At 65.4% G+C, this 115,343-nt stretch carries 87 protein-coding genes (2 of these 87 cut by a window edge); 47 read left to right on the top strand and 40 right to left on the bottom strand.

The features are described 5' to 3' along the window. Positions 1 to 2,316 carry the 3' portion of a non-ribosomal peptide synthetase gene (locus tag AC3IQ7_RS18920; RefSeq protein ID WP_489207010.1) on the top strand. 708 nt of this gene lie to the left of the window's left edge, so the window shows 2,316 of its 3,024 coding nt (coding positions 709-3,024); its start codon lies beyond the left edge, outside the window; its stop codon occupies positions 2,314 to 2,316. Positions 2,317 to 2,322: 6 nt separating this feature from the next. Here AC3IQ7_RS18920 and fhuF read toward each other — a convergent pair whose 3' ends face one another. Further along, entirely contained in the window at positions 2,323 to 3,099 is a 777-nt protein-coding gene (gene fhuF / locus AC3IQ7_RS18915; RefSeq protein ID WP_489207009.1) for a siderophore-iron reductase FhuF, read from the bottom strand. A gap of 190 nt (positions 3,100 to 3,289) precedes the next feature. On the opposite strand from fhuF, the gene AC3IQ7_RS18910 reads away from it, so the two are divergent. The 11 genes from AC3IQ7_RS18910 (at position 3,290) to AC3IQ7_RS18860 (ending at position 30,316) form a co-directional block, all read left to right on the top strand. Continuing rightward, positions 3,290 to 4,948 carry a cyclic peptide export ABC transporter gene (locus AC3IQ7_RS18910; RefSeq protein WP_489207008.1) on the top strand — a complete coding sequence of 553 codons (1,659 nt, stop codon included), beginning with the start codon at positions 3,290 to 3,292 and terminating at the stop codon, positions 4,946 to 4,948. Between the two features lie 70 nt (positions 4,949 to 5,018). Then, complete coding sequence (locus tag AC3IQ7_RS18905) at positions 5,019 to 6,110, top strand: GNAT family N-acetyltransferase (protein WP_489207007.1); 1,092 nt, start codon at positions 5,019 to 5,021, stop codon at positions 6,108 to 6,110. A 2-nt stretch (positions 6,111 to 6,112) separates the two neighbouring features. Next, positions 6,113 to 7,438 carry a lysine N(6)-hydroxylase/L-ornithine N(5)-oxygenase family protein gene (locus tag AC3IQ7_RS18900; RefSeq protein ID WP_099380881.1) on the top strand — a complete coding sequence of 442 codons (1,326 nt, stop codon included), beginning with the start codon at positions 6,113 to 6,115 and terminating at the stop codon, positions 7,436 to 7,438. 36 nt (positions 7,439 to 7,474) lie between these two features. Continuing rightward, a complete protein-coding gene (locus AC3IQ7_RS18895; RefSeq protein ID WP_322427853.1) occupies positions 7,475 to 9,631 on the top strand; it encodes a TonB-dependent siderophore receptor in 2,157 nt (718 codons plus the stop codon). 63 nt (positions 9,632 to 9,694) lie between these two features. After that, entirely contained in the window at positions 9,695 to 12,970 is a 3,276-nt protein-coding gene (locus tag AC3IQ7_RS18890) for an amino acid adenylation domain-containing protein (RefSeq protein WP_489207006.1), read from the top strand. Between the two features lie 2 nt (positions 12,971 to 12,972). Beyond that, complete coding sequence (locus AC3IQ7_RS18885) at positions 12,973 to 26,079, top strand: non-ribosomal peptide synthetase (RefSeq protein WP_489207005.1); 13,107 nt, start codon at positions 12,973 to 12,975, stop codon at positions 26,077 to 26,079. Continuing rightward, positions 26,076 to 26,348 (top strand): hypothetical protein, encoded by a 273-nt coding sequence (locus tag AC3IQ7_RS18880; RefSeq protein WP_489207004.1) that lies wholly within the window; start codon positions 26,076 to 26,078, stop codon positions 26,346 to 26,348. The genes AC3IQ7_RS18885 and AC3IQ7_RS18880 overlap by 4 nt, the downstream gene beginning before the upstream one ends. 5 nt (positions 26,349 to 26,353) lie before the next feature. After that, complete coding sequence (locus tag AC3IQ7_RS18875) at positions 26,354 to 27,916, top strand: PepSY-associated TM helix domain-containing protein (protein WP_489207003.1); 1,563 nt, start codon at positions 26,354 to 26,356, stop codon at positions 27,914 to 27,916. Continuing rightward, on the top strand, positions 27,909 to 28,220 hold the full coding sequence (locus AC3IQ7_RS18870; protein WP_099377546.1) for a DUF3325 domain-containing protein: 312 nt from the start codon (positions 27,909 to 27,911) through the stop codon (positions 28,218 to 28,220). Before AC3IQ7_RS18875 ends, AC3IQ7_RS18870 begins: the two co-directional genes overlap by 8 nt. Before the next feature lie 93 nt (positions 28,221 to 28,313). Beyond that, positions 28,314 to 29,264, top strand: coding sequence for an IS481 family transposase (locus AC3IQ7_RS18865; RefSeq protein ID WP_489207002.1), 951 nt, complete (start codon positions 28,314 to 28,316; stop codon positions 29,262 to 29,264). 230 nt (positions 29,265 to 29,494) lie between these two features. After that, on the top strand, positions 29,495 to 30,316 hold the full coding sequence (locus tag AC3IQ7_RS18860) for a hypothetical protein (protein WP_489207001.1): 822 nt from the start codon (positions 29,495 to 29,497) through the stop codon (positions 30,314 to 30,316). Between the two features lie 142 nt (positions 30,317 to 30,458). Here the strand turns inward: AC3IQ7_RS18860 and AC3IQ7_RS18855 are convergent, their stop codons facing one another. From AC3IQ7_RS18855 to AC3IQ7_RS18775, 17 genes are all read right to left on the bottom strand, one after another. After that, complete coding sequence (locus tag AC3IQ7_RS18855; protein ID WP_099377544.1) at positions 30,459 to 31,382, bottom strand: diguanylate cyclase domain-containing protein; 924 nt, start codon at positions 31,380 to 31,382, stop codon at positions 30,459 to 30,461. Beyond that, positions 31,379 to 35,851, bottom strand: coding sequence for a PAS domain-containing protein (locus tag AC3IQ7_RS18850; RefSeq protein WP_489207000.1), 4,473 nt, complete (start codon positions 35,849 to 35,851; stop codon positions 31,379 to 31,381). Before AC3IQ7_RS18850 ends, AC3IQ7_RS18855 begins: the two co-directional genes overlap by 4 nt. A 233-nt stretch (positions 35,852 to 36,084) precedes the next feature. Continuing rightward, positions 36,085 to 36,447, bottom strand: a complete 363-nt coding sequence (locus AC3IQ7_RS18845; protein WP_099377542.1) for a NirD/YgiW/YdeI family stress tolerance protein — start codon at positions 36,445 to 36,447, stop codon at positions 36,085 to 36,087. Positions 36,448 to 36,474: 27 nt separating this feature from the next. Further along, on the bottom strand, positions 36,475 to 37,047 hold the full coding sequence (locus tag AC3IQ7_RS18840; protein ID WP_077405876.1) for a prepilin-type N-terminal cleavage/methylation domain-containing protein: 573 nt from the start codon (positions 37,045 to 37,047) through the stop codon (positions 36,475 to 36,477). 87 nt (positions 37,048 to 37,134) lie between these two features. Continuing rightward, positions 37,135 to 37,857 carry a hypothetical protein gene (locus AC3IQ7_RS18835; RefSeq protein WP_489206999.1) on the bottom strand — a complete coding sequence of 241 codons (723 nt, stop codon included), beginning with the start codon at positions 37,855 to 37,857 and terminating at the stop codon, positions 37,135 to 37,137. Further along, positions 37,857 to 38,630, bottom strand: coding sequence for an ABC transporter permease subunit (locus AC3IQ7_RS18830; protein ID WP_489206998.1), 774 nt, complete (start codon positions 38,628 to 38,630; stop codon positions 37,857 to 37,859). The genes AC3IQ7_RS18835 and AC3IQ7_RS18830 overlap by 1 nt, the downstream gene beginning before the upstream one ends. Further along, entirely contained in the window at positions 38,630 to 39,340 is a 711-nt protein-coding gene (locus AC3IQ7_RS18825; protein WP_489206997.1) for a type II secretion system protein, read from the bottom strand. The genes AC3IQ7_RS18830 and AC3IQ7_RS18825 overlap by 1 nt, the downstream gene beginning before the upstream one ends. Next, positions 39,337 to 40,071, bottom strand: a complete 735-nt coding sequence (locus AC3IQ7_RS18820; RefSeq protein WP_489206996.1) for a hypothetical protein — start codon at positions 40,069 to 40,071, stop codon at positions 39,337 to 39,339. The genes AC3IQ7_RS18825 and AC3IQ7_RS18820 overlap by 4 nt, the downstream gene beginning before the upstream one ends. Further along, positions 40,068 to 40,496, bottom strand: coding sequence for a hypothetical protein (locus AC3IQ7_RS18815; RefSeq protein WP_489206995.1), 429 nt, complete (start codon positions 40,494 to 40,496; stop codon positions 40,068 to 40,070). Before AC3IQ7_RS18815 ends, AC3IQ7_RS18820 begins: the two co-directional genes overlap by 4 nt. Continuing rightward, positions 40,493 to 41,164, bottom strand: a complete 672-nt coding sequence (locus tag AC3IQ7_RS18810; protein ID WP_233516098.1) for a hypothetical protein — start codon at positions 41,162 to 41,164, stop codon at positions 40,493 to 40,495. The genes AC3IQ7_RS18815 and AC3IQ7_RS18810 overlap by 4 nt, the downstream gene beginning before the upstream one ends. Next, positions 41,161 to 42,726 (bottom strand): hypothetical protein, encoded by a 1,566-nt coding sequence (locus tag AC3IQ7_RS18805; protein ID WP_489206994.1) that lies wholly within the window; start codon positions 42,724 to 42,726, stop codon positions 41,161 to 41,163. Before AC3IQ7_RS18805 ends, AC3IQ7_RS18810 begins: the two co-directional genes overlap by 4 nt. A 7-nt stretch (positions 42,727 to 42,733) precedes the next feature. Next, positions 42,734 to 43,939 carry a type II secretion system F family protein gene (locus tag AC3IQ7_RS18800; RefSeq protein WP_099377535.1) on the bottom strand — a complete coding sequence of 402 codons (1,206 nt, stop codon included), beginning with the start codon at positions 43,937 to 43,939 and terminating at the stop codon, positions 42,734 to 42,736. Further along, complete coding sequence (locus tag AC3IQ7_RS18795) at positions 43,939 to 45,642, bottom strand: GspE/PulE family protein (protein WP_489206993.1); 1,704 nt, start codon at positions 45,640 to 45,642, stop codon at positions 43,939 to 43,941. Before AC3IQ7_RS18795 ends, AC3IQ7_RS18800 begins: the two co-directional genes overlap by 1 nt. Before the next feature lie 7 nt (positions 45,643 to 45,649). Continuing rightward, positions 45,650 to 47,089 (bottom strand): tetratricopeptide repeat protein, encoded by a 1,440-nt coding sequence (locus AC3IQ7_RS18790; RefSeq protein WP_489206992.1) that lies wholly within the window; start codon positions 47,087 to 47,089, stop codon positions 45,650 to 45,652. Beyond that, on the bottom strand, positions 47,086 to 49,044 hold the full coding sequence (locus AC3IQ7_RS18785) for a secretin N-terminal domain-containing protein (RefSeq protein WP_489206991.1): 1,959 nt from the start codon (positions 49,042 to 49,044) through the stop codon (positions 47,086 to 47,088). Before AC3IQ7_RS18785 ends, AC3IQ7_RS18790 begins: the two co-directional genes overlap by 4 nt. A 107-nt stretch (positions 49,045 to 49,151) precedes the next feature. After that, positions 49,152 to 50,636 carry an ExeA family protein gene (locus AC3IQ7_RS18780; RefSeq protein WP_233516096.1) on the bottom strand — a complete coding sequence of 495 codons (1,485 nt, stop codon included), beginning with the start codon at positions 50,634 to 50,636 and terminating at the stop codon, positions 49,152 to 49,154. Then, a complete protein-coding gene (locus tag AC3IQ7_RS18775) occupies positions 50,633 to 51,361 on the bottom strand; it encodes an ABC transporter ATP-binding protein (protein ID WP_489206990.1) in 729 nt (242 codons plus the stop codon). Before AC3IQ7_RS18775 ends, AC3IQ7_RS18780 begins: the two co-directional genes overlap by 4 nt. Positions 51,362 to 51,569: 208 nt before the next feature. Here AC3IQ7_RS18775 and AC3IQ7_RS18770 point away from each other — a divergent pair, with 208 nt between their 5' ends. The 18 genes from AC3IQ7_RS18770 to AC3IQ7_RS18685 all read left to right on the top strand — a co-directional run bounded on the left by AC3IQ7_RS18770 (position 51,570) and on the right by AC3IQ7_RS18685 (position 67,165). Beyond that, on the top strand, positions 51,570 to 53,273 hold the full coding sequence (locus tag AC3IQ7_RS18770) for a GspE/PulE family protein (protein ID WP_099377531.1): 1,704 nt from the start codon (positions 51,570 to 51,572) through the stop codon (positions 53,271 to 53,273). Position 53,274: 1 nt separating this feature from the next. Then, complete coding sequence (locus tag AC3IQ7_RS18765; RefSeq protein WP_322427874.1) at positions 53,275 to 54,510, top strand: type II secretion system F family protein; 1,236 nt, start codon at positions 53,275 to 53,277, stop codon at positions 54,508 to 54,510. Beyond that, positions 54,510 to 55,016 carry a type II secretion system protein gene (locus tag AC3IQ7_RS18760; RefSeq protein ID WP_489206989.1) on the top strand — a complete coding sequence of 169 codons (507 nt, stop codon included), beginning with the start codon at positions 54,510 to 54,512 and terminating at the stop codon, positions 55,014 to 55,016. The genes AC3IQ7_RS18765 and AC3IQ7_RS18760 overlap by 1 nt, the downstream gene beginning before the upstream one ends. A gap of 78 nt (positions 55,017 to 55,094) precedes the next feature. Beyond that, positions 55,095 to 55,568: a prepilin-type N-terminal cleavage/methylation domain-containing protein gene (locus tag AC3IQ7_RS18755; protein WP_489206988.1), complete on the top strand. Its 474-nt coding sequence runs from the start codon at positions 55,095 to 55,097 to the stop codon at positions 55,566 to 55,568. A gap of 3 nt (positions 55,569 to 55,571) precedes the next feature. Next, positions 55,572 to 56,267, top strand: coding sequence for a pilus assembly FimT family protein (locus AC3IQ7_RS18750; protein ID WP_489206987.1), 696 nt, complete (start codon positions 55,572 to 55,574; stop codon positions 56,265 to 56,267). Then, positions 56,257 to 56,814: a type IV pilus modification PilV family protein gene (locus AC3IQ7_RS18745; RefSeq protein WP_489206986.1), complete on the top strand. Its 558-nt coding sequence runs from the start codon at positions 56,257 to 56,259 to the stop codon at positions 56,812 to 56,814. Before AC3IQ7_RS18750 ends, AC3IQ7_RS18745 begins: the two co-directional genes overlap by 11 nt. Then, on the top strand, positions 56,811 to 57,698 hold the full coding sequence (locus AC3IQ7_RS18740) for a prepilin-type N-terminal cleavage/methylation domain-containing protein (protein ID WP_489206985.1): 888 nt from the start codon (positions 56,811 to 56,813) through the stop codon (positions 57,696 to 57,698). Before AC3IQ7_RS18745 ends, AC3IQ7_RS18740 begins: the two co-directional genes overlap by 4 nt. Next, on the top strand, positions 57,695 to 58,153 hold the full coding sequence (locus AC3IQ7_RS18735; RefSeq protein WP_489206984.1) for an agglutinin biogenesis protein MshP: 459 nt from the start codon (positions 57,695 to 57,697) through the stop codon (positions 58,151 to 58,153). The genes AC3IQ7_RS18740 and AC3IQ7_RS18735 overlap by 4 nt, the downstream gene beginning before the upstream one ends. Positions 58,154 to 58,284: 131 nt before the next feature. Next, complete coding sequence (locus AC3IQ7_RS18730) at positions 58,285 to 59,244, top strand: type IV pilus biogenesis protein PilM (protein ID WP_099377524.1); 960 nt, start codon at positions 58,285 to 58,287, stop codon at positions 59,242 to 59,244. Further along, positions 59,241 to 59,909 carry an MSHA biogenesis protein MshA gene (locus tag AC3IQ7_RS18725; RefSeq protein WP_489206983.1) on the top strand — a complete coding sequence of 223 codons (669 nt, stop codon included), beginning with the start codon at positions 59,241 to 59,243 and terminating at the stop codon, positions 59,907 to 59,909. Before AC3IQ7_RS18730 ends, AC3IQ7_RS18725 begins: the two co-directional genes overlap by 4 nt. Then, positions 59,909 to 60,589 carry a type II secretion system protein M gene (locus tag AC3IQ7_RS18720; protein ID WP_489206982.1) on the top strand — a complete coding sequence of 227 codons (681 nt, stop codon included), beginning with the start codon at positions 59,909 to 59,911 and terminating at the stop codon, positions 60,587 to 60,589. The genes AC3IQ7_RS18725 and AC3IQ7_RS18720 overlap by 1 nt, the downstream gene beginning before the upstream one ends. Further along, the gene (locus tag AC3IQ7_RS18715; RefSeq protein ID WP_489206981.1) at positions 60,574 to 60,987 is read left to right on the top strand and encodes an MSHA biogenesis protein MshK; all 414 of its coding nucleotides are present in this window, start codon (positions 60,574 to 60,576) and stop codon (positions 60,985 to 60,987) included. Before AC3IQ7_RS18720 ends, AC3IQ7_RS18715 begins: the two co-directional genes overlap by 16 nt. 38 nt (positions 60,988 to 61,025) lie before the next feature. After that, entirely contained in the window at positions 61,026 to 62,810 is a 1,785-nt protein-coding gene (gene mshL, locus AC3IQ7_RS18710; RefSeq protein ID WP_489206980.1) for a pilus (MSHA type) biogenesis protein MshL, read from the top strand. After that, positions 62,811 to 63,716: an ExeA family protein gene (locus tag AC3IQ7_RS18705; protein WP_489206979.1), complete on the top strand. Its 906-nt coding sequence runs from the start codon at positions 62,811 to 62,813 to the stop codon at positions 63,714 to 63,716. Between the two features lie 17 nt (positions 63,717 to 63,733). Next, entirely contained in the window at positions 63,734 to 64,783 is a 1,050-nt protein-coding gene (locus AC3IQ7_RS18700; protein ID WP_489206978.1) for a tetratricopeptide repeat protein, read from the top strand. A gap of 24 nt (positions 64,784 to 64,807) precedes the next feature. Further along, positions 64,808 to 65,725, top strand: coding sequence for an alpha/beta hydrolase (locus AC3IQ7_RS18695; RefSeq protein ID WP_489206977.1), 918 nt, complete (start codon positions 64,808 to 64,810; stop codon positions 65,723 to 65,725). An 88-nt stretch (positions 65,726 to 65,813) separates the two neighbouring features. Continuing rightward, positions 65,814 to 66,476, top strand: a complete 663-nt coding sequence (locus AC3IQ7_RS18690) for a DUF2625 family protein (RefSeq protein ID WP_489206976.1) — start codon at positions 65,814 to 65,816, stop codon at positions 66,474 to 66,476. A gap of 230 nt (positions 66,477 to 66,706) precedes the next feature. After that, a complete protein-coding gene (locus AC3IQ7_RS18685) occupies positions 66,707 to 67,165 on the top strand; it encodes a nuclear transport factor 2 family protein (protein ID WP_099377517.1) in 459 nt (152 codons plus the stop codon). 38 nt (positions 67,166 to 67,203) lie between these two features. Here the strand turns inward: AC3IQ7_RS18685 and AC3IQ7_RS18680 are convergent, their stop codons facing one another. From AC3IQ7_RS18680 to AC3IQ7_RS18670, 3 genes are all read right to left on the bottom strand, one after another. Further along, entirely contained in the window at positions 67,204 to 68,307 is a 1,104-nt protein-coding gene (locus AC3IQ7_RS18680) for an HD-GYP domain-containing protein (RefSeq protein WP_489206975.1), read from the bottom strand. 46 nt (positions 68,308 to 68,353) lie between these two features. Beyond that, entirely contained in the window at positions 68,354 to 69,532 is a 1,179-nt protein-coding gene (locus AC3IQ7_RS18675) for a pyridoxal phosphate-dependent aminotransferase (RefSeq protein WP_489206974.1), read from the bottom strand. An 83-nt stretch (positions 69,533 to 69,615) separates the two neighbouring features. Then, entirely contained in the window at positions 69,616 to 70,050 is a 435-nt protein-coding gene (locus tag AC3IQ7_RS18670; protein ID WP_034781135.1) for a putative toxin-antitoxin system toxin component, PIN family, read from the bottom strand. 30 nt (positions 70,051 to 70,080) lie between these two features. Here AC3IQ7_RS18670 and yaaA point away from each other — a divergent pair, with 30 nt between their 5' ends. Continuing rightward, positions 70,081 to 70,851: a peroxide stress protein YaaA gene (gene yaaA, locus AC3IQ7_RS18665; protein WP_099377513.1), complete on the top strand. Its 771-nt coding sequence runs from the start codon at positions 70,081 to 70,083 to the stop codon at positions 70,849 to 70,851. Positions 70,852 to 70,886: 35 nt separating this feature from the next. On the opposite strand, the gene AC3IQ7_RS18660 is transcribed toward yaaA, so the two are convergent. Then, positions 70,887 to 71,690 carry an outer membrane protein assembly factor BamD gene (locus tag AC3IQ7_RS18660; RefSeq protein WP_099377512.1) on the bottom strand — a complete coding sequence of 268 codons (804 nt, stop codon included), beginning with the start codon at positions 71,688 to 71,690 and terminating at the stop codon, positions 70,887 to 70,889. An 89-nt stretch (positions 71,691 to 71,779) separates the two neighbouring features. On the opposite strand from AC3IQ7_RS18660, the gene AC3IQ7_RS18655 reads away from it, so the two are divergent. Then, positions 71,780 to 72,805: an RluA family pseudouridine synthase gene (locus tag AC3IQ7_RS18655; RefSeq protein WP_322427888.1), complete on the top strand. Its 1,026-nt coding sequence runs from the start codon at positions 71,780 to 71,782 to the stop codon at positions 72,803 to 72,805. Then, positions 72,805 to 73,590 carry a peptidoglycan editing factor PgeF gene (pgeF, locus tag AC3IQ7_RS18650; RefSeq protein WP_489206973.1) on the top strand — a complete coding sequence of 262 codons (786 nt, stop codon included), beginning with the start codon at positions 72,805 to 72,807 and terminating at the stop codon, positions 73,588 to 73,590. Before AC3IQ7_RS18655 ends, pgeF begins: the two co-directional genes overlap by 1 nt. Positions 73,591 to 73,606: 16 nt before the next feature. On the opposite strand, the gene AC3IQ7_RS18645 is transcribed toward pgeF, so the two are convergent. Continuing rightward, on the bottom strand, positions 73,607 to 73,828 hold the full coding sequence (locus AC3IQ7_RS18645; RefSeq protein WP_308410637.1) for a hypothetical protein: 222 nt from the start codon (positions 73,826 to 73,828) through the stop codon (positions 73,607 to 73,609). Between the two features lie 242 nt (positions 73,829 to 74,070). Between AC3IQ7_RS18645 and phaC the strand changes: the two genes are divergently transcribed. From phaC to AC3IQ7_RS18625, 4 genes are all read left to right on the top strand, one after another. Further along, a complete protein-coding gene (phaC, locus tag AC3IQ7_RS18640) occupies positions 74,071 to 75,783 on the top strand; it encodes a class I poly(R)-hydroxyalkanoic acid synthase (protein ID WP_233516092.1) in 1,713 nt (570 codons plus the stop codon). A gap of 225 nt (positions 75,784 to 76,008) precedes the next feature. Next, on the top strand, positions 76,009 to 76,572 hold the full coding sequence (gene phaR, locus AC3IQ7_RS18635; RefSeq protein WP_010399000.1) for a polyhydroxyalkanoate synthesis repressor PhaR: 564 nt from the start codon (positions 76,009 to 76,011) through the stop codon (positions 76,570 to 76,572). 194 nt (positions 76,573 to 76,766) lie between these two features. Beyond that, entirely contained in the window at positions 76,767 to 78,122 is a 1,356-nt protein-coding gene (gene rimO / locus AC3IQ7_RS18630) for a 30S ribosomal protein S12 methylthiotransferase RimO (protein ID WP_322427929.1), read from the top strand. Positions 78,123 to 78,311: 189 nt separating this feature from the next. Next, the gene (locus tag AC3IQ7_RS18625; RefSeq protein ID WP_099377508.1) at positions 78,312 to 79,478 is read left to right on the top strand and encodes a cystathionine beta-lyase; all 1,167 of its coding nucleotides are present in this window, start codon (positions 78,312 to 78,314) and stop codon (positions 79,476 to 79,478) included. 36 nt (positions 79,479 to 79,514) lie between these two features. On the opposite strand, the gene AC3IQ7_RS18620 is transcribed toward AC3IQ7_RS18625, so the two are convergent. Next, a complete protein-coding gene (locus AC3IQ7_RS18620; RefSeq protein ID WP_489206972.1) occupies positions 79,515 to 79,877 on the bottom strand; it encodes a DUF4870 family protein in 363 nt (120 codons plus the stop codon). An 84-nt stretch (positions 79,878 to 79,961) separates the two neighbouring features. On the opposite strand from AC3IQ7_RS18620, the gene AC3IQ7_RS18615 reads away from it, so the two are divergent. Beyond that, a complete protein-coding gene (locus tag AC3IQ7_RS18615) occupies positions 79,962 to 81,863 on the top strand; it encodes a serine hydrolase domain-containing protein (protein ID WP_489206970.1) in 1,902 nt (633 codons plus the stop codon). A 4-nt stretch (positions 81,864 to 81,867) separates the two neighbouring features. Here the strand turns inward: AC3IQ7_RS18615 and AC3IQ7_RS18610 are convergent, their stop codons facing one another. From AC3IQ7_RS18610 to AC3IQ7_RS18580, 7 genes are all read right to left on the bottom strand, one after another. Beyond that, positions 81,868 to 82,125, bottom strand: coding sequence for a hypothetical protein (locus AC3IQ7_RS18610; protein WP_489206969.1), 258 nt, complete (start codon positions 82,123 to 82,125; stop codon positions 81,868 to 81,870). Beyond that, on the bottom strand, positions 82,122 to 82,976 hold the full coding sequence (locus tag AC3IQ7_RS18605; RefSeq protein WP_489206968.1) for an MbnB/TglH/ChrH family RiPP precursor modification enzyme: 855 nt from the start codon (positions 82,974 to 82,976) through the stop codon (positions 82,122 to 82,124). Before AC3IQ7_RS18605 ends, AC3IQ7_RS18610 begins: the two co-directional genes overlap by 4 nt. After that, on the bottom strand, positions 82,966 to 83,892 hold the full coding sequence (locus tag AC3IQ7_RS18600; RefSeq protein ID WP_489206967.1) for a TIGR04222 domain-containing membrane protein: 927 nt from the start codon (positions 83,890 to 83,892) through the stop codon (positions 82,966 to 82,968). Before AC3IQ7_RS18600 ends, AC3IQ7_RS18605 begins: the two co-directional genes overlap by 11 nt. Next, on the bottom strand, positions 83,889 to 84,617 hold the full coding sequence (locus AC3IQ7_RS18595) for a nucleotidyltransferase domain-containing protein (RefSeq protein ID WP_099377502.1): 729 nt from the start codon (positions 84,615 to 84,617) through the stop codon (positions 83,889 to 83,891). Before AC3IQ7_RS18595 ends, AC3IQ7_RS18600 begins: the two co-directional genes overlap by 4 nt. Positions 84,618 to 84,715: 98 nt before the next feature. Then, a complete protein-coding gene (gene serB / locus AC3IQ7_RS18590; RefSeq protein ID WP_278318847.1) occupies positions 84,716 to 85,558 on the bottom strand; it encodes a phosphoserine phosphatase SerB in 843 nt (280 codons plus the stop codon). 55 nt (positions 85,559 to 85,613) lie between these two features. Beyond that, positions 85,614 to 89,057 carry a transcription-repair coupling factor gene (mfd, locus tag AC3IQ7_RS18585; protein WP_489206966.1) on the bottom strand — a complete coding sequence of 1,148 codons (3,444 nt, stop codon included), beginning with the start codon at positions 89,055 to 89,057 and terminating at the stop codon, positions 85,614 to 85,616. 87 nt (positions 89,058 to 89,144) lie between these two features. Then, positions 89,145 to 90,089 carry a 5'-nucleotidase gene (locus AC3IQ7_RS18580; RefSeq protein ID WP_489206965.1) on the bottom strand — a complete coding sequence of 315 codons (945 nt, stop codon included), beginning with the start codon at positions 90,087 to 90,089 and terminating at the stop codon, positions 89,145 to 89,147. A 340-nt stretch (positions 90,090 to 90,429) separates the two neighbouring features. Here AC3IQ7_RS18580 and AC3IQ7_RS18575 point away from each other — a divergent pair, with 340 nt between their 5' ends. The 4 genes from AC3IQ7_RS18575 to AC3IQ7_RS18560 all read left to right on the top strand — a co-directional run bounded on the left by AC3IQ7_RS18575 (position 90,430) and on the right by AC3IQ7_RS18560 (position 97,906). Beyond that, on the top strand, positions 90,430 to 92,205 hold the full coding sequence (locus AC3IQ7_RS18575; protein ID WP_322427897.1) for a methyl-accepting chemotaxis protein: 1,776 nt from the start codon (positions 90,430 to 90,432) through the stop codon (positions 92,203 to 92,205). A 344-nt stretch (positions 92,206 to 92,549) separates the two neighbouring features. Continuing rightward, positions 92,550 to 94,148 (top strand): methyl-accepting chemotaxis protein, encoded by a 1,599-nt coding sequence (locus AC3IQ7_RS18570; protein WP_489206964.1) that lies wholly within the window; start codon positions 92,550 to 92,552, stop codon positions 94,146 to 94,148. Beyond that, positions 94,148 to 95,077 carry a putative bifunctional diguanylate cyclase/phosphodiesterase gene (locus AC3IQ7_RS18565; RefSeq protein ID WP_489206963.1) on the top strand — a complete coding sequence of 310 codons (930 nt, stop codon included), beginning with the start codon at positions 94,148 to 94,150 and terminating at the stop codon, positions 95,075 to 95,077. The genes AC3IQ7_RS18570 and AC3IQ7_RS18565 overlap by 1 nt, the downstream gene beginning before the upstream one ends. A 51-nt stretch (positions 95,078 to 95,128) precedes the next feature. Then, positions 95,129 to 97,906 (top strand): ATP-binding protein, encoded by a 2,778-nt coding sequence (locus AC3IQ7_RS18560; protein WP_489206962.1) that lies wholly within the window; start codon positions 95,129 to 95,131, stop codon positions 97,904 to 97,906. Between the two features lie 3 nt (positions 97,907 to 97,909). On the opposite strand, the gene AC3IQ7_RS18555 is transcribed toward AC3IQ7_RS18560, so the two are convergent. Together AC3IQ7_RS18555 and AC3IQ7_RS18550 are read right to left on the bottom strand one after the other, a co-directional pair. Continuing rightward, complete coding sequence (locus AC3IQ7_RS18555; RefSeq protein WP_489206961.1) at positions 97,910 to 98,830, bottom strand: lipase secretion chaperone; 921 nt, start codon at positions 98,828 to 98,830, stop codon at positions 97,910 to 97,912. A 10-nt stretch (positions 98,831 to 98,840) separates the two neighbouring features. After that, positions 98,841 to 99,755: a lipase family alpha/beta hydrolase gene (locus AC3IQ7_RS18550; protein WP_489206960.1), complete on the bottom strand. Its 915-nt coding sequence runs from the start codon at positions 99,753 to 99,755 to the stop codon at positions 98,841 to 98,843. 361 nt (positions 99,756 to 100,116) lie between these two features. On the opposite strand from AC3IQ7_RS18550, the gene AC3IQ7_RS18545 reads away from it, so the two are divergent. Then, on the top strand, positions 100,117 to 100,773 hold the full coding sequence (locus AC3IQ7_RS18545) for a TetR/AcrR family transcriptional regulator (RefSeq protein WP_489206959.1): 657 nt from the start codon (positions 100,117 to 100,119) through the stop codon (positions 100,771 to 100,773). A gap of 45 nt (positions 100,774 to 100,818) precedes the next feature. Here the strand turns inward: AC3IQ7_RS18545 and AC3IQ7_RS18540 are convergent, their stop codons facing one another. Next, positions 100,819 to 103,143 carry a penicillin-binding protein 1A gene (locus tag AC3IQ7_RS18540; RefSeq protein ID WP_489206958.1) on the bottom strand — a complete coding sequence of 775 codons (2,325 nt, stop codon included), beginning with the start codon at positions 103,141 to 103,143 and terminating at the stop codon, positions 100,819 to 100,821. A gap of 210 nt (positions 103,144 to 103,353) precedes the next feature. Here AC3IQ7_RS18540 and AC3IQ7_RS18535 point away from each other — a divergent pair, with 210 nt between their 5' ends. Beyond that, on the top strand, positions 103,354 to 105,621 hold the full coding sequence (locus AC3IQ7_RS18535; RefSeq protein ID WP_489206957.1) for an OPT family oligopeptide transporter: 2,268 nt from the start codon (positions 103,354 to 103,356) through the stop codon (positions 105,619 to 105,621). Positions 105,622 to 105,677: 56 nt separating this feature from the next. Here the strand turns inward: AC3IQ7_RS18535 and AC3IQ7_RS18530 are convergent, their stop codons facing one another. Beyond that, positions 105,678 to 106,607: an AAC(3) family N-acetyltransferase gene (locus AC3IQ7_RS18530; RefSeq protein WP_489206956.1), complete on the bottom strand. Its 930-nt coding sequence runs from the start codon at positions 106,605 to 106,607 to the stop codon at positions 105,678 to 105,680. Next, the gene (locus AC3IQ7_RS18525) at positions 106,600 to 107,793 is read right to left on the bottom strand and encodes a hypothetical protein (protein ID WP_489206955.1); all 1,194 of its coding nucleotides are present in this window, start codon (positions 107,791 to 107,793) and stop codon (positions 106,600 to 106,602) included. Before AC3IQ7_RS18525 ends, AC3IQ7_RS18530 begins: the two co-directional genes overlap by 8 nt. A gap of 145 nt (positions 107,794 to 107,938) precedes the next feature. On the opposite strand from AC3IQ7_RS18525, the gene AC3IQ7_RS18520 reads away from it, so the two are divergent. Beyond that, positions 107,939 to 108,166 (top strand): hypothetical protein, encoded by a 228-nt coding sequence (locus AC3IQ7_RS18520; protein WP_034755374.1) that lies wholly within the window; start codon positions 107,939 to 107,941, stop codon positions 108,164 to 108,166. Between the two features lie 9 nt (positions 108,167 to 108,175). On the opposite strand, the gene AC3IQ7_RS18515 is transcribed toward AC3IQ7_RS18520, so the two are convergent. The 4 genes from AC3IQ7_RS18515 to AC3IQ7_RS18500 all read right to left on the bottom strand — a co-directional run bounded on the left by AC3IQ7_RS18515 (position 108,176) and on the right by AC3IQ7_RS18500 (position 112,540). After that, positions 108,176 to 108,556 (bottom strand): hypothetical protein, encoded by a 381-nt coding sequence (locus tag AC3IQ7_RS18515; protein WP_489206954.1) that lies wholly within the window; start codon positions 108,554 to 108,556, stop codon positions 108,176 to 108,178. Between the two features lie 13 nt (positions 108,557 to 108,569). Next, positions 108,570 to 110,270, bottom strand: coding sequence for a hypothetical protein (locus AC3IQ7_RS18510; RefSeq protein WP_489206953.1), 1,701 nt, complete (start codon positions 110,268 to 110,270; stop codon positions 108,570 to 108,572). Between the two features lie 12 nt (positions 110,271 to 110,282). Beyond that, complete coding sequence (locus AC3IQ7_RS18505) at positions 110,283 to 110,960, bottom strand: UPF0149 family protein (RefSeq protein WP_489206952.1); 678 nt, start codon at positions 110,958 to 110,960, stop codon at positions 110,283 to 110,285. A 131-nt stretch (positions 110,961 to 111,091) separates the two neighbouring features. Continuing rightward, positions 111,092 to 112,540, bottom strand: coding sequence for a peptide MFS transporter (locus AC3IQ7_RS18500; protein WP_442778304.1), 1,449 nt, complete (start codon positions 112,538 to 112,540; stop codon positions 111,092 to 111,094). Between the two features lie 368 nt (positions 112,541 to 112,908). Between AC3IQ7_RS18500 and ppnN the strand changes: the two genes are divergently transcribed. After that, positions 112,909 to 114,279 carry a nucleotide 5'-monophosphate nucleosidase PpnN gene (gene ppnN, locus AC3IQ7_RS18495; protein WP_035819612.1) on the top strand — a complete coding sequence of 457 codons (1,371 nt, stop codon included), beginning with the start codon at positions 112,909 to 112,911 and terminating at the stop codon, positions 114,277 to 114,279. 188 nt (positions 114,280 to 114,467) lie between these two features. Then, on the top strand, positions 114,468 to 115,343 hold the 5' portion of the coding sequence (locus AC3IQ7_RS18490; protein ID WP_322427908.1) for a LacI family DNA-binding transcriptional regulator. It continues 174 nt past the right edge of the window; the window shows 876 of its 1,050 coding nt (coding positions 1-876); it begins with the start codon at positions 114,468 to 114,470; the stop codon falls past the right edge of the window.

Here is a 115,343-nt window from a genome sequence, read left to right as displayed (position 1 = left end):
GCCGTCGGCGTCTTTGAAAAGATCCTGCCGCTCGATATCGGCCTGTCGCTCGACGAGCCGTTCGGCGACTGGCTCTCGCGCTGCGCCGCCATGCTGGAGCAGCACGTGCAGGCGCAGGAATTCGCGCCCGTGGCGGCGCCCCATGGCGATGCGCATTTCAGCGCGGGCTTTGCCGTGGGCGAGTTGCCGGCCGGCGCGCAGGTGGGGGACGTCACATTTGCCTGCGGCCCGTTGCCGGCCAGCGCGGACGTCTTTGAGCTGGCGCTGCTGGTCGAGCTGGACCCGGCCGGCGCGGCGCGGCGTCTGAGCGTGCGTCATGCGCCGTGCTATGGCGCGGCGGCTGCCAGCCGGCTGCTGGAGCAGCTGGCCACCTTGCTGGCGGCGCTGGAGGAGGGCGCCGCAGAGGCCATTTCCGCCTTGCCGCTGGTGGGTGCTGAGGAACGGGCGGCGCTGCTGGCCCTGAACGGCCCGGCCGTGCGCTATGGTGCGCGCACATTGCCCGAGCGCGTAGGCGATTGGGCGCGCCAGACGCCGGGTGCACCGGCGCTGCAGGCGCGCGGCATGCAGCTCGACTATGCGCAGCTGGACGAACGCGTCAACCGCCTGGCGCACTGGCTGCGCGCGCAGGGCGTGGGCAGCGACAGCATCGTGGCGCTGGCCCTGCCGCGCAGCGGCGACCTGGTGGTGGCGCTGCTGGCCGTGCTGCGCGCCGGCGGCGCCTACCTGCCGCTGGAACCGGAGTGGCCTGCCGCGCGCACCGCGGGGATCCTCGCTGACGCCAGGCCGGTGCTACTGCTGACACCCAATGAGGAAGGTCGGCGCGGCGGCGTGCGCTGCGTATCCCTGGCCGCCATCGCGCCGCAGTTGCAAGCGTGGCCGGCGACGGCGCCGGAACAGCCGCCCGACGCGGCGCAGGCAGCGTACGTGCTGTACACCTCCGGCTCGACGGGCACGCCGAAAGGGGTGGTGGTGGAACACCGCCACCTGCTCAATTATGCGCTGGCGGCCAGCGAGCAGCTGGGCCTGGACGGCGCGCGGCGCTTTGCGCTCAGTTCCGCGCTGGCGGCGGACCTGGGCAATACGGCGCTGTTCGGCGCGCTGCTGCATGGCGCCTGCCTGGTGGTGGCCGATGCGCAGGACATGGAGTCGCCGGCCGCGTTTGCGCGCTTCATCCGCGATGGCCGCATCGATTGCCTGAAGATCGTGCCATCGCACCTGGACGCGCTGCTCGACGAGCACGATGCGGCGCTGCCGGCCACCATTGTGCTGGGCGGCGAGGCCGCGCCGCGCCGGCTGCTGCAGCGCATCCATGCGCTGGCGCCAGCCAGTCGGGTCTTCAACCATTACGGTCCCACCGAGACTACCATCGGCGTCATGACGCACGCGCCGGACCTCGCCGCGCCGCTGCCGGCCGTGCTGCCGCTGACGCGCGTGCTGAGCAACTGCCGCGTGCTGGTGCTCGACAGCCATGGCGCGCTGGCCGCCACCGGCTCGCTGGGGGAGCTGCATGTGGGCGGCGCGCAGCTGTGCCGCAGCTACCTGAACCGGCCCGGCGCGCTGTTCGTGGACGATCCGCTGCTGGCGGGCGAAAAACTCTACCGCACCGGCGACCTGGCGCGTTATTTACCCGATGGCGGGCTGGAACTGGCGGGACGCGCCGACCATCAGCTCAAGCTGCGAGGTTTCCGCGTCGAGCCGGGCGAAGTCGAAGCGGCTCTGCTGGCCCTGCCCGGCGTGCGCCAGGCCGTGGTCGCGCCGCGTGGCGAGGATCACCAGCGCCACCTGGTGGCCTGGGTGGTGGCGCACGAGGGCCAGCAAGGGCAGGAAGAGGCCTGGCATGCGGCCCTGCGCGCCTGCCTGCCCGAGGTGATGCTGCCGGCCGCCATCGTGCTGCTGCCGCAGCTCCCGCGCCTGGGCAATGGCAAGGTCGACCTGCGCGCGCTGCCCGATCCACGTCCCCGCCAGGCGGCACAGGGGACGCGCACCGAACCCGCGACGGCCCTGGAATGGCTGCTGGCGCACCTGATGGGCGAGGTGCTGGAGCAGGAAACGCCGGGCGCGGATGATGACTTCTTTGCGCTGGGCGGACATTCGCTGCTGGTGATCAAGCTGGTGGGACGCATCCGCAAGGCGCTGCAGCTGGAATTCGCCCCTGGCCTGGTGTTTGACCACGCCACGCCGGCGGCGCTGGCGCGCGCCTTGTCGGCGCTCGCGAACGAGGCCGGCCGCCTGGAGCAGGTGGCGGGGCTGCGGCGCCAGCTGGCCGGCATGACGCCGGAAGCGCGCGCGGCGCTGCGCCAGGGGGCGCCGGCCTAGTGTTTTTTAGGCGAGCTTGCGTTGCGCCGCCTGGCGCTGGCGACAGTCGAGCGGGCAGTCGGCGCAGAAATCGAGCCGCAGCCGGTAGCGCAAACAGCACAGCTGGCGCTGGCGCACGTTCGCCACCAGGCGCGTGGGCTGGTGCAGGGGGTTGGCCAGCTGGTCCGGCCATTGCGCCGTGGCACACAGGAAGTGCAGGTCGGCGGCGATGCGCGGCTGCGCCCCCATCAGCAACTGGCATTGCAGCAGCGTTTCCTCGGCGATCACGGCGGCATTGTTCCACAGCAGGCGCGGCGCCAGGCGGTATTGCGTGGCCAGCGCGTCCACCACCAGCTCCAAGTGGTTGCGCACCAGCGGTTGCAGGCGCGCGGCGCTATCGAGCGCGGGATGCGCCGCACCGGCGTCTTCCAGCACGAAGCGCAGCGGCGCGCCATCGGTATCGGCCAGGAAACGCACGCGGCCAGGGGCGAGCGGGAAGCACCAGCCGCAGGCGGCCGACGCCGCCAGCACGGGCACGAGCAGTGCGTTGAAATACAGCTTGGACCAGGTCGACGCCAGCGCCTTGGGATGGGCGCCGGGAAAGCGCAGGGCAAACAGGGCCAGCGCCGCCGCCAGCTGCGGACCGTCGAGGAAGGCCTCGAGCGCGGTGCCGACGGGGGCGCTGGTATCTGCTACGGCCAGCGCCGCGCCATAGGCGGCCAGCTCGCCATGAAACAGCTGGGGCAGGGGGCCTATCAGGCAATGCTGCGGACTTGGGGCTTGCTGGGGCAGGGACATGGTCATCGATTCTTCGTGGCACGGCACGTATAAATAAATACATGCTTTGGTTGCGGTAATAACAATTCTCATCTATTATCAGTTAAATGTAAATGTGAAGCATTCTCATTTGTATTTCTATTCTCATTAACGTCAACTGTAACTGATTCGGCACTACTTCTCTCATTGATGTCCTTCTGATTTCGAGGCTGTTTGCATGAACGTTTTCCTGTCCCTGATCCGGCGCTTCCGCGTGTTGCTGCTGCTTACTTCCCTGGCCAGCGTGTGCAGCGCGCTGGCTGGCATCGGCCTGATCAGTGCGATCAACCAGCGCATCGCCGCACCGGCCGCGCCTGGCGCGCATTGGGCCCTCGTCTTTGGCGCCTTGTTGCTGGTGCTGTTCGTCTGCGGCTTCGCGTCCCAGGCCCTGCTGACGGCGCTCGGCCACCGGGTGGTGTATGAAATGCGCCTGGTGATGCTCAAGCGCGTGCTCGATACGGGCATCGAACGCCTCGAACAGATCGGCGCGGCGGCCCTGTATGCGGCGCTGACCAAGGACGTGGCGGCCATCGGCATGGCCTTCAACCGCTTGCCCTTCGTGCTGTACAACGGCGTGCTGGTGCTGGGCGGCTTCGCCTACCTGGCCTGGCTGTCGTGGCAGCTGTTCCTGCTGACGATCGTCGCCGTGGGCGGCGGCGCCCTCTTTGCGCAAGTCATGATGCTGCGCATGCGCGCGCTGATGAAGCAGGTGCGCGAGACGGACGACGCGATCTTTGCCGGCTACGAAGGCGCCATCGAAGGGCGCTGCGAGCTGGCCCTGAACGCCACGCGCAAGCAGCTGTTTTTCGAGCAGGACTTCACGCCGGCCGCCGAACGGGCGCGCCAGCTGGAAGTGCGCGCCGATCGCTACTGGATTTTCAGCCTGAACTGGGGCGCCGTGCTGATCCTCGGCCTGGCCGGGCTGATGTTCATCGCCGGCGACTATTTCGCCGTGCCGGCGCAGGCCGTGGTGGCCTTCGTGCTGGTGCTGATGTTCCTGCGCATGCCATTGAACGACCTGGTCGAAGGCTTGCCGATGCTGTTGTCGGGCAGCGTGGCGCTGGAAAAGATCGACAGCCTGGCGCTCGAGGCGCATCGCGCCGGCTTCGACGTGCAGCCTGCCGCCGCGCCGGTGGCGCCGGGCCTGCCGCTGCTGGTCCTGGAGAACGTGCAATACCAGTATCCGCATGCCAGCGATGAATACGGCTTCCGTCTGGGTCCCGTCAACCTGCAACTGACGTCAGGCGAAATCGTCTTCATCGTTGGCGGCAATGGCAGCGGAAAGTCGACGCTGGCGCGCATCCTGACGGGCCTGTACCAGCCGTCCGCCGGGCGCATCGAGCTGCTTGGCACGCCGGTCGGCGGCGCCAACAGTGCCTGGTACCGCAGCCATTTTTCCACCGTTTTTTCGAATTTCCACCTGTTCCAGGGACTGGTCGGGCCGCTGGGTACGTTCGATCCGGCGCTGGCGCAAGCCTTTTTGCAGCGCTTGCGCCTGGAGCGCAAGGTCACGCTGCACGCTGGCCGCCTGTCCACCGTGCGCCTGTCGCAGGGGCAGCGCAAGCGCCTGGCGCTGCTGATGGCGCATGTGGAGCAGCGCCCCATCCTGCTGCTCGACGAATGGGCGGCGGACCAGGACCCGCCATTCCGCGACTTCTTTTACCGCGAGCTGCTGCCCGAGCTGCGCCGTGGTGGCAAGACCATCATCGCCATCAGCCATGACGACCGCTATTTCGGCGTGGCCGACCGCGTGCTGCGCTGCGACGGCGGCGTGCTGCAGCCGCTGGCCGTGGCGCGCGGCGTGCGCGATAGCGCGGCGGACCTGAGCGCGGCCTGACGCGGCCCCTGCTTCTTATCTATTACCTGTCAGCTGCACCCCATTCGCGATTCAGAACGAGGATACCAACATGGCCGAGAACGTACAGCATCACCCGAGGGAATTTGTCACGCAGCGTGCCGGGGCGGCGGCCCTGTACACCGCCGTCGATGGCGCGCAATTGATCGTCACGCTGGACGGCGTGGCCGTGCAGCGCTGGCAGATGGCCGGTGCCCCGGCAGGGCTGCAGCTGACCTTGCAGTCCGGCGGCGAGGGCGCGCTGGCGCGCGATGCGGCATTGGCTGCCTGTGAAACGGCGTTCGCGCTGTATCCGGGCGAAGCGGGCCTGCAACTGGCGGGGGCGCCACCCGCGCTGGCTGCGCAATTGCTGCAGGGCGCGGCATTGGACGCGGGCGCGGGCCTGCTGCAGCTGCCTGCCCAGCGCTTCTGGCAAGAGTCGGGCGTCTGGCTGACACGGCCAGGCAGCGGCGCCTACCCCTTGCAATACGTCATGAGCCACGGCCAGCGCCACCCGCTGCGCGCGCCCAAGCCGTCCGGCCAGGTGTATGCGCGCCACATTCCCTGGCTGAACCAGGTACTGTCGCTGCGCACCGTCGATATCGACGGCGACCTGGCCACTTTTAACCGCTGGATGAACGATCCGCGCGTGGCCCACTTCTGGCAGGAGGAGGGCGACCTGGCCAGGCACCGTGCCTACCTGGAGCAATTGCAGGCGGATCCGCACATGCTGCCGCTGATCGGCTGCGCCGACGGCAGGCCGTTCGGCTATTTCGAGGTGTACTGGGCCAAGGAAAACCGCATCGGCCCGTATTGCGAGGCGGCCGATTTCGACCGTGGCTGGCATGTGCTGATCGGCGAGGAAGACGTGCGCGGCCGCCCCTGGGTGACGGCCTGGCTGCCGTCGCTGATGCACTACATCTTCCTTGACGACGTGCGCACGCAGCGCATCGTCGGCGAACCGCGCGCCGACCATCACCAGCAGATCAATAACCTGGACCGCAACGGCTTTGCCAAGATCAAGGAGTTCGATTTTCCGCACAAGCGGGCCATGCTGGTGACGCTGCTGCGCGAGCGCTTCTTCGGTGAGCGGCGCCTGGTGCCGCCTGGCGTGGCGGAGCATGAACTGAGCTATTTCAACCACCTTGCCACGCGAAGCGAGTGACCATGCAAGCCAATTACCTCGTGCATGACCTGATCGGCATCGGCTTCGGCCCGTCCAACCTGGCATTGGCCATCGCCTTGCGCGAGGCGGCCCCCTCCGATGGCGCGCTCGACGCCTGCTTCATCGAGCAGAAGCCCGACTTCGTCTGGCATGGCGACATGCTGCTCGACGACAGCCGCATGCAGATCTCGTTCCTGAAGGACCTGGTCACCCTGCGCAATCCGGCCAGCCCCTATACCTTCATCAATTACCTGCAGCAGCACGGCCGCCTGCAGGATTTCATCAACCTGAAGACCTTCTATCCCAGCCGCCACGAATTCAACGACTACCTGCGCTGGGCGGCCGGGCGATTCGCGGCCGATTGCCATTATGGCGAAGAAGTGGTGGCGGTCGAGCCGGTGCTGCATGACGGCGTGCTCGATCACCTGTGCGTGCGTTCGCGCCTGCATGGCGGCGCCGAGCGCCTGCGCCATGCGCGCAACGTGGTCCTCAGCGTGGGCGGCGCGCCGCACATCCCGCCGCTGTTCGCCGCCTGGCGCGACGACGCGCGCGTGTTTCACTCCTCGCGCTATCTGGCGGGGCTGGCCGCCTTGCCCCAGCCGCGCCGCGTGGCCGTGGTCGGCGCGGGGCAAAGCGCGGCCGAGATCTTTCTCGACCTGCAGGCGCGCGGCCCCGGCATGCAGGTCGACCTGATCGCGCGCAACGCGGTGCTGCGCCCGGCCGACGACAGTGCCTTCGTCAACCAGATCTTCAATCCCGAATATACGGACTATGTCTACCAGCGCGGTTCCGACGCGCGGCGCAGCCTGATCGATGAGCTGAGCAATACCAACTACGCGGTGGTCGACACGGGCCTCATCGAACGCATCTACGACCTGCTGTACCAGCAGAAGGTGCGCGGCAGCGAACGCCACCGCGTGCTGTTCGAGCATGAAGTGGCCAGCCTGCGCAGCGGCGACGATGGAAGCTTGCTGGCGGAATTGCGCCAGGTCGACGGCGGCCCCTCCGGCACTTGCCGCTACGACGCCGTGGTGCTGGCCACCGGCTACCAGCGACAGACCCACCGGCGCCTGCTGGCGCCACTGGCGCAGTGGTTCGACGTCGGCGACGTGGCGCGCGACTACCGGCTGCGCGGGCCGCAGGACTGCGCTGCGGGCATCTTCCTGCAAGGCTGCTGCGAAGACACGCACGGCTTGAGCGACACCTTGCTGTCCGTGCTGGCGATCCGCTCGCAGGAGATCGCCGACGCCATGCTGGAGCAGCGCCGCCAGTGGGGCCGGCCCGCCGCCGATGCCTTCAGTCGCAGGGAAAGCGCGCACGCCTGGTGAAATCCTATTTTTCATGCATGTTTCGAGGAGATGTTGATGTCCGTAGTTAAAAAAAGAGGCGCCCGGCGCATGGCGCTGTTGTCCGCATTCTCGGCCCTCTCGGCCGCTGGCGCCGCGTGGGGGCAACAGGATGAGGTGACCTTGAAGGAAGTGGTGGTGAGCGGCAGCGCCGACGAGCAAAGCGGCAATCCGCGCTTGCGCATCGGCTCCAAGCTGCCGCTGGCGATGCGCGAAATTGCGCAATCGGTCAGCGTGGTCACGCGCGACCAGATCGAGCAGCAGAACCTGGTCAATCTGTCCGACGCGCTGCGCCGCACGCCAGGCGTGACGGTGGAAAACAAGGATGCCAACCGGGCCATCTTTTACTCGCGCGGCTATGAAATCAATTCGGTGCAGCTTGACGGCGTACCCACTACCTACGATTTTCGCGTCAGCGCCTCGTCCGACCTGGCCCTGTTCGAGCGCGTCGAAGTGCTCAAGGGGCCGGCCGCGCTGTATGCCGGCACCAGCGGCACGGGCGGCAGCATCAACCTGGTGCGCAAGCGCCCGACCAGCGAACTGCGCGCCACGGCGGAGCTGAGCCTGGGTTCCTGGAACAAGCGCCGCGCCGAATTCGACGTCGGTTCCGCGCTGAACGCGGAAGGCACCTTGCGCGGCCGCGTCGTCGGCGTGGTGCAGGACAAGGACTTTTTCTACGATGACGCGCATGAGCGCAGCCACACGCTGTACGGCGTGGCCGACTATGCCTTCAGCCCGGCCACGCGTCTGACCGTGGGCGCCAGCACGCAATACGTGCGCGCCGCCGAACAGCCGTGGAATTATCCCGCCATGCTCGACCTGTCAAGCGGCAAGCCCGTGCTGTCGCTGCCCAGGATCCCGCGCAGGACGAATATCGGCGCCAATTTCAACCTGGATCAGTACCGCACCACCAACGCCTTTGCTGAACTCGAACACAAGATGGCCAATGGCTGGAGCGGGCGCCTGTCCGCCAACTGGCAGGAAAGCGGCCTCGATCGCATCCAGGCCTATCCGTGGAATCCGATCGATCCGGCGGACAACCTGGTGCAGCTGTACGTGGGCGGCGGCAAGGACCGCCAGCGCCAGTCCGGCCTCGACGTGAACGCCGGCGGGCCGTTTTCGCTGTTCGGCCGCCGCCACCAACTGCTGGTGGGCGCCAACTACAGCAAGATGCGCTTTGCTTCACCGTATTACCGGGGCGAATTCGACGAGAAAGTGGATATCTTCCGGCCGCGCCATGACTTCCCCCGCCCGGACTTCCTGCCGCTGGGGGAAGGGCAGAACCTGCGTTCGGAACAGTATGGCGTCTACACGAATGCGCGTTTCAGCCTCACCGATCCGCTGACCCTGGTGCTGGGCGCGCGCGCATCGTGGTGGAAGGGCCGCACGCAGGACTACACGCCGGACAGCTCGGTGGAAAGCCGCAACGAGGCGACGGGCAAGATCTCGCCGCAACTGGGCCTGATCTATGACCTGAGCCGCGACTACTCGCTGTATGCCAGCTATGTCGACGTATTCCAGCCGCAGGCCTTCGCCGGGCGCGATGGCACGCCGCTCAATCCACTGAAGGGCAAGCAGTATGAGCTGGGCATCAAGGGCGAGAGCGCCGACCGCGCGCTGAGCGGCTCGCTGGCGCTGTTCCGCGTCAGCGAAAACGGCCGCGCCCAGTCCGTGCTGGTGCCGGACGGCGTCGACTACTACATCGCCCGCGGCAAGACGCGCAACCAGGGCCTCGAAGCCCAGGTCAACGGGCGCCTGCTGCCAGGCTGGGATGTGTATGGCGGCTACACCTATATCAACTCGCAGGAACTGGAAAGCCTGGACGGACTCGATTCGAGCGCCTTTTCCGCCATCGCGCCGCGCCACATGCTGCGCCTTGGCAGCAACTATGCGTTTGCCGGCGACTGGAAGCGCTTCAGCCTTGGCGGCGGCGTGACGGCCGTCAGCCGCTTCTACAACAGCATCGCGGTGCTGGGCGGCGCTCAGCTGGCGCAGGGCGGCTATGCCACCGTCGATGCGCATGCCGCCTGGGCCGTCAGCGAGCGCGCCACCCTGGCGGTCAATGTCAGCAACCTGTTCGACCGTCATTACTACCAGCGCATCAATACGCCGCAAAACGGCAACGTGATCGGCGAACCGCGCGCGCTGGCGCTGACCTTGCGCCTGAAGCTGTAAGCCCCTGACGGCCGCCGCCCGGTCCACGCCGGGCGGCTTATCCCATCGTACTCCGACGCCTCCATGACCACCAACCAAGACCAATTGCTTGCCCTGCTGCTCGACGATGAAACCGATGGCGTCGATGCGATACTGCCGCGCGCCCTCGATGGCGATGGCGCCGCGCCGCTGTCCTTCCAGCAGCAGCGCCTGTGGTTTTTGCAGCGCTACGAATCGCGCTCGACCGCGTATAACCTGTGCCGCGCGTTTCGCCTGGAAGGCCCGTGCGACGGCGCGGCCCTGCAGGCGGCGCTGCGCGCGCTGGTGCAGCGCCATGCCGTGCTGCGCACGCGCTTCGAGGAGCGCGACGGCTTGCCGCTGCAGATCGTCGAGGCACACGCCAGCCTGGCGCTGGGGCGCGAGACGGCGCCCGCGGCGGATGCCGCTGACGCCGAATGGCTGGCCGCACGGCTGCGGCGCGAAGCCGACACGCCGTTCGACCTGGGCGCCGCGCCGCTGCTGCGCGCGACCCTGATCGATTGCGGCCACGAGCACGCGGTACTCATGCTGAGCATGCACCACATCGTTTCGGACGCCTGGTCCAATCCCGTGCTGATCCGCGACCTGGCGCAAGCCTACCGCGCCGCGCAGGCGGGCACGCCGGGCCTGCCGGCGCTGCCGCTGCAATATGCCGACTATGCTGCCTGGCAGCGCGCCATGCTGCAGGGCGCGCACCTGGATGCGGAGCTGGCCTACTGGACGGCCTACCTGGGGCAGGACGTGCCGGCGCTGAATTTGCCCGTGCTGGCGGACGACCCCGCGCCCGCGCTGGCGTCCGGCTGCCACGCGTTTGCGCTGCCGCCGGCGCTGGCCGGCGCGGCGCTGGCGTTTTGCCGCGCGCAGCAATGCACGCCATTCGTGATCCTGATGGCTGCCTGGCAGCTGGTGCTCGCCGGCTTGAGCGGCCAGCGCGACTTTGCCATCGGCGTGCCGAACGCGGGCCGCAACCGCCACGAAGTGCATGAGCTGATCGGTTTTTTCGTCAACACCCAGGTCTACCGCGCGCGCCTGGCGCCCGGCCTGACGGCGCGCACCCTGTGCCGCCGCTTGCGTGGCGAGGCGCTGGCCGCGCTGAACCACGCCGAGCTGCCATTCGAACTGCTGCTCGACGCGATGCGCATCGAGCGCGACCTGTCGCGCAATCCCCTGTTCCAGGTGCTGTTCAACCTGCGCCACGAAGGCGCGGCCGCTTCCGCCGTGCCCGTGCTCGATGGCTTGTCCGTCAGCCTGCTGTCGGAGGCGCAGGTCGAGGCCAAGTTCGACCTGTCGCTCGATGTCGCCATCGGCGCCGACGGCGTGACGGCCAGCCTGGAATACCGTACCGCCCTGTTTGACGGGGCCGGCATCGCGGCGCTGGCCAGCTATTTTGTCAACGTGCTGGCGGCCATGCTGGAACGGCCCGATGCCGTGCTCGATGGGAGAGGCCTGTTGTCCGCCGCGCAGGCAGACGCCGTGCTGCGCCAGGGCCGCCATGAGGGCGGACCGTGGAACGACTTGCCCGTGCACGCGCAGTTCGAGCTGCAGGCCGTGCTGCACCCGGATGCGCTGGCGCTGCTGTACCAGGACGAGGCGCTCACTTACCGCGCGCTGAATCTGCGCGCCAACCGCCTGGCGCACGCGCTGCTGGCGCAGGGCGCGGGGCCGGAAGTGCGCATCGGCATTGCCGTCGAGCGCTCGGTCGACATGCTGGCCGGCTTGCTGGCCATCCTCAAGACGGGCGCCGCCTACGTGCCGCTCGATCCCGGCTATCCGGCCGAACGCCTGGCCTACATGATCGCCGACAGCGGCATGGCGCTGCTGCTGACGCAGGCGTCCGTGCTGCCACGCCTGGCGCTGCCGGCGGGACTGCCGGTGCAGCTGGTGGAGCAGCCCTCTGCGCTGGAGCACGATCCCGGCCACGCGCCGCTGCCGCAGCAACTGGCCTACGTGATCTACACGTCCGGTTCGACGGGCAAACCGAAGGGCGTGGGCATCGCGCATCAGGCGTTAAGCCGGCATGCGCAAGTGTCCGTCGGCTTCTTTGGCTTGACGGCGCGGGACCGCGTGCTGCAGTTTTCGACCCTGAACTTTGACGGCTTCGTCGAACAGGCCTGGCCGACCCTGTGCGTGGGCGCGGCGCTGGTCTTGCGCGGCCCGGAGCTGTGGGACAGCGAGACGTTTTACCAGGCGCTGCACCGCTACCGCATCAGCGTGGCCGATTTGACGACGGCCTACTGGTCGCTGCTGGCGCAGGATTTTGCCCAGCAAGGTCCGCGCGACTACGGCGCGCTGCGCCAGGTGCACGCGGGCGGCGAGGCGATGCCGCCGGAAGCGCTGCAGGCGTGGCGTCAGGCGGGCATGCGCCACATCCGCCTGCTCAATACGTATGGCCCGACGGAAGCGGCGGTGACGGCGGCCACGCTCGACTGCGCGCCCTACCTCGATGGCGCGGCGCCGGCCCAGATGCCGATCGGCCTGCCGCTGGCGGGACGCGCGCTGCAGGTGCTGGATGCGGACCTGGCATTGACGCCGCCCGGCGCGGCCGGTGAACTGTGCATCGGCGGCGCCTTGCTGGCGCGTGGCTATCTTGGCCGTCCTGCGCTGACGGCCGAACGTTTCGTGCCGGACCCGCATGGGTCGCCCGGTGCGCGCCTGTACCGCACGGGAGACCTGGTGCGCTGGCGCGGCGGCCAGCTCGATTACCTGGGACGCATCGACCACCAGATCAAGATCCGCGGCTTCCGCGTGGAGCTGGGCGAGATCGAGGCGCAACTGCTGGCGCAGCCTGGCGTGCGCGAAGCGGTGGTGGTGGCGCAGGACAGCGCCGCCGGCGCGCGCCTGGTGGCGTATGTGAGTCCGGCGCAGGTGTCGGTGGAGGCTTTGCGCGCGGCGCTGGCGGCGGCGCTGCCCGACTACATGCTGCCGGCGGCCATCGTGGCCCTGGCGCGATTGCCACTGAGCCCGGCAGGCAAGGTGGAGCGCAGCGCGCTGCCGGTGCCGGTGCTGGAAAGCGCGGCGTACTCGGCGCCGCAGGGCGAACTGGAACAGGCGCTGGCGGCCATCTGGAGCAGCTTGCTGGGTGTGCAGCGCGTGGGGCGCGAGGATAACTTCTTTGCGCTGGGCGGACATTCGCTGTTGGCCGTGCAGCTGGTGTCGCGCCTGAACCTGGCGCTGGCCGTGTCGCTGCCGCTGCACGCCGTATTTGAAACCAAATCCTTGTCCCTGTTGGCCGCCGAAGTCGCCACCTTGCAGCAACAAGCTTCACAACAATCGAGGATGGATGATCTCGCATCATTCCTGGATATCTTGGAGTCGACCTGATCATGCAAACCGATATCGCACTGCAGTTGGCCGAACGTTTCAGCGCCCTGACGCCGGAACAGCGGCGCGCCTTTCACAAAAAGATGACCGAGCAGGGCATCACGCAGGCGCAGCTGCCCATTCCACCGCGCCGCCAGGCGCTGACGCGCGCGCCCCTGTCTTTTGCCCAGCAGCGCCAGTGGTTCCTGTGGCAGCTCGATCCCGCCAGCAGCGCCTACCATATCGCGGGCGGCCTGCGCCTGCGCGGACGCCTGCGGGCCGATGCCGTGCAGGACGCCTTCGACGCGCTGATCGCTCGCCATGAATCGCTGCGCACGTATTTCGAGGCCGACGCGGATGGCCTGGCCGAACAGTGCATCGCGCCGCCGATGGCGCTGCGGCTGGCGCATGCGGACTTGCGCGGCATCGACGATGGCGAGACGCGGCTGGCGCGCATCGCCGACGATTTCAACCAGGCCCCGTTCGACCTGGCAAGCGCGCCCCTGCTGCGCGCGATGCTGGTGCGGCTGGCCGACGAAGAGCACGTGCTGCTGGTGGTCATGCACCACATTGTTTCGGACGGCTGGTCTATCCAGCTGCTGATCGAGGAATTCGGTGCGCTGTACCAGGCGGCGCAGGATGGCGGCGCTGCGGCGCTGGCGCCGTTGCCGATCCAGTATGCCGACCATGCCGCCTGGCAGCGCCACTGGCTCGATGCGGGCGAGCGAGATGTGCAGCTGGCCTACTGGACGGCGCGCCTGGGCGATGAACACCCGGTGCTGCAGCCGCCGGCCGACCATGCCCGCCAGGCGCAGCCTGACTACCATGCCGCGCGCTTCGATTTCGCGCTGCCGCCAGAACTGGGCGCGCAGCTGCACCGCAGCGCGCAGCGCCACGGTGCCACCGTGTTCATGCTGCTGCTGGCCGCCTTCAAGGCGCTGCTGTACCGCCACACGGGCCAGCAGGCGTTGCGCATCGGCGTGCCGATGGCCAACCGCAACCGTGTCGAGACGGAAGGCGTGATCGGCTTTTTCGTCAATACCCTGATCATCGATACGCGCCTCGATGGCCGCACGACTCTGGAGCAGTTGCTGCTGCAGGTACGCGACGCGGCGCTGGGCGCGCAGGCGCACCAGGACTTGCCGTTTGACGTATTGGTCGACGCCTTGCAGCCGGAACGCAGCCTGAGCCACCCGCCCTTGTTCCAGGTACTGTTCAATCACCAGCATTTGCAGCCGCGCGGCGAGGTCCGGCTGGCGGGGCTGTCGGCGACGCCGTACGAACTGGGACGCCAGGCGGCCAAGTTCGAACTCACGCTCGACACGCAGGAGCGGGCCGATGGCAACCTGTCGGCCAGTTTTGCCTATGCCGTGGAGCTGTTCGAACCGGCCAGCATCGCGCGCCTGTCGCGCCACTATCTGGCGCTGCTGCGGGCACTGGCCGACACGCCGCAGTGCGCGCTCGGCGATGTGCCGCTGCAGGAAGACGCGGAACGGGCGGCGCTGCTGGCCTGGAGCCGCTGCGACCAGTCGTACGCATCGCCCGAAGCGGTGCACCTGCTGATCGAGCGCCAGGCGGCGGCCACGCCGCAGGCCGATGCGTTGCTGTTTGGCGAAGAAGTGCTCAGTTATGCCGCCTTGAACGGGCGCGCCAATGCGCTGGCGCACCGGCTGATCGCTCTCGGCGTGGGACCGGAAGTGCGCGTCGGCCTGGCGCTGCTACGCTCTGTCGAGATGGTGGTGGGCTTGCTGGCCGTGATGAAGGCGGGCGGCGCCTATGTGCCGATCGACCCGGAATACCCGGCCGAACGCATCGCCTACATGCTGGACGATAGCGCGGTCAGCCTGCTGCTGACGCATGCACCCGTGCTCGGCGCCTTGCCCGAGCACTTGCCGCCCTTGCTGATGCTGGACGAGGAAGCGGCGTATGCGGATGGCGCGCATGGCGACCCGCGCGTGGCGCTGCACGGGGAAAACCTCGCCTATGTGATCTACACCTCGGGTTCCACGGGACGCCCGAAGGGTGCCGCCAACCGTCATTGCGCGCTGTATAACCGCCTCGTGTGGATGCAGCAGGCGTATGCGCTGGGCGCGGGCGACGCGGTGCTGCAGAAAACGCCGTTCAGCTTTGACGTCTCGGTATGGGAATTTTTCTGGCCGCTGATGTACGGCGCGCGGCTGGCCGTGGCCGGGCCGGGCGACCATCGCGACCCGGCACTGCTGGCGGCGCTGATCGAGCGCCATGGGGTCACCACCGTGCACTTCGTGCCATCGATGCTGCAGGCTTTTGCCGCCGACCTGGCACCGGGCGCCTGCGCCAGCCTGCGCACGGTGATCTGCAGCGGCGAGGCGCTGCCGGCCGACCTGCAGGACCGCACCCTGGCCGCCTTGCCGCAGGCGCAGCTGCATAACCTGTATGGCCCTACCGAGGCGGCCATCGATGTCACGTGGTGGCATTGCCGCGCGGGCGATGCCGTGGTGCCCATCGGGCGTCCGATCGCCAATCTGCGCAGCTATGTGCTGGACGATAGTCTGAACCTGGCGCCGGCCGGCGTGGCGGGCGAATTGTACCTGGGCGGAGTGGGCCTGGCGCGCGGCTACCTGCACCGTCCCGCCCTGAGCGCCGAGCGCTTCGTGCCCGATCCGTTCGATGGCGGCGGCGCGCGCCTGTACCGGACGGGTGACCTGGTACGCTGGCGTGCCGACGGCGCGCTGGAATACCTGGGCCGCATCGACCACCAGATCAAGATACGCGGCCTGCGTGTGGAGCTGGGCGAGATCGAGTCCCAGCTGTTGTTGCAGCCCGGCGTGACCGAGGCGGTGGTGGTGGCACAGGCATCCGGCCAGGGCTTGCGCCTGGTGGCCTATGTCACGCCCGCATCGCTGGACACGGCAGCGCTGCGTGCGGCGCTGGCCGTGCGCGTGCCCGACTATATGTTGCCATCGGCGTTCGTCGCGCTGCCGCGCCTGCCCCTGAATGCCAACGGCAAGCTTGACCGCAAGGCGCTGCCGGCCGCGCAATTTGCCGCCGGCGCGGCGCACGCGCCGGCCGAGGGCGAAGTGGAGAACATGCTGGCGCGCCTGTGGTGCGAGGTGCTGGGCCTGGAGCGGGTGGGCCGCGAGGATAACTTCTTTGAACTGGGCGGCGACTCCATCCTCAGCCTGCAGATCGTCGCGCGGGCGCGCCAGGCGGGCTGGAAGCTGACGCCGAAGCAGCTGTTCGAGCGCCAGAACATCGCCGCCCTGGCGCTGGTGGCGCAGCCGCTGCAGGCCGCGCCAGTGGTGCCGGACGATGCGCAGGGCGAGGTGCCGCTGCTGCCGATCCAGCTCGATTTCTTTGGCACCGCCATCCCGCAACGCCACCATTGGAACCAGTCGCTGCTGATGCGCGCGAACGGAGCGCTCGACGCGGGTGCGCTGGAACGGGCGCTGCAGGCGCTCGCCGCGCACCACCAGGCATTGAGCCTGCGCTTCCGGCAGGAGGAAGCGGGCGCCTGGCGCCAGAGCTACGGCCCCGTGCCGGAGAAACTGCTGTGGCAATGCACGGCGCAGGACGGCGCCGCCATCGAGGCGGTGTGCCGCGAAGCGCAGCGCAGCCTGGACCTGGAACAGGGCCGGCTGCTGCGCGCGCAGCTGATCGACGTGGCCGATGGCAGCACGCGGCTTTTCCTTGCCGTGCACCACCTGGCCGTCGACGGCGTTTCGTGGCGCGTGCTGCTGGAAGACCTGGCAGCAGCTTACCGGGCCGCGCTGGCGGGGACGGCCGTGACGCTGCCGCCACGCGGCAGCAGCCTGCAGGCGTGGTCGCAGCGCCTGCGCCAGCATGCGCACACGCCGGCCGTGCACGCCGAGCTGCCGTACTGGCTGGCGGTGGCGGCCACGCCGGCCGCCTTGCCCTGCGCCCGTCCGGACGGCGCCAACACGACGCGCCACGCGCGCGACCTGGGCCTGGCGTTGGACCGCGAGACCACGCGCCGCCTGCTGAAAGAGGCGCCGGCCGCCTACCGCACCCAGGTCAACGACCTGCTGCTGACGGCGCTGGGCCGCGCCCTGTGCCGCTACACGCGCCAGGCGCAGGTGCTGATCGAGGTGGAAGGGCATGGCCGCGAAGACCTGTTCGACGACCTCGACGCCAGCCGCACGGTGGGCTGGTACACCAGCATGTATCCGGTGCGTCTGGCGCCGCTGGGCGAGGCGGGTGCCGCCATCCGGCGCGTCAAGCAGGACTTGCGCGACGTGCCGGCCAAGGGTATCGGCTATGGCCTGCTGCGCCACCTGGGCGACGATGCGGCGCGTGCCGCGCTGGCCGCCTTGCCGCGGCCGCAGCTGATTTTCAATTACCTGGGCCAGTTCGACGGCAGTTTCGCGCCGCAGGGATTGTGGGCGCCGGCCGCCGAATCGGGCGGCGAAACGCAGGACAGCGATGCCCCGCTGGGGCATGAACTGGCGCTCAACGGGCAAGTGCTGGACGGTATGCTGAAACTCACGCTCAGTTTCAGCGCGGCGCGCCATGACGAAGGCGCGCTGGCGGCGCTGATGGACGACTATCGCCAGGAACTGGTGGCGCTGGTGGCGCATTGCTGCTCCGGCGCGCAGGGCGTGACGCCATCCGATTTCCCGCTGGCCCGGCTGGACCAGGCCAGCCTCGATGCGCTCGACTTGCCCGTGGCGCGCCTGGCCGACCTGTATCCGCTGTCGCCGATGCAGGCCGGTATGCTGTTCCACAGCGTGTACGCGCCGCAGGACGGCGCCTACCTGAACCAGCTGCGCGTCGATATCGATGGCCTGGACGCCGGGCGCTTCGCGGCCGCGTGGCAGGCCGTCATCGCGCGCCACGACATCCTGCGCACGGCCTTCTTGCCGCAGGCCGTGCCGCCGCTGCAATGGGTCAGCCGCGATGCGGGGCCCGCGCTGCAGGAACTCGACTGGCGCGGCCACGACGACATCCAGGCCGACCTCGACGCGCTGGCGCGGCGCGACCTGGCGCAAGGCTTCAAGCTGGAACAGGCGCCGCTGCAGCGCCTGCACCTGGTGCGCACTTCGGCCTCGCGCCACCATTTCATCTGGACCAACCACCATCTTCTGCTCGATGGCTGGAGCAGTTCGCGCCTGATGGGCGAGCTGCTGCGCCATTACGCTGGCCAGCCGCTGGCCACGCACGGCGGACGCTATCGCGACTACATCGCCTGGTTGCAGCGGCAGGACGCGGCCGGCAGCGAAAGCTACTGGCGCGCGCTGGCGGCGCCGCTGGCGGCGCCCACGCGCCTGGCCGGGCTGTTGCCGTGCGAGGCGGTGCCGGGCGGGCATGGGGAAGTCGGCACGGCGCTGGAGCGCCAGGAAAGCGTGCAGCTGGCCGCCTTCGCGCGGCGCCACCATGTGACGGTCAACACCGTCGTGCAGGCGGCGTGGGCGATCCTGCTGCAGCGCCATACGGGTCAGCGCACGGTGGCCTTTGGCGCCACGGTGGCCGGGCGGCCCGGCGACCTGGCCGGCGCGCAGCAGTTGCTGGGACTGTTCATCAATACGCTGCCCGTGATCGCCACGCCGCGTCATGCGCAGACGGTGGCCGGCTGGCTGGCCGAGGTGCAGGCGCAAAGCCTGGCCTCGCGCGAACATGAGCACACGCCGCTGGTCGACATCCAGCGTTGGGCCGGGCAAGGTGCGGGCGGCCTGTTCGATACCCTGGTGGTGTTTGAAAATTATCCGGTCGACGAAGCCTTGACCGGCGCGGCGCCCGATGGCCTCGTGTTCAGCGCCATCGAGCGGCGCGAGCAGACCAGTTATCCGCTGACCCTGGCCGTCATGCAAAACGAGACGCTGGCCCTGCATTACGGCTACGACCGCGCGCAGTTCGATGCGGCCGGCGTGGCCGCGATCGGCGCCAGCCTGCTGGCGCTGCTGCGCGCGATGATCGCCGGCGCGCAGCAAACGCTGGGCAGCCTGGCCTTGCCCGATGCGCGCGGGCAGCGGGGCTTGCGCGCGCTGGCGCACAGCGGCGCGCCGGCCGTGCCGTATGTGGCGGTTCATGCGCGCATCGCCCGGCATGCGGCGCTGCGCCCCGATGCGCCGGCCGTCGTGATGGGCGGGCAGCAGATCAGCCATGCGCAGCTGGAGCGGCGCGCCCACGCGCTGGCAAGGCGTTTGCGCGCGCACGGTGTCGGCGCCGAAATGCGCGTCGGCGTGGCGCTGGAGCGTTCGATCGACATGATCGTGGCGCTGCTGGCCGTGCTGAAGGCCGGCGCCGCGTATGTGCCGCTGGACCCCGACTATCCAGCCGGGCGGCTGGCCTACATGATGGACGACAGCGGCATCTGCCTGCTGATCGCCCAGGAGCAGGTGCTGGACCGCGTGACGGCGCCCGCGGGCGTGCCGCTGCTGCTGATGCCGCCGGCCGATGCGCAGGACGCTGCTGACGTTGACGTTGACGTTGACGTTGACGTTGACGCTGGCGACGTCGCGCCATGGCCGGCGCCGCACCGCCACAACCTGGCCTACCTGATTTATACCTCCGGCTCGACCGGCCAGCCGAAAGGCGTGGCGGTGACGCATGGTCCGCTGGCCATGCATTGCGCCGTCACGGCGGATCTGTATGAAATGGGGCCGCAGTCGCGCGAACTGCATTTCCTGTCGTTTGCCTTCGATGGCGCCCACGAGCGCTGGCTGACCACCTTGTGCGCCGGCGGCGCGCTGGTGCTGCGCGACGCCAGCCTGTGGACGCCCGAGCAGACCTATGCGGCCTTGCGCGCCGAACGCATCACGAACGCGGGCTTTCCGCCGGCCTACCTGAAGCAGCTGGCCGAATGGGCTGAACACAGCGGCAACCCGCCGCCCGTGGAACTGTATTCGTTTGGTGGCGAGGCCATGCCGCAGGCGGCCTTCGAGCAGGTCTGCCGCGCCCTGAAGCCGCGCTTCCTGATCAACGGCTATGGTCCCACCGAGGCGGTGGTCACGCCGATGGTATGGAAGGTTGGCGTCGATGCGGGCTGCCGCAGCGCGTATGCGCCCATCGGCCGCCCGGTGGGCGCGCGCAGCGCGTGGGTGCTCGATGACGCCTTGAACCTGGCGCCGCCGGGCGTGCCCGGGGAACTATACCTGGGCGGCGAAGGCCTGGCGCGCGGCTATCTGGGGCGTCCGGGCATGACGGCCGACCGCTTCATTCCCGATCCCTTTGATGGCGCCGGTGGACGCTTGTACCGCACGGGCGACCTGGTGCGCTGGCAGGCCGACGGCCAGCTGGAATACCTGGGCCGCATCGATCACCAGGTCAAGATCCGCGGCTTCCGTATCGAGCTGGGCGAAGTCGAGGCGCAATTGCTGGCGCAGCCCGGCGTGCTGGCGGCCGTTGCCGTGGCCCAGCCGCAGCCGGGCGGCAATGGCCACCTGCGCCTGGTGGCCTATGTGGCGCCCGCCAGCCTGCAGCCGGCAGGGTTGAAACTGGCGCTGGCGCGCCAGCTGCCTGACTACATGGTGCCGTCCGTGATCGTGGTGCTCGACAGCCTGCCGCTGAATGCGAACGGCAAGGTGGACCGCAACGCGCTGCCGGCGCCGCAGGCGCTGCAGCAGGGCGGCAGCGTGGCGCCGCAGGGCGCCGCCGAGCAATTGCTGGCCCAGGTATGGTGCGGCGTGCTGGGACTGGAGCAGCTGGGACGCGACGACAATTTCTTCGAACTGGGCGGCGACTCGATCCTGAGCCTGCAGATCGTGGCGCGCCTGCGCCAGGCCGGCTGGATCGTTACGCCGAAACAGCTGTTCGAGCGCCAGAGCGTCGCCGCGCTGGCGCCGCTGATGCAGGCCGTGGCGGCCAGCGCTGGCGGCAGCGCCGAGGTGGTGGGGGACGACGTGCCGTTATTGCCGATCCAGTCCGCCTTGTTTGCCGCGCAACTGGCGCGGCCCGGTCATTTCAACCAGTCGGTGCTGCTGCAGGCGTCGGCGTCCGGCGCCGGCGACGTCATCGCGGCGGCGCTGGACGTGCTGCTGCAGACGCATGCCGCGCTGCGCCTGCGCTTCAATGATGGTCCGCAGGGCTGGTCGCAGCAGTATGGCGAAGCGCCGGAGGCGCCGCTGCTGTGGCGCCGCGACGCGTGCGACGCGGCCGACGTGGAGCGCCATTGCCAGCTGGCCCAGCGCAGCCTGGACCTGCGCCAGGGACAGCTGCTGCGCGCAGTGCTCATGACCATGGCGGACGGCAGCGTGCGCCTGCTGCTGGTCGTGCATCACCTGGCGGTCGATGGCGTGTCGTGGCGCATCCTGCTGCAAGACCTCGACACCTTGTGCCGCCAGGGCGCCGCCGGCCAACCTTTGCGCCTGGCGGCGCCCAGCGCGCCGCTGCAAGCCTGGGCGCGGCGTTTGCAGGAACATGCGGCCAGCGATGCCGTGCGCGCGCAACTGCCGTACTGGCAGGCGCTGGCGGCCACGCCGTCACGCCTGCCGCTGGCGGACAGCCGTGGCGCCAGCAGCGGTGACCTGGTCGCCGGCGCGGTGCTGCAACTGGACCGCGACACCACGCGGCGTCTGCTGAAGGAGGCGCCGGCCGCCTACCGCACCCAGGTCAACGACTTGCTGCTGACGGCGCTGGGACGCGCGCTGTGCCGCCATGCGGGCGAGGACAGCTTCCTCGTCGAACTGGAAGGCCATGGCCGCGAAGACTTGTTCGAGGACCTCGATATCAGCCGTACTGTCGGCTGGTTCACCAGCGCCTATCCCGTGCGCCTGGCGCCGCTGGGCACGCTCGATGCGGCCTTGAAGCGGGTCAAGCAGGACTTGCGGGCCATTCCCGACAAGGGCATCGGCTACGGGCTGCTGAAATACATGGGCTGCGATGCGGACCGGCAGGCGCTGGCCGCGCTGGCGCCGGCGCAGGTGTTGTTCAATTACCTGGGCCAGTTCGATGGCAGTTTCGAGGCCGATGCGGCCTGGCGCCCGGCGGCCGAAGCGAGCGGCGACGCGCAAGACCCGGAGGCGCCGCTCGGGCATGAACTGGTGATCAATGGCCAGGTCTTCGACGGCATGCTGAAAATGACGTTCAGCTATAGCACGGCGCGCCACGACGGCGCGGCGATCCGGGCACTGGCCGATGATTTCGGGCGCGAGCTGCGGGCGCTGGTCGCGCATTGCTGTTCCGGCGCGCTGGGCGTGACGCCGTCGGACTTCCCGCTGGCGCCGCTGGACCAGGCCAGGCTCGATGCGCTGGACTTGCCCCTGAACGAGCTGGCCGACCTGTATCCGCTCTCGCCGATGCAGGCGGGCATGCTGTTCCACTGCCTGCAGGCGCCGCAAGGCAGCGCCTATGTCAACCAGCTGTGCGTGGACGTGGCAGGGCTCGACGCGCAACGCTTCGCGAGGGCCTGGCGCGCGGTGGCGGCAGGCCACGACATTCTGCGCAGCCGTTTCGTGCACGATGGCGGAGAAGCGCTGCAATGGGTCTGCCGCGCCGGCGCGGGCGAGGTGGACTTGCTCGACTGGCGCGGCCAGGACGCTGGCGCCGCCGCACTTGACGCCTATGCCCGGGCGGACCTGGCGCGCGGCTTCGACCTGGCGCGCGAACCGCTGCAGCGGCTGACCCTGATCCGCTGCAGCGATACGCAGCAGCGCCTGGTCTGGACCAGCCACCATCTGCTGCTCGACGGCTGGAGCACGTCGCAGTTGATGGGAGAAATACTGCGCCACTACCACGGCGAGCCGCATGCGCCGGCGCCGGGCCGCTACCGCGACTACATCGCCTGGCTGCAGCGGCAGGATGGCGCCGCCGGAGAAGCGTTCTGGCGCGCGCAGCTGGCGCCGCTGGCCGCGCCCACGCGCTTGTCGCTGGCGCTGCCGGCGGCGGGCGGTACGGGCCAGGACAGCGTCAGCCTGCGCCTGGAGCCGGCGGCGATGGCCGGCCTGGCCGCCTTTGCGCGGCAGGCGCGCATCACCGTCAACACGTTGGTGCAGGGCGCCTGGCTGCTGCTGTTGCAGCGCTATACGGGCCAGGCTTGCGTGGCCTTTGGCGCCACCGTGGCTGGCCGTCCGGCGGACCTGCCGGGCGCCGACCGCCTGCTCGGCATGTTCATCAATACCTTGCCCGTGATCGCCGCCCCGCATGCGGGCGCACCGGTGGGCGAGTGGCTGCGCCAGCTGCAGGCGCAAAACCTGGCCGCGCGCGAATTCGAGCATACGCCGCTGTACGATGTGCAGCGCTGGGCGGGGCAGGGCGGCGTCGCCCTGTTCGACAGCATCATCGTATTCGAAAATTATCCCGTCGATGCCGCCTTGCGCGCCGCCGAAGAGGGAGAACTGCGCTTCAGCATGGCCAGCAAGCGCGAGGAGACGAATTATCCGTGGACCCTGGCCGTGATGCAGGACAGCGGACTGACCCTGCATGCCGATTATGCGCGCGCCAGCTTTGACGCCGCCAGCGCGCGCCTGATACTGGAGCAGTTGGGTAGCCTGATGCAGGCGATGGCGCGCGACGCCGACGCGCCGCTTGGCGCCTTGCCGCTGCTGTCGGCGCCGCAGGGCGCGGCCGTGCTGCGCCAGGGCCGCCATGAGGGCGGACCGTGGAACGACTTGCCCGTGCACGCGCAGTTCGAACTGCAGGCCGTGCTGCACCCGGATGCGCTGGCGCTGCTGTACCAGGACGAGGCGCTCACTTACCGCGCGCTGAATCTGCGCGCCAACCGCCTCGCGCACGCGCTGCTGGCGCGGGGCGCGGGGCCGGAAGTGCGCGTCGGCATCGCCGTCGAGCGCTCGGTCGACATGCTGGCCGGCTTGCTGGCCATCCTCAAGACGGGCGCCGCCTACGTGCCGCTCGATCCCGGCTATCCGGCCGAACGCCTGGCCTACATGATCGCCGACAGCGGCATGGCGCTGCTGCTGACGCAGGCATCGGTGCTGCCACGCCTGGCGCTGCCGGCGGGACTGCCGGTGCAGCTGGTGGAGCAGCCGTCCGCGCTGGAGCACGATCCCGGCCACGCGCCGCTGCCGCAGCAACTGGCCTACGTGATTTACACCTCTGGCTCGACGGGCAAGCCGAAGGGCGTGGGCATCGCGCACCAGGCGTTAAGCCGGCATGCGCAAGTGTCCGTCGGCTTCTTTGGCTTGACGGCGCAGGACCGCGTGCTGCAGTTTTCGACCTTGAACTTCGACGGCTTCGTCGAACAGGCCTGGCCGACCCTGTGCATCGGTGCGGCGCTGGTCTTGCGCGGCCCGGAGCTGTGGGACAGCGAGACGTTTTACCAGGCGCTGCACCGCTACCGCATCAGCGTGGCCGATTTGACGACGGCCTACTGGTCGCTGCTGGCGCAGGATTTTGCCCAGCAAGGCCCGCGCGACTACGGCGCGCTGCGCCAGGTGCACGCGGGCGGCGAGGCGATGCCGCCGGAAGCGCTGCAGGCGTGGCGTCAGGCGGGCATGCGGCACATCCGCCTGCTCAATACCTATGGGCCGACGGAAGCGGCGGTGACGGCGGCCACGCTCGACTGCGCGCCCTACCTCGATGGCGCGGCGCCGGCGCAGATGCCGATCGGCCTGCCGCTGGCGGGACGCGCGCTGCAGGTGCTGGACGCGGACCTGGCATTGACGCCGCCCGGCGCGGCCGGTGAACTGTGCATCGGCGGCGCCTTGCTGGCGCGTGGCTATCTTGGCCGTCCTGCGCTGACGGCCGAACGCTTCGTGCCGGACCCGCACGGCGCGCCCGGTGCGCGCCTGTACCGCACGGGTGACCTGGTGCGCTGGCGCGGCGGCCAGCTCGATTACCTGGGTCGCATCGACCACCAGATCAAGATCCGCGGTTTTCGGGTGGAGCTGGGCGAGATCGAGGCGCAGCTGCTGGCGCAGCCTGGCGTGCGCGAAGCGGTGGTGGTGGCGCAGGACAGCGCCGCCGGCGCGCGCCTGGTGGCGTATGTCAGCCCGGCGCAACTGGATGTGGACGCCTTGCGCGCGGCCCTGGCGGCGGCGCTGCCCGACTACATGCTGCCGGCGGCCATCGTGGCCCTGGCGCGATTGCCACTGAGCCCGGCGGGCAAGGTGGAGCGCAGCGCGCTGCCGGTGCCGGTGCTGGAAAGCGCGGCGTACGCGCCGCCGCAGGGCGAGCTGGAACAGGCGCTGGCGGCCATCTGGAGCGTCTTGCTGGGCGTGTCGCGCGTGGGGCGCGAGGATAACTTCTTTGCGTTGGGCGGGCATTCGCTGCTGGCCGTGCGCTGCGTCACGCAGGTCAACCAGATGCTGCGCAGCCTGTACACGCAGGATGCGCATGCGCTGTCGCTGGCCGACCTGTTCGGCAGTCCCACCCTGGCCGCCTTTGCCGCCCGCTTTGGCGCCAGCGCGGCCGGTGCGCGGGTGGGCGAAAGCTGGCACAGCCTGCGCGCGACAGGTGACTTGCCGCCGCTGTTCTGCTGTCCCGGCCTGCTGGTGAACGCCTTTGAATTCCAGGGACTGGCGCAGGCGCTGGGACCGCGCCAGCCCGTGCACGGCTTTGTCAGCCATGCGCTGGGGAGCGAGCGCTGGGCCGACATCAGCGTGGAGGAGCTGGCTGCCCGCTATGCGGACATCATCGTGGCCAACAGTCCGGGCGGCGAGTGCTCGCTGGCCGGCTGGTCGCTGGGCGCCGTGCTGGCGCAGGAGACGGCGCGCCAGTTGCAGGGCCACGTGGCCGTGCGCCTGGTGGGCATGATCGATCCCGTGCTGGGCCAGTTCGATGTTGCTGGCGGCGTGGCGCCGGCGCTGGATCCGCAGCGGGAACGGGCGCTGCGCGAGCAGTGGCTGCGCCGTTCCGGCATGCGCGAACGCTGGGAACAGCTGTTTGAGCGCATGAGCGAGGACGAGTGGGCGTGGTTCGTGCACCTGCAAGGGCGCGACATCGGCGCGCTGCCGCTCGATGGCGACGCCGTGCATTGCAAGGAGTACCTGGCCTGGAGCATCGCCAGCCATGCGCTGATGCTGCGCCGTCACCGTCCGCAGCGGGCCGCCGTCAGTGCCCGCGTGTGGATCGCGGAATACACGCGCGCCGCCGGCGTGGCGCTGTTCGACAGCCGGGCGCATTTTGCGCAGGTGCTGGGCGAGGAAGAGGTGGCCGGTACAGGCCACCTCGACATCATCCACGCGCCGGTGCTGTGGCAAGGCTTGCGCGCCAGCTTGCCCAGGGATCCGGCATGAGCCGGCATGCCGTGGCGCGTGTCGCACTGGGCGTGGCGGGCGCGTATCTGTTCGCTTGGAGTGTCGCCGGCGCCGGCGCGGTGCTGCTGTTCCGCCTGGGCGTGCTGCGCAGCGAGGCCGTGCTGATCGCCTCGATGGCGGCCTTTCTCGCCTACCTGGGCGCCGCCCTGTGGGCTTTTGTCGCGCGCCGATTGTGGCCGGTGGCGCTGTTGCTGATCGGTGTCTGGATGTTGTACTGCGGCGCCGCCTATTTTTTCGAATGGAGTTGAGCCGCATGGCCTTACGTGAATTGCGGCAATCGATGCTGCTCGCGCATACCTGGACCGGGGTGGTGATGGCCAGCGTGCTGATCGTCGTGTTCTGGATGGGCAGCCTGTCCGTGTTCGACCGCGAGATCGATCGCTGGATGATGCCGGACACGCGCATTGCCGCCGCGCCCGGCCCCGTGTCGGTGGAGCGGCAAGTCTTGCCCGCCGTAGCGGCGCTGGCGCACGGCAAGGCGCTGGCGGAATGGTCTGTCTTCCTGCAGGGGCCGCGCAGTCCCGTGGCGCGGCTGCAGATCGAGGCGCTCGATGGCGAGGAGCTGTCGCGCCAGATCGATCCGCGCAGCGCCACCTTGCTGCCCGAGGCCGGCTCCTACGGCGCCACGTCCTTCTTCTTTCCCATGCATTACCGGCTGCATCTGTCGTTTGCCGGCATCGGCTACTGGGTCGTGGGCCTGGCCAGCATGGCGATGCTGGCGGCGCTGGTGTCGGGCGTGATCATCCACGCGCGCATTTTCAAGGATTTTTTCGTCTTCCGCCCGCGCAAGGCCTTGCAGCGCAGCGCGCTGGACCTGCATAACGTCAGCGGCGTGCTGGCCTTGCCCTTCCATTTCATGATCGTGCTGTCGGGGCTGGTGATCCTGTTTTCGATTTACTTTCCGGCAGGCATGCACGCGCTGTATCCGGGCGACCGGCAAGGCTTCCTCAACGAAGCCTTGTCGCTGTACCAGCGAGAACGATCGCCAGAGTCCGGCATCGTGGCCATGGCCCCCATCGACGCCATGCTCGACACGGCGCGCCGGGCCTGGGGGCGGGGCGAGCCCAGCTATGTGCGCGTGCGCCATCCGGGCAACCGCAACAGTTATGTGGAAGTGAGCCGCGCCACGGCCGACCGGGTCAGCCTGGACGAGCAAACGATTTATTTCGATGGCGCCAGCGGGCAGGTGCTGAAATATGTGCCGCTCAAGCCGGCCGCGGCGCTGCAGCGCTATCTGTCGGGCATGCACTTTGCCCTGTTCGAGCACTGGCCCTTGCGCTGGCTGTATTGCGCGGCCGGGCTGGCCGGTTGCGTCATGCTGGCCTCGGGATTGATACTCTGGAGCGGCAAGCGCGCGGCGCGCCATGCCAAGGCGGGTCAGCGCGGCGCGCGGCTGGTGCTGGCCGTGGCCTGCTTCAGCACGACGGGGCTGCTGATCGCGACCCTGGCCATGCTGGTGGCGAACCGCTTGCTGCCGGCCGGGTTGCCGGACAAGGCGCTGCTCGAAGTGCTGCTGTTCCTGCTGGCCTGGGCCGGCAGCGGCATCTGGGCCGGCGTTGCCCTGTTCTGGCGCCGGCGGCCCGATGCGCCATGGCTGCCGCAAGCCTGGTGCATCGCCATGCTGGCCCTTGCCGCGCCGCCGCTCAACTGGTTAAGCACGGGCGACTTTCCCTGGCATGCCGTGCTGCGCGGCCAGCCTGCCGTGGCCGTGTTCGACCTGGCCCTGTGGTTGACGGCAGGGCTGGCGGCATGGGCGGCGTTGCGCCTGCGCCAGCATCAGCGGCAAGCCCCGCGAACAGGGGGTGCGCATGCCTGAATTGCTTGTCTGGCTGCTGCTGTTTGCCGGCAGCCACGCCTGTTTCGCCCTGCTGGCGCTGTCGCAGGAGCGGCACTGGCACACGGTCAGCGCGGCCAGCATGCCCGTCCATGCCGCCAGCCGGGGCCGCCTGGGCGGCTACGCGGGCCTAGCCCTGCTGTACGGCGTGGCCGTGGCGCGCGAGGGCGCCGGTTTCGGCAGCATCAGCTGGTGCATGCTGCTGTTTTTCGGTGCCTTGACGGTGGCGCTGACCTTGAGCTGGGCGCCGCTGCGGCTGCGCTGGGCCGCTTGGTTGCTGCGCTAGCTGTGATGTTTCAATAGGTTGTTGTGGTTCATTCGGATTGGATTTGAGACACTGGAAATCGCCAAACCCCCAGTTCTCAAGGAAACCAACCGAATGAACATCCATAAGAATGCCCGATTAACGCTGATTCGTCGAGTCGAGATGGTCGAAGACGTACTACATCACCGCCTGCCGGTCTGCCAGGCCGCTGTCCGCTATGCCGTGAGCGAGGCGACCGTGCGCAAATGGCTGGGGCGCTTCCTTGCCGAAGATCGGGATGGTTTGATGGATCGCTCGTCGCGTCCCGCGCATAGCCCTTTGGCTCTGGACGCAGGCAAGGCGCTGACCGTTGTCGAGCTACGCAAGAAGCGCATGACGCAGGCCAGGATCGCCCAGTACCTGCAGATATCGAAGGCCACAGTTAGCCGTGTGCTGGCGCGCGCCGGCCTCTCCAAACTGAGCAATCTCGATCCCGTCGAGCCGGTGCAGCGCTACGAGCATGCAGAACCAGGCGACCTGATTCATATCGATACCAAGAAGCTCGGGCGCATTGAAACCACCGGCCATCGTGCGACGGGAGACCGGCGAGACCGTACGCGCGGCGCCGGCTGGGAAGTCTTGTTTATCGCCATTGATGACCATGCCCGCATCGCCTTCACGGAGCTCTATCCTGACGAAACCCAGGAGAATGCCAACCGATTCCTCGCCAATACCCACGCCTATTTCTGCTCACTCGGGGTGCGTCCCAAAGCGTTGTTGACCGATAACGGCTCAGCCTTTCGCTCCAAGTCATTCAAGGCCACTTGTAGCCAGATAGCATTGAAGCACCGCTTTACACGGCCCTATCGGCCACAGACCAATGGCAAGGCCGAACGCTTCATCCAGTCAGCCTTGCGCGAATGGGCTTACGGCTTTGTTTATAACAACTCACTGGAGCGGGCCAACATGCTCAAAGAATGGAACCATCACTACAACTGGCACCGGCCGCATCAGGGCATTGCTGGCAAGGCCCCAATGTCACGGCTCAGATCCGGCCAGAATAACCTCTTGCAACTTCACAGCTAGCGCAGCAGCGTGCCAAGCAGCATGTTATTGAGTCCGGGGGAGTTTTTTCGTGGCATGCGCCGGCGAAATATTGCGCTATGGATTTTTTAATTGCCGTCATGCAATAATGCTGAAGTAATAATGAGCACTTGGCGGTGATTGTTCTGCGCCGCCGGGGGTGTTCAGAGCCCCAAATGGTTGCGAAATACACACTCCAGCGATCCCGGCTGCATCCTATAGAAGATTTGAAGATGACACAAACACACAGATATGTCCTCGCCGGTTTTGGCTTTTTTTCACTTTTATTGCTATTTTTCGGGGCTGGCCTTTTAGATAACGGGAAAATTGAAGCGAACACGTATCTTTGGGTGCAAGCAGTCGCGATCCTGATCGGTTTGTTTACATTGGCGGCAGCGATTGAAAAGATGCTTCCACGAGGCTTGCAGGAATTTAAATCCGCCGCGCTTTGGTGGACGGTAGGGCTTGCCATATTGGCGTATTTTGCCAGGGTCGCCGCCCTGGATGATGTCAACAAGGTTTTCCACATCGACCCATCAGGGTTGCCGATGACGCTGGCTGCAGCAAACGTCATGCGGTTTTTTATCTGGATGGAATGGCCTTTTATCGTCGTGGCGTGTATCTCGTTTGTGGTGCTGATTCTCATCGCGAAGGGAACATACTTTCCAGATGAGATGCCTGAAAATGAGCGCGCCGCCGGTGTCATTCTCGTGCTTTCGATTATGATGAACTGTATTTTATGCGCGCTATTCATCCATTTCCATTTGGATGAGCAGGGGCGGCAACAGAAACTGTACCGCACCGCCCATGCTGCGGATTTCGTGTCGAAGTTCCACTGCCAGGGGATCGATCCCGATAAATTTTCCGTGCTGTTCATCGGACCGGAGCAACGAAAGGTGCTGGTTGCGCCGAAGTTGCCAGCGCCGGTATTGTTCGGCAAGATGAGTGCGGAATTTCTCCAGGCACTGAAGGTTCCCGCTGAATTTCCAACCCTCGATTGTGTGCCCACCGTAAACTTTGAGCAGTGGTCTAAAGATCTGTCGACGGTTCGATAACGCTATTATTTCCTTGTCGATGGACGATCCTTCCAGCCTGATCCATGTCGCATCTCCGATGCATCGCACAGCCGCTTGATCCTGATGCGAGCTGGGATGGGACGTGTCTTGTCTGTCTTGTCGCCAGCGACAGGCTAGCCGTTTATTCCCCCTCCGACGCGCAATACCTGTCCCGCCCAGTATGCTTGGCGCGGTACAGCAGGGCGTCGGCGGCGCGGATCAGGGCGCTGGGGTCCATGCCTTCCGTGGGCATGACGCTGGCCATGCCCAGGCTGACGGTGACGTGCGGGCCGACGCCCGATCGGGCGTGGGGAATGTGCAGCGCGCGCACTTCGTCGAGAATGCGCTGGGCCACCACTTCGGCGCCGTCGCGCGTTTCCTGCGGCAGCAGGATGATGAATTCTTCGCCGCCGTAGCGCGCCAGCAGGTCGGGCGGGCGCACGGCGCAGCGGCGCAGGGCGGCGCTCACCTGCTGCAGGCACAGGTCGCCCGCCTGGTGGCCATACGTATCGTTATAATCCTTGAAGTGGTCGATATCGGCCATGATGATGGCCATCGGCACGCCGTCGCGCGCGCAGCGCCGCCATTCGCTGTCCATCGTGTCATTGAAGCTGCGCCGGTTGGCCACGCCCGTCAGCGAATCCGTCAGCGACAGTTCGCGCATGGCGTCGGCCTGCCGCTTGATGGTCAGCTGGCTGCGCACGCGGGCGCGCACGACGGCCGCGTTGAACGGTTTAGTGATGAAATCGACGGCGCCCGCTTCCAGCGCCCGCGTTTCGTCTTCGGGCTGGTTCAGGGCCGTGACGAAGATGACGGGAATGGCGCTGAGGATGGCCGATTCGCGCAGCGCGCTGCAAACGGCATAGCCATCCATGCCGGGCATGACGGCGTCGAGCAGGATCAGGTCCGGCAGTTGATTATGCGCAATTTCCAGCGCCTTGTCACCGCTCAGGGCGAACAGCACGTCGTGTTCCTCTCGCAGCAACTGGTGCAGGATCTGGATGTTTTCCATGGCGTCATCGACGATGAGGATGCGCCCGTTCATGGCAAGGTTGGTCCAGCTCACTTGTTTTCCTCTCGTTTCAGCTGATCGAGCACGAGTTTTTCCGCCTCGGCAAAATTCAGCGTTTCAATCGCATGTGCCATCGCCAGGGCCGCTTCCCGGTCTGACAGTTGTATGGCGGGGTGCAGGGCGTGAAATTGCGCCAGCGCTTTCAGGTTGTTGTTGCGGATCATGACGAGCAGCTCGGCCAGGCCGGCGTGCAGGTCGAGCGGCACGCTGCCGGGCGCGGCCGCTGCCGGCTGGTTGCGCCGCAGGGGCGAGGGTAGGGTGCGGGCCGCTTCGATGACTTCGGCCATCGCGTGTTCCAGGCGGCCCAGCAAGGCGGCCGTGCCGTGCGATTGCCCCGTTTTCAGCGTTTTCTCCGTCTCGGCGGCCAGACTGGCGATATGCGTGGCACCCAGGTTGGCTGCCACGCCGCACACGCGGTGCAGCAACTGCGCCGCCTGCTGCGCGTGGCCGGCGGCCAGCAGGCGCCGTGTTTCCTCGACGGCGTCGCCTTGCGAATTCTCAAAGCGCTTGAGCAGGGCCAGGAAGGCGCCGTAGTCGCCGCCGAAGCGGTGCAGGGCCGCCGCCAGGTCGATGCCGGGCACCGTGACCGGCAAGTCCAGCGTCTGCGTGGCGGCATCGGCTGCCTCGACGGCGCCGTCGCCGCTGGCCAGGGGGGCGCGCACCAGCCGGGTCAGGGTCTGGATCATCTCGTCGACGTCGATGGGCTTGGCCACGTGCGCATTCATGCCGCTGGCGATGGCGCGCAGGCGGTCTTCATCCATGGCATTGGCCGTCATGGCGATGATGGGCAAGTCCGGCAAGCCCAGGGCGCGGATGGCCAGGGTGGCGTCGTAGCCGTTCATGACGGGCATCTGCAAATCCATCAGCACCACGTCCCAGGCGTGTGGCGTGCCGGTGAGCAAGTCGACGGCCAGCCGGCCGTTGGCGGCCACGGTCACGCGCGCGCCCGAGTGCAGCAGGATGTACTGCGCCACTTCCTGGTTGATTTCATTGTCTTCCACCAGCAGCACGCGCATGCCGGTGAGCAAACCCGACAAGGGCGTGGACACGGGCAGCGCGGACGGACTGCTGCGGCCTTCGCGCACGGCCGTCACGGCTGCCAGCAGGCGTGCCGGGGTGGCCGGTTTCGAAACGATGCCGGCCAGCATCAGGCTGTCGGCCAGGCGTTCGAGGTTTTCGCTGTCCTGGTCGGCCACCAGCATGATCACGGGTGGCAGCGCCAGGAGCGCGTCGGCGCGCGCCTCGGTGAGCATGGAAATGCCATCCATGCCCGGCATGGCCGCGTCGAGCAGCACAAGATCGGCCGCCGGCCCGCCGCTGGCCTGGGCGCGCAGCAGGGCCAGACCGGCCGCTCCGCTGTCGGCGCTGCGGCTGTGCCAGCCCTGCGCCGCGCACCAGTCTTCCAGCATGGCGCGCACGCTGGCGTTGTCGTCGATGATCAGCAGTGACAGCACCCTGGGCGCGCCCTTGGCGGACGGCTCGGGCGGCGGCGCCACCTTCTCGAAGCGGCAGCTGAAGCGGAAGTCGGAGCCCTGGCCCAGCGCGCTTTTCACGCTGAGGGTGCCGCCCATCAATTCCACCATGCGCCGGCAGATGGCCAGCCCCAGTCCCGTGCCGCCGTATTTGCGGCTGGTGCCGCTGTCGCCCTGGGAAAACGCGTCGAAGATGCGTTCCTGCTCGGCCGCGCCGATGCCGATGCCCGTGTCGCGCACGGAAAACTCGAGGGTGGCGCTGGTCGCATCTTCGGCCACCTTGTCGATGGACAGCACCACTTCGCCATGCGAGGTGAATTTGACGGCGTTGCCCACCAGGTTGATGAGGATCTGTTCCACGCGCAGGGCGTCTCCGAGCAGTTCGTCCGGCACGCCGGGGGCGAGCACGAACACGGGCTCCACGCCGCGCGCCCAGGCGCTGCTGGCCAGCAACACACCCACGCTGTCCAGCATGCGTTCGAGCTGGAAGCGGCGCTGTTCCAGCACCATCTGCCCCGCCTCGATCTTGGAAAAATCGAGCACGTCGTTGACGATATTGAGCAGCGACTGCGTCGCCATCTGGATCTTGCCGACATAGCTGCGCTCGCGCCGTTCCAGTGGCGACTCTTCCAGCAGGCGCGCCAGGCCGATGATGGCGTTCATCGGCGTGCGGATTTCATGGCTCATGTTGGCGACGAATTCGCTTTTCGCGACGCTGGCCGCCTCGGCCTTGTCGCGCGCGCGCACCATCTGCTCGTTGAGTTCATGCAGGCGCAATTCCGTGCGCTTGAGTTCGGAAACGTCCGAGGCCAGCACGAAGAAGCCGCGCACGCCGCCGCTGTCGTCGAAATCGGGGATGTAGTTGGTCCACGTGTGGCACACCTGGCCGCCGGGATCGAGCAGGTCGCGCTCGAAGCTTTGCGGCCGGCCTGCCAGCACCCCCTCGACGTGGGGCGCATACACGTCGAACAGTTCCTGTCCCAGCAATTCGCTCATGTGGATGCCGGCCAGTTCGGCGCTGCTGCGGCCAAACCATTCGTTATAGAATTTATTTGCGAAGCGGCAACGCAAATCGGCGCCCCAGTACGACACCATGCCGGGCAGGTTGTCGGTGACGGTGCGGATGAAGCGCTCGTTCTGTTCCAGGCGCCAGGTGGTGGCGTGCAGCACCTCGGTGGCGCGCTTGCGTTCCGTGATGTCGATCGAGACCCCCAGCACATGGCTGGCGCGTCCCGCATCGTCGCGCAAGACCACCTTGCGCGTGGTGAAGTGGCGCGTGGTGCCGTCCGCCGTATTGATCGCTTCCTGCTCGATTTCCACCATCTGCCCCGTGGCCAGCAGCTTGCGGTCGGCGCTGACGAAGGCGGACGCCTGCTGCGGCGGGAAGAAATCGTGGTCCGTCTTGCCCAGCAATTGCTCGCGCGAGCGTCCCAGGGTCAGTTCCGCGTGGCGGTTGACCATTTCAAAGCTCAGCTTGTCGGCGCGCTTGACGAAGACCATGGCCGGGATGTTTTCGATGATGGTGCCAAACAGGTGTTTCGAACGGCGAAATTCCGCTTCGCTGCGCTTGCGCTCGCTAATGTCCAGCCACAAGCCCGATACGCCCAGCAACTGCTGTTCCGGGCCAAAAATCGGGTGGTAGGAGACGATCCAGTGACTCAGTTGCTCGCGCTGCTGGCCGCTATGGCCTTGCAATTCGATGTCGACGATGGGCTGTCCCGTCCCGAGCACCTGGCGCACGCAGCGTTCCACCTCGGCCCGCACGGCGTCGTCGAACAGCATGGCGCCCACGGGACGGCCCAGGTGCTGCGCCACGCTGGCCCCGTTGATGGTGGCCAGGTAGTGGTTGATCATGACGATGCGCAAGTCCAGGTCCACGAACAGCATGCCGATCGGCGCCGTCGCGTACACGGTTTCCAGCAGGCGCGTGGATTTTTCCAGGGCCAGCGTGCGTTCGGCCACCAGGCTTTCAAGCTGCGTGCGGTGGCGCCGCAGGTCGCGTTCCAGCGCGCCCAGGGCACCGGCCATCTCGGCTGATTCGCGGTCAGCATGCTTATTCGAGAGCAAGGGTTTGCCTTGCGCCAGCGCATGAATCTGCTGCGTCAGTTCCTGCAGGGTGCTGGCCAGGCGTCCGCCCACGCGCCAGGCCAGGGCAAAGCCGGCGGCCAGCAGCAGCGCCAGGATGAGGGATCCCGTGACTACCGAGCGCAGCAGTGCTTCGGCCACCGTGCTGGTGCGCATGGTGACGGCCACCGTCCAGGCGGCGTCCGGGGCGCGGCGAAAGCCCGTATACACGTCGATGCCTTCCAGGGTGGCATGGCGCAGCACGCCTTCGCGCGCCTGGCGTATCTGTTCCAGCAGGGGCGCCGCGCTGCGCTGGCCCACATAGCGCTGCGGCGCCAGGGTGCGCGCCACGTTGATGCCATCGGCATTGATGATGGCCGCGCCCAGGTAGGCTGGCAGGTGCAGCTCGCGCAGCAGCACGGACAGGTAGTCGGGCGGATACAGGGCCGTCAGCACGTAGGCGGTTCCCTGCGTGCGCGGCAAGGGCAGATTCAGGGCCAGCTGCGGCAGGCTGTCGGGCGCCTTGGCCAGGCTGGTCAGCCGCGGCTTGCCGTAGTCGCGCGCGCGCTCCATGCTGGCGGCCCATTTTTGCGGCAGGGGCGGCGGCGCCTGGCTGGCGGGCAGGGTTGTATTGATCAGCTGGCGGCCCTTGGCGTCGGAGACGATGAAGGCGCTGACGGCCAGGCCCGGCTGCAGCAGGCTGGCGGCCAGGGCCCGCAGGGCGCCGATGTCGTCGGCTTGCAGGGCGGGCGAATCGGCCAGGATGCGCGCGGCCATCTGAGCGCCGCTCAGGTCGCGTTCGACGGCGGCGGCCACCGCCCGCGCCGCCTGCGCCGTTTCGCTGACGACATGGTCGCGCTCGCGCGTATAACTTTGCGCCACGAGCAGGAGAAACACGAGCGCCGTCGGAATGACCCAGGCGAGCACCAGCCATGAAATTCTTGAGCGTATCGAAGGCAAATCTTGCACCCGGAAAGCTCCCAGAATGGATGAGTCGACAGGCAGGCTCACGCTGGCGCTGGCTGACCTTGAATGAAAAGATGCTAGACGAAATTGATTGTTCTGACAAGCCTAGTTTCTGGAGTGGAAAAAAGGTTGCGCAAGGCATACAGAAGAGGGGTGATACCCATCCCGCCGTGGCGGCGGGATGGCACGGCGGATTACGGCACCACGGTCAGCACGTCGACATCGATTTCCGGGCTTTCCATGAAATCCTTCTCCACTTCGCCGCGGATTTCCACCCGGGTTTTGGCGTCGATCTTGCGGTTCATGAAGACCTTGTCGTCGATATCCACGCGGATTTCCGCCGTGCCATCGGAGAACGTGTATTTCTCGTTGCCGACTTTACGCAGCAAATGGCCGCGCAGCACGACGGCCTGGTCGTCGACGGGATTTTTCAGGATGGCGGCGACGCTGCTGGGCGCGGCCGGGCCGGCCGTCGGGCCCACGTATTGGGCGTGCGCGCTGCCGGCCAGCAAGGCGCAGGCGGCCAGGGAGACGATGAGTGTGCGGTGCAGTGGCATGGTATTCCTTTGATAGTGACTGGCGGCTCAGAAAAAGACGGCGGTGCGGGGAATGATAGCACCGGCATTGCCATAGGGCATGTTCGCCCGGACACTGCCCGTGCTGGCCACGCCATCGTCGAGTTTGCTGTCTATCTGTTCCGCGTAGCTTTCGGGCAAGTTGTCGAAACGGATGCCGTTGCCGGCGCGCCCGCCCACTTCGTCGTTGTACAGGTAGACGGCGCCGCCCTGGGCGCTGGTCATGAATTGCGAGGTGCCGTTGAACGAGCCGGTGATGAAGCCGCCCAGCGCCAGGTGCTGCGGCGCCAGCGTGAATTCGCGCGGCTGGCCATCGCCGATCTGGCCGTCGCCATTGCCGTTGCCGGCCGAATTGGGCACGTGCACCGTGCCCTGGAGATCGTCGCCGGGCAGGGCGCGGAACTTGTCCTGATAGGCGTTGACGGCGGCCGTCAGCGCATTCGACTGCTGGATGATGTTTTTCACCTTGGCGCTGTCGATCAAGCCTTGTCCCTTCAGCACGCCGCCGAGCAGCAAGCCGATGATGACCAGGACGATGGCGATTTCTACGAGCGTAAAGCCGTGCTGGCGGCGTGGGGGCATGGGATTTCCTTGAAAAAAAGTGCTACAGCTTGGGATGGCAGTTTACTGCAATTGGTGCCGGGCGCGCATGGCATTTCAGGCAGCGGGTCATGGGACGGCCTTTGCTTTCTTCTTGGCAAGTTCGTCGAGCCGTCGCGCGAGGAAAGCCAGCTCGTGCGGATCGCTGATCTGGCCGCTGGCGAGCAGGCCGCCGATCACCAGGCGGGCGCTGTCGAGCTGGTCCATGTCTTCCAGGATGAACGCTTCCATCTCGCGCACCCAAGGCGGTACGTGCGGTCCCGTCGCCAGCCGGCGCAGTGCGCGCGCGTAGCCGAGCGCCAGCGGCAAGTCGTGCAACTGGTGCTTCGCCACCAGCACGGCCTGCGCCATGGCGGGCCAGCGCCGCTGCGGGTCGGCTGCGAAGCTGGCGGCGACAAAAGCCAGCATGCGGCGCGCGCGTTGCGGGTCGGCCACGCCAGCGTACACTACACTGGCGGCCACCAGCGCATACTGGCTGCGCGGATCGAGCGTTTGCGCCGTTTCCAGCCAGCCGGCCAGGCGATCATAGTCGAGCTCGCGCCACGGCAGGCTGACGCCGGGCTGGTCTTCGAACGATTGCAGGTACAGCAGCATGGCCTTAGCCATGGCCAGCGGCTCGCCCAGGCTGGCCAGGCGCGCCACGCCAGCCGGCGGCGCGGCGGGCAGGGGGCGTGCCTGGGCGGGAGCGTGCTGCTGCGCCAGACGCCAGCCCAGCTGCAATAGCAAGCATGCCGCCAGCAGCCAGCACAGGGGGCGCGGCACGCTGGACCAGGGGCGCTGCGCGGTGGCCATCAGATGTTCCTGCGGTAAAAGTCGCACAATGCGCAGCTGGCCAGCAAGGCCACATAGATGCCGGTTTGCGCTGCCACATCGAGCAGCGCCTGCCAGTCGCCGGTGGCATACAGCAGCCATTCCGTGCGCGTAAAGGCATCCAGGCGGGGCAGGAGCAGGGCCAGCACGTCGATGGCGCCGGCCGTTGCCTGTTGCGGCCAGGAATCACCTGCCTGCGGGCCGTGCGCCAGCAGTTGCAGGCTGCCCAGCATGCGCGCCAGCACGTAGAAACCGCCCGTGGCGGCCAGCGCCGGCAGGGCTTGCTGCAGGCTGGCCGCGCACAGCAGGCTGAAGGCGGCGACGATCCACAATTCTCCCAGCAGCGACAGCGCCCACAGCGCGCTTTGCGCGGGCGCGGCGAACAGCGCCATCAACAGGCCGAACAGCACGGCGGGCACGGCCGCCAGCACCCCGTAGCCCAGCAGTTTGCCCAGCAGGTAGGCGGCGCGCGGCATCGGCAGCGCCAGCAGCAGTTCCAGGCCCCGGTCGGCCGCTTCGCGCGCCATGCTGGTGATGATAAACGTGGCCAGCAGGAAGACGCCGGCCAGGCGCAAGGTGGCCGCCAGCAGGGCCGCCTGCACGGCGCCGCTTTCCGTCAGCGCCAGTTGCTGCAGGAAGCTGGCCAGGGCGGCGGCGGCGCAGGCGGCCAGCAGGAACAGCCACGGCAGGCGGCTGCGCAGCGCTTCGAGCAGCGTGTAGCGGGCGATGGTGACGGCGGGCGAGAGCATGGACATCAGCGCGGCAGCCTTTGCGCGGCTACCATGCGGTTGAACAGGATGTTCGGCGACAGCCAGGCGACGAGGTCGTCGAACTCGCCGCCCACCTGCTGCGGGCCGCTGGCGGCGCGGCTGATGACGGTGGTGGCGTTCGAAGCATTGTTGCGCTCGTCGACATTGTTGCCGAACGGCACAGCCTGGCGCTGGCCCTGCACGCCGGTGGCGCCGAAACCGTTCTTGCCGTGCGACATGATCATGGCGGGGATGTCGTTCAAGGCCGTCGCCTGCAGCAGCGCGCCGCCATTGCGCGTGACGATGCTGATGTCGCGCGGCGTCGACAGGCTGAAAAGCTGGCCGCTGTCGCTGAAGGCCGGCGTCACGCTGTAGCGGAACAGATTGTTCCAGCTGTCGCCCTGGCGTAGTCCCAGGGTAGCCCAGGGCAGGAAACCGGCGCGTTTTTCGCCCGTGCAGCGCGTGCCGCGCCGGTCTTCCAGGCCATTGCCGGCGGAGATGGCGGGACAGGGCAGGTAGCCGTAGCGCAGCGCGTAACCGGCCAGCGCTTCCTTCGCTTCGTTCAGCGCTTGTTGCGTCTCGGCTACCTTGCGCTGTTCCAGTTGCACCGCCAAGGGCGTGACCAGGCCGCCTATCATCAGGCCCACGATGACGAGCACGATGGCGATCTCGATCAGGGAAAAGCCGCCCTGGCGGCGCGGATGGCGGGCGCTCATGGCAGGTTGCGCGCGGCGCGCATGCGTTGGTACAGGGTGGGCAAGGTAATCCAGGTCAGCATGTCGTCGAAGGCGCCACCGGGCAGCGCGGCATTGCCGGTGGCGGGGCGGGCAATGAAACTGCGGCTGGCGCGGTCGTTGGCCGCTTCGTCGATATTGCCGCGTGCCATATTGATCTGCATCACGCCGCTGCCGGCCGTGCCGTAATGATCCTTGCCTTGCGAGAACAGCACGACAGGCAGGCACTGGACGCTGACGTCGCACTGTTCCTGGCCCGCCACGAAGACGAATTCGCCGCGCGCGCCGCGCTCGAGCACGACTCTGTTGGCGATGGCGGAAAACGAGACGATGGGCGCGCGCGCCATTTCCGGCGTGACGCTGTAGCGCAGCAACTTGCCCCAGGCATCCACCCCGTCCACGCCCAGCGCCACCCATGGCAAAAAGCCGCTGCATGCGGCATCGTCGGCGCAGTCGGCGGCCCGTTCGCGCCCGTCGAGAGCGGAGGCGGCCGGACGTGGCAGCCGGCCTTGCGTGGCGGCAAAACCCAGCAAGGCTTCGCGCGCCTGCGCCAGGGTGGCCAGGGTGCGCTGCTGGCGTTCGGCCTCGCCCGTGTTGCGGCCAAAGGCGCTGATCAGCAGGCTGGCCGCGCCCAGGCCCAGCACGGCGACCAGCAGCAGCAGGGCGGCGCCGCGCTGGCGACGGGTTTGACGATGAGCTGGCCGTGGCGTCATGGCGGCGTCTCCTGCGCCTCGGTCACCGTGCCGCTGGCCGGATCGTAGCGCTGGCCAGGTTTGAGCAGCAGCACCTGGCCGTTCGACAGGCGCAGGGTCAAGGTGCCGGGTTTGTCACGGGCAAGGCGGTTGTGCGGCTCGTTCTGCGCTTCCTGGTTCAGCCAGACGGTGGAGCGGCCGCTGCTGCGCTGCACCACGCCATTCAATTCCACGGGCGGGGCGGACGGCGGTGGCGGCGGTGGCGCGGCCATGACCGGATCGGGTGGCGGCGGCCCGTAGCGCTGCGCGTCGAGCTGGGCGCGCTGCTGGGGCGACAGGAACAACCGCCCCAGCTGCTGTGCCTGTGCTTGTGCCTGGGCCGTGAGCGCGGCGCCGGCCAGCAGCGCGCCAAGGATCAGGGTGCGCGGGATGAGGAGGGACTTCATGGCGGCCCCGGCACGGCCAGGCTGTTGACGGTCAGCCACAGCAGCTCGCATTCGGCGCCCAGGGCGGGCGCCGCCTCGCCGCCGGCCGCGCCATGGCGCTTGAGCGTGCAATCCTGCACGGCGAAATAGCCGGCCTGGCGCAAGTCGTCAAACAGGTTCAGCAAATCCATCTCGTGCAGCAAATCCATCTGCAGGCGCATGCGGCTGCCACGCAGATGATATTGCCCCATCACCATCGGCAACGGCACTCGCAGCCCTTGCTGCGGGCTGATGTCATAGCTGATCGGCAGCAGCTTGCGCTGTTCCTGGCTGCGGCGGATGGCGTCGATCCAGGCCAGGCGGTTTTCCTCGCCGATCAGGCCGCGCTGGCGCAGGGCCAGGAATTGCGGCTCGTAGGCGCGGATTTCCTGCTTTTCCGCTTCCGCGTGGTTGAACAGGGTGGCCGCCGCCGCGCGCGTATGCTGGGCCAGGTACAGCTGTTGCGCTTCGCGCATGCGATAGGCGGCGCTCAAGCTGAGCAGCGCCATGCTGACCAGCAAGGTCAGTGCAAAGCACAGCAGGGCGCCGCGCACCAGGTGCAGTTCGCCCAGCCAGGCGGGCAGGGTGCGCATGGGCGTGCTTGCCCGCTGCATGCCGGGCAGGGGTGGCTGCTTGACGGGGCCGCTCATGGCTGCCACTCCAGCAAGAGGGTAAAGCGGGCCTGGCTGTCCGGCGCCGGCGCGGCGCTCTTGCCGGACAGGGCCACGCTGGGACGCAAGTCGAGCGGCGTTTCCTCGAGCGTCACCTGCATGCCAGGCTGGCGCGCCAGGGTTTGCGCGAAGGCCGTGATGGCGGCGAGCGCGGCGCGGTAGTCATTGTTCGGCATGGCCACATCCGCTTCCAGGCGCAGCGCCTGCGGCGGCGCGACAGGGATGCCGGCCAGGCTGCTGCCCAGCGGGCGACCGCTTTCCGTCTGCGGCGGCGCCTGCTGGCTGCCGCTCGTGCGCGCAGGGGGCGGTCCCGCGTTCCAGTGCAGCTGGCCCAGCTGGATTTGCGGCGCCTGCTCCAGCGCTGCGCTCAGCATGCCCAGCAGGCGGCCCGGCTCCGGCGCCTGGCTGGCGATCATCTGCCCCAGGGTGACGGCCACTTTCATGTTCTGCGTCTTGGCCGGCGCCGGCGGCTGCGTCGACATGACGCTGCGGTAGCGTTCCTGGTAGGACGCCGTTTCCTGCGCCAGCCGCTGCGTGCTGGCCCCGTCGGCGATGCCGCCAAGCAGATTGATCACGCACCACAGGGCGGCCGAGGCGCCGATCAGCGCGCTGGCGCCATACAGCGTCTTGCGCGCGCGCTGGAAGTGGTAGTAGCGGGCCAGCGCGCCGGGCGGATAGTGGCTGGCCGGCGGATGCTTGCCCAGTAAGGTCAGCAGCAATGCATCGGCCAGCGCCGGCGTCTGGCGCAAGCCCACCCGTGCGCCGGCCAGTTGCAGGTCGATGAAGTGGTACGCCACTTCGACGCCGTTGTCGCACAGCAGTTCAAGCTTGGCGATCTGCGCGGCCGGCGCCAGGATGACGGTATTCAGAAGGTCGCCGCGCGCCAGCATGCGCGTGCTGGTGAGAAATTGCCGCGTCTTTTCCGTTTCCAGCGCGATATTCACGGCCACGCCGTCGAGTGCGATGGTGGCCGTCTGGCGCGAGAAGCGCAGCTGGCCCTTTTCATAGTAACTTTGCCGCAGGCCGCCCGATTGCTGCGTCACCAGCAGCAGGTGTTCGTGCGCGATCGACAGCTTTTTGACCAGCGCGATACTGAGCAGGCTGGTCGAATAGATGCCGGCCACGGGCACGCGCAAGTGTTCGAGCGCCTCCGTCCACGGCTGCAGCAAGGTGGGATTGGTGAGGGCGAAAAACAGCACCTGGTCGTCGTGGCGGCCCGTGCTTTCGCGGCCCAGCATGGCGCTGCCCCGGTAGGGCGTATCGCGGTGCAGCTGCTGCCTGCGCCGCTCGAGCAGGGCGCGGCCCGCCTTGCCGCGCACATGGGGCACGAGCTGATGCTGGAAATCTTCCTCGATCAAGTCCGTCAGCAGGTAGGCGGGCACGCCCAGCCTTTGCTCCTGCGGGTCTTCCTGCCACGCGGCGAAGCCGTCCAGCCCGGCCGCGCTGGCGGGAAAGGACTGACCGGGGCCCAGCACGCCGTGGTCCCAGTCGTAGGCGCACAGGGCGTCGCTGGTGAGGTAGAGTAATTGTTTGCGGAACACGGCGGCCTCAGGTTTTGATTGTGCTGATGGTGTCGTAAATCGGCCCCAGCACCGACAGCATGATCCAGCCCAGCAGCAGGCCCAGGATGACCGTCATGGCCGGCTCGATCATGGCTTGCACTTTTTCAATCAATTCCTTCACTTCGCGGTTGTAAAAGTAACTGACATTGCGCAAGGCCGTGTCCAGCGAACCCGTGGCCTCGCCCACCTTCAGCATGCGGATCACCAGCGGCGGGAAGATGCCCGTGTGCTGGAAGGCGGCAGTGACGCCGTAGCCTTCGCTGATCAGCTGGGCGGCGCGGCGCAGGCCGGCCGCCACCACCTGGTTGCCGGCGATGCCTTCGGACAGGCGGATACATTCGAGGATAGTGATGCCGGAGGCATACATCAGGGCAAAAAACGTGGCGAAGCGGGCCAGGATGATCTTGTGCAGCACGGGGCCGACCAGCCACAGCCGCAGTTTCAAGCCATCCCAGGCATAGCGGGCGCCTTCGTTGCGGCGGATCAGGGCGCGCAGGCCGAAAAACAGCAGCACGGGCAAAGCCAGCAGCAGATACCAGTAGTCGATGAACACGTTCGATACGGCAATGAGCACGCGCGTGTGCAGCGGCAGCTCGCCGCCCATGTTGCGGATGAAGGCCGTCAGCTGGGGCACGAGATAAATCATCAGGAAAAACGTCACGGCCGCCACGACGATGGCGACGACGACGGGGTACATGATGATCTTGCGCGTCTGCGAGGCCAGCTCGTCCTGCCATTTCAGGCTTTCCGACAGGTTCTTGAACACCTCGGCGATCCTGCCGCTTTGTTCTCCCGCCAGGATCAGGCTGGTAAACGTGGCGTCGAAGATGTCGCCATGCTGGGCCAGCGCGCCCGACAGGGGCAGGCCGCCCTCGATGCTTTCGATCAGGTCCGTGACGACTTCGCGCAGGCGCGGATGGTCCGTGCTTTCGCGCAAGTCATTCAAGCCTTCCAGGATGGGCACGCCGGCCCCCGTCAATTGCTCCATGTGAAAGCAGAAATTGATCAGGTCGCGGCGGTGGATGATGCGCTTGCCCAGCAGCACCAGATACTGGCCCGTGATCTTGCAGTCGATCAAGTCGAGCTGCATGCGGTGCAAACGCGCTTCCAGGTCCGGCACGTTGGCCGCCTCCATGCTGCCGGGAATCAGGGCGCCGGCGGCATCCATGGCGCGGTAGACATATTGCGCCATCAGGCCAGCCTTTCCGTCAGGTCCACCACGCGGCCTACTTCTTCCAGGGTAGTGACGCCTTCCAGCACGCGGCGCATGCCGTCGTCGACGATGCCCTTGAAGCCGGCCGCGCGCGCCGCGTTCTTCAATTCGCGGCTGCTGGCGCGGCGCGCCGTCAATTCATCGAGTTCGGCCGTCATCTTGAGGATTTCCATGATGGCCAGGCGACCCTTGTAACCCTGGTGCGCGCAGCGCTCGCAGCCGACGGCGCGGCAGATGGACACGGGCGCTTCGTCCGGGACCAGGCCCAGCAGGCGGCGTTCGATGGTATCGGCGATCACTGTTTCCTTGCAGTGCGGACACAAACGGCGCACCAGGCGCTGCGCCACGATGCCGATGATGTTGCCGGCCATGATGTCGGGCAAGATGCCGATGTCGAGCAGGCGCGCCACGGAACCGATGGCCGAGCTCGTATGCAGGGTGGAATACACCTGGTGGCCCGTCATGGCGGCGGCAAAGGCCATTTCCGCCGTTTCGCGGTCGCGGATCTCGCCAACTAAAATGATATCCGGGTCTTGCCGCATCATCGAGCGGATGCCGTCGGCAAAGCCCAGCTTGACGGATTCGTTGACGGAAGTCTGGCGTATCATGTTCATCGGATACTCGACCGGATCTTCCAGGGTCATGATGTTGACGCTTTCCGTATTGATATGGTTGAGTATCGAATACAGGGTGGTGGTCTTGCCGCTGCCCGTCGGGCCCGTCACGAGGATCACGCCGTCGGGGCGCGCGATCATGAGTTTCAACAAGTTCAGCTCCGCTTCGGCCAGGCCCAGGGAATCGAGCGGGACGATGCCCTTTTGCCGGTCCAGCACGCGCAGCACGACGTTTTCGCCATGCGTGGTGGGCTGCGCCGAGGCGCGGAAGTCGATTTGCCGCCCGGAAAACTTGATGCTGATGCGCCCATCCTGCGGCGCGCGCGCCTCGGCGATATTCATGTTCGACATCACCTTCAGGCGCACGGCCATGGCTGGCCAGTACGATTTGTGCAGGCTGCGGATTTGCCGCAGGATGCCGTCGATGCGGTAGCGGATGCGCAGGAACGACTGTTCCGGCTCGAAATGGATGTCCGAGGCGCCGTTCTGCACGGCATCGGCCAGCAGCGCATCGATCAGGCGCACCATGGGCTGGCTGTACTCGTCCGACGGCGAGGCCATGCTTTGATAGCTGACTTCGCCCGTTTCGATTTCGTGCAGGATGCCGTCGATCGACAGTTCAAAACCATAGTACTGGTCGATGGCGCGCGAAATATCCGATTCGTTGACGAGCACGGTGGAAATCGTGATGCCCTTGACCAGCATGGCGCTGATTTGATCGAGCGCAACGATGTTGCTGGTGTCGGCCATGGCCAGGATCAGATTGTCCGCCTGCCGTTCATAGACGATAGGGAAGACGCGATAGCGCTTGGCCACGTCTTTCGGGATCAGTTTTAATGCAATGGCGTCGACCACCAGGCTCGACAGATCCGCGCTGACCTGTTTCAGGTTTTCGCTGAGCGCCTCGCGCACGGTGGCTTCCGTCACAAAACCCAGGGTGATCAAGAGCTTGCCCAGCGGTTCGCTGCTGCGCCGTTGCTCGATCAGGGCGATGCGCAGCTGGTCTTCGCTGATCACGCCTTTCTGGATCAGCAGTTTGCCGAGGGGAAGTTTTGCCTGTTCTGCCATGTGATGCTTATTCCTGACGGGGGGTGATGATGGCTGGCTCGGCCACGGGTGCTGCCACCGGTGCGGGGGCCGTCAGTTCGCGCAAACGCGTTTGCACGACGGCCTGGTCGAAGGCGGCGGGAGTCGTCTGCGCCAGGGTCAGGGCGCGCTGGTAATACGTGGCGGCCAGCCGGGGCTGGTTCAGCCGGTCCAGGCCCACGGCCAGGTTGAAGGCATAGTCGGGATTGCCGGGCGCGGCGCCGTAGGCGCGGAAAAATTGCTGCTGTGCCTCGTTCCAGCGGCGCTGCTTGGCGTACACATTGCCCAGCGCAAACAGCACTGGGGCGCTGTCGGGGCTGCGCGCCAGGATGGCTTTCAATTTTGCCTCGCTCTGCGCCACATCGCCCTGGCGCAGGCCGATCAGGCCGGCCAGCGCTTCGCCATCGTCGGGATTGATTTCCAGCAAACGCACGTACAGGGCCGCCGCCTGCGCACCCTGATTTTCGCGCAGGGCCACGGCCGCCAGGCCCAGCAGCGCGTCGCGGTTGTTCGCATCCTGTCGCAGCACGGTTTCATATTGCTGACGAGCAAAGCCCAGCTGGCCCCCGTTGAATGCCTGGTAGGCTTGCTGCACGCCGGGGTTGATTTGCGGTGCGGCGACGCTGCGCTGCACCTGGATCTGGCTATTCTCGGGCGCGGCCAGCGGTGGCAGGCTCGGTGGCGCGGGCGGCGCCATGTGCGCCAGCTGGGCCGCCACGGCGGCCTGGGCTGCCGCCTGTATCATCGCTTGCTGATCCGCTGCCGCCGCTGCCGCCGCTGGCTGGCGCGCGTCGCGCGGATAGTCGGGCGGCAGTGCAGCGGGCGTCATGGCGTCCGTCGGCGCGGCGCCCGTGGCCGGCAGCACTACGACGGGGCCGGCAACGCCGGCCGTGCCCGGGGCGTCCGTCAACGGCATGGGCACGCCGGGCAGGTTGGCGCCCGCGCCGGGGCTGGTGCTGGCGCGCCAGTACCAGTACGCCATCGAGCCGGCCACCAGCAGCAGGATCGCCAACAGCACGGCCAGGCGCACGGTGGCCGGGTCGACGCTGATGGGGCCAGTGGGACCTTTCGGCGGCGGATTGCTGCGGCTGGCGCGGGGCCGGGCTGGCGGCGGTTCGGGGCGCGCGCGCGGCGGCTCGGGAGGCGGGCCGGGCTGCGCGCCTTGCTGCGCAGCTGGCTGTGGATCTGGCTGGGCAGCATTTTGCGCCGGCTGCGGCGCGGGCGCGTCCGCCAGCGGTTCCAGGCGCAAGGTGCTGGCCGGCTGCACGGGCGCTGGCGTGGCCGGCGCGGGACGGGGCGGCAGGGCGTCGGCCGGCGCCAGTTCCAGCACCTGGTCGTAGGCTTCGGACGGCTTTTCCAGTTCCTCGTCGGAAAGGCTGTTCTGTTTGGCGCGCTCGGCTTTCTTGAGCGCCTGCATCAGTAAGCTCATGGGAAGTCTCCCTGCAAGCGCGCCTGCGGCCGGACGGCCGGCGCTGGCGGGCCATCCGTGTAGGGCTGGCTGTTGAGCGGCGCCTGGCCGGGCAGCAGGTAGCGGTAATCGCGGTAATCACCCTCGACGCTGGCATCCTTGACCACCACGGGGCGCATGAAGATCACCAGTTCCGTCTTGCTGCTTGCTTCATTGCGGTAGGTAAACAGATTGCCCACCAACGGCAGGCTGGACAGGCCGGGCACGCCATCGCGGGCATTGTCGATGGAATCCTGCATCAGGCCGCCCATCACGGCGATCTGGCCATTGCCCACTTTCATGATCGATTCCAGCTCGCGCGCCTGGATCACGGGCACGCGGCTTTGCACGTTGGCCGTGGCCAGGGCCGGATTCGGGTCTTGCACATAGCCAACAATGCGCGTGATGGTGGGGCGCACGTTGAGGGTGACTTCATCGCTGTCGGAAATCTGCGGCGTGACACTCATGACGAAGCCGACGGGCACCGTTTCCAGTTTCGATTCATACGTGGCCGGCGTGGTGATGGTGCCCGTCGAGCTGATCACGGCGGGCGTCACCTTGATGGTAAAGAAGACATTGTTGTCGACCACTTTCAGCATGGCCGTCTGATTGTTCAGCACGCTGATCTTCGGGCTGGACAGCACTTTCACCTTGCCAAACGATTCGAGCAGCTGGATGGTGGTGGAAAAGCTGTCTTTCAGATAATTGAGCAAGAAGATGCCGGGCGTGGCGTTCGGCGTGACGCCGCTGGACAGGCCCGCCGTACCCACTTGCCCCTGGCGCAATTGCAGGCTGCCCGTCAGGCGCGACCAGTTGATGCCTTGCTGGTATTCATTGCTCAGGCGCACTTCGATGATGGTCGCCTCGATCAGCACTTGCCGCTTGGCGCTGTGCAACACCGCGTCGAGGAATTCGGCGATCTTTTCATGCTGGCGCCCCGTGGCGCGCACGGCGATCAAGCCACCCTCGACGTTGACGACGACGGACGAGGGGCTGCCCTTGTTGGCCAGTTTCAGCAGCGGCATGCCGTTCGCGTCCAGCGGCTGGCCGGGAGTCGCGTTCTGGCTGGGCACCTGCTGGCCCGGCATGTTTTGACTCCCATTCGGGTTGCCATACTGCATCGGCGGCTGGGCGCCGTACTGGCCCGTTGCGCCGCCGGCAGGGTAGTTGCCAGCCTGGTTCTGTAGCTGCCCTTGCTGCCCCTGCTGGCTGGGCATGGTCGTCAATTGCTGGTTCAGCTGCGCCAGCGGGTCCACCTGCACATCGTTGAGCGTGGTCTCGCGCAGCAGGTCGCGGATATTCTTTTCCAGGCTGTACCAGAAATTATTTTCCGAACGATTCACGACCAGGGTGGTCGAATTGTTATTGCCGTTACCGCCGCTGCCTTGTGTGCTGCCAACGGGGTTGCTGGCGTTGTTCGACCCGCCGCCCGCCGTGGAAATTTGCGTGGCGATATTCACGCTGCTGTTGGTGCTGCGTGCCATGTTGACGTAATCGACCTTGTAGGTGCGCCATACGGGTGCGTCGGGCAGCACCGTCAGGTTCTTGCCATCGATTTCGTAGCGCATGTCGACTTGCTTGCCGATACGCGCCAGCAGTTGCGGCAGCGTCTGGTTCAGCGCATTCAGGGTGACACTGCCTTCGATTTGCGGGTGGATATCGATATTCATGCCCGCGTCGCGCGCCAGCGCAAACAGCAGCGATTGCACGGGCACCTTGTGCACGGTGACGCTGTAGGTTTCCACTTTGGGCGCCGGCAGGGGCGCGGCCAGCGCGCTGCTTTGCTGCACCGGTTCGGGAATGACGCCGGCGGGAACGGGCGCGGCATTGAGGTGGGCAGGCGACAGCGGCGTTTGATGCGTGGCGCAGCCGGCCAGCATGGTGCTGCAGGCGAGGGCGACCCAGGAGGCCAGCACAGGAATAGGGTGTTGAGTCATGAAAAGTTCGCCCTTGAAGTCGTGTTGTGCTTTTGTAATTTTACCCAGCATGATCGCTCAAAAGCAATCGGCTGTGCAGGCCCGGGAGGCAATATGCCGAAATAAAGTCAGGGGGCGCCACGCCCCGTTTTCGCCGCGATCATGGCTTTCATTTCCATGCGGATACTATCTATGTCGCTCAGCAATATTTTCTGTGGCGACGCCGGGGCCAGCCTGGCCCGCACGGCTTCGGCGCTGGCCTGGTCGGCAAAGCTGCCGTAGACGATGAGCAGGCGCGCGGCGGAGGTATTGCCCGGCGTCTTTGCGGGCGCGGCGCCAGGCAAGCGAAACACATGGAGGTCGCGCAGGCCGGTGGCTTGCTGCGCCTGCTGCAGGAAGGTTTCCGCCGCAGCCGTTTCGGTGGCGGGCAGGCTGGCGATTTGCAGCACCAGTTGCTGAGGCCCTTGCTTTGCCAGCCAGTCGCGTGATTCGGCCAGCTTGCTGTCGAGCAGCGTGGATGGCGCTGGCAGCGGTGCGTCCGCAACGGCTGTCTGCAGCGCGCCTGGGTGCGCAATGGCGGGCGTGGTGGCGTGTGCCTGCGATGCCTGGCTTGCCGGCGGGGCCGTCCTGACGGTCGCCGCTGTCTGTCCCTGGCTGCCCGTCAGCCATTGCCACAGCAGCGCAGCGGCCAGCAACAGCATCAGCGCGCTCAAGGCGCCTGCCAGCAGCTTGCCCGCATGCCAGGGCGGGCGGTAAAAGGGGCTGTCGGCAATGGCCAGGCGCACGTGGCGCGCGCTGATTGCCTGCGCATCGTCGGCAAACGCGGCCAGCAAGGCCTTGTCTGCCAGAATATTGATCCTGCGCACGATGCCCTGCGCAGCGCGTGCCAGCCGGCGCAGCGCGGCCGGCGTAAAAACGAGCGGCGCCGTGCGGCCGGCGGCGGCCAGGCGGCATGCCAGATAGTCGTCCAGCAAGGCCCGTGGCAGGCGCGGCACATTAAAACTGTGGGTGATGCGTTCCTTCAATTGGCGGAACTGGGGCAAGTCCAGGGTGTGCTGCAATTCCGGCTGGCCAAACAGCACGATCTGCAGCAGCTTGTGGCTGGCCGTTTCCAAATTCGTCAGCAGGCGCAGCGCTTCCAGGGTGGCGCCCGGCATGGCTTGCGCTTCTTCGGCCAGCAGCACCACCTGGCGCCCCGCCGCATGCCGGGCGATCAGCTCGCCGTGCAGGGCGCGCAGCACGGCATCGGCGCGGCAGCCATCCAGCGCCAGGCCCAGTTCGGCGGCGATGGCGTGCAGCACTTCGTCCGGTTCCAGCCGGGGATTGAGCAAATACAGCACGTCGACCTGAGGCGGCAGGCGTTCGGCCAGCATGCGGCACAGCATGGTCTTGCCGCTGCCCACTTCGCCCGTCAGCTTGATGATGCCTTCGCCTTGGGTGACGGCATACAACAGCGCAGCGAGCAGTTCGCCCCGTGTATTGCCCGTATAAAAGAAAGCCGGGTCCGGCGTGATGCCGAACGGCGCCATGCGCAAGCCGAAGTGGCGCAGATACATGCCGTGCGGCGAGGGCGCGTAACGGCTGGGGCTGGCGAGGTGCGTGTCGGCGTTCATGCCGCAATGCAATTGAGGAAAGCCTGCTCCAGGCTGGCGTCGGTCGCGCCGCCATGACGCGCGCGGCATTCGGCGGGCGTGCCTGTAAAGACGATGCGGCCCGCATGCAGGATGGCCATGCGGTCGCACAATTCTTCCACGTCGGCCAGCGCATGCGAGGTGAGCAGGGCGCCACGGCCTTGCGCGCGCGCCTGCCGCAGCACTTGCTTGAATTGCGCGCGCGCCTTCGGATCGAGTCCGCTCATCGGTTCATCGAGCACCAGTTGCTCCTTGCCCGACAGCAAGCAGGCGGCCAGCCCCAGTTTCTGCATCATGCCTTTCGAGTACTCGCGCGCAGGGCGCAGCAGGGCGTCCGGGGCCAGGTCCAGCGCGTCCAGGGTTTGCTGCAGCGCCTGCGCATCGGGGGGGACCTTGTGCAGGCGCGCCAGGTAGCGCAGGAAGTCGCCGCCCGTCAGGTAATACGGCGCCTGGAAACGTTCCGGCAGAAACGACAGGGGCTGGCGCGCCGCGCCATGCCGGTGCGGCTGGCCAAAAATGGCGATCTCGCCCCGCTCGGGCGTGCAAAAGTCCAGCAGGCATTTGAGCAGAGATGTCTTGCCCGCGCCATTCACGCCAACCAGGCCGAACAGCTCCCCCGCGCGTACCTGCAGGTCGACGCCGCGCAGCACGGCGCTGCCCGCCAGCTGCAGATGCACGTTGTGGAACTCGATGGCGCAGGCGTTCATAGGGACAAGGGTCGGCAGGCAAGACGGGATACGACCGCCATTATTGTCACGGGCGCGAGCGGGCGGCAAGTGTTTCCTTGCAGAGTGTTGAAATGCGTAAAAATCAAACGATGGAATGTATTTTCTTTAAGAAACAACAGGTTCTGGAATAAAATACCCCCGCGCGCCGCTGGCGTGCATCGTCTGAAGAATTTGTCGAGGAGCAAGCATGGCAAGGCCAGAGAAAGTCCGGCTCGGTGAAATTTTGGTGCAGCAGAAATTGCTGACGGAAGAACAGTTGGGCCAGGCCTTGACGGAACAGAAGCGTTCGGGACGCAAGCTGGGCCGCGTTTTCGTCGAGCACGGCTTCGTCACGGAAGAGCAGATTTCGGGCGCCCTGGCGCGCCAGCTCGACATTCCCTACATCAATCTGAAGTTTTTCAACATCAATCCCGAACTGGTGCGGCTGCTGCCGGAAACCCAGGCGCGGCGCTTCCGCGCGCTGGTGCTGGAAGATCGTCGCGAGGGCTTGCTGGTCGGCATGTCCGACCCGACCGACCTGTTCGCGTACGATGAAATTGCGCGCCTGGTCAAGCGGCAGATCGAACTGGCCGTCGTCAATGAAACGGAAGTGCTGGCCGCCATCGACCGCATCTACCGCCGCACGGAAGATATTTCCACGCTGACGCGCGAGCTGGAGCAGGACCTGGGCGATGTCTCCGTCGACTTCGGCGCACTGGCCGTCAATCCAGGCCTGGAAGAGGCGCCCATCGTCAAGTTGCTGCAATCGGTGTTCGAGGATGCCACGCAGGTGCGCGCCTCGGACATCCACATCGAGCCGCAGGAAGGCCGGCTGCAGATCCGCTTCCGTATCGACGGCGTGCTGCATTTGCAGACGGAAGCGGACAGCAAGATCGCCAGTTCGCTGGCCCTGCGTTTAAAACTGATGTCGGACCTCGATATTTCCGAGAAGCGCTTGCCGCAGGATGGCCGCTTCGCCATCCGCGTGAAAAACCAGCGCATCGACGTGCGGATCTCGACCATGCCGACACAGTACGGCGAATCGGTGGTGATGCGCTTGCTGAACCAGGGCGGCACGACCTTGCGCCTGGACGCCATCGGCATGCCGCCCAAGCTGGTGGCGCAGTTCCGCGCCATCGTCAGCCGCCCGAACGGCCTGGTGCTGGTGACGGGGCCGACCGGTAGCGGCAAGACGACGACCTTGTATTGCGCCTTGTCCGAACTCAATTCCGTGGAGAAAAAGCTCATCACGGTGGAAGACCCCGTCGAGTACCGATTGCCCGGCATTAACCAGGTGCAAGTGAACGACAAGATCGAACTGAACTTTGCCCGCGTGCTGCGTTCGGCTCTGCGGCAAGATCCCGACATCGTGCTGGTGGGCGAGATGCGCGACCAGGAAACGGCGCAAATCGGCCTGCGCGCCGCCATGACGGGTCACCTGGTGCTGTCGACCCTGCATACGAACGACGCCATCAGCACGCCGCTGCGCCTGATGGATATGGGCGTGCCCCGCTACATGGTGGGCAGCTCGCTGCAAGCCGTGCTGGCGCAGCGCCTGGTGCGCGTGATCTGCGAAAGCTGCAGCACGCCGTACGCGCCGACGCCAAACGAATACGAATGGCTGCGCCTGGAACTGGGCGAGCTGGTCGAGCGCAACCAGTATTTCCACGGCAAGGGTTGCTCGCATTGCAACGGCATGGGTTACCGGGGCCGCACGGGCGTTTACGAATTGCTGGAAATCACGCGCGCCGTGGCCGACGCCGCCAACCATGCCGATCCATCGCACTTCATGAAGGTGGCGACGGCGCAGATGGCGGGCGAAACCCTGCGCCGCCACGCCGTGCAGCTGGTGGTCCAGGGCCGAACGACGGTGATGGAAGCGATGCGCATCAGCAACCAAAGCGAGGATTGAGGTGCCGTTTTTCTCCTACAAGGCGCGCAGCGCCAGTGGCGAACTGCTGACCGGCGTGATGGAAGGTGCCGACAGCGGCGCCGTGGCCGACCAGTTGATGGCGGGCGGCAGCACGCCCGTCGACATCAGCGCCACGAAACAGACGGTGACGAAGGCCGGTTCCAACCAGCTGGGCTGGTGGGCCAGGCTGACCGAGAAAAAAGTCACGCCCATGGACGTGCAGTTGTTCAGCCGCCAGCTGTACACTCTGCTCAAGGCGGGCGTGCCCATCATGCGCGGCCTGGCCGGCTTGCAGGAGTCCGCCATCAGCCCCGCGTTCGGGCGCATCATCAAGGATGTGCGCGAGTCGCTCGACGCGGGCCGCGAACTGTCGGCCGCCATGGCGCGCCATCCCGCCATCTTCACGCCGTTCTACCTGTCGATGGTGCGCGTGGGCGAAATGACGGGGCGCCTCGATGAAGTGTTTTTGCGCCTGTTCGACCACCTGGAATTCGACCGCGACATGCGCGCGCGCGTGAAAACGGCGACGCGCTACCCGACCTTCGTCGTCTTCGCCATGCTGGCCGCCATGGTGGTGGTGAATATCTTCGTCATTCCCCAGTTCGAAAAGGTCTTTGCCAGTTTCCATGCTGAACTGCCCTTGATGACGCGCATCCTGATCGGTACCTCGCGCTTTACGGTGGCGTACTGGCCCATCCTGCTGCTGTTGGGCGCGGGCGGCTTTTTCGGTTGGCGTGCCTGGCTGCGCACGAAACAGGGTTTATATAAGTGGGATCGCGCCAAGCTGCGCCTGCCGATCGCCGGCAAGATCATCCTGAAAGGCACGATGGCCCGTTTTGCGCGCAGCTTTGCCCTGTCGAGCACGAGCGGCGTGCCCATCGTGCAGGCGCTGACGGTGGTGTCGCAAACGGTGGACAACACGTATTTGAGCGCGCGCGTGGAACAGATGCGCGACGGCGTCGAGCGGGGCGAAAGCATCTTGCGCACCTCGGTGGCGGCCAATGTGTTTACGCCCGTGGTGCTGCAGATGATCGCCGTGGGCGAGGAATCCGGTTCGCTCGACGATCTGATGGACGAGATCGCCGACATGTACGAGCGCGAAGTCGATTACGAGCTGAAAACCCTGTCGGCGCAGATCGAGCCGATTTTGATCGTCTTCCTCGGCGCCATGGTGCTGGTGCTGGCGCTGGGCATCTTCCTGCCAATCTGGGACCTGGGCCGGGCGGCCCTGCACTGATGGCCAAACCGTTCCGCCAGCGCGGTTTCACCCTGTTTGAGCTGGCGGTGGTGGCGGGCGTGTTCGCCATCCTGATGGCCGTATTCTTGAACCGGGTCAGTTATTACCAGCAGCAGGCGCAGCAGGTGGCCGTGGCGCAGATGCTGGGCGTCCTGCGCACCAGCTTGCGGGTGCAGGTGCTGCACCTGTACCTGGCGGACCGGCGCGAGCAGTTGCCGGCGCTGGCGCGGCAAAACCCGTTCGACTGGCTGGCCGACAAGCCGGCCAACTACCTGGGCGAGTTCGCGCAGCCGGAGCTTGAAAAGTTACCTGCAGGGAATTGGCTGTACGATAAAAAAGAACAAAAAATCATCTATTTGTTTAGTAATGGCAATATTTTTCCCAGTAAAAGGGTTGATTCAGTGAAATTTAAGGTAACCTTGCCACGTGCGGACGCCGATCTTGACAAGCTCGCCCAGGAACCCGATATCGTGGTGTGGAAATCGCCGGACCCGGCAGCAAACTGACGCGCTTCCTGGTCCGGTGCAGCGACAGTTTCATGGCGTTGGTTTTGAATTTTTTATTTGATTTTGGAGAAAGCAAGAATGAACAAGTCTTTACGTAGTATGAAACGCGGCGCCCAGGCAGGTTTTACCCTGATCGAACTGATCGTCGTCATCGTCATCCTCGGCATCCTGGCCGCCACGGCGATTCCCAAATTCATCGACATGTCGACCGATGCGCGCGTGGCCAAGATGCAGGCGGCCGCTGGCGCCCTCAAGGCGGGCGCGGCGCTGTACCATGCGCAATGGCTGGTGAGCGGTTCGCCCGCCGATGGCAACTCGGTGAAGATGGAAGGCCAGGCGATTACCGGCGTAGGCGGCTACCCTACGGCCGATGCCGCCGGGATTGGACTGGCTGCGGGTATTGCCACTCCTGATTACGTGATCACAACTACCGCAGGTTTCGTCGTGACCCCTGATGCAACGCGCACGACATGCTCGGTTACCTACCCCGCCCCAACGGCGACTGTCGCCCCGGTAGTGTCCATTGCGGCAACTACCAACACGTGTAAGTAATCTTTGAGCAAACTGCAAGGAAAGTCCGGCCACGCCCGGCCTTCCTTGCGCACCACCAGCCCAACCCCAGGCGCCAGCCCGTTGGGCTTTTTTACGGGCCATCCATTGCAGCAGCCACCGACAGTCTTTCCGCATCGCCAAGCAGGGCCGCCACGCCCCCTGCGGCGTACGGCTGCGCGCGGCTTTACCCTGATCGAGCTGGTGGCCGTGCTGGTGCTGGCGGGTTTGCTGGCGACCTTTGCCGTCAACCGGTTTTTCCAGCGCGACACGTTTGACGCGCGCAGTTTTGCCGACCAGGTGACGAATATCGTGCGCTACGGGCAAAAGCTTGCGGTGGCGCAAAACCGTGCCGTGTTTGTCAGCATCGATGCCAACAAGGTGGCCCTGTGCTTCGATGCCGGCTGCAGCGATGAACAGAAGGTGGTGCCGCCGACGGGCAGCAACAGCGGCAGCAAAGACACGGTGAAGTATTGCACGGCGACCAACTGGCTGTGCGAAGGCCGTCCGGCCAGCGTCACCCTGTCCACCGACGCGAAGGCTACACCGAGCTTTTATTTCGACGCGCTGGGCCAGCCATATGTGCTGGCCAATGTGTTTCCTGACGCATCGACCTTCCCTGCGCGGCTGCAAATCAGCATCCAGGGCGACGGCCTGACGCGCACCGTCACGGTTGAAGGGGAGACCGGCTATGTCCATTAGCCAGCATCGCCGGCGTGAACGCGGCGTGACCCTGATCGAACTGGTGCTGTTCATCGTCATCGTCGGCCTGGCATCGGCCGCCATCCTCGGCGTAATGAGCCTGACGACAAAGCACAGCGCCGATCCGCAATTGCGCAAGCAGGCGCTGGCGATTGCCGAAGGCATGCTGGAAGAAATCCAGCTGGCGCGGTTTACCTATTGCGACCCGCAAGACCCGGCTGCGCAAACGGCGACCAGCCCGGCCGGCTGCACCGTCCCGGAAGGGCCGGGGGAAGAGGCGAACGGCGCGGGGCGGCCGTTCGACAACGTCAACGATTACGTGAGCGCGTATGGCACAGCCACGGAGTACAAGACGGATGCGCAGGGCGCCGTCTGGGCTGCAGGTTCCCCCCAGGAATACGTTGCCTCTGTGGTGATCACCCAGGCAGCCCTGAACGGCTTGCCTGCCACGGAAAGCCTGCGTATCCAGGTGACGGTGCCGTATGCCGACCAGCAGATCGTGCTCGACGGCTATCGCGTGCGCTATGCGCCGAACAGTATCCCATGAAAAATTTTCTTAACGCCAGGCGCCGTCCGCGCGGCTTTACTCTCGTCGAGATGGTCATCGTGATCGTCATCACGGGCATCATCGGCACCATGGTCGCCGTCTTCATCCGCGTGCCCGTGCAAGGCTATATGGATGTCACGGCGCGCGCCGCGCTGGCCGACACAGCCGATACGGCGGCGCGCCGCCTGACCCGCGATGTGCGCCTGGCCCTGCCCAACAGCGTGCGCGTGTCGAACGACGGCCTGTTCCTGGAATTGTTGCTGACCAAGACGGGCGGGCGCTACCTGAGCGATAGCGATGCGGCCGCGCCGGGCAATGTGCTGAGCTTTGATACCCCTCCCGACCCCAGCCTTCCACTGAACTTTACCGTCGTCGGCGCCATGCCCGTCAATGCGCTGGGCGCGCGCCAGGCGATCAGCGTGGGCGACCAGATCGTCGTCTACAACTTGGGCACGGAGTACGCGCCGAACAATGCCTATGCCTGCAGCGCGGCGAATGGCTGCAACCGCGCGGCCGTGACGGGCGTGTCCGGCGGCGTCGTCACGCTCGGCAGCTATCCTTTCACGACGGCGCCGGCGCCGCTGCCGTCGCCATCGAACCGCTTCCAGGTGGTGTCGACGCCCGTCACCTATGCGTGCGATCTGGCGACCGGCACCCTGACCCGTTACGCCGGCTATGCCATCCAGGCCACCCAGCCGGTTGCGGCGGACTTGAAGAATGGCGCACTGCTGGCGCGCCAGGTGACGGGGTGCGCCTTCAGCTATGCCGTGCTGGCCAATGTGCAGCGGGGCCTGGTGAATATCAGCCTGAGCCTCGGTGCGGCGAACAGCAATACGGGCGTGCTGCGCCTGGTGCAACAGGTGCAGGCGAGGAATACGCCATGACGCGCTTGCTGCGCCAACGCACGGGCCGCATGCGCGGTTTCAGCCTCGTCACGGCCATTTTCCTGCTGGTGGTGCTGGCCGCGCTGGCGGCCGTGATGGTGAATATCTCCACCTTCCAGCAGACGGAATCGGCGATGGACGTGCAGGGCGTGCGTGCCGAGCAGGCTGCCCGCGCCGGCCTCGAATGGGGTTTGCAGAAACAGATCAGTGCGGGCCTGACCACCGGCGCGGCATGCATCGGCGGTACCACGTTCAGCTTGCCGGCGAGCACGACACTATCGGCGTTCAGCGTCACCGTGCAATGCAGCTCGGCCACGGCGCCCGCTACCTTGACCAGCTGGACCATCACGGCCACGGCGTGTAATCAGCCGGCCTCTGTCGAGCCGCGCTGTCCGAATGCGGGCAATAACGCCGATTACTTCCAGCGCCGCCTGCAAGCCGTGCTGTCGCAGTAAGGTCAACTGCATGAAAAAAAGATCGCTAATTTATTGTTTTTACACAATAAAGTTGGCTTCATGAATTAAAATTGGTCGGATGCATTATCTGCGCGACAAGATCGGGCAGGCACTTACACTGGATAGTTCGCATGGGTTTATTCGCAAGAGCAAAGAAGTACGATGGATGGCTGGCTACGGCGTTTGGCCGCGAAGGCGTCAGCGCTGTCGTTGTCGAGCGTCCCGCCGATGGCATGCCGCGCGTGCGGGGCGCCAGCTACCAGGCGGCCGCGCGGCCGGCGCCGGCCGAGGTGCTGGAAAAACTGGGCAAGGAACTGCAGGCGACGGCGCACCACTGCACCAGCGTGCTGGCCGGCGGCGAATACCAGTTGCTGTCGCTGGAAGCGCCGGCCGTGCCGCGCGAGGAACTGAAGACGGCCGTGGGCTGGCGCCTGAAGGACATGCTGGACTTTCCCCTGGCCGAGGCCACCATCGACGTGTTCGACATCCCCGGCGACCCGAACGGCACCCAGCGGGGCAGCAGCGTGTTTGCCGTCGCGGCGCGCAACAGCGCCGTGTCGCGGCGCCAGGCGCTGTACGCCGAATGCAAGATCGGCCTGTCCGTGATCGATATCCCCGAGATGGCGCAACGCAATATCGCCACCTTGCTGGAAACGCCGGGACGCGGCATCGCCGTGCTGTTTTTCGATGGCGACGGCGGCTTGCTGACCATGAGCTTCAATGGCGAGCTGTACCAGGCGCGCCGCATCGACGTGACCCTGACGCAACTGCAGTCGCCTGACGCCAGCCAGTATTACGACCGCGTCACCCTGGAATTGCAGCGCTCGTTCGACCATTTCGACCGCCAGTTCCATTTCATTTCGCTGGCCCGCCTGATGCTGATGACGGGCGCCAGCGATGGCTTGCACGCGTATCTGGCCGACAATCTCTACATGCCGGTGGAGCAGCTGGACCTGGCCACGGTGCTGGACCTGTCGCAGGCCGCCGAACTGCGCGACCCCGCCATGCAGGCGCGCTACTTCCTGGCCATCGGGGCTGCCTTGCGCGAGGTTGGCTTGCACCCGGGCAAGCATGAAGGGAAGGGCGCATGAGCCAGCAGATCAATCTGTTCAATCCCCAGTTTGAACTGAAAAAACACCATATGTCGGCGCGCACGGCCGGCCTGGGCCTGGGCGGCCTGGCGCTGGTCTTGCTGGCCGCGGGCATGCTGGCCCAGCAGGCTTTGGCCGGCCTGGAGCAGCGCGAAGCGGGCGTCAAGGCAGCGCTGGCGCAAGGCGAGGCGAAGCGTGACCAGATCTTGCGCGATTTCCCGCCACGCAAGAAAGATCCGGCCCTGGCGCAGGAACTGGCGGCCGTCGAGGCGCAGCGCCAGTTGCTGCAGGATGCGTCAAACGTGCTGGAAGGCGGCAAGCTGGGCAATACCCTCGGCTATGCCGGCTATTTCCGCGCGCTGGCGCAGGCCAGGGTCGACGGTGTATGGCTGACGGGCGTCGATATCGCCGGCGCCGGCAATGACTTCGGCTTGCAGGGCCGCGCCTTGCACGCGTCGCTGCTGCCCGCCTACATCACGCGCCTGGGCCAGCAGGAGGTACTGAGAGGCAAGACCTTCGCCAGCCTCGACATCGGCCAGCCCCAGCCGCCGGCCGTGGCCGTGGCCGAGGGCAAGGCGCCCAGCCTGCCTTATGTCGCGTTCAGCCTGCAATCGGCCGACCGTGCCGCCACGCCGGCAAAACCTGTTGCGGGAGGAACGCGCTGATGCTGCCCTTGCTGAAGAAATGGGCTACCGCCTTCGATGCCCTCAGCCTGCGCGAACGGCTGATGGTGTTTGGCGCTGCTGCGGCCGCCGTCCTGTTCGTGTTTTATTTCATGAGCTTTAATCCCCTGCTGGCAAAACGCGCCGCGCTGGAGGCGAGCCTTGCGCAAAAACAAAGCCTGTTGACTGCCACCGACAAGGAAATCGAGCTGACCATGCTGGCCCACGCCACCGATCCCGACCAGGAAGCGCGTACGCGCCTGGTAGCCTTGCAGGCGGAAACGGCATCGCTGGCGCAGGCGTTGCGCCAGAAGCAGCATGGCCTGGTGGCGCCCGAGCGCATGGTGACCTTGCTGGAACACTTGCTGCGCCGGCACGCCGGACTGCGCGTGGTGTCGCTGAAAACCTTGCCCGCCAGCGCCGTGGGCGCACATTCAGCCGATGCCGCGAACGGCGCTGCGGCGGACAAGGTGGCCCCGGCCCCCCTGCTGCACCAGCACGGCGTGGAAGTGGTGCTGCAAGGCAGTTATGCCGACATGGTGCAATACATGCAGGCGCTGCAAGCGATGCCGACGCGCGTCTTCTGGGGCGCCGCCCACCTCGACGCTGCCAGCTACCCGAACGCCAGCTTGACCCTGACCTTACATACCCTCAGCATGGACGATACATGGATCGCACTTTGACCGTTGGCCGCGCGCTGCCGGCGCTTTCCCTGGCGCTGGGGTTGACGCTGAACCTGGCGTGGCCGGGCGCGCAGGCGCAGGCGCTCGATGATCCGACGCGCCCGCCGGCAGCCCTGTGGGCGCCCGCCAATACCACTCCCGTCGTCGCGGCCCGGCCGCAGCTGCAATCGGTGCTCATCTCCACCCAGCCGGGCGGGCGCCGCCTGGCCGTCATCGATGGCCAGACGGTCAGGGTCGGCAGCAAGGTTGCCGGCGCTGTGGTGACGGAGATCCGCGACACGGCTGTCGTGTTGCGGCGTGGCAAATCACTGGAAACCTTCAAGCTGTACCCGAGCAGCAAGACCGATAACAAGGCCGATCGCAAGACCGATAGCAAGACCGGCAGCAAGCAGGAGTAGAAGAAGTGGCCAAGCAACTCAATCAACACAAGGCGAGCATGTTCAAGATCAGTACGATGGCGGCTGTCATCAGCGTCAGCCTGGGCCTGGGTGGCTGCAATGTCGCGCCCGTCAAGCGCGACACCTATAATGCGATCACCGATGCCGTCAAGGGCGCGGCTGCCACCACGGCGCCAGCGGCCCAGCCGGACGCCGTGGAAGCGGCGCTGCTGCCGCCCGTGGCGGCCCTGGCCCAGCAATTGCCGAAGGCCCGCGCCGCGCTCGACGAGCGCTTCAACGTGGCCTTCAACAATGTGCCGGCGCGCCAGTTCTTCACTTCCATCGTGGCCGGCACGCGCTACAACATGCTGGTCCATCCCGACATCGGCGGCACGATTTCCGCCAACCTGAAGGACGTGACCCTGTTCCAGGCGCTCGACGCCGTGCGCGAACTGTATGGCTACGATTACAAGGTCGAGGGCACGCAGATCTACATCAAGCCCCTGACCATGCAGACGCGTTTGTTCCACGTCAATTACCTGACGGGCGCGCGCCGCGGCAGCTCCAACCTGCGCGTGTCGTCGACGTCGGTCGGTTCGGTCGGTTCGACCAACTCGGGCGGTTCGGGCAATAGCGGCAATAACAATCAGGGCAATAACCAGAATAACGAGCAGAACCAGCAGACGAATAGCGGCCAGGGCGGCCGCACGCTGGACAGCAGCAACCTGACCACCTCGTCGACGGCGGATTTTTGGCCGGAATTGAAGGCGGCGCTGGAAGCCATCGTCGGCAGCACCGAAGGCGGCCGGCAAGTGGTGCTCAGCCCGCAGTCGGGCGTGATCGTCATCCGCGCCATGCCGGAAGAGTTGCGCAATGTCGACATGTATTTGAAGGCCACGCAACTGTCCGTCGACCGCCAGGTGATACTGGAAGCGAAAATCCTCGAAGTCGAACTCAATAACAACACGCAGACGGGCATCAACTGGGCCTCGTTCGCCTCGATCAAGAGCGGCCACACGAACCGCATCTCGACGGGCTTCATCCAGCCCGGCGGCACCCTGGCGCCGCTGCCGTTCAACGGCGGCCAGCCGCCCAACATGACAAATGGCAATGGCTTGACGGCCAGCAGCGGTTTTGGCCTCAGTTCGGCGGCGAACGCGGCCGGTTCCATGTTCGGTCTGGCTTTCCAGACGGCCAATTTCGCGGCCATGATTTCCTTCCTGGAATCGCAAGGCTCCGTGCACGTGCTGTCGAGCCCGCGCATCGCCACCATGAACAACCAGAAGGCCGTGCTGAAGATCGGCACGGACGAGTTTTACGTGACGGGCGTGTCGACCACGACGAATACGACGGCCAGCGGCGCGACGACCAGCCCCAACGTGACCTTGCAACCGTTCTTTTCCGGCGTGGTGCTGGACGTGACGCCGCAGATCGATGCGGATGGCAACATCATCCTGCACGTGCACCCGTCCGTCAGCCAGGTGTCGACCATCAGCAAGGAAATCGATCTGGGCAGCGCCGGCTCGCTGAAACTGCCGCTGGCCGCGTCCAGCACGTCCGAGATGGACAGCATGGTGCGCAGCCAGGATGGCCGCATCGTCGCCATCGGCGGCCTGATGCGCCAGGCCACCACGGCGGACCGCTCGCAAGTGCCGGGCGCGGGCGATATTCCCGTGCTGGGCGCGCTGTTCCGCAACACGGGGCAGGTGATCCAGAAGCGCGAGCTGGTGGTGCTGATCAAGCCGACCATCGTCGACGGCGCGAACAGCTGGAACGAGGACTTGCTCGATTCGGGCAAGCGCATCGAGGCGCTCGACCCGCGCCGTCCGTCGGAGCGGCGCTAAATGTACCAGACCCATTTCGGCTTGCGCGAGGCGCCGTTCGGCCTCACGCCCGATACCAGTTTCTTCTTCAACGGCCCGCAGTCGCAAAAGGCGCTCAACACCTTGCTGGTGGCGGCGCGCAATGGCGAGGGCTTCATCAAGATCACTGGCGAAGTGGGCACTGGTAAAACCTTTTTGTGCCGCAAGTTCATGCAATCCTTGGGGCCGGACTTCGTCACGGCCTACATCCCGAATCCGAACTTGCCGCCCCGTTCGCTGATCCTGGCGCTGGCGGATGACCTCGATGTGCTGCTGGAGAAAGATGCTGATCAGCATCAATTGCTCAAGTCCCTCAACTTGCGCCTGCTCAACCTGGCGGCGCAAGGCAAGCGCGTGCTGCTGTGCCTGGACGAGGCGCAGGCGATACCCGTCGACAGCCTCGAAGCCTTGCGTTTGCTGACGAATCTGGAAACGGAAAAGCGCAAGCTGCTGCAAATCGTGCTGTTTGGCCAGCCCGAACTCGACGTCAAGCTGGCCCTGCCGGAAATCCGCCAGCTGGCGCAGCGCATCACCTTTCACTACCACCTGGGTCCGCTGTCGCGCGACGACGTGGATTTTTATGTGGCGCACCGCCTGCGCGTGGCGGGTTTCGATGGCGCGCGCCTGTTCAGCCGTGGCGGCGTGGGCAAGCTGTACCAGGCATCCGGCGGCATTCCCCGCCTGATCAACATCATGGCGCACAAGGCGCTGATGGTGGCGTATGGCGAAGGACGGCAGCAAGTGGGCGCCCGCCACGTGGCGCTGGCCGCCAGCGATACCCTGGCCAGCAAGCCGCGCCGCTTGTGGCGGCGGCCATGGCCGTGGCTGGCCGGTGCCGGCGTGCTGGCCGCCGCCTGCGGCGCGAGCTGGACTTTATTGAACCGATGACGAAGATGAGCCTGTAGATGAGCCTGATTAACAAGATGTTGCAAGACCTCGATGCGCGCGGCACCCCCGATGGACGCGGCGACGCGGCCGGCATCCGCTCCGTGCCCGAACGCGAGCGGGGCGTTTCGCGCGCGCTGGTCTTCGGCGGCGCCGCCGGCTTGACGGCCGCCGCCATCGCGCTGGGCTGGGTCTACCTGAAGCGCCCGGCCGTGCCGCCCGTGCTGGTCAGCGTGGCCAGCACGCCGGTGTTGGTTCCAGTATCGGCACCGGTGCCTGCCACCGTTGCACCCGCGCCCGTCGTGGCGGTTGAACCCGAACCCGTATTCCAGGCCGAGGAAGCTGCCCCCGCGCCAGCCAGGCTGCGTGCCGCCGACATGCGCCGCATCACGGCACAACCCGCCAAGCCTGCCGCCGCGCCCGTGGTGAAAACGCCGGCACTGGCCGCCAGCGAGCGCATCATTGACGGAAAACAAGTCACTCCGCAGCAACGCGTGGAGAATGAATACCGGCGCGCGCTGGCGCAGTTGCAAGATGGCCGCGTGTCTGACGCCATGCTGGTCTTGCAGCAGACCCTGCAACTGGACCCGCGCCACCAGGGTGCGCGCGAAACCCTGGTGCGCCTGCTGCTGGAAGCGCAGCGCCCCGACGAAGCAGCGCGCCAGTTGCAGCTGAGCCTGGCGCTGGACCCGAAACAGCCGGCGCAAGCGATGATGCTGGCCCGTTTGCAGCTGGACAAGGCCAACGGCGGCGCGGCCGCCCTCGATACCTTGACGCGCAGCCTGCCGTACGCCAGCGACAGCGGCGAATACCGCGCCTTCCTGGCCGGTGTGCTGCAGCGCGAACAGCGCTACCGCGAAGCGGCCGACCACTATCAGCTGGCCTTGCAGACGGCGCCCGACAACAGCGTCTGGTGGATGGGCCTCGGCATTGCCTTGCAAGCCGACAACCACCCGGCCCAGGCGCGCCAGGCGTTCGAGCGGGCCAAGGGCTTGCAAACTTTATCTCCCCAGTTGCAGGCGTTTGTCGAGCGCAAGCTGGTGCAGCTGACGGCGGCGACTGCGAAGTAACTTTACCTCAATGAAAGAAACAGCTTGAAGCCTCTCAGTCTGCTTATCGTTCTGTGCTGCCTGGCCGGCAGCACCCTGGCCGGCAGCGCCCAGGCAGCCCCCGCCAGCGCCCCTGCCAACTACGTTCTTGAGGATACGGAAGTACGCGACATCCGGGCGCAAGCCCTGAAGCGCGATTACCAGGTGTATGTGGCCTTGCCCGATTCCTACCGGCAGGGGAACAAGCGCTATCCGGTGCTGTTCGTCGTCGATGCCAATTATGCATTTCCCGTCGTGCGCAATATCGCGCAGCGCCTGAACAAGCATGCGGGAATGGAAGAAGTCATCGTGGTCGGCTTGTCGTACGCCAACGGCGATGGTGGGGTGTACAGCCGCCGCCGCGATTACACGCCCACCACGCCGCGCAAGCATGAGTACCGCTCGGACATGCCGGGGCGGCAGCCGGCGTTCGGCGAAGCGAAGGCGTATGGCCAGTTCATCTCGGGCGAAGTATTTCCCTTCATCGCCAGCAACTATCGCGTCAACATGCAGCGCAAGGTGTTTATCGGCCATTCCTACGGCAGCCTGCTGGGCCTGCAATTCCTGCTGACGGAACCGCGCACCTTCGAGCACTACATCCTCGGCAGTCCGTCGCTGTGGTACGACGCTGGCGTCATGTTCGACCGCGAACAGGCGTATGCCGCCAGCCACAAGGACTTGCCGGCGTCCGTATTCTTTGGCATCGGCGGCCTGGAAAAGCTGGCGGCGGGCAAGAAGCGTTCGCGTTCGGAAGAGGACGCTGACATGGTGGCCGACTTGCGCGAGTTCGACGGGAAGTTGACATCGCGCAAGTTCCCCGGCTTGAAAACCCGCTTGCGCGTCTTCGCGGATGAAGATCACGCGAGCGTGTTTCCTTTCGTGCTCACGCATGGCTTGCGGGCGTATTTGACGTCCGCAAAATGAAGGGTGACGGGCGCCGCCCGCCAGACAGTGCCAGCGTCGCCATGCATACTCCGACCGCAGGAAGCGGTCATCGATAAGGTCAGGTGCCATGCGTGCATTGAATGAATTATTGGATAGTGAAGACCCGGCGTTTGCGCTGATCAAGCAATGGGCCAGCGAGGCCGACATACCGGTGGAATTGCTGCCTCCCTCGGCCGGCAGGGCGGAGGTGCTGCTGAGCCTGCAGATCACCACGCGTTCTCCCCTCGGTGCGATAGCCTATGAAACCGGGGGCATCCTGGTGGATGACGGCTGGCTGCGCATATTGGGCTCGGGCCATGGCAAGCTGGAGCGCAACATTGCTACCTGGAACGAAGGAAAGGCCGAGGGTTTTCTGTTGGTGGCCGACGACGTGCTCGGCGGCTTTTTTGCCCTCAATGGCGGCGCGCTCGGCCCAGATCAGGGCCAGCTTTATTACCTGGCCCCCGAGACACTGGAGTGGGAAGCGCTGGAGATCGGTTACACGGCGTTTGTCGAATGGGCTTTTACCAGCCAGTTGCGGCAGTTTTACGGTCGGCAGCCTGGCGAGGCGCACGGCTTTGATGAATTGCCCTTGTCCGGCGACCTGTGCCTGAATTTTTATCCATTTCTGTGGACGCAAGAGGGGGCCCTCAAGACCAGTTCGCGGCGCGCCATTCCCGTGGAAGAGCAGTGGGCACTCAACCTTGATTTAAAACAGAAGGTGCTGGATGCGCCTGGGAGCACGAGCTGAGGCATGGCTTGCGGGCGTCTTTGAAACGTATCGCCATGCGCATCCCGAACCGGCGAAATCGCATTTCAATCCATGAATCGAGCGGTTTGTCGCAATGGCATGCGCCAGAAAAGGACAAGGGGATAGCATACAGTGGGCTTTTTCGCGATGCGCGGCCCGCAAGCGAGTGTTCGATACTGCCGCAGCAATCAACGGACGCTTCCCCATGACCTTGACCAGGATGAATACGCATGAAATTGACCGTTCCACATATCCTCTCCACCTGTCTGCTTGGCGCCTTCGGCGTGATCGGTAACGCGAACGCGGCATCCGGCGATGCCGAACTGGTGGCTCTGGTGCAGCGCCATGCGCAGGCGCAGAATAACTTTGATCAAGTTGCCTTGAAAGCCATCACGGCGGAGAATTATGTGGAAATATCGCCGGTCGGCGAGGTGGACGGGCGTGAAAAAATGTTGTCCTTCTATGCGCCAGAGCAGAAGCGGCCGAGTCCCCAGCTCCAGGTCGATGAACCGGTGGTGCGCCTGTTTGGCGATACGGCGCTCATCTCGGCGCGGCTCTCCTACCGTCTCAATCAGGAGGGGGGAGCCCGCACCTTCGCCCTGCGCGCCGGCTATGTGGCTCGGCTTGTCGACAAGCAATGGCTGCTGGTCAGCGCACAATACACGGGCATCCGTCCGCCGAAACCGTAAGCTGAGATTTAGTTTGACGCTGGCCTTGCCTAGCCAGCCTACAGCCGCGCCTCATCGCCCCACACATGCCGCATGCTGAAATGCATGCCGGCATCGTCTTCGTGCAGCGAGGAAACGATGGCGAACTGGCTGTCGCCCGTGTCGCGCGGCGTCATCTGCGATAGCTGGGCGGCGGCCAGCGGCGCGCCCAGCGCATCGCTGAGCGGATGCACGTGGCCGGCGCCCCGTTGCGTCACCACCCCCAGTTCGCCGCTGCGCAGGCGCACCAACGTTCCGGGCGGATACTTGCCCAGCAGATTGACGAACTGTTCGCCCAGCAAGGGGTCGATGGGCACGCCCTGGTCGAGAAAGATGTGCTGCAGCGCCTGGTCGGGCACGATGGAGCGGCGATAGTTGCGCGCGGAAACTCGGGCGCAATAGCGGTCGGCCAGGCCGATCAGCTTGGCATTTTGCAGGATTTCATCGGCCGTGCGCCCCTGCGGGTAGCCGCTGCCATCGTCGTTTTCATGGTGCAGGAGCACACAGCTCAGCCATTCCTCGTCGTCGACGCCGGCGCAGCGCAGCAATTCCGTGCTTTCCTGCGGATGCTGGCGCACGATGCGCATTTCGTCGTCGTTCAGGGGGCCGCGCCGGTCCTGGAAGCTGTCGTGGTGGCGCAGCATGCCCACGTTCATCGTCAGCGCGGCCGCGCCGATCAGCAGTAATTCATCGTGGGACTTGTGCATGCTGCGGCCCACCAGCATGGCCAGCAAGGCTGTTTCGATACAGTGGCGCACGGCGTAGCTGCCGGCGATCTGGTTGAGCAGGATGCTGGCCAGGGAGATGTCGGCATCGTGTTCCAGCGCGCGCAGCAGTTCGCGGGCGATGTCGCGCACGTCGCGCTCGGCATTGTTTTCGCTGCGCAAGGCCATCAGCAGCCGTTCCAGGCGCTGCGCCGCTTCATTGAGCATGCGCAAGACGGACGGCTGTTCCGGCGCGCCCACGTACAAGCCCAGTTGCAGCAAACGGCCCAGTTGCGTGCCGTCCGTGATGATCTGTCCCTTGCGCAGTTGCGGGCCGGCACTATGGTCCGCCAAAAACAAATCCCAGGGCAGGGGTTCGCCGGGAACCAGGTCGGCCGGGCCGATGCGACGCTGTACCATCTGTCATCCTTTGCCCCGCCGCAGCGAAGCCATGTTCAGTGCTCGGTTATATGCTGCGCAGGCGCTCCAGCGCCAGGCGCAAGGTCTCGTCTTTCTTGGCAAAGCAGAAGCGCACGATGCCCGATTCCTTGCCCTGCGCGTAAAACGCGGAGACAGGAATGGCGGCCACCTTGATTTGCGTCGTCAGCCATTCGGCGAACTGCGCTTCGGTCTCTTGCGAAATGGCATCGTAGCGCACGCACTGGAAATACGTGCCGTCGGCCGGCAGCAGGGTAAAGCGGCTGCCCGCCAGGCCGTCGCGGAACAAGTCGCGCTTGCGCTGGTAAAACGCGGGCAAGTCCAGGCAGGGCTGCGGGTCCGCCATGTAGCCGGCCAGGCCGTACTGCATCGGCGTGTTGACGGTAAACACGTTGTACTGGTGCACTTTGCGGAATTCCGCCGTCATGGAGGCTGGCGCGGCGACATAGCCGACCTTCCAGCCCGTCACGTGATACGTCTTGCCGAAGCTGGAGACGATGAAGCTGCGCGCCGCCAGTTCCGCGTTGCGCGCGAGCGACTCATGGCGCACGCCGTCATATACCATGTGTTCATACACTTCGTCGGACAAGATCAGAATTTGCGTGCCGCGCACGATGTCGGCAAGTGCGGCCACGTCGGCGGGACGCAAGATCGTGCCCGTCGGATTGTGCGGCGTGTTGATGATGATCAAACGCGTCTTGCTGCTGACGGCCGCGGCCAGGGTGTCCCACGGCACGCTGTAGCCCTGTTCACCCACCTCCATGGAGACCAGCACGGGCACGCCGCCGGCCAGGGCGATGGCGGGCAGGTAGCTGTCGTAGGCCGGTTCGATGACGATGACTTCGTCGCCCGGGTGCACGCAGCACAGGATGGCCGTGGTGAGCGCCTGCGTGGCGCCGGCCGTGACGGTGATTTCCGTGCCGGCGTCATAGCTGTGGCCGTACAGGCTGGCGATTTTCGCGGCAATCGCCTCGCGCAGGGGCGCGGCGCCCGTCATCATCGGATACTGGTTGTGGCCGGCGCGCATGGCGTCGCTGACGAGTTCAACCAGTTGTGGCGCGCAATCGAAGTCGGGAAACCCCTGGCCCAGGTTGACGGCGCCATGCTGGGCCGCCATGCTGGACATGCGGGTAAACACGGTGGTGCCCACGAGAGGCAGGCGGCTGGTCAGGGCGGGAGTCGTGTAGGGCAGGGACGGGCTGTTCATGAACGGTAGGGTCGCGGTGCGGAAAGTGGAGTCGTGTCCCATTCTAGCGCAGCGCGCCCCGTTGCGTGTGGGGCTTTGGCGGCTCAGCCTGGCAAGGCCCAGCCTTCCGGCACCATGATCTTGAACATGCCGGCCTTGGCCGTCTTGCGGGCCAGTTTCAGCAGGGCCTTGTCCTTGGTGATGAGGATGTCGGCGTTGGCGTCGCGCGCCAGTTCGAGGAATTTCTGGTCATCCTTGTCCGTGCAGACGGGCAGGCGCACGCCGGACACGGGCGGTGCCACCACGCTGATGTGCGCGTCGAAGCGGGCGGCGGCAACGGCGCGGCTGGCTTCATCGAGCGGCAAATGTTTGTAATGCAGCACGACCAGATATTCCGCGCGGCAATCTTCGCGCGTGATGGCATGCACGGCGCCGCTTTCCATGGCCGCCAGCAGGGGCGCCCAGCGCGGGTCGTTGAAGACGAACAGGTCGAGGCAAACGTTGGTGTCGAGGACGAGTTTTTGTGGAGCAGGTATCATGTCGGCAATTCTATTCTGTAGTGATAATTTATGTTGATCGTGCTTTCGCCCGCCAAGAGTCTCGACCTGGAGACGCCGCCAACAACCTCGTTGCACAGCACCCCCGATTTTCTCGACCATTCCGCCCAGCTGATCGAGCGCATGCGCCAGTTTTCCCCGGCCGAAGTGGGCAGCCTGATGGGCATTTCCGACGCCTTGTCGGCCCTCAACGTGGCCCGCTACGCTTCCTGGACGCCGCAGCTGGCGGAAGCGCGCCAGGCCATCATGGCCTTCAATGGCGACGTGTATGCCGGTTTCGAGGCGCGCAGCCTGCAGCCGGCCCAGCTCGACTATGCCCAGTCGCGCGTGCGCATCCTGTCGGGCCTGTACGGCTTGCTGCGCCCGCTTGACCTGATCCATCCGCACCGCCTGGAAATGGGCACGCGGCTGTCGACCACGCGCGGCAAGGATTTGTATGCGTTCTGGGGCGACACCATCACCAACGGCCTGAACCGCACAGCCAGGGAGCAGGGCGCCAAGGTGCTGGTCAATCTTGCTTCCGAAGAATATTTCAAATCCGTCAAGCCGCGCCAGCTGGACGTGCCCGTCATCGCGCCCGTGTTCGAGGACTGGAAGAACGGCAAGTATAAAATCATCTCGTTCTACGCCAAGCGCGCGCGCGGCATGCTGGCCCGCTATGCCGCCGTCAACCAGATTCGCGATCCGCAGCAACTGAAGCAGTTCGATGTCGACGGTTACGGTTTCGTGCCGGAAGCGTCGAACGACAAGAGCTGGGTGTTCCGGCGCAAGGTCGGCGAATAAGTAAAAAACCGGAGCAAGCTCCGGTTTTTTTCATTTTACTGCCAGAACTTCCACCACTTGCGTTCCTTGTTCACCCCTTCCGGGCTGAGGAATGCCGTGTTCGGGTAGTTCTTGGTCAGCACGCGCAAGGTATCGTCGCGCAGGTCGGTCAAGCCCAGCTTGTCATACGAGCGGTACATGATGAACAGCGCTTCTTCGATGGCTGGCGAGGCGGCAAAGTCGCTGACCGTCGTTTGCGCGCGGTTGGCGGCAGCCAGGTAGGCGCCGCGGCGGTAGTAATAGCGCGCCACGTGCACTTCGTATTTCGCCATGGCATCGATCAAATAGTTCATGCGGGCCAGCGAATCGGGCGCGTATTTGCTATTTGGAAACTTGTCGACCAGTTGCTTGAAGGCCGCAAACGCTTCGCGCGTGGCTTTCGGATCGCGCTCGGTCGGATCTTGCTCGTACAGGAAGTTCAGGAAGCTGATCTGGTCATTAAAGCTGATCAGGCCCCGCAAGTAGTACATATAGTCTACATTGGCGTGGTTCGGATGCAACTTGATGAAGCGTTCGACGGCAGCCAGTGCCTGCGCCTGGTCTCCCGACTTATAATACGCGTAAGCGATCTCCATCTGCGCTTGCAGAGCATAGTTGCCGAAAGGATAGTTAGCCTCCAGCTTCTGGAACAGGCCGATTGCAGCTTCATAGTGCTGCCCGGCCATTTCTTCACGCGCCTCCGAGTATAATTTCGTAACGGACCAGTTTTTGGTCTCATCCACTTTTTCTGGCAACAAGCTGCAAGCGGACATGCCGAGCAGAACGACTGAAGCGACTACCAACGATAATTTTTTTTGCATGACGTTTTGCAAGAAGGTTTTAACCAAGATTTTACAATAGGCTGATTATAGCCGATGGGAATGCTGTGATATTAACTCCGAAGCCTAATTTGGCTGACCCCGCGTTTGACTCCCTTTCTGACCATGCTGCCGAAGAGGCGTTTGACGGCGATTTTGCCGCCGACGACGTCTTCGAGGAAATGGCCCCGATTACATTGGAACTGACGCCGGACGCCTGCGGCCACCGCCTCGATAAAGTCATCTCCAAGCTGGTGCCGCAATACTCGCGCAGCCGCTTGCAATTGTGGCTGGAAGCCGGTTTCGTGACCGTCGATGGAAAAGTTGCCAAACGCAACATGACCGCCTATGGCGACGAGAAGATCGTCATTCTGCCGCAAAGTGCGCCGGAAGACGAGGCTTTTAAGCCGGAAGCGATGGAATTGAACATCGTGCACGAAGATGAGCATATCATCGTCATCAACAAACCGGCCGGACTGGTCGTGCATCCAGGCCCCGGCAACTGGTCGGGCACTCTGCTCAACGGCTTGCTGCACCACTGCCCGCAACTGGCGGGCGTGCCGCGCGCCGGCATCGTGCACCGCCTGGACAAGGACACGAGCGGCCTGATGGTGGTCGGCAAGACCCTCGCTTCGCAAACGGACCTCGTGCGCCAGTTGCAGGCGCGCACCGTCAAGCGTGAGTATTTCGCGCTCGTGTGGGGCACGCCGAAGGCGGCGGGCACCATCGACGCCTCCATCGCGCGCCACCCGCGCGACCGCGTCAAGATGGCCGTCTCGGAAAACTTTACGGCCAAGCCTGCCATCACGCACTATGAATTGATCGGCAGCGGCGAACTCGACCGCCGTCCCGTGAGCCTGATGCAATGCCGCCTGGAAACAGGCCGTACGCACCAGATCCGCGTCCACATGCAGCATCTGGGCTTCGCGCTGGTCGGCGATTACGTGTACGGCAAGCAGCATCTGGTGTCCGTGTTCTCGCGCCAGGCGCTGCAGGCGCGCCGCCTGGGTCTCGTGCATCCGGGTACCCTGGAAGCGTGCGAGTGGATCGTGCCGCTGGCCGATGACTTCGCGCAACTGATCGCCACCGCCGGCATCCCCGAGCCGGAACAGGTCTGATGACGTCACCGTTGCCTTGCATTATTCCCCATTGGCCCGGCTTGCCCGCGAACGTGGGCGCGCTGTCGAGCATGCGTGTGGGCGGCGTCAGCCAGGAGCCATATGGTGACGGGCAGGGCGGCGGTGGCTTGAATCTGGGCACGCACGTGGGCGATGATCCCGCGCATGTGGTCGCCAACCGCGCGCGGCTGGCCGCCATCTTGCCTGCCGAGCCGGCCTGGCTGTCGCAAGTGCATGGCGTGGCCGTGGCCGATGCCGGCAAGCTGGACGGCCATGTGCCGGACGCCGATGCCAGCGTGGCAACACAGTCTGGCGCCGTGTGCGTCGTGATGACGGCCGATTGCCTGCCTGTGCTGTTTTGCTCGACGGATGGCCTGGTTGTCGGTGCGGCCCACGCGGGCTGGCGCGGCCTGGCCAACGGCGTCTTGCAGCGCACGGTGGCAAGCATGCGCGCGCAAGGCGCGACGGACATCCTTGCGTGGCTGGGGCCGGCCATCGGCCCACGGCAATTCGAAGTGGGGCAGGACGTGCTGCAAGCGTTCCGCAACGGCGCGTGCGATGATGTTGAGCGGCAAGTGTTATCCAGTGCCTTCACCGCCATCGCCGACAAGCCCGGTAAATACCTGGCCGATATCTATGCGCTGGCGCGCACCATGCTGCTGCGCGATGGCGTGGCGCAAGTGGCCGGCGGGGAATATTGCACCGTCAGCGATGCGGCGCAGTTTTACTCGTACCGGCGCGATGGCGTCACGGGAAGACAGGCCAGCTTGATCTGGCGCAAATAATCTGCACGGCAGACACTTATGTGTCTGCCGTTTTTGTTTTATCGTCTGCTGAGGCAAGTGCGCGGGCTTTTAGCTCGGCCTTGCGTTTGCGTCTCCGCGAGCCCGTCAGATAGAATAGGATGGACAGGGGGATGACGCAGTACAGCAAGAAGGTCATCACCCCGGCGACGATGGACGGTTCCGTCAGCGCCATGAGGCCGACGACATAGATCCAGGCAACAGCGGTCATGAGCATCATCGGTATTGGCAGTCAGTAAAAGTTTGCATGCAGGTGATCCTAAAGTATTTATTTTTCGACTACGTTTCGGCGCCTAACAAAACCGTAGCGAGCGGAAGGGAGAGGTGGCTAAGAAGCGCAACCGTACTCTAGTACGGTGAGCATCGCAGGCCGCCTATACCGACGCGCAGTAGGTTTTGTTCGGCGTCCCTCAATCTTGAATGGACTTACATACATCTATGAATATGCCCGATCCTCAAGCAATGACCAAAGAATGGATGGCGCAGATCAGCAATCCTGAGCAGTGGAAGACGTGGTTCAACATGGTACCGCAGCCCCAGGGCAATCCGATTGCCGGAATTTTGCAGGATGCGGGTGCCAGCATCAAGCCGGAAGTGATCGAGCAACTGAAAAATGCCTACGTGGCCAAACTGACGGGCTTGTGGGCTGATTTTATGGCCGGCAAGACGCCGGAGCTGAAAGACCGCCGCTTTGCCGCGCCCGCCTGGCACGCCAGCCCCCTGTCGGCCTTCAATGCTGCAGCCTATCTGCTGAACGCGGAGTTTCTCAGCGCCATGGCCGATGCCGTGGAAGCGACGCCGCACCAGAAGCAAAAGATTGCGTTTGCCGTACAGCAAATCGTCGACGCCATGTCGCCCGCCAATTTTCTTGCGACCAATCCCGACGCCCAGCAAACCCTGATCGAGACCAAGGGCGAGAGCCTGGCCAAGGGCTTGAGCAATATGCTGGCCGACATGCAAAAGGGCCGCATTTCGCAATCCGACGAATCGGCCTTTGAAGTGGGGCGCAACGTGGCTACCACGCCAGGCACGGTGGTGTTCGAGAACGCGCTGTTCCAGCTGATCCAGTACACGCCGACGACCCCCACGGTACACCAGCGGCCGCTGCTCATGGTGCCGCCATGCATCAATAAATTCTATATCCTTGACTTGCAGCCAGAAAACTCGCTCGTGCGCTATGCGGTGGAGCAGGGCAATACCGTGTTCCTGATGTCCTGGCGCAATCCTGACCTGAGCATGCAGCACCTGACGTGGGACGATTACGTCGAGCAAGGCGTGATCGAAGCCATTCAGGTCACGCAGGACATTTCCGGCCAGGACAAGCTCAATATGTTCGGCTTTTGCGTGGGCGGCACCATCGTCTCGACGGCGCTGGCCGTGCTCAAGGCGCGGGGCGAAAATCCGGCCGCCAGCCTGACCTTGTTGACCACCTTCCTCGATTTCTGCGATACGGGCGCGCTCGACGTCTTCATCGACGAGCCGCAAGTGGCGCTGCGCGAGCAGTCCCTGGCCAAGGGCGGCTTGATGTCGGGCCGCGACCTGGGCAGCACTTTCTCCAGCCTGCGGCCGAACGACCTCGTGTGGAACTACGTGCAATCGAATTACCTGAAAGGCAAGGAGCCGCCCGCGTTCGACTTGCTGTACTGGAATGGCGACGGCACGGGCTTGCCGGGTCCCATGTTCTGCTGGTATCTGCGCAACACTTACCTGGAAAACAGCCTGAAAGTGCCGGGCAAGCTGACGGTGGCCGGCGAAAAGGTCGACCTGAGCAGCATCGACGCGCCTGCTTTCATCTACGGTTCGCGCGAAGACCATATCGTGCCCTGGGGTGCGGCCTATGCCAGCACGGCCTTGCTGAACCCGAAAAAGCCGAAAGCCAACCGCTTCATCCTCGGTGCTTCGGGCCATATCGCCGGCGTGATCAATCCTGCTTCGAAGAAAAAGCGCAGCTACTGGAGTAATGACCAGCCCCGCACGGCCAAATCGAAGCCGCAAAGTGCCGAGCAGTGGATGGAAGGTGCAACCGAGCACGTGGGCAGCTGGTGGTCCGAATGGGCGGCCTTCCTGGCCGAACACGGCGGCGCGCAGGTGAAGGCGCCAGGCAAGCCGGGCAACAAGCGCCACGCGGCAATCGAGCCGGCGCCGGGGCGGTATGTTAAAGTCAGGGCGGACTAGTTTACAAAAGCTTCTCGCCAGGCAAGACCGGCGTAATCCCCGGTCTTGTCAGGAATCTACTTTTAGTTGCGTTGCAATAAATATGGGAATCTACTACCCTGATGTGCAATGGAGCCATTTTCCACTCTATAATGGAAAAAGTAGGCAGGTGCGAAAGCGGACCCACGTTCGCTTTTTTTTCGGATTAACTCTGTACGCGCTGCGGCGCAATAAGTGGAACTTGTGATGAGTAGTGCAAAAAAAAGTATAGACCGCCTGATTAAAAAATATCCCAACCGCCGTCTGTATGACACGCAAACCAGTTCCTACATCACCTTGACGGACGTCAAGCAGCTGGTGTTGGACAATGAGGTGTTTACCGTCGTCGATGCCAAATCCAATGAAGATTTGACGCGCAGCATCTTGCTGCAAATCATTTTGGAAGAGGAAGCGAACGGCGCGCCCATGTTCTCGAGCAGCGTGTTGTCGCAGATCATCCGCTACTATGGCCACGCCATGCAGGGCATGATGGGATCCTACCTGGAAAAGAACGTGCAAGCGTTCACCGATATCCAGCACAAATTCACGGGCACGTCGGCCGGCAGTTTCGAAGGCAAGCCTTTCAGCCCGGAAATGTGGACCCAGTTCATGAATGTCCAGGGCCCGATGATGCAAGGCATGATGAACAACTACATCGACCAGAGCAAGAGCCTGTTCGTGCAGATGCAGGAACAGATGCAGAGCCAGAGCAAGAATCTGTTCGGCACGTTCCCCTTCGTTCCGCCGGTCCCGCCAACGGACAAAAAGTAATCAATGCCACACGCTCACCGGGCGATTCGATCGCCCGTGAGTTGTATCGGCGTCATCAAAACAGCATAGTTCTGCCAGCAAGGGTCGGCTCGGGGTACAATAGCCGATTCGCCTCACCATTTTACTAGCTGCCAACTATGTCTGAAATTCACCGTATTCCCGTTCCTTCCGCCCAGCCCGAGGCCATGCTGGCCATGCCAGGTGCGGCGCCGAAAGTGGGCTTTGTCTCGCTCGGCTGCCCGAAAGCGCTGGTCGACTCCGAACAAATCCTGACCCAACTGCGCGCCGAAGGCTACGAAACGGCGAAATCCTACGCTGGCGCCGATCTGGTGATCGTCAATACCTGCGGTTTTATCGATGCTGCCGTGCAAGAGTCGCTCGACGCCATCGGCGAAGCGCTGGCTGAAAACGGCAAAGTGATCGTGACCGGCTGCCTAGGCGCCAAGAAAGATGCTGCCGGCGACGACATCATCATGAAGGTGCACCCGAAAGTGCTGTCCGTCACGGGTCCGCACGCGCTGGCCGAAGTGATGGATTCCGTCCATTTCCACCTGCCGAAGCCGCATGCGCCATTCCTCGACCTGGTGCCGCCGCAAGGCGTCAAGCTGACGCCGAAGCACTATGCCTACCTGAAAATATCCGAAGGCTGCAACCACCGCTGCAGTTTCTGCATCATCCCGTCCATGCGCGGCGACCTCGTCTCGCGCCCGATCGGCGAACTGATGATCGAAGCGGAAAACCTGTTCAAGGCTGGCGTCAAGGAATTGCTGGTCATTTCGCAAGATACCTCCGCATATGGCGTGGACGTAAAATTCCGTTCCGGCTTCTGGAATGGCCGTCCCGTGAAAACCCACATGACGCAGCTGACGGAAGCGCTGGGCGAGCTGGCCAAGTCCTACGGCGCCTGGGTGCGCCTGCACTATGTGTATCCGTACCCGCACGTGGACCAGATCATCCCGATGATGAGCGGCGGCCACATCCTGCCATACCTCGACATTCCGATGCAGCATGCGCACCCTGACGTGCTCAAACGCATGAAGCGTCCGGCCAGCGGCGAGAAAAACCTCGACCGCATCCAGGCCTGGCGCGCCATCAACCCGGACCTGACGATACGCTCGACCTTCATCGCTGGTTTCCCTGGCGAAACGGAAGAAGAATTCGAATACTTGCTCGACTTCCTCAAGGAAGCGCAGATCGACCGCCTGGGCTGCTTCGCCTATTCGCCTGTCGAAGGTGCAACGGCCAACGCCATCGCCAATCCCGTGCCGGAAGAGCTGCGCGAAGAGCGCCGCGGCCGCGTCATGCTGCTGCAGGAAGAAATTTCCAAGAAACGCCTGCAAGCCAAGGTCGGCAAGACCGTGCGCGTGTTGATCGATGAAGTCACCCGCTCCGGCGGCGTGGGCCGCTCGTCCGCCGACGCGCCGGAAATCGACGGCGTCGTGTATGTGAAGCCGCCATTCGAGCCGCACCGCAAGCTGGCGGTTGGTCAATTCGTCGACGTGACGATCACCTCGGCCGATGCGCACGACCTGTGGGGCGCTGCCGAGTAAAAAACCGCCATGCCGGCGTTGCGCTGCCTTGCCGTACAGTAAGGTACTGTCTTCGGCAGCGCGCCTTGGCCTGAACGTTTTTTATGCAGGTGTAACACTCTGTCAGGTGTACGGCGTGCAGGGCGCAAAGCCCTTACAATCAAGGCGGATCAGCAATTGCTGATCCGCCTTTTTTTATTTCCCGACGCCATGACCCAGACCAAATCTCCCCAGACCGCGCTGATCCACAGCGATTACCAGGCGCCGCAAGGCTTTGCCGCGTTTCCGAACGCCATCCATCACGCATCGACCGTGCTGTTCAAGGACGTGGCGGCCATGCGTTCGGGCGACTGGAAAGAGAAAAACGCCTACACCTACGGCTTGCACGGCACGCCCACCACCTTTACCCTGGAAGCGCGGCTGGCCGAGATCGAAGGGGGGAAATACTGCCTGCTGGCGCCGTCGGGCCTGGCGGCCATCGCCATGGCGGATTTTGCCCTGCTGAAAACGGGCGACGACGTTTTATTGCCGGAAAATATATACAACCCGAACCGCGAACTGGGGCGTTGGCTGGCGCAGGATTTCGGCATCACGGCCCGCTATTACGATCCGCTCATCGGCGCCGGCATCGCCGCCCTGATCCAGCCCAACACCAAACTGATCTGGACGGAAGCACCCGGTTCCGTGACGATGGAAGTGCCGGATTTGCCCGCCATTTGCGCGGCCGCCCATGCGCGCGGCGTGCTGGTGGCTTTGGATAACACCTGGTCGGCGGGCCTGGCCTTGCGCGGTTTCGACCTGGGCGTGGACATCATCATGCAGGCGCTGACGAAATACCAGTCGGGCGGCTCCGACGTGCTGATGGGCGCGCTCATTACGCGCGAGCGGGCGCTGCACGAGCGCCTGGCGCTGGCGCACATGCGTCTGGGCATGGGCGTTGGGGCGGACGACGCCTACCTGGTGCTGCGCGGCTTGCCGACCATGAAGTTGCGTTTCGACGCTCACGATGCGGGCGCGCGCGCGGTGGCTGCCTGGCTCAAGGGAAGAAGCGAGATTGCCACCGTGCTGCATCCGGCTTTCGACGATTGCCCCGGCCACGCCATCTGGCAGCGCGATTTCACGGGCGCGGGTGGCCTGTTTTCCGTACTGTTCGATGCCCGCTACACGGAGGCGCAGACGGACCGCTTCGTTGATGCCTTGCAATTGTTCAAGATTGGTTACAGCTGGGGCGGCGCCAACAGCCTGGTGATGCCGTACCGCATCGCTGCCATGCGCAAGGGCTGGCAGTTGCCGGGCCAGCTGGTGCGCCTGAATGTGGGACTGGAAGATCCGCAGGATTTGATCGCCGATATCGAACGGGCGTTCGCGGCGATGTAGGAAACGGCAAGCCGTTGGCTTGCCGCGAAGCACCTTTTACATGGGCTCGGGCTTGTTGTTGTTCAGGTCGAGGAAGCCGCGCAGCAAGCGGTAGGCCTTCCACAGCCAGGCCACGCCCCACACGAGGAACGCCAGCGGAATGCCGATCAGCGTGATCCACAGGATGGCGCCGACGACGATCCAGGCCACATACCACCAGAAGGAACGGATCATCCAGCTGTGATGGCTGTACACGAAGGTCCCGGCCGCCTCGTCCCGCTTCACATAATTGATGATGAGCGGAATGAAGGAAAACGCGCCCAGCGAAAACACAAAGCTGGCGCCATGTATCAGGTACAACCACCAGGCCAGGTTTTTGGTCTGCTGGAGTTGGGTATCCAAAATAATATCTTGTGACATGAAAGCTCCCGTCGTTGCTCAATTTTTAATTGTAACAAGCAAAGCGGCGCGGCAGCGCAGTCCATGCAAAAAGGCAGAATACATTTGAAACGAGATCGCTATCCCACCCTGGCCGCGCGCGCCAGGTCATGGCTGCGTAAGGCCTTGCCGGCCTTGCTGCTGTGCGCCACGGTGGCCCATGCCGCCGGCGCGCCCCTGGATGCGGAGTTTGCCACCGGCTTGAAGGAAGAGGGTTTGGCGGGCGCCGTCTGGAGTGAAGTCTTGCCTGACGGAACGGTCAAGGTCGGCGCGTCCGGCTTGCGCGATGCTGCCAAGCAAATACCCATGCAAGCGGACACGCGCATGCAGGTGGGGTCCGTGGGCAAGGTGGCGCTGGCGCTGGGCATCTTGCGCCTGGTCAGCGAAGACCGGCTCACGCTCGACACGCCCTTGCAGCAAGTGCTGCCGGAACTGGCGCTGAACAACCCGTGGCAAGCCAGCGACCCCGTGCGCATCCGCCACCTGCTGGCGCACACCTCGGGCCTCGATAATGTGCGCTTCTGGCAGGCGTTCAGCCTGAAGCCGGCACCGGACACGCCGCTGGCCGCCGCCTTTGACGGCGACCGCAATCTGCTGCGCGTGCGCGCCCGGCCCGGCAGCCGCTATGCGTATTCGAACATGGGCTATGGCTTGCTGGGCATGGTGATCGAGAAGGTCACGGGCCAGCCGTACGAGCGTTATCTCGATGCGCAACTGCTGCAGCCGCTGGGCATGGCGGACAGCACGTTTGCCTATGTTGCGCAAATGAGTACGCAAATGAGTACGCAAATGAGCACGCAGGCGGGCGCGCAGGCGGATCCGCGCCTGGCCATGGGCTACTTCGAGCATGGCGTGGCGCAGCCGGCCGTGCCGCAATACCTGCGTCCGGCCGCGCAATTTACCACCACGGCGGCCGACATGGGCAAGCTGGCGCAGTTTTTGATGGGCGACGGCAAGCTGCAGGGCAAGCGCTTCATCGACCTGGCGCTGATGGGCGCCTTGTCCGAACCGGCCGGCACGGATGCGGCGCAAGCGGGCCTGGCAACGGGCCATGGCCTGGCGCTGGCCGTGCGCGACCGCCACAACGTGGTGGGTGCCTGCCACCCTGGCACGGCCGTGGGGTTTCGCGCCATGTTGTGCCTCTATCCGGAGCAGGACAGCGCCTTCTTCGTGGCCTTCAACACGGATGCCGAGCAGGCCGACTATGAGCGCTTCAATCGCCTGCTGCTGCGCGACCTGGAATTGCCGCTGCGCGCGCCGGCCCCGCGCGGCACGCCCGCGCCCACGGTAGAAAACTGGCAGGGTGTCTATGTGCCGTCGCCCAGTCCCATGGCCAGCATGGCCTGGGTCGACGCCGTCTTCGGCTTTACGCGCCTGAAATGGGATGGCGAATCGCTGTTCCTGATCCCGTTCCAGGGCGAGCCGAAGGAACTGGAACCGGTGGGCGGCCTGCTGTTCCGCGCCAGTGACCGCAGCACGCCGTCGCACGTGCTGATGCAGGAGGATGGCAAGCATGTGCTCAGCGACGGCTTGCGCAGCTACGAGCGCGCGTCGATGCTGCGCATGCTGGTGCTGTGGGGCAGTCTGGCGTTGGGCGCTGCCGGCTTGCTGTATGTGCTGGTGGTGGGTGTGTGGCGCGCCGCGTTGCGCAGCCTGGGGCGGGGCGACCATCTGTTCGCGCCCCTGCTGTCGATGCTGGCGCTGCTCTTGCCGCTGCCGTTTTTCTATTTCCAGTCCTATCTGCGCCTGGGCGACATCACCATCGCCAGCGTGCTGCTGGCGCTGGTCACGGGGGCGCTGCCGCTGGCGACGGCGTTCGGCCTGGCGCGCTGCTGGCGCAGCCGCGGCACGGCGGCCGAGGTGGGCTCGTGGGCGAAATGGGATTGGGTCGCCTTGCTGGCGGCCTTGCAGCTGCTGCTGGTGCTGGCCTGGTGGGGACTGCTGCCGCTGCGGTTGTGGCACCTGTAGGCTGTCAGGTCCAGGCAGCCAGCAGCCGGCGCCACCACGGTTGCGCCGGCGTGGCCCTGCTACCGTGCGCGGACCGCTTGGCGCGATAGCTGGCCGCCGCCATTTGCAGGCCGACCCGGTCCATCGCCGCCATCGCCTCCGCTTCCTGCGGCGACAAGCCATGCAGCAAGGCTTGCGCATGGGGATCGAGCAGGAAGGCTGCACGCAGGGCGTCGTCCGTGTACAGCCTTGCCAGGTAGGTTTCCAGTGCGGGGGAACTCATGTGTTTCGCCCCGCGCGCAAGGCCGCGCGCGCCAGCTCCAGCTGGCCCAGCACATGCTCGAACGACGGGTAATTGCCGTCTCGTTCGACGATCACCGTCAGGGGCTGGGGCGTCTGGCGCGCCAGTACGGTCAATAAAGCGAAGACTTCGGGCGGCACGTCGTGCAGGTGGTCGTCCAGCAGGCGCTGGCCGCCGCCCGGCGCGGCTATCCAGTGGCCGCCGCTCAGGTGCACGGCGCCGACCCTGTCCAGGGGCAGGCGCAGCAGCAGTTCCTGCGGCGACTCGCCAGTATTGACGGCATTCGCATACAGGTTATGCAGGTCGAGCAGCAGCGGCACGTGCGCGCCGTGGATAATCTGCGCCACCCACTCGGCTTCGTCCAGGGTGCTGGCGGGCGGCTGGACCAGGGTGGCGATGTTTTCCATCAGCGGCACGCTGCCGACGATGCGCGTGGCCAGCGCGATATTGGCGATCGCGCCGGCGGCGCTGCGTGGCGTGCGCGGCGGCGCCGCCAGGTGGCCGATTTCCACGCCGCCGGCGCGCACGAAACTCAGGTGCTCGGACCACGATTCCGCCTGCACTACTTTCATCAGGCGCGCCATCGCATGCAGGCGGCGCGGGTCGGCGGGAATCGTCGAGGCCAGCCCCATGCCCACGCCGTGCAGGCTGACCGGCACCTGGCGCGCCAGGCTGCTCAGGGCCGCGATGCCGGCGCGCGAGGCACGGTAGTAATCGTCGGCGATCACCTCCAGCACGTCGATCTGCGCCAGGTTGGACACGATGCCGGCAGCCAGTTCACCGCGCCAACCCAGGCCGACGCGGTCGCGCGAGGCCCCAGGACTAGCTGCCACAGCCGCCGCCACCGCCGCAACCGCCACAGCCGCTGCCGCCGCCGCCATCTCCGCCGCCGCCATCGCCCCCACCCGATGACGAGTCGCCCGTGCCGCCGGACGAGGAGTCGCCGCCCGTGTTTGGCCGGGGTACGGGGAACAGCTCGGCGACATACGCGTACACGGACAAGGGCAGGGCGCCGAGGCCGAAGATGGCGGCCAGCAGGGCCATGTCGGCGCTGCTGCTGCCTGCATTCAGGCGCGACGAGCGCATGTTCAGGCGGCCAAACAGCATGCGCAAGTCGGTCAGCAGCCGCTGCGCGCTCCAGCTGGTCGCCTGGGTGCGCAAGCCGCGCAGCATGAGCAGGAAGATCGCCAGCAGCAGCGCCAGGAACAGCAGGTTGTAGTGCTGGCGGCTGATGGCAATGACGGCCTTGACGGCGGCCGCCGTCAGCAGCAAATAGTGCGCGGGCCAGGTGATGCGTTCGCGCCGGCGCAACAGCGGCGGGCCGACCAGCAATTCCTGCTGCGTCAAGGTCTCCTGGTAGGCGCGGCATGACGGCAGCATCTCCGCCTGCTCGGCCAGTTCCTTGCTGTGACCCTGGCGGCCCAGATACAGCCGCAGTACGTCGCGTTCGATGTCGTGACTGGCAAAGCGCAGGCTGTCGGCGCTGGCCGTTTCCAGCAGCGGGCCATCGGCGCGCAGCAAGCCGCGGTCGACCAGCACGATGGCGGCGATTTTCACGGCTTCGAGGGCGCCGCCGCGCAGGAAGGCGATGCGGTAGGGATCATCGGCCAGCGAGAGCTGGGCGTGCGGATTGCGCAATTCCATGCGTATCAGCAGTTCGCGCGCGAGGTAGTACACGAACGTGCCGAAGATCAGGTAGGCGAACAGGAACCAGGGCCCGCTCCAGTCAAAGGGATTGAAGCCGTTCACCGCATCTGCTCCGCGTGTTCGCGCAAGTGTCCGGTAATCGTCATCAAGCCCGTAAAGGCGGGCAGGGCCTGCCCCGGCGCCAGGCGCGCCGTTTCGCGCGCCGCCGACATGGCTTGCAGGGCCGTGTGCAGGGCCGGCTCGCCCAGCTGGTCGACAAACGCTTCGAGCGCCTGCTTGCCAGACAGCCCAGGCTTGCCCTCCAGCTGCGCCAGGGACGCTGCGGCCGAGCGCAGCGGGCCGGCCGCGTCGGCGATGGCGCCGGCCAGCTGTTCTTCATTCAGGCTCAATAGCATATACCGTTCGCGCATGCGCACCTGCTGGTTCAGCAGCACTTGCCGCAGCCGGCGTAGCACGGCGTCGCGGCTGGTGTGCAGACTGGCAAAAGGGTCAGCGCCATGCAGCACCTTGTGGCGCGCGATGATGTCGGCGAACTTGACGGCGAAGGCGTCGGCGGCCTGCGTCAATTCGCTCTCGAGCAGGAACATTACCTGCAGATCGATGGCGGCGTGCGCCAGGCGCAAGGGCCCGCGCAGCGCATCGGCCGCCTGCGGCGTAAAGCGCTTGAGCAGCAACAGCAGGTTGACGTCGGAGGTGGCGCGCACCTGGCCATCGGCGGCCGAGCCAAACAGCACGGCGGCGGCAAGGTCGTCACCAAACGCGCCTTGCGCGGCGGCGACAAACACATCCAGGTGGCGTTGTATCTCTTCTGGCAGCGGTGGCGGCATGCGGTGTACTTTCACGGTGGGTTGGCGGAATGATCATAAGTTTGCAATATAGCAAAAATATGCATCCCTGCGCGCACCGTCCGCCAGAGAGAGTCAACTCAGGTCAATACATTGAGCAAGCCATCGAGTCCCACGAAGTTCAGCGCCACGTCGGCCTGCGAGCGCACCACGGGCTTGGCGCGGAAGGCCACGGACAGGCCGGCGATGCCCATCATCTTCAAGTCGTTGGCGCCGTCGCCCATGACGATGGCTTCGGACGGGGAAATGCCCATCTCCTTGCACACGCGCTCCACCGTGCGCTGCTTTTCCTCGGCGTCGACGATACCGCCTAACACTTTGCCCGTCAGCTTGCCGTCGACGATTTCCAGTGCGTTCGCATGCGTGTAGTCGAGGCCCAGGCGTTCCTTCAGGCGTTCGGTGAAGAAGGTAAAGCCGCCCGATACCAGCAGGGTTTTCAGGCCGGCTTTTTGCACGGCCGCCAGCATGGTTTCCGCGCCCGGTGACAGTTTCAAACGCTCGTCGTAGACGCGCTGCAGGGCCGACGCATCGAGGCCTTCGAGCAGGGCCACGCGCTGCTTCAGGCTGGCCGCGAAATCGAGTTCGCCGCGCATGGCCGCTTCCGTGATGGCCGCCACCTGCGGTTTCAAGCCCTGCATGTCGGCGATTTCATCGATGCACTCGATGGTGATCAGGGTCGAATCCATGTCCATCGCCACGAGCTTGAATTCGGCCAGTTCGCGCTGCCCCATCATGTAGGTGGCGTCCAGCTGCGCCGCCTGGGCCGCCACTTCGATGGTGGGGCGCAGCGCGGGCGAGTAGGCGATCTGTTCGCAGCGCACGGCGTTCGGGCCGAGGCGCGTGATGGAGGTCGGCGCGGCCAGCGCGGCGATGCGCTCGAGGCGTGCGCTATCGCCGTCCAGGCCCTGCAGGATCAGATTCATGGTGATGGTCTTGGTATTGGTCATGGGTCAGCCCTGCATAAAAGATAGAAATAGTCTAAACCGTCAATTGCTTGATGGTGGTCTTGATCTGCGTCACGCGCGCGGCCAGGTCCGGCATGGTGGCCGTGATTTTCAGCTTGTCCTGGCCATGCAGCTTGATATGGCGGTTCTTCTGGATCAAGTCGATGATGCGCATCGGGTCGATCGGCGGCTTGGCCATGAATTGCAGGGTAGCCGCCTCGCCATGCACGTCGATCTTGACGATGCCCACGGTTTTCGCCGCGATGCGCAAACGGTGCGTCTCGACCAGGGCCTTGACGGCGTCGGGCAGCTTGCCGAAGCGGTCGATCAGCTCTTCCTGGATGTCGTCGATCTTTTCCTGCGTGGCGCAGTTGGCCAGGCGCTTGTAGATCGACAGGCGCTCGTGCACGTCGCCGCAGAAATCGGCCGGCAGCAGGGCCGGCACGTGCAGGTTGATCTCGGTGGTCGAGGCCAGCGGCGCCGCCAGGTCAGGCTCCTTGCCCGCTTTCAGCGAGCGCACGGCTTCGTTGAGCATGTCCGAATACAGCTGGAAGCCGATTTCCGTCATCTCGCCCGACTGGCTCTCGCCCAGCACCTCGCCGGCGCCGCGGATTTCCAGGTCGTGCATGGCCAGGTAAAAGCCGCTGCCCAGTTCTTCCATCTGCTGGATGGCGTCAAGGCGGCGCTGCGCCAGCTTCGTCAGGCCCTGCACGTCGTGCACCAGCAGGTAGGCGTAGGCCTGGTGATGCGAGCGTCCGACGCGGCCGCGCAACTGGTGCAGCTGCGCCAGGCCGAACTTGTCGGCGCGGTGCATGATGATGGTGTTCGCCGTCGGCACGTCGATGCCGGTTTCAATGATGGTCGTGCACAGCAAAATATTGAAACGCTGGGCGACGAAGTCGCGCATGACCTTTTCCAGGTCGCGCTCGTGCATCTGGCCGTGCGCGACGGCGATGCGCGCCTCGGGCAGCAATTCCGTCAGCATGGCCAGGCGGTTCTGGATGGTTTCCACCTCGTTGTGCAGGAAGTAGATCTGGCCGCCCCGTTTGAGTTCGCGCAAGCACGCTTCGCGGATGATGGCTTCGCCCTCGCTGCGCACGAACGTCTTGATTGCCAGGCGCTTTTGCGGCGCCGTGGCGATGATGGAAAAGTCGCGCAAGCCTTCCAGCGCCATGCCCAGGGTGCGCGGGATCGGCGTGGCCGTCAGGGTCAGCACGTCCACTTCCGCGCGCAAGGCTTTCAGGGCTTCCTTCTGGCGCACGCCGAACCTGTGTTCTTCGTCGATGATGACGAGGCCCAGGCGGGTAAACTTGACGTCGTCGGACAGCAGCTTGTGCGTGCCGATGACGATGTCGATGGTGCCGTCGGCCATGCCCTTGAACGCCTGCGTGATCTCCTTGCCGCTGCGGAAGCGCGACAATTCCGCGATGCGCACGGGCCAGTCGGCGAAGCGGTCGGCGAAGGTCTGTGCATGCTGCTCCGCCAGCAGGGTGGTGGGCGCCAGGATGGCTACCTGCTTGCCGCCCATGACGGCGATGAAGGCGGCGCGCAGCGCCACTTCCGTCTTGCCGAAGCCGACGTCGCCGCACACGAGGCGGTCCATCGGTTTGCCGGAAGTCATGTCCTTGATGACGTTGTGGATGGCCTCGGCCTGGTCCGGCGTCTCGTCGAAGCCGAAGCTGTCGGCGAAGCGCTGGTAGTCGTGCGACGAGAATTCGAACGAGTGGCCCTGGCGCAGGGCGCGGCGCGCATACAGGTTGAGCAGTTCGGCAGCCGTGTCGCGCACCTGTTCGGCCGCGCGCTTCTTCGCTTTTTCCCACTGGCCCGAACCGAGCGAGTGCAACGGCGCGTCTTCCGGCGAAGCGCCCGAATAGCGCGAGATCACATGCAGCTGCGATACGGGCACGTACAGTTTCGTGTCCTTGGCGTATTCGAGGTGCAAAAATTCCGTCTCGCCTTCGCCCAGGTCCATGCTGGTCAAGCCCATGTAGCGCCCGATGCCGTGGTTGATGTGCACCACGGGGTCGCCGATTTTCAGCTCCGACAGGTCGCGCACCATCGACTCGACCTGCGTCACGCCTTCCTGTTTCTTGGTGCCGATCCTGCGACCGGAACCGGCATACAGTTCCGTCTCGGTGATGAAGGATAAATTACCTTCCGGCGTAAACAGTTCGAAGCCCGCGTGCAGCGGCGCCACACCCAGCATCAGCTTGGCGTCGGACTGCAGGAAGCCGTCACTGCCTTCCACCGGCGTCAGGTGCAGATCGTATTCGGTGAAGTACTGCTGCAAGGTTTCGCGGCGGCCGTTCGATTCGGCGCAGATCATCACGCGGCGGCCCGATTGCAGCAGGTAGCTGCGCAGGTTGGCCAGCGGGTCGTCGGCGCGGCGGTTGACGGCGATGTTCGGCACGGGCGCCGACAGTTCGGACGCCAGCGCATCGTTCGATTTGGCGATCGCCAGGCGCGGATACGGCTTGGCCAGGCCGAAGAACTGCTCGTCGGTCAGGAACAGCGCTTCGGGCGGCAAAATCGGCCGCTCGCGGTCCGCCTTTAAAAAGCGGTAGCGCGACTGGGTATCGGTCCAGAAGCGCCCGATGGCCGCGTCGATCTCGCCCACCAGGGCCAGCGAGGCGTCTTCCGGCAGGTAGTCGAACAGGGTGGCCGTCTGCTCGAAGAACAGGGGCAGATAGTATTCGATGCCGGCCGAGGCGATGCCGCTGCTGATGTCCTTGTAGACGACCGAGCGCGATGGGTCGCCTTCAAACTGTTCGCGCCAGCGGTTGCGGAAGGTGGTGCGCGCCGCTTCGTCCATGGGAAATTCGCGGCCCGGCAGCAAGCGCACCTCGTGCACGGGATACAGCGAGCGCTGGGTGTCGGCGTCGAAGGTGCGGATGGTTTCGATGGTGTCGCCGAACAGGTCGAGCCGGTAAGGCAGGGCAGAGCCCATGGGGAACAGGTCGAGCAGGCCGCCGCGCACCGAGTATTCGCCGGGCGACATCACTTGCGAGACATGGCTGTAGCCGGCCAGGGTCAGCTGCGACTTCAATCGCGCTTCGTCGAGCTTTTCGCCCTTCTTGAAGAAGAAGGTGTAGGCGGCCAAAAAGGACGGCGGCGCCAGGCGCACCAGCGCCGTGGTGGCCGGCACGATCAGCACGTCGCACTGGCGCGTCTGGATTTCGTGCAGGGTGGCCAGGCGCTCGGAGACCAGGTCCTGGTGCGGCGAAAAGGCGTCGTAGGGCAGGGTTTCCCAATCCGGCAGCAGATGGCAGCGCAGTTCCTTGCCGCCAAACCAGGGGATTTCATCGAGCAGGCGCTGGCCGTCGCTGGCCTGCGCCACCACCACGGCCAGCATCTGGCCCCGCGCTTTCAAGGCCAAAGCGGCCAGCGCCAGGGCATAGGCGTCGGATGAACCATACAGGGCGGGCAGCGCATAGCGGTTGCCGGGCTTGGGGAGGGCTTTTTTTAAGTCTAAGGACATGCAGGCGATGACACTAGTGGCAGAGGCAGTTGAGTGGGACAGCTGTGGTGCGCGCAGCGCCGCCAGTGACGGCGCTGACAGGCGAGATTATAGACCATCGCCCGCGCGCATATTAGCAATCCCGAACGGGACATGCACCATCGGGATGGTGCCGCCCGCCGATTTGAGGTGGCTCAGCTGGTCGTCGAAGAAGATATGCGGCTTGAACACGGCCAGCACGCGCGATTTGTCCATGCCGCCGAGGAAAAACGTTTCGTCGGCCGCCACGCCCCAGCTTTTCAAGGTCGTCACGACCCGTTCGTGCGAAGGCGCGTTGCGCGCCGTGATGATGGCGATGCGCAGGATCTTCTTGTAGCCGGCATCGCGCCGCTGCGCTTTTTCTTCCAGGCGCTGCATGGTAGCCAGCTTCTGGAACAGGTCGGCCAGCGGCCCGGGGCGGTGCGGCGTGCCCACGTTCAGGGTTTCATGGGCGTGGAATTCATCGACGTCATTGTTGCGCTTGAACACGGTTTCCGCTTCGTCGTCGGCGATCACGCCGTCGAAATCGAAGGCCACGCGCAGTTCTTCGTCGTTCTCTTCGTCTTCCGTGCGCGACGGCAGCACCAGGCCGGCCGGATAGTTGCAGGCCAGCGCGCTGCGCACGTCGTCTTCATTCGCGCTGAGGAAGAGCGAGGCGTTGAAAGCGGGCAGGTAGGGGTAGGGCGACTTGCCCGTCATGAAGGCGGCGCGCGAGATATCCAGGCCGTAGTGGGCGATCGAATGCATGACGCGCAAGCCCGTTTCCGGCGAATTGCGCGAAAACAGCACCACTTCCACGGGAGACTGGCGCGGGTAGTGCTTGTTGATGTTCAGGAAGCGACGGATGAAGGGGAAGGCCACGCCGCGCGGCAATACCGTGTCGATATGCGTTTCCTGGTATTTGCGGTATTCCTCGGGGCCACTGTCGAGGTAGATCTGATGCGATTCGGCCAGGTCGAACAGGGCGCTGGAAGCGACCCCGATCACCAGTTTGTGTTCGATAGGATAAGCCATGCTGTACCTGTGGTGTGCGTGTTGACCATCTTATACGACTATTAACTGCGTAGCCAATAGCGATACGCGGGGATTTTTTGCACCAAAGCAGGGCGCAGACCAGCTTTTTGATGCCACTGTGCAAGGCGCGCCACAGTCAGGAAATAAATATTGATTTGTATCAAGTATGTAGCAGTCAGCGCAGCCATTTTCCACTATGCTTCCTATTATAAAATCTCGCCAATTGTAACGAAGCGTACGCCCCATCCCCGCCACCTTTATACAAGTGTCAGCTGTTTTACTCGAACATGCCAGCCTCAACCTCGCCAGCAAAAATCGTGACTTTATAAAGGGCCTAGCCATGTTTAAGAATTTACTGATCAAATGGAAGTTGGCGACCCTGGTCGCCGTGATGATGGCGGCCTTGCTGGTGGTGGGCATCAGCGGCTACACGGGCATCGCCACCGTGGGCCGCGCCGTCAATGAAATCGGCGTGGTGCGCCTGCCGTCGATCCAGGGCTTGATGATGATCAGCGAAGGGCAGACGGCCGTTGCCGCCGCTACCCTGACGGCCGCCATCTATGAAAACAATTACCAGGCACAGGACAAGTTCGCGGAAGCGCTGCAGCTGCGCACCAAGGCCTGGAATAATATCGAGGCGGGCCGCAAGCTGTACGAGCCGCTGCCGCAAACGCCCGAGGAAACCGTGTTGTGGCAGCGCTTCCAGGGCGAGTGGACGGCCTGGAAGGCAGATGACGACAAGGTGCGCGCCATCTTGCGCCAGCTGGCCGACAACCGCGATGAGGCGCGGCAGAAAGAGTTGTTCGTGACTTTCTATAAACAGTATCAGGATTCGCGCGCGCTGTTCGGCAAGGCCGAAGGCACGCTCAACGAGATCATCAAGCTCAATAACGGCGTGGCCGACGCCAGCGTCAAGGACGGCAGCGCGGCCGTGATCCGCTCGGAAAGCCTGATGGTCATCCTCGGCTTGCTGGCCTCCGCGCTGGGCATCGCCTGCGCCGCCTACATCACGCGCGCCATCACCCAGCCAATCAATTCGGCCGTGAAAGTGGCGCAAACGGTGGCTTCGGGCGACCTGACGAGCAATATCGAGGTGCACACGACGGAAGAAACGGGCCAGCTGCTGCAGGCGCTGAAAGACATGAATTCCAGCCTGGTCAGCATCGTCGGCCAGGTGCGCAGCGGCACGGAGACCATCGCCACGGCCTCGTCGGAAATTGCCAGCGGCAACCTGGACCTGTCTTCGCGCACGGAAGAGCAAGCCAGTTCGCTGGAAGAGACGGCGTCGTCGATGGAAGAACTGACGTCGACCGTGCGGCAGAATGCCGACAATGCCCAGCAGGCGAACCAGCTGGCGCTGAGCGCATCGGGCGTGGCCGTGAAGGGCGGTGAAGTGGTGGGCAAGGTGGTCGAGACCATGGACGCCATCAACGATTCCTCGCGCAAGATCGTCGACATCATTTCCGTCATCGACGGCATCGCCTTCCAGACGAATATCCTGGCCTTGAATGCGGCCGTGGAAGCGGCGCGCGCGGGCGAGCAGGGACGCGGTTTCGCCGTCGTGGCGACGGAAGTGCGCAACCTCGCGCAGCGTTCGGCGGCGGCGGCCAAGGAAATCAAGACCCTGATCGGCGACTCCGTGGTGGCCGTCGACGCGGGCAGCAAGCTGGTGGCCGAGGCGGGCAGCACGATGGCCGAAATCGTCTCCAGCGTGCAGCGCGTGACGGACATCATGGCGGAAATCAGCCTGGCCACGCAGGAGCAAAGCTCGGGCATCGACCAGATCAACCAGGCCATCGGCCAGATGGACCAGGTGACGCAGCAAAATGCGGCCCTGGTGGAAGAGGCGGCGGCCGCTGCCGAATCCCTGCAGGAGCAATCGGGCCAGCTGGCCGAGGTGGTCAGCGTCTTCAAGCTCGATGGCGGACAGGCGCCTGCCGCCCGCGCGAAGCCTGCGGCGCCGCGCGCCGTGGTGGCCAGCGTGGCGCCGAAGCGTCCGGCGCCGGGTCAGGCATCGCGTCCCGCCTCACGCCCTACGGCGGGCCGCCCGGCCTTGCATGCCGTGCCTTCCCCGCAGCGCGGCGCGCCGCGCGACGACGAGTGGGAAGTGTTCTGACGGATTGACGGCGTCAGCATGCGCTAACGGACGGCCGCCTTGCGCGGCCGTTTTTGCATGCGCGCACAGGGTCGCACTGCGGTTACTACTTATTAAAAAAACAGCGTTATAAGAATAGCTGTTTTGCCATCTAAGCAAATCTTTGCAAAACTTAACGCGACATTGCTTGTGAGATAACTCACACTGCCTGCCGTACCACCCTTGTTCCCGCCTCGGCCACATCCCGGCTGACCCCTCCGCCTGCTGCGTCCAGCCATTCGTGGCAGGCGGCAGCCATTGCCGTCAGCCTTGCATGCGAGCCCGGCGCGATGACCGATGCACCACACTGAAGGATGCGAATAAAGATGGCAAATATGAAAATCGGCACGCGCCTGCGCTGCTCCTTTGCGTTGTTGACCTTGCTGCTGCTGGCGACCGCCGTGCTGGGCATGCTGCGCCTGTCCAGCCTGGAACTGCGCATGCGCGACGTGATCGATGACAAATATCCGAAAACCGTGCTGGCCAACGACATCATCAAGAATGTCAACATCATCGCGCGCTCTTCGCGCAACCTGCTCCTGATGACGGAGCCGCAGCAGCTGGCGCAGGAACGCGCCACCATCGCCAGGGCGGGCGGCGAAACGGAAAAGGGCCTGGCGCAGCTGGACAAGGTGGTGCTGTCGCTGCAGGGCCGCCAGCAGATGGCGGCCGTGACGCAGGCGCGCGCCACGTTCAACGCCGGGCGCGACAAGGTGCTGGCCCTGCTGGAAGAAGGGGCGCGCGACGAAGCGACGAATTTGCTGCTCGGCACCGTGCGCGGCGAGCAGCTGCGCTACATGGCGGCGCTGGAAAGCCTCATCTCGCACCAGCATGACCTGATGGAGGAGGCGGGCGCCCAGGTGCGCCACGAATACGCCACGGCGCGCAACATGATGCTGGCACTGAGCGCCCTGGCCGTGCTCTTTTCACTCGTCACCGCCTGGCTGGTCACGCGCAGCATCGTCCTTCCGCTGCGCCATGCCCTGACGGTGGCGCAGACCGTGGCCGCCGGCGACCTGACATCGACATTCGGCCGCCACGGCGGCGATGAAACGGGCAAGCTGCTCGATGCGCTGTGCATCATGAACGGCAACCTGCTCGACATCGTGCAGCAAGTGCGCAGCGGCACCGACACCATTGCCACGGCCTCGTCGCAAATCGCGGCCGGCAATATCGACCTGTCGTCGCGCACCGAGGAGCAGGCCAGCTCGCTCGAACAGACGGCGTCGGCCATGGAAGAACTCAGCTCCACCGTGCAGCAGAACGCGGACAATGCCCGCCTTGCCAGCGTGCTGGCCGTCGAGGCGGCGAATATCGCCGGCGCTGGCGGGCAAGCCGTGGGGCAGGTGATCCATACGATGGACGCCATCAGCGCGTCCTCGGCGCAGATCGCCGACATCATCGGCGTGATCGACATGCTGGCCTTCCAGACGAATATCCTGGCCTTGAACGCAGCCGTGGAAGCGGCGCGCGCGGGCGAGCAGGGGCGCGGCTTTGCCGTCGTGGCGACGGAAGTGCGCAACCTGGCGCAGCGCAGCGCGGCGGCGGCGCGCGACATCCGCGCCCTGATCGCCAACTCCACGCAGCAGGTGGACGCCGGTGCGGCCCTCGTGGCGCGGGCCGGCGCCACGATGCAGGACGTGGTGGCGGCCGTGGGACGCGTGAGCCAGATGGTGGCCGACATCACGGCCGCCAGCGCCGAGCAAAGCACGGGCATCGGCCAGGTCAGCCAGGCGGTGCTGCAGATGGATGAAGTGACGCAGCAGAACGCCGCCCTGGTGGAGGAGGCGGCGGCCGCCTCGCAATCGCTGGAGGGCGAGGCGGCGAAGCTGCTGCAGGTGGTCAGCGTGTTTCGCCTGCAGCAGGGACCGGCGCACACCTTGTTGCGCCGCAGCGCGCCGGCCGTGCCGCGCCTGCTGGCCTAGTGGCGCGCCTGGCAAGGTTCTGGCTCGGCGCGCTGGCGCTGTTATGCCGGGCGCAGGAGGGGGCGGGTGGCAAGCCCGGTGCTTCGGCGCGCAGCCGGGAGTTGCAGGCGCGCCTTGACAGCGCCATCGCTGACGGCGAATTCTGCTTTCACTACCAGGGCAAGTTCGATACGGCGCAATTGCGTCTGGTCGGCCTGGAAGCGCTGCTGCGCTGGGAGCATCCGCGCCACGGCCTGATTTACCCGAACGAATTCATCGGCCTGGCCGAGCAGACTGACGCCATTGCCGCGCTGGGCAACTGGGGCATCGATGCGGCCTGCCGCCAACTGGCGCAGTGGCGCGCGCAGGGCTTGCCTCTGGTGCCGGTCGCGGTGAATGTCTCGGCGCGCCAGCTATGCCAGCCGCAGTTGCCGGCGCAGTTACCCGATTTCGTGCTGGGCTGCCTGCGGCGCCACGCCATTCCTGCCGGCCTGCTGGAGCTGGAAGTGACGGAAAGCTGCTGCATCGACGACATGGCGCAGGCGGCGCAGGGCTTGCGCCGCCTGCGCGCGCTGGGCCTGGCCATTTCGCTCGACGATTACGGCACCGGCCATTCGGGCTTGAGCCATGTCCGGATGCTGCCGATTCACACCATCAAGATCGACCGCTCCTTCATCCGCGACTTGGGCAGCGGTGGCAGCGCAGATTGTGACACTGTGATCGTCGCCTCGACCCTTGCGCTGGCGCGCGGCCTGGGCTTGCAGGCGCTGGCCGAAGGCGTGGAAAACGGTGAACAATTGGCGCAGCTGCGGCGGCTGGGCTGCCCGCAGGTACAGGGCTTTTATCTGCACCGCCCGGCGCCCGCGGCCGAGGTGGCTGCGCTGCTGTCCGCCGGCCTTGTAACAGTGGCGAAACATGGCGCCATGCGGCATGGCGCGGATGCTCAGTAGAATATGGCCACTGCAAGCCGCGTGCTTTAACACCTTCTCCCCCACGCAAGAATGATAAACAGTCCCGTCCCGGCCTATGTCTTCGGCCCGTTTCGCCTTTTGCCGCTGGAGCGCCTGCTGTTCGAGGGCGACCGCGCGCTGCGCCTGGGCAGCAGGGCCATGGACTTGCTGCTGGCCCTGCTGGAGCGCGCCGGCGACATCGTCGACAAACATGAACTGGTGGCCATCGTCTGGCCCAATGCCGTGGTCGACGACGCGACCTTGCGCGTGCATCTGGCGGCGCTGCGCAAGGCGCTCGGCGACGGCCGCGATGGCCAGCGCTACATCACCACCATCCCCGGACGCGGTTACGGCTTCCTGGCGCCGCTGGCGCACACGGGCCGGCCGGCGTCCGGTGCGGCGGGCGCCGAGCCGCGTCACAATCTGCCCGTCATGCTGACGCGCATGCTGGGCCGCGCCGAGGTGCTGCAAACGATGGCCAACCAGCTGCTGCAATTGCGCCTGCTGTGCATTGCCGGTCCGGGCGGCATCGGCAAGACCACGCTGGCCGTGGGCCTGGCCACGCGCGTGCTGCGCCGCTATGCCGATGGCGTGTGTTTCGTCGACTTGTCGCCGCTGGACGAGGGCCGCCTGGTGCCGCTGGCGCTGGCCACGGCGCTGGGAGTGGCGGTGCCGGCCGGCGATGCCATGCCGGTCCTGCTGGCCTACCTGCGACCGCGCCACATGCTGCTCGTGCTCGATAACTGCGAGCACGTGATCGGCGCGGCCGCCACGCTGGCCGACGCCTTGCTCAAGGGCGCGCCGCTGCTGCACCTGCTGGCCACCAGCCGCGAGCCGCTGCGCCTCAGCAGCGAACAGCTGCAGCGCCTGCCCGCGCTGGAATTGCCGCCGGCCGACGCTGTGCCCGATGCCGCCGCCGCCCGGCATTTCTCCGCGGTGCAGCTGTTTTGCGAACGCTGCGCGGCCGTCGACGATGCCTTCGTGCTGGCCGACGCCGACGTGCCCGTGGTGGTGGACATCTGCCGGCGCCTCGACGGCATCCCGCTGGCGCTGGAGCTGGCGGCCGGGCGCATCGGCCATTTCGGCCTGCACGAATTGCGCCGCCAGCTCGACGACCGCTTTCGCCTGCTCACGCGCGGCGCGCGCAACATGCCCTTGCGCCACCAGACCCTGCGCGCCACGCTGGACTGGAGCTACGGCCTGCTCGACGCGCAAGAGCGCCAGGTGCTGCAGGCGCTGAGCGTGTTCAGGAGCCGCTTCCGCCTCGAGTCGGCCAGCGCCGTGGCGGGCTGCGACGTGTTCGACACGCTGGCGGACCTGGCCGCCAAGTCCCTCGTCAGCATCGAGTTTTGCTGCCAGCACGTGTATTACCGGCTGCTCGACACCACGCGCGCGTATGCTGGCGCGCAGCTGTCGGCGGGCGGGGATGCGGGCGCCGTGCTGCTGCGCCATGCGCGCCATTGTCTGGGCCTGGCCGGGCGCATCGCCGCCGACTGGACAAGCATGCCGCCGGCGCACTGGAGCGCGCGCTACGGCCGCCATGTCGACGACCTGCGCGCCGCCATCGACTGGGCCTTCGGCGAGGAGGGCGACGTGGCGCTGGGCGTGGCCCTGACCCTGGCCGCGCAAACCCTGTTCTACCAGCTGTCGCTGATGGATGAATACCGCGCGCGCGTCGAGCGGGCGCTCGAGCACATGGCCGCGCATGCCGTGGATGACCCGGACAGCGAGATGCAGCTGCATGCCTCGCAGGCGCATCTGCTGCTGCATACGCAGGGGATCACCGGCACCATGCTGCGTTCATTCCAGCGCGGCTATGCGCTGGCCATGCGCACGGACGATTGCAGCCGCCGCGCCGAAGCGATTTGCGGCATGTGGGTTTGCAGCCTGAAGCTGGCCGATTTCCAGCGCGCCGACAGCTACGTCACCGAGCTTGCAGTCCTGTGCGCCACGCGCGACGACACGGCGATGCGCCTGGTGCTGGCGCGCATGCGTTCCGTGGGCGAGTATGTGCAGGGTCGCTACGCGCAGTCGGCGGCGCTGGCGCGCATGGTGCTCGCGCATCCCGAGGGGGCCGCGCAGCTCGGCTTCAACAATGCCCTGCTGGCCGATCACCAGGTGTGCCTGCGCGGCACGCTGGCGCGTTGCCTGTGGATGCAGGGCCGCCCCGACGACGCCCTGGCGCTGGCGCGCGAGGCGGTGGCGGTGGGCTTCGAGCACAATGGCGTCACGCTGTGCGTGGCGCTGGCCGTCAATGCCATTCCCGTCGCCCTGTGGTGCGGGCAGCGGGAACTGGCGCATGCGTGGATTTGCCTGCTGTGCGAGCATGCGGCCCGCTATGGCTTGCTGTACTGGAGCGCCTGGGGCGTCGCCTACCAGCGCCTGCTCGACGGGGGCGAGGCGATGACACAGTTCCCCTGGCCTTCGGTGCGCAGCTGGCCGATACAGGTCGATTTGATGGCCACCCTGCACGACGCGGCCGCCGATAGCCAGGCGCTGCGGCGCGCACGCACGGGCCTGGCGCCGTGGAGCGCGCCGGAAGTGCTGCGCCGCGACGCGCACCACCGCTGGCGCGCGCTGGCGCAGGACGATGCGGCCGGCCTGGAAGCGGTACGGGCACAGCTGGAAGAAGCGCTGCAGCTGGCCAGGGGCCAGCAGGCGCCGGGCTGGGAGCTGCGCTGCGCCACCAGTCTGGCGGCCGTGCTGCAGGCGCAAGGCCGCGGTGCCGCCGCGCGTGCCGTGCTGGCCCCTGTGCATGGCGGCTACCGGCAGGGGCGCGACACTTCGGACGTGATGGCGGCAGCGGCTTTGCTGGTGCAGCTGGCCTGAGCGCTATTCGTAGGCGCCCAGCCGGCGCTGTTCCTCCGGCGTGAAACTGGCATCGCGCAGCTGCTGCAGGGCTGCCGCATCCTGCGCGCCGCCGGGAAGGCTGGCCTGCTGTGCCTTGGCAGCCTGGTACGCGATGATGCGCTGCTGCCACTGCGATTCCTCGCGGTCCAGCTCCGCCAGGCGCGCCGCCGCCGCCGGCGTAAATGTGCTGGCGCGCAGGCGATAGACTTCATTTTCGCCGCCGCCCTGTGCCCGCAAGGCCTTGACGGAGGCGTCCAGCTGCGCCACCTGCAGCGGCGCATCGCGCGCGGCGCGCTGGGCCGGCGACATGTTCTGGTCCAGCGCGGCCAGTTGCGCCTGGCGCTGCGCCTCGTCGAGCGAGCTGTCGCCGAGTATCGCCATGCGCGCCACGGCGTCGTCGTCATACGCGTCGCTGGCGCCGAACAGGCCCGCGCTTTCCTCGGCTGTAAAGTAATTGCCGCGCAAGGTGCGCATGGCTTGCAGGCGCGCGCGCGCCGCCACGGCGGGATCGGCTTGCGCCGGCAAGGCCTGTTCCGCGCCGGCCAGCGCCTGCTTGTAAGCCAGGTACGCGCCCAGCAGGCGTTTCGCTTCGCGGGCGGGGACGGGCGCCAGGCTGCGGTCCAGTTCCGCCTCGATCTGGCTGCGGATGGCGGCCAGCGGCTTTTCACCGAGGCCCGCCAGATAGTAGTCGAACAGGTGGCCCAGTTCCGCGTCGACCACCAGCTTGTCGCCGGCGGTCACCGTCACGTTGCCGTCGGGCCGCGTGCCTTCCATCGAGCGCACGAACGCGAACAGGTCCGGTTCCGCCTTTTCCGGCGGCGGGGCGGGCGCCTCGCCCGGGCGCAGCACCAGGTACAGGGCCAGGGCCGCCAGGCTGCCGCCGATGATCCATTTCGCGTGCATGCGCTTCTCCTTACAGTCCCAGGCCTTGCAGGCGGTTGGCTTGCTGGCGGAAGACCGTGACGGGGCTCGTCTCGAACAGGTTGACGATACCGACGAACTGGTTGACTTCATCGAGGTGGTTCATGGCGTAGTCGTCGCGGATCACCTTGCCCAGGTGGCTGGAGCAGCTGCTCACCAGGCCATCGTTCTTGACGCCGCCGAAGGCCAGGCTGATGGCTGCCAGTGCCGGGTCGCCCACGTCGAGCACATTTGTGTACGGTTGCGCGCCGCTCCACGAAAAGTAGTGCACGCCTTGCACCTGGTAGGCGCCTTCGCCGCAGGCGGAGGTGGGTACGCCTTGCGGGTGGCGGCTATTGAACGCCAGCGAGTCGGCCGTGGACAGCGACGCCAGCGAGGCGCCCGCGTTTTGCGGCAAGCCCTTGTTGCCCGACAAAATGCCGATCAGGGAGGCAAGCGCGTTGCCCAGCGCGTTGCTGGTGTTGGGAATGGCGCCGCTGAGGATATCGGCCACCTTGGAACCCTTGTTCACGCCCGCCACGCTGGTGACGGACGCCACCAGGTCGGGGCGCACGGAGGCGACATAGCGGGCCGTGGGGCCGCCGTGGCTATGGCCGATCAGATTGACCTTGGCCGCGCCCGTGGCGGCGAGAATTTGCCGCACCTGCGACAGCAGCTGCTCGCCGCGCACTTCCGTGCTGTTGGCGGCCGACACGGTGGTCACATACACTTGCGCGCCCCCGCTGCGCAGGGCGGCGGGGACGCCATAAAAATATTCGACGGGACCGAGCTTGTCAAAGCCGAACAGGCCGTGCACGAGCACGATCGGGTACTTCGTTTGCGTGTAGCCGGCGGCGCTGGCGCTGCCGGGCAGGATGGCGAGGGAAAACAGCAGGGTGGATAGCAATTGCCAAAAGCGAGTCTTCATTTTGTCTCCGTTATTTGAATAATATGGAAATGTCGATGCTGTAGCGGTGAACCGTGCACTCCTTACATTCTTGATGCATTAAAAATAGCGAGCGCTCGGTTTTTTGAATGTAGCACTGCTGGATTTAAATTGCATTTGAATTGCATGATGCAGCGCAATAACTGTGGGAATTTGGCGTTGCTTATGCACCCATTGCATAGTTGAAAAGTCAAATAGTTGTTTTCCTGAGCTATAATCGGCCCGGCATCCGCCGTCCCGCCGTCTTGCCATGCCGCGTACCTGCATGGCATGGATATCGCTCCTCCACCGTTACTTGGGAATGCACTTGTCGACCCATTTTAATTTTGAACAGTTTCAGCAGATGACGCCTTTAAATGGCGAAAACATCTGGGAATATATTCTTGACCGCCACGCGGAGCGCATCGGCGTCAAACGCCGCAAGCCGGCGCTGGAAAATCTTGAACGCATCTTCGTCGCCACCTTCCGCCTGGCCAATGACGTGGGCTTCCGCGCCATGAGCTTGCGCGATTTGTGCCGCGAGACCGGGCTGTCGATGGGCGGCCTGTATGGCTACATCACCAGCAAGGATCAACTGGCCGAAATGATCGAGGACGTGGTGCGCCACGCCACGCAAGCCTTGCCGCTGCTGTTTGCGGACGTGAAGTCGCCGCTGGACCGCCTGGAAGCGATGATACGCTCGTCGATCTACCTGTCCGAAGTGCTGCAGCCGTGGTTTTATTTTGTCTTCATGGATTCGCGCGTGCTGCAGGTGGAGCAGCGCAGCATGGCGAAAAATTCGGAACTGTATGTGCAGACCCTGATCGCCGCCACCATCGGGGAAATCGAACCGAAGCCGCAGGGCGATCCCACCTTGCTGGCCGCACACTGCCTGGCCCTGTTCCAGGACTGGTACGTGAAACGCTGGAAGTACCGTGCGGCGAAGGTCAATGTCGACGATTTTGCCGACAGCGTCGTCAGTACGGTGCGCGGGTATTTGAGCATGGTCAAAGCGGCGTAAAAAACGCGGCCGAAAAAAAGCCAGGATCGCTCCTGGCTTTTTCATCTAGTTCGTTTCCGCCGGCACCGTCTCCGGCACGGCCGCGGGATCCGTCGGTGTCTCCACGTCCATATCCAGCGTCTTGACGCCATTCATGTCGATGAATTCGTCGTACAGCCACTCGCCGTCGACCTGGCTCAGGCCCGCCGGCACGGCGCGCGTGACTTGCGGGCGCGTCGACAGGGCCGTGCGCATGTAGTCGATCCAGATCGGCATGGCCAGCGAGGAACCGAATTCGCGCCCGCCCAGGGATTTGGGTTCGTCATAGCCCATCCACGCCACCGCCACGATGCCGCCGCCATAGCCGGCGAACCAGCCGTCTACGGCGTCGCTGGTGGTGCCCGTCTTGCCGGCGATGTCGCCGCGCCCCAGTTTTTTCGTCGCCGCCGCGCCCGTGCCGGTGCGCGTGACTTCGCGCAGCATGCTGTCCATCACGAAGGCGTTGCGCGGGTCCAGCGCCAGGGTCTTGTCATCGTTCGGCGCGGGCGGTTTGGTCTGCATCAGCACCGTGCCCTTGGCGTCGACGATGCGGTCGATCAAATACGGTTCCACCTGGTGGCCGCCGTTGGCGAACAGGGCGTAGGCGCCCGCCATCTGCACGGGCGTGACGGAACCCGTACCCAGCGCCATCGTCAGATTGCTGGGCTGGCGCGCCGGGTCGAAACCGAATTTTTCCATGAAGTCGTGCGTGTACGACACGCCCAGCGCGCGCAGGATGCGCACCGAGGCCACGTTCTTCGATTGCGCCAGCGCGTAGCGCATGGTGATCGGGCCGTCGAACTTGAAGTCGTCATTCTGCGGCGCCCACACCTTGCCGCCCGCCTGCATTTCCAGGGGCACGTCGTTGATCAGGGTGGCCGGCGAAAAGCCTTTTTCCAGCGCCGCCGAATACACGAAGGGCTTCATGGCCGAACCGGGCTGGCGCCAGGCTTGCGTGACGTGGTTGAACTTTTGCAGGTTGTAGTCGAAGCCGCCCACCATGGCGTGGTAGGCGCCCGTTTCCGCATCGAGCGAGACGAAGGCGGCGGCCACCAGCGGCACTTGCGTGATGGCCCAGTTGCCCTTGCCATCCTTGCTGATGCGGATCACGGCGCCCGGGCGCAGCTTGATGCCAGCGCTGGCCTTGGCGGACAGGGCAGGGGCGGCAAAGCGCAGGCCTTCGCCCGTGATGGTCTTGGCGTCGCCGTCGCCCGTGTCGGCCACCACCTTGCCGCTAACCACTTCCGTGACGACGGCGGCGATCAGGCCGTCGCTGTCCGGGCGTTTTTGCAGTGCAGCATCGATGGCGTCGTCGCGCTGCTCGGCCTCAAGCGGCATGTCGATGAAGGTTTCCGGGCCGCGGTAGCCGTGGCGCTGGTCGTAGGCGATGACGTTGCGGCGCGTCGAGGCGTAGGCCGCGTCCTGGTCCGCTTTCAGGATCGTCGTGTAGACGCTGATGCCCTTGGTGTAGCTGTCTTCCTTGTACTGGGCATACACGGCCTGGCGCGCCAGTTCGGCCACGTATTCGGCGTGCGTGTCGAAACCCTGCTTGCCGCGGGTATTGATATGCAGCGGCTGGGCCAGCGCTTGCTGGTACTGGCCTTCGCTGATGTAATCGAGTTCGCGCATGCGTTTCAAGACCAGTTGCTGGCGCGCGTGCGCCTTTTTCGGATTGCTGATCGGGTTATGGCGCGACGGGTTTTGCGGCAGGCCGGCCAGCATGGCCATTTCCGCGATCGACAGTTCATTCAGCGGTTTGCCGAAGTAGGTCTGCGCCGCGCTGCCGAAGCCGAACGAGCGCTGGCCCAGGTACATCTGGTTCATGTACAGCTCGAGAATCTGGTCTTTTGACAGGGCAGCCTCGATTTTCAGGGCCAGCATGATTTCATTGAGCTTGCGCGAGGCGACTTTTTCGCGCGTCAGGAAGAAGTTGCGCGCCACCTGCATGGTGATGGTGGAACCGCCGCCGTGGCCGAAGCCGTGGCGCAGGTTCGACAGCACGGCGCCGCCGGCGCGCACGAAGTCGATGCCGTGGTGTTCGTAGAAGCGGCCATCCTCGATGGCCAGCAAGGCCTTTTTCATCATTTCCGGCACTTGCGCGATCGGCACGAAGTCGCGGTGTTCTTCGCCGAATTCGCCGATCAGCACATTGTCGGCCGTGTACACGCGCAGCGGTATCTTCGGCTGGTAGTCGGTGATGACGTCCAGCTCGGGCAGGCGCGGGCGCACATACAGGAACAGGTAGGCGGCCAGCAGCACGGCGGCGGCCAGCGCGGCGCAGCCGGCGATGATGAAGCCGCGCACGGTGGCGCGGCGGGAAGGCCAGGGGAATCCGGTTCGTTTGGCAGTCAAGGCAGTCTCACGTGAGCGTGCAAGGCACGGTGGCAGCGATTATAGACCAATGCGCCAGCGCCTCCTGTGCGGGCGGGCGCCGGGCCAGGCGCCGGGACCGGGAGCAAAAAACCTTTTCATCGAAACGCGGCTGTGCGATAGTCTCGGCTTCAAGAAAATAGCCCGGGCGTCAATCCGGGCTGTTTATTTTTAAAAATTAAGGAAATATCCATGGCAAAAGATGCAACACCGAGCGTCGTGAAGCCCTATATCCCGGCCGATGCGAAGCTGCCCGAGATGACCTTCCGCGCGCTGTTCATGGGCGTCATCCTGGGGATGGTCTTTGGCGCCTCCTCGCTGTACCTGGTGCTGAAAGTGGGCCTGACCGTCAGCGCCTCGATCCCCGTCGCGGTCATTGCGATTACCCTGTTCGGCCTGGCCAAGAAGGTGGGCGGCAAGGATTCGTCGATCCTGGAAAACAGCATCACGCAAACGGCCGGTTCGGCCGGCGAATCGCTGGCCTTCGGCCTGGGCGTGACCATGCCGGCCATTTTGATCCTCGGCTTCGACCTGGAAATCTCGCGGGTCATGCTGGTCGGTATCCTCGGCGGCCTGCTGGGCATCCTGATGATGATCCCCATGCGCCGCACCATGATCGTCGACCAGCACAAGGAACTCAAATTCCCCGAAGGCACGGCCTGCGCCGAAGTGCTGAAAGCGGCCGCCACGGAAGAATCGCGCATCGCCGCCGGTGAAAGCATCGAAAAGGATTCGGCTGCCGCGCTGGACGCCAAGCGCCGCGCGAAGATCATCTTCGGCGGTTTTGCCGTCGGCTTGCTGTATAAAGTCTTCAATATCTCGTTCAAGGGCTGGAAGGATACGCCGGGCGTGGAATTTGCCGCGCCGCTGAAGGGCGGCTCCATCGGCGCCGAGATTTCCCCTGAATTGCTGGGCGTGGGCTACATCATCGGCCCGCGCATCGCCGCCACCATGGCGGCCGGCGGCGTGCTGTCGTATCTGCTCTTGATCCCGATGATCAAGTTCTTCGGCGACAGCCTGACCACCGTGCTCTCGCCGGGCACCAAGTTGATCAGCGAAATGGGCGCGGATGACGTGCGCAGCGCCTACGTGCTGTATATCGGCGCGGGCGCCGTGGCCGCCGGCGGCCTGATTTCGCTGGTGCGCGCCATGCCCATGATCTGGCGCAGCCTGTCGGCCGGCCTGAAAGGCATCGGCAAGGGCGTCAAGAGCAATTCCACCCTGCGCACGGACCAGGATATCCCACTGAAATGGGTCATCATCGGCTGCCTGTCCATCATCGCCGTGATCACCTTCGCCACGCCGCTGCACATGAACTTCCTCGGCGCGCTGCTGATCCTCGTCTTCGGCTTTTTGTTCGCCACCGTGTCGTCGCGCCTGACGGGCGAAATCGGCTCGTCGTCGAACCCGATTTCCGGCATGGCCGTGGCCACCTTGCTGTTCACTTGCCTGATCTTCCTGATCATGGGCTGGACGGGCGGGCGTTACTATGTGACTGCCCTGTCGGTGGGCGCCATCGTGTGCATCGCCGCCAGCAATGCGGGCACCACCTCGCAAGACTTGAAAACCGGCTACCTGGTGGGCGCCACGCCGCGCTTGCAGCAGTACGCGATTCTGGCCGGCGCGCTGTCGTCGGCGCTGATCCTCGGTCCGATTCTGCTGAAGCTGAACGAAGCGAGCACCGTCTACGTGCCGGCCGCGCAAGTGGCGCCTGGCCTGACGGTCGATGCGTCGAAGCTGACGGTGACGGGCGAACTGCATGGCCCGCAAGCCGATACGGACCACAACACGTATAAAGTCTGGCAAAAGACGGACACCGTGGGCGGCCCGGCCGGCAAGTATTTCGTCAAGGAAGATGGCCAGCTGGCTTACCTGGTCGATCCGGGCATCAATGGCCATTACAGCAAGCGTCCGGACGGCTCGGAAGTGAAGAAATACGATGCGCCGAAGGCCGTGCTGATGTCCTACATCATCAAGGGCATCCTCGACCAGCAGCTGCCGTGGACCCTGGTGCTGTTCGGCGTGATGATCGCCGTGGTGCTGGAAATGGCCGGCATCCCGTCGCTGGCGTTTTCCGTTGGCGTGTACTTGCCGCTGTCGTCCACCTTGCCGATTTTCGTCGGCGGCCTGGTGCGCTGGCTGGCGGACCGCCGCAACAACAAGCTGGAACACAATGCAAAGCTGAACGAGGAAGAACGCCAGCTGGCGGGCGACCGCAGTTCGGGCGTGCTGCTGGCCTCCGGCTACATCGCCGGCGGCGCGCTGGCCGGCATCATCATCGCCATTACGGCCGGCGTGCTGACGCACTTCGACCAGATGATGGCCGACTGGGCCGAGCATGGCAATCCGTTCTACGCGGGCCTGCATTCGGATGCGCTGTCGCTGCTGCCGTATGCGGCCATCATCGTGCTGCTGTATATCGTCGCAAGAGAGAAGAAGGCGGACCGCCCGCAGGCTTGATGTTGTAGCCAACCCAAGTAAAACCGCCCGGTGTCATGACGATCCGGGCGGTTTTTTCATGCGCGCCTGATCGGCCGCGCCGCCAACTGCGCCGCGCTGGCGTAGATCGTCACGTGCTCAGTGGCCAACCGGTGCAGGTGCGCATAAAACGCCTGCGCGGGAATGCACCACGACGCCGCATCGCCAACCTGGCCCTTCACGCGCAGGCCGGCGGCGTCGAATTCGCGCGCAAAATAATCGCGCAAGTCGTCCCGGCCTGCATGGTCGATGCGGCGCTGGGCGACTGCCTGGTCGAACGGGCGCACGGGCACGTCCCAGCGCCGGCCGGCGTGGTCCAGGCAAGCCAGCAGCTTTACATCGTCTTCCCAGACGGGCACGGGAAAGGCGTCGCCCATGGCGTCTTCCAGCGCGTGGTAGAACGTCACCGGCCCCATGGAAATGCCCAGGCCCAGCACCTTCGCCTGCTCGCAGCCGATGAAGCGCTGCCAGGGCGAGCCCATGCCGAAGATCGAGGGCGCGCGGTGGTGCGCCTCGGTCAGACAGGCGGCATGGCGGCCCCACGCGGACACGGAGTGAGTAGGGTGGATGCTGCGGTGGATATTGCCGCTTGCCAGAAACGCTTCGGGCAACCGTCCCATGTGCGTGCCATGGCGGCGCGGGTCGAACACATAGTCCGGCATGGCGCAGGTGGCGCGCACGGAGCCGCCGGGCAGATAGTAGGTGGGCAGCAGCAGGGTGCCTTGCGGGCCGACGGCGTCTTGCAGGGCACTTATCACGGCCACTGCGCCGCCTTCGACATAGCCCAGGCTTTTCAGCGAGGAATGCACGAACAGCGTATCGCCTGGCGCCACGCCGAGCCGCGCCAGGCCGGACGCCAGCGTGGCGCGCGTCACGTGGGGCCTGCTCTGGCGCACGTGACTGGCGCTGGCGGCGCGGCGCCACGCTTCCAGCGCGGCCCTGGCGGCGCGTTTGGCCCGTTCAAGCATCGCCGATTTCCAGTTCCAGCAGGCTCGCATCGATGCAGAACTTGGCGGCCCAGTTCAGGTAAGCCCAGGTGCCGTAATCGCCATCGACGGGAAACGAACCCTTGACGCCGCCGCGCGCGTGCAAGGGGCCGTCGATGCTGACGGAGCGCCGCACGTAACTATTCAGGCGGCGTCCCGCATCGAGGTAGCGCCGCTCGCCCGTGAACTGGTACAGCAGGAACAGACAATGCGCGTTTTGCGCGGAGCCCGTGAGGCAGGCGTAGCTGGCTCCCGGCTGGAAGTCGGGACCGAGGCGGCCGGCCAGGTAGCCGTCGGCCGCCACAGCCCTGGCGATGCTCGTGCCGGTGCGCGCGGCGGCGTCCAGCAAGTCGGCGCGCGCGGAAAAGCGGTGCGCTTCGAGCAGGCCGCGCAAGGCGTAGCCGATGGTATGGGTCAGGGGCAGCAGCGGGTTGTCGAGGCAGTTCGAGGCGAACCAGCCGTTGGGGCGCTGTTTGCTCAGCGCCCAGTCGACCTGGCGCAGGCCGGCCGCGCCATAGCCGTGTTCCGGCGCGATGCGGTCCGCTTCGAACAGGCCCCAGGCCACATGCGTTTCGTAGGCCTTGTCGCCCGCGCTGGCGAACGGAGTCGGATGCCTGCGCCAGCAGCCGTCGGCATCCTGGCTGTCGCGCAGCCAGCTTGCCGCGCGCTGCATGCCGTCCCGGTAGGCTTCGCCGTATGCTGCCACGCCGGCGGCCAGGCCAAGCAGGATCTGGCCCGTGTTGAAGGTGACGGGCACGCGCGGGTTGGAGTCGATCTTCCCGCCCTGGAAGCCGCCTTGCGGGAACTGGATGGCCACGCACCAATCGAGCATGCGCCGCGCGCGCCCGTGCAGTGCATCACCCCCACCATGATCGCCCGTGCGCTGCGCCAGGGCGATGACGGTGGGGATGATGTAGCCGGTGGTCTCCGGGTAGGAACTCGACCAGCCTGTCAGCAAATTGTAGTCGCGCGCGACGCCACCGTCGTTTGAGCTGGAATGGTCCTGCGCCGCGCATAGCCAGGCCGTGCAGGCCTTGACGACGGCTTGCGGGCCGGGATCGAAGGAGGGCAAGCCGCGCCGGTCCGACGTCCGCTCCATGCGCGCCGCCGCCGGCAGGCCCACCTGCGACGCCAGTGTATTCCTGATCTTCGTGAGCAAGGTGCGCATGGCAGTAGTGTTTGGTGGTGGACTCTGCCTACTGTAGCGCTGGCGGCCGGCAGGGCTATTGACTTGCCGCAAGGAGCAGCCGCCGCGTCGCTGCCGCCGGAATTGACGCATAATGGATGCCTCACCACCGTTGACGAGGCCCGCCATGAACAATGTCACGCTTGAATACTCGGTCGTCACCAATCCCGACTCCTTTGTCGGCTTCAAGTATTACGTCAAGGCGGGGCAGGCATTCGATGCCGACGATTTCGCCTATTCCTACAAGCTGAAACGCTCGGACCTGGACCCGGACAGCGTGCTGGCCACCCGCGAGGCGGCGGCGAATCTGCAGCCGGGCGAGTGGCTGACGGTGTCGCATTCGATTGCGGCGTAGCGAGTAGCCCTACGCTGGCGCAAACCACGCCCGCAATTCATCCTCGGCCCGCTGCGCCGTTGCCTGCGTCAAGGTCAGCACGATGATCTTTTCCTGCGCCGGGCGGTGCCCGTTGGGGCCGGCCAGCTCGATGGCTTGCTCGAAGCTCGTGTAGTCGTGGCCGAATTCATGCGGGCATTGCTGCACGATGCGCGCCGCCTTGCCGGCGTTGCGGTCCGCCAGGTTGACGATGGGATTGCCGTCGTAGAATGGCTGGCCATTGGCAAATGCCGTACGCAGATACGGCGCGCACTGCCCCTCGAAGAAGGCCAGGCGTGCCTGCCAGTAGGCCTCTGCCGCCGCATACGTGGCATGGTCCTCGAGAAAGTCGGCAAACAGGAAGTCGTTCATAGGGTTGCTCCGGCTAGATGCCGAACACTTTCAATATGGCGTCGGTGAACCCCTCGAACCAGCTGCCTACCTTGCCCGGCTGCTTGCCGTGGCGCGGGGTTTCTTCGTACAGGTAGACGCCGTTGTCGCCGTCGAAGCGGTCGTTGAGCAGCGCCTGCTGGCCGCGCAGGTAGGGGATGAAGGTTTCGCTGCGCAAGGTCGAATACAGCACGTCGGTGGTAAAGCCCAGGGTGGCGGACTGGCTGATGGAGCGCCCCTGGCCGGCCCGTTCCAGGCGCACGCCGCGGCAGCCGCGCACGATCAGGGTGACGGGGCCGCGAAAGACGATGAAGCGCAGCTGCAAGGTGAGCCAGGCGTGCAGGCTGCCCAGGCGCCAGTGGCTCGATATCGCCAGCGGTTGATTCGCGTCGCAGACCAGGCCGACCAGTCCCCGTGGCTGGAATACGAGGGCGCTGCCGGCCGGCAGGTGGACGATGGCCACTTCCAGCAGCGGGTCGTCGCTGGCGGAAATCGTCACGGATGCTGTGGTTTCGCTTTCCAGCCGCGTCAGTGCCACCATGCCGGCGGCCAGGCTGGTAAATGGAAAGCGCCAGTCCAGCAGCCACTGCGTGCGTTTATGCGTACTGACGGGCGACGATTGCAGGTACTCGGGGTGGATCAGCATCCGCTGGCCAGGCTGCAGCAGCAAGCCCTGCGAGACGGCGGAAATGCGCGATTCGCCCTGCGGCGGCAGGGGCAGACTGGCGGCGTTGAGCTGCAATGTGCGCGCGATCGACAGCGGCGGCAAACGGGATGCGACGGGCGCCAGCACGAAGTAAAAGAAGGCCTTGATGGCGGCGGGCAGCAACATGGCCGACAGCATCAGCAGGGCGGCCGTGGGCGCCACGTCCATGACGGGCGCGCGCCAGCGGGCGATCCAGTTGCGCGCCAGCTGTCCTTCGCCGGCCGTAATCGCCGCCTGCACGGGCGCCAGCGCGCCGGACACGGCTTGCTCGTCGATGGAAAATGGGGCGGGGCGGGCGGAGTGAGTGGCGCTGGTGCGTGTGCGCTGCGTTGCCCAGGCCTGATACGCTTGCAGGTTGATCTCGCGCAAACGCTGGCCCTGCGCTTCAAGCTGCGACAGCTGCGCATAGGCGTCGCTGCCGGGCAGGCGTGCCGCCAGCGGATGCTGCGCTTCCAGTTCACGGCGCTGGCGCAGATTATTTTGCAGTACCGCATACGCGCGCACGTGGTCCGCGTGCAGGCGCGCCAGCGTCTGGCGTGCATCTTCGCCACTGATCGCCGCCTGCAGGGCCGTCAGATAACGGGCTTCCTGTACCAGTACTTCGATCTCCACGCGGCGCGCCGCTTCGTCTTGCGCGTGCAGGGCCAGGGTGTTCGTGTCGGGCAGGGGGAGGCTGAACAGCGACGGCTGCTGCCGCGCGCGCAAGGCCGCCAATTGCGCCTGCACTTGCGCCAGGCGCGCGGCGATGCTTGCTTGTGGCGCTTGCCGCAGGGCGTTGATGCGGTCCGTGGCGGCAGCGGCCAGGCCGGCGCCATGATGATCGGCGCCGCCGGCGGCCAGCCTGAGCGCGGCGACGGCTTCGCTGCCAGCGCTGTAGGCGCGCCATTCGGCCAGCAGCAGGCGTCCGGCCAGCAGGATGGCGATGAACAGGGCGAACTGCAGCGCATGGCGCAGCAGGAAGCGCAGGATGGCCGTCAGCAGCTGGCGCAAGGAGATAGCGCCTCAGGTGGCCGCGCTATCGGCGTCGGCGCAGCATTTCTTGTACTTCTTGCCGCTGCCGCAGTGGCACGGGTCGTTGCGGCCCGTCTTCGGCAGTTCGCGCAGCACGGTGGCGCCGGGCTGGCTTTGTTTCAGGTGGCGCTGGCGCGCCCAGGCCGCGTTGATGGCGATCACGCAAGGAATCACGCCATCCATGGCCGTTTCGGCCGCATCGTCATCGAGCTCGCTGGCCGTGGCCAGGTGCTGGAACGGTGCCAGGTACTCCGGGTGGCTGACGGCCAGGGCCGCCCACTGGGGCTTGTCCAGGCTCGTGCCAAGCACAAAACCGGCGCACCAGGCGGGCACGCTCCATTCGGGGCCGCATACATAGATGGGTTCGAAGCTGTCCGGGTCCTTCGCCAGCCATTCGACCATGTAGGCATGGTGGCGCCGGGCCAGGCTGGCTGCTCGTTCGCTGTCAGCATCTGGCGCGGGCGCCGCAGTGCCGGTCGCCTTGTCCCAGACCCACGGCAACCATTGCTCAACTGCAATTTGCTTCGGGCTCAGGGCGACGGCCGTGAGAAAACCTTCCAGCATCGATACGTCCATGGCGGCTCCGGCCAGGGCAGGCGCGGCCAGCAGGGTGTCGAGTTCGGCGTATTCGTCGTCGGAGAGGGGCGTGGTGGTGGAGATGCTGGACATAATATTCTTTGGTGATGTGAGTGGAGTGGCCGGTGGCCCTGGCCGTATTGTACCGTCCGGCAAGGGGAAAACCGGCGCGGCCATGAAAAACGGCGGCCCGCAGGCCGCCGTTTTGATCTAGCGCAAGACGCTTACTTCACGCCATGCATCAGTTTGTTGATCAGCGGTGCGATCAGGAACAGGATCACGCCGGCGCCCAGCAGGGACCAGAAGCCGAAGGTGTAGCCGGACAGGGCCGATTGCACCGACATGCCGCTTTCGCCGCTGACGTGGCTGGCGAAGATGCCCGACAGGTTGTTGCCGATACCGGTCGACAGGAACCAGCCGCCCATGCCCAGGCCGACCAGGCGCACTGGCGCCAGCTTGGTGACCATCGACAGGCCGATAGGCGACAGGCACAGCTCGCCGATCGATTGCAGCACGTACACGGTGGTCAAGGTCCAGAACGGGATCTTGTTATCGGCGCCAACCAGGCTCGACAGAGCGAAGATCAGCAGGCCGAAGGCGACCGCATTGCCCAGCAAGCCCAGGCCGAATTTGCGCGGGATCGAAGGATTGACGTTGTGGCGCGCCAGGAAGACCCAGATGGCGGCGATGATCGGCGCGAAGACGATGATGGCGACCGAGTTGACGGTCTGGAAGTAGGCGGTCGGGAAGATCCAGAAGCCCAGGTCGCGGTTGACGATCTTGTCAGCCAGGAAGGTGAACGAGCTGCCTGCCTGTTCGAAGAACATCCAGAACAGGATGTTGAAGACAAAGATCAGCAGCATGGCGATGACACGGTCACGCGCAACTTTACCGTTGCGTATGCCTTCGATCATCAGCATCACGGCCAGGCCGATGAACAGTGCGGTCAGGACGATTTGCAGCTTTTCAGCGCCGACGGTCAGCAGGAAGTAGACGAGCGGGATCACGCACAGGGAACCGACGGCCACCCAGAGGACGCGCATCGGGTTGCCGGAACCGGCTTCCGGTGCGCCGATGCCCTTCAGGGCGCGGCGGCCAATGGCGAACCATACCAGACTGATCAGCATGCCGAAACCGGAAGCCATGAAGACCATCTTGTACGATGGCATGGCGCTGGTGCCGAAGATCGACTCGGCCAACCACTGGGTGAAGACAGGGGCAACCATGGCGCCCATGTTGATACCCATGTAGAAGATCGTGAAGCCACTGTCGCGGCGCGGGTCGGCTGTCGTGTACAGCTTGCCGACCATGGTCGAGATGTTCGGTTTGAACATGCCGTTACCGACGATCATGGTGGCCAGGCCCAGGTTGAAGATGTCCTGGTTCGGTACCGAGATGCAGAACAGGCCGGCAGCCATGAAGACGGCGCCCAGCAGGATGGAGCGCTGGTAACCGATGACCCGGTCGGCGATGTAGCCGCCGAACAGGGCGCCGGCGTACACCAGCGCGAGGAAGGAACCGTAGGTAAGGTTGGCCGCTGCCTGTCCCGAACCGTCGCCGCCATGGAACTGGGCAACAATGTACAGTACCAGCGCCCAGCGAACTCCGTAGAACGCGAAGCGTTCCCAGAATTCAGTCATGAACAACATCCACAATGGGCTTGGATGGCCCATAATCTGCTTGAACTCGGGAATAACGGCTTCCTTGTTGGGCGTAGTCGCACCGCTCATGCGGTTCCTCCTGAAAAATTATTATAGTCAATCGATACAACGAACTTATGGAAGCCTGCGGGCGGCGGGGACTCTCATGAAGAACCTCACGCACGGGAATTCCAATAGGCTGGCATTCTAATCTACAAATTGCGCTGAGCGAAGATTTCGATTCGCATTAGCAAGAATGACTGTTTCATATTAGTCAAACCGGTTTGCAGGCAAGGGCGACCCCGGCGATTTTGCGGCAGCACAGCACAACTTGCCTGACTTGTCGTATATTAAGGTTGCATGACCTTCGAGCATCGATTTTTAAAGGAATTTTTCGCATTATGGAACACGACGTTATCGATACTCTGGTTTCACCGGAAGGCCGCCTGGACGTGCTCTCCAAGACTGAAGTCAACAAACTGCTCGACACCAGCCAGGGCGGCCTGTACAACACTTTCCGCCGCTGCGCGCTGGCGGTCTTGAATTGCGGCAGCACCATCGACGATGGCCGCGCCCTGCTGGAGCGCTACCAGTCGTTTGAAATCTCCATCATCCAGCGCGAGCGCGGCATCAAGCTCGACATCAAGGGTGCGCCAGCCATCGCCTTCGTCGACGGCAAGATGATCAAGGGCATCCACGAGCACCTGTTTGCCGTGTTGCGCGACATCATCTTCGTCAGCGATGAAGTGACGGGTAACCCGAAATTCGACTTGCAGAGCACGGAAGGCGTGACGGACGCCGTCTTCCACATCCTGCGCAACGCCAACGTGCTGCAAACCCAGCTCAACCCGAACCTGGTCGTGTGCTGGGGTGGCCACTCGATCAACCGCGCCGAATACAATTATTCGAAGGAAGTGGGCTACCAGTTGGGCTTGCGCGGCCTCGACATCTGCACCGGTTGCGGCCCGGGCGCCATGAAGGGCCCCATGAAGGGCGCCACCATCGGTCACGCCAAGCAGCGCCTGCACAATGGCCGTTACCTGGGCATCACCGAGCCGGGCATCATCGCCGCCGAGTCGCCGAACCCTATCGTCAATGACCTGGTCATCATGCCGGACATCGAAAAACGCCTGGAAGCGTTCGTGCGCGCCGGCCACGGCATCGTCGTGTTCCCTGGCGGCGCGGGCACGGCCGAAGAGATTTTGTATATCCTCGGCATCCTGCTGCACCCGGATAATGCGGAGATTCCCTTCCCGCTGATTTTCACGGGGCCGGAAACGTCGCGCGAGTATTTCGTGCAGATTAACCAGTTCATCCACGACACCCTGGGCCCGGAAGCACAGCAGCGTTATAAAATCATCATCGACGACCCGGAACTGGTGGCGCGCGAGATGCTCGAAGGCATACGCCAGGTGCGCGAATTCCGCAAGGCGCACAGCGATGCGTATTACTTCAATTGGCTCTTGAAGATCGACCACGAATTCCAGAAGCCGTTCCACCCCACGCATGAAAACATGCGCAACCTGAGCCTGCACAAGAACCAGCCCACGCACTTGCTGGCGGCCCAGCTGCGCCGCGCGTTTTCCGGCGTGGTGGCGGGCAACGTCAAGGATGACGGCATCCGCTCAATCGAAGAGCACGGCAACTTCGAGATCCACGGCGACAAATCCATCGCCGGCCCGATGGATGCGCTGCTCGCCTCGTTCGTGGCGCAGCACCGCATGAAACTGGCAGGCACGGCATACGTGCCTTGCTACACCGTCGTCCAGTAATTTTTCAGCCCGCACCGCCCGCCCTCTGCGTTTGCCGGGGGCGGGCGGCGCTTTTCCATTGATGCTCCCATCGTGTTCCTTCGCCGCCACAGGCAATCAAATCGCTTGCATCATCGATTCGTGGGTGCTATCTTTGGAACCGGTTCCAAAATAAAAATATGCAGGTCAACAGGTAGTGGAGAACAAGCTTGGATTCAGTACGCGGCAGCAAAAAAACCCTCTCCGGCGCGCCGGCACGGCCCGTGACCATTGCCCAGGTGGCGCGCGAGGCGGGCGTGTCGAAGACGAGCGTGTCGCGCTTTCTCGGCGGCGAGCTCGATGCCCTGTCCGAGAATATCCGCCAGCAGATCACCAGCACCATCGCGCGCCTCGGCTACCAGCCGAACCAGATGGCGCGCGGCCTCAAGCGGGGACGCACGCGCCTGATCGGCATGGTAGTGGCAGACATGCTCAATCCTTACACGGTGGCCGTGCTGCAAGGCGTGGAGGCGGCTTGCCAGCAGCATGGCTATACCTTGATCTTGTGTAATACCGGGAATGACGAACAGCGCGAACGCCAGTCGCTTGCCGCGCTGCGCTCGTACAGCGTGGAAGGGCTGATCGTCAACACGCAGGGACGCAATATCGAGTCGTCCGACTTGCAGCAGGCGGGCATGCCTATCGTGCTGGTCGATCGCCGCATCGAGGGCGCCGATTTCGATCTGGTGGGCCTGGACAATGTGCAGGCGGGCCGGTTGGCCACCGCGCACCTGATCGAGCAGGGTTTCGACGCCATCGCCTTTATCGCGCCGCCCTTGACGGGCGTCAGTTCGCGCCTGATGCGCGCCGACGGTTTCCAGTCCGTGATGGCCGAGCATCCCGGTTGCGTGGGCGAAGTGCTGGCGGTGGACCTGGACGACCGGCCTTCCATCGACGCGCAGGTGCGGCAATGCCTGGCGCAGTGGCGCGGCCGCCGCGTGGCGCTGCTGGCCTCGAACGGCATGGTCGCGCTGGAACTGGCGCTGATGCTGCAACGCCTGGCCTTGCGCATGCCGCAGGACGTGGGCTTGTTGGGCTTTGACGAA

It is taken from the genome of Janthinobacterium sp. GL_088 (assembly GCF_057837845.1).
The sequence above is the reverse complement of the archived record's forward strand: the minus strand, read 5'-3'. Positions and strand labels throughout refer to the sequence as shown.

Excerpts from the sequence above, each read along its gene's own strand:
- AC3IQ7_RS18885 (WP_489207005.1), top strand. The coding sequence starts at position 12,973 with ATGCAAACCGATATCGCACTGCAGTTGGCCGAACGTTTCAGCGCCCTG.
- AC3IQ7_RS18840 (WP_077405876.1), bottom strand. The coding sequence starts at position 37,047 with ATGCCCCCACGCCGCCAGCACGGCTTTACGCTCGTAGAAATCGCCATC.
- AC3IQ7_RS18785 (WP_489206991.1), bottom strand. The coding sequence starts at position 49,044 with ATGACTCAACACCCTATTCCTGTGCTGGCCTCCTGGGTCGCCCTCGCC.
- phaR (WP_010399000.1), top strand. The coding sequence starts at position 76,009 with ATGAGTAGTGCAAAAAAAAGTATAGACCGCCTGATTAAAAAATATCCC.
- AC3IQ7_RS18735 (WP_489206984.1), top strand. The coding sequence starts at position 57,695 with ATGACGCGCTTGCTGCGCCAACGCACGGGCCGCATGCGCGGTTTCAGC.
- mshL (WP_489206980.1), top strand. The coding sequence starts at position 61,026 with ATGTTCAAGATCAGTACGATGGCGGCTGTCATCAGCGTCAGCCTGGGC.
- AC3IQ7_RS18810 (WP_233516098.1), bottom strand. The coding sequence starts at position 41,164 with ATGAGCGGCCCCGTCAAGCAGCCACCCCTGCCCGGCATGCAGCGGGCA.
- AC3IQ7_RS18900 (WP_099380881.1), top strand. The coding sequence starts at position 6,113 with ATGCAAGCCAATTACCTCGTGCATGACCTGATCGGCATCGGCTTCGGC.
- AC3IQ7_RS18740 (WP_489206985.1), top strand. The coding sequence starts at position 56,811 with ATGAAAAATTTTCTTAACGCCAGGCGCCGTCCGCGCGGCTTTACTCTC.
- AC3IQ7_RS18835 (WP_489206999.1), bottom strand. The coding sequence starts at position 37,857 with ATGGCCACCGCGCAGCGCCCCTGGTCCAGCGTGCCGCGCCCCCTGTGC.
- AC3IQ7_RS18660 (WP_099377512.1), bottom strand. The coding sequence starts at position 71,690 with ATGCAAAAAAAATTATCGTTGGTAGTCGCTTCAGTCGTTCTGCTCGGC.
- serB (WP_278318847.1), bottom strand. The coding sequence starts at position 85,558 with ATGAATCTGATCCTGCAGGGCCTGGACGGCGATAGCGCACGCCTCGAG.
- AC3IQ7_RS18880 (WP_489207004.1), top strand. The coding sequence starts at position 26,076 with ATGAGCCGGCATGCCGTGGCGCGTGTCGCACTGGGCGTGGCGGGCGCG.
- AC3IQ7_RS18730 (WP_099377524.1), top strand. The coding sequence starts at position 58,285 with ATGGGTTTATTCGCAAGAGCAAAGAAGTACGATGGATGGCTGGCTACG.
- AC3IQ7_RS18645 (WP_308410637.1), bottom strand. The coding sequence starts at position 73,828 with ATGATGCTCATGACCGCTGTTGCCTGGATCTATGTCGTCGGCCTCATG.
- yaaA (WP_099377513.1), top strand. The coding sequence starts at position 70,081 with ATGTTGATCGTGCTTTCGCCCGCCAAGAGTCTCGACCTGGAGACGCCG.
- AC3IQ7_RS18550 (WP_489206960.1), bottom strand. The coding sequence starts at position 99,755 with ATGAAGACTCGCTTTTGGCAATTGCTATCCACCCTGCTGTTTTCCCTC.
- AC3IQ7_RS18825 (WP_489206997.1), bottom strand. The coding sequence starts at position 39,340 with ATGAGCGCCCGCCATCCGCGCCGCCAGGGCGGCTTTTCCCTGATCGAG.
- AC3IQ7_RS18890 (WP_489207006.1), top strand. The coding sequence starts at position 9,695 with ATGACCACCAACCAAGACCAATTGCTTGCCCTGCTGCTCGACGATGAA.
- AC3IQ7_RS18520 (WP_034755374.1), top strand. The coding sequence starts at position 107,939 with ATGAACAATGTCACGCTTGAATACTCGGTCGTCACCAATCCCGACTCC.
- pgeF (WP_489206973.1), top strand. The coding sequence starts at position 72,805 with ATGACGTCACCGTTGCCTTGCATTATTCCCCATTGGCCCGGCTTGCCC.
- AC3IQ7_RS18580 (WP_489206965.1), bottom strand. The coding sequence starts at position 90,089 with ATGGCTTATCCTATCGAACACAAACTGGTGATCGGGGTCGCTTCCAGC.
- AC3IQ7_RS18720 (WP_489206982.1), top strand. The coding sequence starts at position 59,909 with ATGCTGCCCTTGCTGAAGAAATGGGCTACCGCCTTCGATGCCCTCAGC.
- AC3IQ7_RS18905 (WP_489207007.1), top strand. The coding sequence starts at position 5,019 with ATGGCCGAGAACGTACAGCATCACCCGAGGGAATTTGTCACGCAGCGT.
- AC3IQ7_RS18670 (WP_034781135.1), bottom strand. The coding sequence starts at position 70,050 with ATGATACCTGCTCCACAAAAACTCGTCCTCGACACCAACGTTTGCCTC.
- AC3IQ7_RS18625 (WP_099377508.1), top strand. The coding sequence starts at position 78,312 with ATGACCCAGACCAAATCTCCCCAGACCGCGCTGATCCACAGCGATTAC.
- fhuF (WP_489207009.1), bottom strand. The coding sequence starts at position 3,099 with ATGACCATGTCCCTGCCCCAGCAAGCCCCAAGTCCGCAGCATTGCCTG.
- AC3IQ7_RS18570 (WP_489206964.1), top strand. The coding sequence starts at position 92,550 with ATGGCAAATATGAAAATCGGCACGCGCCTGCGCTGCTCCTTTGCGTTG.
- AC3IQ7_RS18795 (WP_489206993.1), bottom strand. The coding sequence starts at position 45,642 with ATGGCAGAACAGGCAAAACTTCCCCTCGGCAAACTGCTGATCCAGAAA.
- AC3IQ7_RS18700 (WP_489206978.1), top strand. The coding sequence starts at position 63,734 with ATGAGCCTGATTAACAAGATGTTGCAAGACCTCGATGCGCGCGGCACC.
- AC3IQ7_RS18675 (WP_489206974.1), bottom strand. The coding sequence starts at position 69,532 with ATGAACAGCCCGTCCCTGCCCTACACGACTCCCGCCCTGACCAGCCGC.
- AC3IQ7_RS18620 (WP_489206972.1), bottom strand. The coding sequence starts at position 79,877 with ATGTCACAAGATATTATTTTGGATACCCAACTCCAGCAGACCAAAAAC.
- AC3IQ7_RS18875 (WP_489207003.1), top strand. The coding sequence starts at position 26,354 with ATGGCCTTACGTGAATTGCGGCAATCGATGCTGCTCGCGCATACCTGG.
- AC3IQ7_RS18800 (WP_099377535.1), bottom strand. The coding sequence starts at position 43,939 with ATGGCGCAATATGTCTACCGCGCCATGGATGCCGCCGGCGCCCTGATT.
- AC3IQ7_RS18525 (WP_489206955.1), bottom strand. The coding sequence starts at position 107,793 with ATGCGCACCTTGCTCACGAAGATCAGGAATACACTGGCGTCGCAGGTG.
- AC3IQ7_RS18910 (WP_489207008.1), top strand. The coding sequence starts at position 3,290 with ATGAACGTTTTCCTGTCCCTGATCCGGCGCTTCCGCGTGTTGCTGCTG.
- AC3IQ7_RS18860 (WP_489207001.1), top strand. The coding sequence starts at position 29,495 with ATGACACAAACACACAGATATGTCCTCGCCGGTTTTGGCTTTTTTTCA.
- AC3IQ7_RS18725 (WP_489206983.1), top strand. The coding sequence starts at position 59,241 with ATGAGCCAGCAGATCAATCTGTTCAATCCCCAGTTTGAACTGAAAAAA.
- ppnN (WP_035819612.1), top strand. The coding sequence starts at position 112,909 with ATGGAACACGACGTTATCGATACTCTGGTTTCACCGGAAGGCCGCCTG.
- AC3IQ7_RS18780 (WP_233516096.1), bottom strand. The coding sequence starts at position 50,636 with ATGAACGCCGACACGCACCTCGCCAGCCCCAGCCGTTACGCGCCCTCG.
- AC3IQ7_RS18690 (WP_489206976.1), top strand. The coding sequence starts at position 65,814 with ATGCGTGCATTGAATGAATTATTGGATAGTGAAGACCCGGCGTTTGCG.
- AC3IQ7_RS18555 (WP_489206961.1), bottom strand. The coding sequence starts at position 98,830 with ATGCACGCGAAATGGATCATCGGCGGCAGCCTGGCGGCCCTGGCCCTG.
- AC3IQ7_RS18715 (WP_489206981.1), top strand. The coding sequence starts at position 60,574 with ATGGATCGCACTTTGACCGTTGGCCGCGCGCTGCCGGCGCTTTCCCTG.
- AC3IQ7_RS18545 (WP_489206959.1), top strand. The coding sequence starts at position 100,117 with ATGACGCCTTTAAATGGCGAAAACATCTGGGAATATATTCTTGACCGC.
- AC3IQ7_RS18755 (WP_489206988.1), top strand. The coding sequence starts at position 55,095 with ATGAACAAGTCTTTACGTAGTATGAAACGCGGCGCCCAGGCAGGTTTT.
- AC3IQ7_RS18760 (WP_489206989.1), top strand. The coding sequence starts at position 54,510 with ATGGCCAAACCGTTCCGCCAGCGCGGTTTCACCCTGTTTGAGCTGGCG.
- AC3IQ7_RS18870 (WP_099377546.1), top strand. The coding sequence starts at position 27,909 with ATGCCTGAATTGCTTGTCTGGCTGCTGCTGTTTGCCGGCAGCCACGCC.
- AC3IQ7_RS18515 (WP_489206954.1), bottom strand. The coding sequence starts at position 108,556 with ATGAACGACTTCCTGTTTGCCGACTTTCTCGAGGACCATGCCACGTAT.
- AC3IQ7_RS18775 (WP_489206990.1), bottom strand. The coding sequence starts at position 51,361 with ATGAACGCCTGCGCCATCGAGTTCCACAACGTGCATCTGCAGCTGGCG.
- AC3IQ7_RS18895 (WP_322427853.1), top strand. The coding sequence starts at position 7,475 with ATGTCCGTAGTTAAAAAAAGAGGCGCCCGGCGCATGGCGCTGTTGTCC.
- AC3IQ7_RS18745 (WP_489206986.1), top strand. The coding sequence starts at position 56,257 with ATGTCCATTAGCCAGCATCGCCGGCGTGAACGCGGCGTGACCCTGATC.
- AC3IQ7_RS18705 (WP_489206979.1), top strand. The coding sequence starts at position 62,811 with ATGTACCAGACCCATTTCGGCTTGCGCGAGGCGCCGTTCGGCCTCACG.
- AC3IQ7_RS18770 (WP_099377531.1), top strand. The coding sequence starts at position 51,570 with ATGGCAAGGCCAGAGAAAGTCCGGCTCGGTGAAATTTTGGTGCAGCAG.
- AC3IQ7_RS18500 (WP_442778304.1), bottom strand. The coding sequence starts at position 112,540 with ATGGGCCATCCAAGCCCATTGTGGATGTTGTTCATGACTGAATTCTGG.
- AC3IQ7_RS18610 (WP_489206969.1), bottom strand. The coding sequence starts at position 82,125 with ATGAGTTCCCCCGCACTGGAAACCTACCTGGCAAGGCTGTACACGGAC.
- AC3IQ7_RS18820 (WP_489206996.1), bottom strand. The coding sequence starts at position 40,071 with ATGACGCCACGGCCAGCTCATCGTCAAACCCGTCGCCAGCGCGGCGCC.
- AC3IQ7_RS18560 (WP_489206962.1), top strand. The coding sequence starts at position 95,129 with ATGATAAACAGTCCCGTCCCGGCCTATGTCTTCGGCCCGTTTCGCCTT.
- AC3IQ7_RS18575 (WP_322427897.1), top strand. The coding sequence starts at position 90,430 with ATGTTTAAGAATTTACTGATCAAATGGAAGTTGGCGACCCTGGTCGCC.
- AC3IQ7_RS18530 (WP_489206956.1), bottom strand. The coding sequence starts at position 106,607 with ATGCTTGAACGGGCCAAACGCGCCGCCAGGGCCGCGCTGGAAGCGTGG.
- rimO (WP_322427929.1), top strand. The coding sequence starts at position 76,767 with ATGCCAGGTGCGGCGCCGAAAGTGGGCTTTGTCTCGCTCGGCTGCCCG.
- AC3IQ7_RS18790 (WP_489206992.1), bottom strand. The coding sequence starts at position 47,089 with ATGAGCTTACTGATGCAGGCGCTCAAGAAAGCCGAGCGCGCCAAACAG.
- AC3IQ7_RS18535 (WP_489206957.1), top strand. The coding sequence starts at position 103,354 with ATGGCAAAAGATGCAACACCGAGCGTCGTGAAGCCCTATATCCCGGCC.
- AC3IQ7_RS18815 (WP_489206995.1), bottom strand. The coding sequence starts at position 40,496 with ATGAAGTCCCTCCTCATCCCGCGCACCCTGATCCTTGGCGCGCTGCTG.
- AC3IQ7_RS18830 (WP_489206998.1), bottom strand. The coding sequence starts at position 38,630 with ATGTCCATGCTCTCGCCCGCCGTCACCATCGCCCGCTACACGCTGCTC.
- mfd (WP_489206966.1), bottom strand. The coding sequence starts at position 89,057 with ATGTCCTTAGACTTAAAAAAAGCCCTCCCCAAGCCCGGCAACCGCTAT.
- AC3IQ7_RS18680 (WP_489206975.1), bottom strand. The coding sequence starts at position 68,307 with ATGGTACAGCGTCGCATCGGCCCGGCCGACCTGGTTCCCGGCGAACCC.
- AC3IQ7_RS18845 (WP_099377542.1), bottom strand. The coding sequence starts at position 36,447 with ATGCCACTGCACCGCACACTCATCGTCTCCCTGGCCGCCTGCGCCTTG.
- phaC (WP_233516092.1), top strand. The coding sequence starts at position 74,071 with ATGACCAAAGAATGGATGGCGCAGATCAGCAATCCTGAGCAGTGGAAG.
- AC3IQ7_RS18865 (WP_489207002.1), top strand. The coding sequence starts at position 28,314 with ATGAACATCCATAAGAATGCCCGATTAACGCTGATTCGTCGAGTCGAG.
- AC3IQ7_RS18505 (WP_489206952.1), bottom strand. The coding sequence starts at position 110,960 with ATGTCCAGCATCTCCACCACCACGCCCCTCTCCGACGACGAATACGCC.
- AC3IQ7_RS18685 (WP_099377517.1), top strand. The coding sequence starts at position 66,707 with ATGAAATTGACCGTTCCACATATCCTCTCCACCTGTCTGCTTGGCGCC.
- AC3IQ7_RS18595 (WP_099377502.1), bottom strand. The coding sequence starts at position 84,617 with ATGCCGCCACCGCTGCCAGAAGAGATACAACGCCACCTGGATGTGTTT.